This window comes from Natrinema marinum (assembly GCF_024296685.1).
GTDB classification, from domain to species: Archaea; Halobacteriota; Halobacteria; order Halobacteriales; family Natrialbaceae; genus Natrinema; species Natrinema marinum.
The window spans coordinates 1,514,589-1,623,276 of the sequence record NZ_CP100763.1 but is presented as its reverse complement, the minus strand read 5'-3'; the positions used below and the strand labels follow the sequence as shown (position 1 = coordinate 1,623,276).

Here is a 108,688-nt window from a genome sequence, read left to right as displayed (position 1 = left end):
GCGGCGGCCGGCCGTCGCGCGAGCCCGCGAGGTCGTACTCGCGATGTCGCGTCCCGGTCAGGTCGACCGCGTCTCGGCCGTCCACGACGATCATCGGCTCGAGGCAGTCCCACTCGATCCGGTCGAACTCGTCGTGGGGTGTGACGACCACGGCCGCGTCGAACGTCTCGTCGGGCAAGTCGTCGATCTCGACGGGTCGCGCGCCGTACTCGGCCGGATCGACGAGCGGATCGACGCCCGCGACGGCCGCGTCCCGCTCGTGGAGTTCGTCGATGACGCCGAGCGCCGGCGAGGCGCGGGTCTCCTCGACACCGGGTCGGTAGGTGATCCCGAGGACGGCGACCGACGCGTCCGCGAGGGCGGTCCCCTCACCGGCGAGTTCGCGCTCGAGGCGGTCGACGACGACGGCGGGCATCTCGTCGTTGACTCGCCTGGCCGTCTCGGTGACGGCCATCGGCTCGTCGGTTCGTCCGAGCAGGAAGTGCGGGTAATAGGGGATGCAGTGGCCACCGACGCCCGGTCCGGGTTCGTGGAGTTGACACATCGGGAGGTCGTTGGCCGTGTCGATCGACTCGCGGACCGAGATCCCGAACTCGTCGGCGAGCCTGCCCAGTTCGTTCGCCAGCCCGATGTTCACGTCGCGGTAGATCCCCTCGAACACCTTGACCGCCTCCGCGGTCGTCGCGTCAGAGACGGGGTGGACCTCGTTGTCCGAGAGCTTGTCGTAGACGATCTCGGCGGCTCGAGTGCTCTCCGAGTCGACGCCGCCGACGACCTTCGGATACTCGCCGCGGATGTCCCGTAGCGCCGTTCCGGAGGAGGTCCGCTCCGGGCAGAACGCGAGCCCGAACTCGTCGGGTGCGAGGCCGCTTTCGCTCGCGAGATGGGGCTGCAGTACGTCCCGGCAGGTCCCCGGCGGCAGCGTCGACTCGGCGATCACCAGGTCGCCGGGCGAGAGGCCGGCCGCGATGTCGTCGACGACCGACTCGACCGTCGTCAGGTCCGGCTCGTTCTCGTCGTCCAGCAGCGTCGGGACGATGATCACGTGGATCCGCGCCGTCTCGGCCGCTGCCGGCCCGTCGGTGGTCGCCGCCAGCCGGCCCGCGTCGACCTGCTCGGCGACGAGGTCGTCGAGCCCCGGTTCGCCGAGGACGTGGCTCTCGCAGCCTTCGATCGTCTCGACGACGGCCGGGTCGACATCGACGCCAGTCACGTTCCCCGTCGTCTCGGCGTAGACAGCCGCCAGCGGGAGCCCCATCTTGCCGAGGCCGTAGACGGCGACCGGTATCTCGCCGCTCGTCAGGCGCTCGCGCTGCCGGTCGGCCGACAAGCTCGAGCCGTAGAGCCCCGCAGCGTCGCCCTCGAGCGGGTCGGTCGCGGTCTCGGACATCAGACCTCCACCTCCCGTTCTGCGGAGTCGCCGTCGGTCTCGGCTCCGTCGGCCTCGTCGTCGCGCCCCTCTGGCGGTCCCAGCGCGAGCCGATCGATCATCCGGACCGTCTCGAGGGCCCGAATCCCGTCTTCGGCGGTGACTTCCGGTTCGGAGCCGGTGCGGACGGCCGCGACGAACGACTCGAGTTCGTTCCGGAGCGGCTCGCCGGTGTCGACGCGCGGGCGCTCGACGACGCTCTCGTGGCGGTACCGCGACTGGCCGTCGTCGGTGAGATACTCGGGGTAGGAGTCGCGGTGGATCAGCACCGACTGCTCTAAGTAGTCGACCTCGACGAGGCACTCGCGGGCGGTGACGGTGAGTTTGCGCACTTTCTTCTGGGTGACGCGGCTGGCAGTCAACGTCGCGACGACATCATCGTACTCGATGGTCGCGGTGGCGTACTGTCCGTTTTCGGTCCCCGTCGCGGCGATCGAGTGCGGCCGCTCGTCCAAGATCGAGCCGACGACGTCGACGTCGTGGACCATCAGGTCGAAGACGACGTTGCCGGGTGCCGTTCGATCGATCGGCGGGCCGAGGCGTTCTGCCTCGACGCCGATCACGTCCAGGTCCTCGATCACCTCCTCGACGGCCTGTACCGCTGGATTGAACCGTTCGATGTGGCCGACCTGCAGGACGAGCCCCGCTTCGCGGGCCTGCTCGGCCAGCCGTTCGCCCTGCTCGACCGTCTCGGCGATCGGTTTCTCGACCAGGACGTGGACGCCCGCCTCGAGACAGGTCGCCACCGTCTCGTAGTGGGCGTGGGTCGGGACGGCCACGGTCACCAGATCGCAGCGCTCGAGCAGCGTCTCGAGGTCGACCGGCTCCGTTTCGTACTCGGCGGCGACGCGCAGGGCGATCTCGTCGTCGTGGTCGGTGATGCCGGCGAGGTCGACGCCGGGGAGTTCGGCGTAGACGCGCGCGTGGTTTTCGCCCATCGAGCCGACGCCAATGACGCCGGCCCGAAGCTGTTCGTCAGTCGTCTCGTCTGCGGTATCTGTGCTCATTGGTTGGCGAAGTGGTCGCGTACTGCTCGGACGACGATCCGCCGGTCGCGCTCGGAGAGGCCCGGGTGGACGGGCAGGGAGAGGACCTCCTCGGCCGCTCGCTCCGCGTGCGGGAGCCGCGCCGCGGCCGTGCTGACCGTCTCGTAGGCCGGCTGGCGGTGGATCGGCGTGTCGTAGTAGATTCCCGTTCCGACCTCGCGCTCGGCGAGGCTCGCCTCGAGAGCGTCCCGGTCGTCGGTCCGGACCGTGTACTGGTGGTAGACGTGGCGGGAGTCGGTCGGCTCCGTCGGCGTCTCGAGCGGGAGGTCGGCGAGTCGTTCGTCGTAGAACCGGGCGTTCTCCCGGCGCGCGCGGTTGAACGCGGGCAGGCGCTCAAGCTGGGCACGGCCGATCGCCGCCTCGATGCTCGTCATCCGGAAGTTGTGCCCGAGAGCGACGTGGTCGTAGCCGCCCGTGCCGCTGACGTCCCGGCCGTGGTTGACGTAGCTCGCGGCGCGGTCGGCCACGTCCTCGCGGTCGGTGACGACGATGCCGCCCTCGGCGGTGGTCATGTTCTTCGTCGGGTAGAACGAGAAGCAGGCCACGTCGCCGAAGGTGCCGACCCGCCGCCCGTCGATTTTCGCGCCGTGGGCCTGACAGGCGTCCTCGACGACGAACAGGTCGTGCTCGTCGGCGAGGTCACACAGCGCCGGCATGGCTGCCGGCAGGCCGTAGAGGTGGACGGGAAGCAGGCCGACGATGTCGTCGCGCTCCGTGAGGACCCGCTCCACGTCGGCCGGGTCGAGCGTGTACGTCTCGGGATCGATGTCCGTGAAGACGGGTTTGCCGCCGGCCAGTCGAATCGCGTTCGCGCTCGCGACGAAGGAAAACGGCGAAGTGATCACCGCGTCGCCGTCTTCGAGCCCGACCGCCTCGAGCGCGGCGTGTAACGCGGTCGTCCCGTTCGCCGTCGCGACCGCGTCGTCGGTGCCACAGTAGGCCGCGAATTCGTCCTCGAAGGCTCTGACTTCCGGGCCGTCGGCGAGCCGTCCCTCCTCGAGGAGCGACTGGACGCGCTCGAGGGCGTCGGCGCTGAGTTCGGGATCGGCGATCGGGACCGGTCCCGCCGCATCGGCGTCGAACTCCGCGTCGGTGGTCGCGGTCCCGGTCCCGCCGTCCGTGCTCGCCTCCGTCCCGCCGTCGGTTTCGGGGTTCCGTTCGGCGTCAGTCATGCGATTTGATTCTCCCCCTCCAGCGGGTCCGGCAGCGTCTGGACGGTCGCCGGCGTGCCGACGGCGAGGCTGTCGGCCGGCACGTCGTCGGTGACGACGGCACCGGCCGCGACGAACGCGTTCTCGCCGATCGTCACACCGGGCAGCAGCGTCGCGTTCGCACCGACGGACGCGCCGTCCTCGATCGTCGGCCCCTCGAGGCCAGCGTCGGTCCGGATTGGGTACTCGTCGTTGGTCAACACCGCGCCGGGCCCGACGAAGACGTTGTTTCCGATCGTCGTCTGGGTCGGGACGTAGACGTTCGTCTGGAGGCTGACGTGGGAGCCGATCGACGTCTGACCATCGATGACCGTTTTGGTCCCGACGAGTACGTCGTCGCCGATCGTCGTTCCCTCGCGGACGAGCACGTGGTGGCCCGTCGCGAAGCCGTCGCCGATCGTCACGTCGCCGTAGACGATCGAGCCGGCCCTGATCGTCGCATCGTCGCCGATCCGCGTCGGTTCGTCGAACTCGCCGTAGCCGACCGTCGCGTCGCCGTCGATCGTACAACCGTCGCCCCGGACGACTTCCCGCACCGCTTCGCTCATCGCGGTTCACCTCCGCCGCGGTCGCTCGCGGTCCCGCTCGAGCGAACGCGACGCCGATGGGTCGTCGTTCGCGTCTGCACCGCTACTCGGCGTCGTAGTCGGTCGCGTATTCCTGTCATAGTGAATCGATACCCGCGTGGGCAGTCGTGCTGATACAGCCGGTAACGAGGCTTTGTTATCCCCGCCCTGAGGGGTCCGTAGTCGCGAACTACAGAAACGGTGAACCCGAGCGGCGCTGCCGGCCGCGGACGGCACCCTTCTGGGTATATTCGAACGAGTGATCCGTTCCGCCCGCTGAAACATCTCATTCGGTGTCTATCACGCGTTCTAACAGGTATAACGCCCTTTCGCGCAGGTAGCCGAGTGATAGTAAAGGGCCACAGGCTGGCATACGATGCTGTGAGGTATCCGACCACACCCGGGAGACGGGACCGGGACCCGATACGACACCACGAGGGCAGCCATGGCTGACAGCGAGCTCACACAGGCAGAGCTATTCGACGTATTCAGTAACGCACGGAGACGACGCGCGGTCCAGTATCTCAAACGACGGGGTGGTAGCTGCGACCTCGCGCCGCTCGTCGAGCAGGTCGCCGCCTGGGAGAACGACATCGAACCCGACGACGTCACCCGAACTCAGCGCCGGCGGGTCTACATCTCCCTCTACCAAACGCACCTGCCGATGCTCGAGGACCACGGTATCGTCGACTGGGATCCGGACGGCCACGAGATCGAGTTGCTCCCCAGCGAGGACCAGTTCGAACCGTACCTCGACCGCCAACTCGAGGGGGATCGATCGTGGCACCGCTTCTACGCGAGCGTGACGGCGGTCGGCGTCGTGGCCTTCGCACTCTCGTCGCTGGCCGTTGGTCCGCTGTCGGCGGGCCTCGCGCCGATCGTCGCCGTCGGCCTCTGTCTCCTCGTTCTCATCCTCGCGGCCGTACAACACCTCTCGCGTCGCCCTGGGACGACGCTTCCGTTCGGCTTTGCGAGCCGATAACCTGCCGTCTCCCTCGTTGACCTCCTGTCGGCCGCCGCGATAGCACCGCATCGGCCACGACCGACCGTTCTTGCCCGTCTGACCGTCGGTTCTAGGTATCGAGCGACGGAGTGTGACCCGATTCGAGTGTGGAGGCCGACCGAAGAACTGAACGCATCAGGCTAGGGCGCGCGGAACGGTCACACGCGCCGACAGCGGCTCGGGCGCGACGAAATGTCGCGACGGGGTTACTCGTCCGTCACAGTGACCCAGAAGTGGGTGTCCTCGATCGCGTTGTCGATCGTCGGGTCGTCCGGGGGTTCGCCCTGGTACAGCAAGACGGTGATTCGGACGGTCTCACCGGGCCCCGCCGTCGGCGTGACCGACCGTCGGCCGGTCCCCGTCGATCCGTCGTCGACGCTCGCCTCGATCCGCCGCAGTTCCGTCCGCTCGACGACCTCGCCGTCCGACACCGCGTGTTGCTGAACGACGACGGTGTACTCGCGCTGTTCGCCCTCCTGGTTCTCGATCGAGAGGATGAACGGCACCGACTCGCCCGGCTCGATGTCGCTCGGCAGTCCGCCGGCGACCATCTCGCCGTCCTCGTCCTCGCTGTAGAGCGCGAGTTCGGTGAATCCGCCCGCCGATGCAGGCATCAGGAAGCCGACGAACAGGGCGCTGACCGCCAGCCCGATCGCGAGGACGAGCACGACCGACGAGACCGCCACGGCGCCGGTGTCGTCGCCACGGAGCCGCTCGAGGCCCGCGGTCAGCGAGACGGTAAACCGCTCCCCATCGGGAACGCGAAGCCGCCGGACGGCTCCGAGCTGTGCGGTGAGGACCGTCACCAGCGTCAGCGCCGCCGCGACCGAGGTGGTCGTCAGCCCCCACTCCGTGAACGGAAGGGCGATGGCGATTACCGGGACGATCGCCAGCGACAGGACGAACGCCAGCCCCGCGCGTTCGATCGCGTCGATCCCGCGGGGACGGGTGACGACGGCCGCCGCCGTCGAGGCCGTTTCCTGCGCGGGCCGCTTGTCGGCCGGAAAGAGGACCGAAACGACCGCATACCCCGGGAGGAACAGGGCGAGTGGGAACGTCACGAACAGCCGCAGACTACTGTCGGTGTCGAACGTCGTCACGATCGCGGACGCCAGCAATGCGCCGATCGAGACGGCCGCAAGATCGAACGGGTACCGTCGGACGATCCCGATCCCAGTCCAGGTGTTCGTTCGATGACTCATCGACGATACACCGACGTTCGCTGCGCAGTGCGCCGTCTCCGTGCGAACAATACGGATGCCATTCTCGTTGCACCGATACACTCATCGGTGCTTTGTTATGGCCGAGTTACCGACACGACCGACGACCGACGCGACCGCTCGAGTCGCGGCCGTAGCGGCGCCGAAAGCGTGGCTCTCCCGGACCCGGCGCTGTGGCTGCTGACGGCCGTCAGAAGTCGATGTACTGGGCCTCCCACTCCCGACGCTCCTCGATCTGCCGTCGGCCGGCGTCGGTGATCGCGTAGTAGTTGGTTCGCCTGTCGAGTTGCCCCTTCTCGACCAGCTCCTTGTTGACGAGCGTATCCAGGTTGGGATACAACCGCCCATGATTGATCTCTGAGCTGTAGTACTGTTCGACCTCGTCCTTGACGGTCTGCCCCGACGGTCGGTCAGCGCCCGCGATCACGTAGAGCAGATCGCGCTGGAAGCCGGTCAGATCGTGCATTGCTCAATCACACTGACCGTTCCAGTGAGTGGATATTTGTTATCCGTATCATACAGCAACCGACGCGCTCGTTCACACGGTATTACTCGAGAGAAAGATTCTATTCGACGGACAGTCGCTCGTCGACGAGAATCCGCCATCGATCGACCACGCTCCCCCTCTCCGGTCGATCTCGGTCGGTGCTCGCCGGCTCGAGCGCTCGGTGACTGTTTCCTGACACACTCGCGCGGCTTAGTCGTCGGGATCCGAGACGACGACCTCGATCCCGTCCGCGCCGATCCGGACGCGGAGGACGTCGGCGGTCGCTTCGTAGGCGGTCGTATGCGATCCGTCGTCGTCGAACCGAACGCACTCGGCCAGCAGGTCGCTCTCGAGGAGATTGTTGATTCGCCGGTAGACGGTCGCGGACGAGCTGTCGGTTCGGCTCGTGAGTTCCTTCGCCGTCTTCGGTCCCTCGCTCGTCGCGATGAGGATCGTGCGGGCGCAGTCGTCCCCGAGGACGTCGAGCTGGGCGGCGGGGTTGGGCGTCGATTCCGATCGCGTGTTACTCGCTTGCGTGGACATGATCGTAGTTACTCGTTCGTGACGGGCAGGCTCCGTTCGCTCTCCGAGAGAGGTGACGTTTCGAGACAGTCGGTAGTGGGGCCACCACCGTTGCGGGTTCCACCGTACATTCGCGCACACCGATCGGTAAGCGATAGTGGTATTTTATAACGATGTACCTTATTCGCAGTCTCTACGTTGTTACACGGCGTAAGTTCGTATTTCGCTCGAGAAACTACAGGTTTCGACGGTTCACTGGCGGGATCAACTCCGCGTTTGAGCGCGGACCCCGGGATAAGACGACTGAATTCGGCTTGACAACCGATGGCGGTCAATCCCCCTCCCCCATCCGTCAGCGCTTCTGCCCTGTGAGATCTGGCGGAAAGCGGCTATTTCTCGGTTCTCAGGCCCGCTCTGGGGCTGAACGGTCAATGTCCTTTATTCGGGTTTGCTCCCCTCGATACGATGATGCCCGGTCGAGTGATCCGCCGCGGTGGCACCGCGCCACACCGATTCGTCACAGCGGGCGACCGCTGATCGGTCGGCGGCACGCGGAACTCGGCCGAGTATATCCCCCAACCATGAACTCCCACCAACACGACTGGAAACCCATGGAATCGTCGACAGCCGGCGCACGGTGTCGAAACTGCGGGACCCACGTCACGCAGCAGTTCGCCCGTGTTTTCGGCGACAATGGCGACGTCGTCCACGGCTGTCCGTCTTGTACGACCTATCGAGAGATGCAGTCTGGCGGTCACCTCCCCGGTGACTGACGGCCCGACCCGTCCGTAGACACGAATAGTGACGCTCGTTTTCGATCGCGTTCGGCAACGGTGAGCAGCCGGTATGCTTCCCGCTCGAGCACTGACGCCACACCGCTGGCAGCCCTTCGAGTATCGACACGTCGTGAATACGCTCTGGTGTATGCTGTTCCTACGATCGTTCGCGGACCCACGGTATTCGACAGTCGACGCTGACGACGACGTAACCTGCAAAAGTTAAAGTTAGTGGTGGGAGAAGTATGTCGACATGGTCGTTGGTGGTGGACTGTCCCTCGAGAACCGGTGCCCTATCTCTCTGATCGATGTCAGTTCAAACGAACAGGACTGAACCGCTCGAGGAGAGTGAGGTGTTTCACATCCTCGGTAACGATAGACGCCGCGCCATCGTCCAGTTGCTCGCGGACGAAGGCGGGCAGGTCGACGTCTCCGACGTGGCTAACGAGATCGCCGCGACGGAGTCCGACACCTCACCCGTGCCGAACAATCTCTACAAGAGCGTCTACGTCTCACTTCAACAGACACATCTCCCCCAGCTACAGGAAGACGCCGTGATCGAGTACGACTCGGATGCCAAGACGATCCAACCGGGTCGTCACTTCGACGAGGTCCTGCAGTACGTCGACGGCCACAACACCGATCACTCGCGACTCCTGCAACTCCATCTCGGTCTCTGCCTCCTCGGACTCGCGGTCATCGCACTGGCCGGGCTCGGCCTTCCGGGCGTCTCGAGCATCGATCCGGTTTTCGCGAGCGTGCTCTTTTTCCTCGCCGTCGCCGCCAGCAGTCTCTACCAGCTCCTCGGCTAGCGTTCGGACTCGGCGGCTCGGGTCAACACGACGCGACGGCGACGCCCGTCGCCAGCGCGACCACCGGGGGTCTGCTGGTCGTAGCGTCGTCACCGTCTCGGCAGGCGACCGTTCGAAAAAACACCGTCAGTACGACGGCGAGAAAAGACGCGCTGTCCGTTGAGCTCTCCTGATTAGCTGAGCGCCCCGATCGCGGCCGGGCTCTCGTTGAGACCGTCGCCGGTCTCGTTCTCGGTTTCGGTTTCGTTACTTTCGCCGATATCGGTGCCGGTGTCGGTCGACTCGGTCAGCTCGATCATCGCAACCTCGCCGGACTCGTCGGTCAGCACCATGTGGATGTAGTCGCCGGGCTGGAGGCCCTCGGTACTGACATCGAACTCGACATCCTCACTCGCACCGGCCTCGAGCGTCAGGTTCTGTGCGGTGATGAGGTCACCGTCGAGACGGAACTGAACGGCTTCGGTCCGCTCCTGATCCGTCGGGTTCTCGATCGTCGCCGTTACGGTGATGTTCTCACCGATGGTGGCGTTGTCGGGTGCCTCGAGATTGGTGACGTTGAAGGAATCGGCTGTCTCCGGTTCTTCGTCCGTCACATTGTCTTCCGTGACGTTATCTTCGGTCACGTTATCCTCGGTGACGTTGTCGACCGGTTCTTCGTCCGTCACATTATCCTCGGTGACATTGTCAGCCGGTTCTTCGTCGGTGACGTTGTCTTCGGTCACGTTGTCGACCGGTTCTTCGTCGGTGACGTTGTCTTCCGTGACGTTATCCTCGGTGATGTTGTCCTCCATCGAAGGCGGCTCTTCGGTGACGTTCTCGTCGAACGGCTCTTCGTCGGTCACGTTATCAGCCGGTTCCTCCTCGGTGACGTTATCTTCCGTCACGTTGTCTTCCGTGACGTTATCCTCGGTCGGGATCTCGTCGGTGATGTTCTCCATCTCGTCCGGGAGGTCGTCGGGGCTGATATTCGGACTGACGACGAAAACGTAAATACTCGCGTTCTCGACGTTCAGGTTCTCGATGGTGGTGTTTTCGACGGTGACGAAGATCGGCCGATCACCTGCGTCGATCGGCAGCTCGTCCATCGGCTCGTCGATCGTCACGTTGTCCTCGATCGGCTCTTCGTCGGTGACGTTCTCTTCGTCGTCAGTGACGTTGTCGACTGGCTCTTCGTCGGTGACGTTCTCTTCATCGTCGGTGACGTTGTCGACTGGCTCTTCGTCGGTGACGTTATCGACCGGTTCTTCGTCGACCGGTTCCTCGACCGTGACGAAGGCATCGTCGATCACCGGTTCACCCTCGGCGGTGAGGAACGGTCCGTCTTCTTCACCCTCAGTCTCGACGAAGTCGTACGTCTCGTTGTCGTTCGTGTCCTGGTGCGGCATCGCGATCAGCGTCTCGTCTTCCTCGAGGGGGTCGTCGAGCGTGATCGTGATGTTCTCGTGCGTTCCCGCCTCGAGGTAGTCGGAGACACCGATGACGCTCCCGATAACGTTGCCCTCGAGCAGGCTGCTATCGTGGATCGTCACGAAGCCGGCACTCGGCAGTGTGGTGTTCGCAACGACGACTGTCTCGCCCTCGGTCGTCTGGTTGTCGAACGTCACGGTAGCCTCGGCCGGCTCTTCTTCGGTGACGTTGTCGGTCGGTTCTTCGGTGACGTTGTCGACCGGTTCGTCGGTGACGTTGTCAACCGGTTCTTCGTCGACCGGTTCGTCGGTGACGTTGTCAACCGGCTCTTCGTCGACCGGTTCGTCGGTGACGTTGTCAACCGGCTCTTCGTCGGTGACGTTGTCGGCCGGCTCCTCCGCGACGGCGTCCTCAACCGTGACGACAGCCTGGTCGGTCACCGGCTCGCCGTCAGCCGTGAGGTACGGTCCGTCGGCCTGACCTTCGGTCTCGACGAAATCGTACGTCTCGTTCTGGTTCGTGTCACGGTGTGGCATCGCGATCAGCGTCTCGTCTTCCTCGAGGGGTTCGTCGAGCGTGATCGTGATGTTCTCGTGCGTTCCCGCCTCGAGATACTCCGACGTTCCGATGACGCTGCCGATGACGTTCCCCACGAGGAGGCTACTGTCGTGGATCGTCACGAAGCCCCCGCTCGCGAGCGTGGCGTTCGCGACGACGACCGTCTCGCCCTCGGTCGTCTGATCGTCGAACGTCACGTACGCGGCCTGGCTTCCGTTGTCCGCAGTCTCGTTTTCTAGTGCAGCCTCGTCGTCGGTGACGGTCTCGTTATCCGTCACGTTCTGTTCTACTGTCTCGTTTGTCTGTTCGTACTCGTCTTCGCTGATCTGTGCGCTCTCGTCGACGGCCCCACTGCCGGATGCAGCGGTGACCATCGCCCCGCTCGAGCACACGAGCATCAGCGCGGTGATCACAACGAGTACCTGTTTGCGTGCGTTCATGGTTGCCCTGAAGGCATCTGCGTCGTCGTCGTTTCGGAGGATAAAGCGGCGGAACCATTACGCTGAGAAATCGGATACTACGGTCCAGCGGCGGTGTATTCAGTGAGACGTTCGTTCGCGGAAAACAACGGTTGTTGATAGGAACGGTTCCGCGCTAATCGTCTGTCGGCTGTTCGGGCGACTTCGACGCCGTCGGCTCGTGTCCCGGCAGACAGACCAGGTTCTCCCGCCCGAGCCTGAGTTTCGTGATCTGGCCGTCGTCCTCGAGATCGGCGAGCAGCCGACTGACCTTGGCTTTCGACCAGTCGACGGAGTCGACGATCTTCGATTGCTTCATTCGTCCGCCGTTGTCCTCGAGTAGTTGGCGGACCAGCTCTTGATCGGTGACGAACTCCTCGCGGGTCGGTTCCGTCTCGTCGGCCCGCGCCGACGGATCCTCGTATCGGTTGCGGGCGACGAGTACCCCGCCGAGAAGCGCTAGCGCGATCATGCCGGCGAGCGCCGCCAGGTGTGCACTGCCGTCCAGTTGGAGCGGCCGGACGAGTTCCGAGACGAGCTCCGGCCGCGGAGCCGCGACGATCGAAGCGGCGGCCGCGCCACTGGTCGATGGACTGGACGTCTCGGTGACCGTTGAGACACGTCGTCGGATGCTCATGGCTGTTTGGGGGCTGTGGCTACGTGATTCATGTCCTGTACCGTCGTGACCGCTCTACAAATTGTTTTTTATAACCCATCTGCTGTTATGATTCCGCCTGTCTCTCGTCGTATCCATACCGTTCGGTTGCCGAATGGGTTGCTCCGGCTGGCCGGCCGCAGACGGCTGCGTGCCGGGCGGTGGAACCGCGGCAGCGCAGGTCGCGATCGGTTCGGTAAGATACGTCTCAGTCATGGTATAGGCGGTCTTTGATCGACGATCCGAATAAACTCGACCGTACGTTTGTAACGGTTAGCGCGGATTCGCTCCGGATTCAGCCAGTAAGGAAATACTTCACTGACCCTCATCGAATCGAACACGAACGATCGCGATCGTCGAGCGGCACCGCGTTCGACCCGTCTTCGAACCGACACAGCGGTCTGCCGTCGACGGAATGTGCGGATTTCGTCGGCTCGACCGAGGGAAATCGCTAGCTATACGACTCGCTTTCGCGGTTCGGCTCCGAGACAGCGCCGGCGTCTCGCCTGCCGGTTCCCGACGAGTCCACGAGCGATCGGATCCCCGACTCGAGACCGATGCGGGCGTCGAACCCGAGTTCGCGGCTCGCCTTCGATGCGTCCGCGCCGCTGTGTCTGATGTCGCCGGTTCGCGGTTCGCGGTGGACGATCGGCGAGGCGGAGCCAGTAGCGTCGCGGATCGTCTCGGCGAGGGCTTCGATCGTCGTTCGCGTCCCCGTTCCGATGTTGTACGCCTCGCCTACCGCGTCGGTCGTCGCGGCGTGCAGGTTCGCTCGGACGACGTCGTCGACGTGAACGAAGTCGCGGCTCTGCTGGCCATCCCCCTCGATCGTGATCGGCTCGTCCGCCCGCGCTTGCTCTATGAACGTCGAAATGACCCCGCTGTAGGGCCCTTGCTGGCGCGGGCCGTAGACGTTGAAGTAGCGTAGCGCGACCGTCGGGAGGTCGTACAACTCCTCGTAGAGACGGGTGTACTGATCGAGCGCTAGCTTCTGGACGCCGTAGGGAGAGGTCGGGTTCGTCCTCGCCGTCTCGGACACCGGCAGCTCCTCGGGGTGGCCGTAGACCGCCGCGCTCGAGGCGACGACGACCCGCGCGTCCTCTTGGCGGGCCTGCTCCAAGAGCAGGAGGCTGGACTCGAGGTTCGTCTGATTGCTCCGACGCGGTTCGTCGACGCTTTGGGAGACGCTGACGACCGCGGCGTGGTGAAAGATGAGGTCGACGCCGCGGGCCGCCCGCTGGAGCGCGATCGGGTCGCGAACGTCGCCGTCGATCACCGTTACGTCGTCGGGGAGGTGGGCGGGGTCGCCCGTCGAGAAGTTATCGAGCACGCGGACCTCGTTGTGCGGCGTCAGGGCGTCGACGAGGTGGCTGCCGATGAAGCCCGCGCCGCCGGTTACGAGTATCGTTTCGTCACAGATCGCTGGCGTGTCCATCGCTCGGCGCTACCAGCACCTCGCTGTTTAGTATCCGATTCGTACCCCTGCGTATTCAGGCTCGAGGCGACGGAAGGCGCTGCTTACAGCGTTGGTTGCAGTCGTCTCGAGCGAGGTCATGACGGGCCGTAGCACGACCGACGACTGTCGACGCCAGGCGGTTGTGGTGGAACGGACAGACGGCGCTCGGTGGCCGTTCCGATCCGCTCGAGGGCAGTCGATTATTGCGCGTACCAGCGATCGTCGATTCGGCTTTTCGGGCGATACGGGCGACTGCAAACGTTTTGCGATCGTGGCGGCAAAGAATCGCCACACCCGCCCCAGCCGATTCACTCGTTCACTTCGTTCTCTCGTTCATCCATCGGAAGACACGATGTGTCGTCCGAACCGTTCGCTCACAATATTCGCGAAGACCTCGCACGGAGTCCGTGGTCGTCCTCGCTGGTGCTCGGCCGACCATCAGCGCGCGCCACCGCGGAGCGGGCGGATCGACGAGCGTCCGAGCAGTTTGGGGAAGCTATATGCGCGGCCCTCGGCAACTCCACGGCAATGACCGTCGATCTCGTCGTACGCAACTGTACCGTCGTCACGCCCGCGGGGCGGACCCCCGACGCGGGCGTCGCCGTCGAGGACGGGACCATCGTCGCCGTCGGCCGGAGCGACCGGCTCCCCGATGCAGATCGCGTCTTCGATGGCGAGGGGAACGTCCTCGTGCCGGGCATCGTCGACTGTCACATCCACAACCGCGAGCCCGGCCTCGAGTACAAGGAAGACTGGGAGTCCGCGACGCGGGCCGCGGCCGCCGGCGGCGTGACGACCGTCGTCGGGATGCCCAACACGGACCCGGTCATCGATCGGCCGGACCGCCTCGAGTTGAAGTTCGAACGCGGCGAGGCGTCGGCCCACGTCGACTTCCAGAGCTACGCCGTCGTCACGAGCGAGAACCTCGATCTGATTCCCGACATCGACGAGGCCGGCGCGCTCGGCTACAAGGTCTTCCTCGGCTCGACCGTCGGCGACGTGCCGCCACCAAGCGACGGCGAGATCATCGAGGCGATGGAGCAAATCCGCGAGACTGGCAAGCGGCTGGGCTTTCACGAGGAGAACGGCGAGATCATCGATCACTACACGGAGCGGTTCCAGTCCGAGGGGAGAAACGAGCCGATCGACCACTCCCACTCGCGGCCCGTGATTGCCGAGCGGGAGGCCGTCGAACGGATGATCACCTTCGCCGAGGAGACCGGTGCGAAGATCCACATGTTCCACGTCTCCTCGGGCTCGGCGGCCGAAGCCGTCGCCCGCGGTAAAGACCGTGGCGTCGACGTGACCGCGGAGACGACGCCCCACTACCTCTGGTTCACCGAGGAAGTGATGCGCGAGAAGGGCAACGTCGCGCGCGTCCAGCCACCCATCCGTGACGCTGACGAGCAGGAGAAACTCTGGCAGGTCGGCATCGACGACGGCACGATCGAGTGCATCGCCACCGACCACGCCCCCCACACCCCCGAGGAGAAGAAGGTCGACGACCCGTTCGGCAACACCTGGGAGGCGATTTCCGGCTTCGTCGGCCTCGAGACCGAGGTGCCGGCCATGCTCACGTTCGTCGACCGCGGCCGACTCACGATGGAGGAGTGGGTCCACCGCCACTCGGCGAACCCGGCTAAGGTCTGGGGGATGTACCCACAGAAGGGGTCGCTGCAGGTCGGCACCGACGCCGACTTCACGATCGTCGACCCCGCCCTCGAGTGGACGGTAGACAGCGCCGATCTCCACTCGAAAAACTGCGTGACGCCGTTCGAGGACGAGTCCTTCCGCGGGAAGGCGGTCGCGACGGTCGTCCGCGGCGAGGTCGTCGCGGAGGGCGGCGAGGTCGTCGGCGAGTCAGGCTACGGGACGCGCGTGGACGTCGACTAATCGGCCGCTGGAGTGTGGAACGACGTTCGTCGTGACCGTTTTCAACTCGAGAAAGTAGCGGTCTGATTATATTCCCTATCGGTTCCATCGCATTCCATACGGATACAGTGCCATGACCGATGCAGACGCCACCGCTGATGCCGACGATCGCGAGACGGACAAGACCGCCCAGCTCAGATCGGTGTACCTCTCCGTGACCGACGGCGACACCGACCCGGTCGTCGAACCGCAGGAGGAGGACTCCACAACGCGTGAGATTCGCGAGGAACGCGCCAACGAGGTTATCGGCCCCGCGGAACACCACGGACTCGACGACGCGATCGACGATCCGGAACCGGCCGATTAGAACGATAGCCGGCGTCCTCGGCTCACTGCCTTCCTATTCGAGGTCAGCGCCGACCGCGTCCTCGATCGACGAAAAGCCGTCGCGCTCGAGCAGTTTCACCAGCCCCCGATTGATCCGCTTCGCCGTCGACGGGCCTCCGTAGACGAACCCGGTGTACAACTGGACGAGCGACGCGCCCGCCCTGATCTTCTCGTAGGCGCTCGTCGCGGAGTCGACGCCGCCGACGCCGATGATCGGTAACTCGCCGTCCGTGTACTCGGCGAGCGTGCGAATGACTTCGGTCGATCGATCGGCGATCGGCTTCCCGCTGAGTCCGCCCCACTCCTCGCGGCGGGACGACGCGAGGCCCTTGCGGCTCGTCGAGGTGTTGGTCGCGACGATGCCGTCGAGGTCGAACTCGCGGACGATGTCGACGAGGTCGAAGATCGCCTCGTCGGGCTCGTCGGGGCCGATCTTGACGAGGATCGGCACGTTCCGATCGTTTTCGGCCTCGAGCGTCTCGAAGATCGCTCGGAGGTGGTCGGGCGAAGCCTCGTCGAACTCGTCGGGCGTGTTCGGACAGGAGACGTTGACCACGACGTAGTCGGAAAAGGGCGAGAGCCGATCGAAGACGCGCCGGTAATCCTCGATCGCCTCGCGCTCGCTCGAGGAGTTCATCTTGCCGACGTTCACGCCGAGAGGGATATTCGGTGTTCCGTCGCCCTCGAGCCGAGATTTGACCCGTTCCATCCCCTGTCCGTTGAAGCCCATCCGGTTGATCATCGCCTCGTCCTCGAGCAGACGAAAGAGGCGTGGACGGTCGTTACCTTCCTGCGGGTAGGGCGTGACGGTGCCGATCTCGACGAAGCCGAAGCCAAGCGCCGACAGCGCGTGGGTCACTTCGGCGTTCTTGTCGAAGCCGGCGGCGACGCCGACCGGGTTCGGAAACGTCGCGTCGAACAGGTCGACCTCGAGCGCCGGGTGGTCGTACCGGTACGCGTAGGAGAGCGCCGCCCGCGTCGGCCGCGTCGACTGGGCCGCCCGGAGCGTCCGTTTGCCGAGGTCGTGGGCCGTCTCGGCCGGCAACTTGAACGCGAGGGGGCGAACCCGCGAGTACAGCGTCATTTGCTGGTAGTCCGAACGGCCGGCAAGTAAACGTCTCGAAGCGCCGACGCGAGCGCTCCCGAGCCCGGTCCCCGCGTTCAGAGCGACTCGAGGAGGGTCCCCACGTCGTCGACCGACCGCAGATCGTCGAGCGCCGCGAGCGCGTCGTCGACCGCGATTGGCCCCGGCGCGTACTCGGCGCACATCCGGAACTTCTCGTGGAGTTCCTCGACGGAAAGGGGATCGTCGTGCGTCCCCGGCGGTCGTTCCTGCGTGCGCTCGTGTGTTTTTCCGTCGCGGGTCGCCACCGCGACGCGCGCGGCGTTCGAGTCGTACGGCAGGTCGTCGTCGACGACCAGCGAGACGCGCTCGCGGACGGTCTGGACCGCCGGCTCGTCGATGGTGTCCTCCTCGAACGCGGACAGGCCAACCGAGCGACGGGCGATCGCGCTCCCGATCAGGTACTGCATCGAGAACTTCGCCTCGAGGCCCGTCTCGGGGTCGTCGTGAGCTAACGCGTCGGCCGCGCCCTGCGATGCCGTCACACGCACCGTGTCGATCTCCGCTGGCTCGAGGGCGCGGTCCTCTGTGAGTCCGATCGCCGCGTAGATGGCGGCGTGGGTGTAGTAACAGCAGGGATACTTCTTCACGTCGATGCCGTCCTCGCGGATCGCCCACCGCTCGCCGAGATCGGGCAGCGCCTCGAGGTCGGATTCGCCATCACCGCGGTAGAGGTCGAAGAAGCCGCGGTGACCGTCGATCGCCGCCGAGTTGGCCGTCGCGCCTTCGGCCGCGAGCAGGGCTGTGGTCGTTCCCGAACGGGCGGCCTGGCCCGCGTGGATCGGTTTGGTCGTCGTCCCGAAGTTGCGCTTGAGCCCGGCCGGCATCGAGGCGGCAATCGAGAGCGCGTTCGCGGTGCGCTCGGTCGAGAGATCGAGCAGATTGGCGACGGCCGCCGCGGCACCGAAGAGGCCGATCGTCGAGGTGGCGTGCCAGCCCCCTTCGTAGTGGCCGGGGCTGATCGGCCTCGAGAGGTAGTTCTGCGCCTCGAAGCCGGCGACGAAGGCCGTCAGTAGCTCCAGTCCGGACGCCCCTTCGCGCTCGCCGACGGCCAGCAGGGGGGCGACCATCGGCACGCTCGGATGGCCGTCCATCGCCGCCAGTGCCACGTCGTCGAAGTCCAGCGCGTGGCCTGCGGTCGCGTTCGCGAAGACGGCGTCGGACAGGGGCAGTCGCTCGTCGCGGCCGAGAACCGTCGTCTCGCCGGCATCGCCGTCCGCGGTCACGGCAGCCGTCGCGATCCCGCCCGCCTCGGCGTCCGCGCCGGCGAGCGTCACGCCGACGGTATCGAGAACCGCCCGTTCGGCGGTGCGAAGCGCCCCGTCGGGAACGTCGTCGGCCGTGAGCGCGGCGACGAACGAGGCAAGGTCTTCGGTCACTTCGCTCGAGGGGGAGCCGGTCATCGCGGCTCCCTCCGAGGCCCACGCGGATAACCGTTCCCGCCGGTCACGGCGACCGACGCTCTCTCGAATTCCGTTCGGGCCGATCGAGCGGCCCGCCGACGCTCAGACCACATCGTTCTCCCGGAGCGCGTCGATCTCCTCGCTCGAGTAGCCGAGCGCGTCGAGCACCTCGTCGGTGTGTTCGCCGAGATCCGGCATCGGCTCGGCCGCGAACTCGAGCGCGTCGGTGTCGATCGGATTGTCGACGTACGGCACCGGGCCGTCCTCGGTCTCGAGTTCCTTCACGAGGTCGAGATGCTCGGTCTGGGGGTGGTCGAGCACTTCGTCTAGCTGGTTCACGTCGCCCCACGGGATGCCCGCTTCGGCCAGCCGCTCGGCCCAGTAGTCACGCGGCCGCTCGGCGATCAGGTCCTCGAGCAGCGGCTCGAGCGTGTCGCGGTTCTCAACCCGGCTCTCGTTGTCCGCGAAGCGCTCGTCCGCGAGCAGGTCGGGGCGCTCGAGGACGGCCTCGCAGAGCAGTTCCCAGTGGGCTTCGCTCAGGATGGCGAAGTTGACGTACTGGTCGTCGGCCGTCTCGTGAGGGCCGTAGGGGGTCAGCAGGTGGTGGCGCATCCCGATGCGTTCCGGCTGCTCGTCGTTGTGCCAGTACTTGTGGGGGAAGTAGCCGAGCCACGAGAGCATCCCGCCGAACATCGTCACGTCGAGTTCCTGCCCCTCGCCGGTGCGCTCGCGGTGGAACAGCGCGAGTAGCGTGGCGATCGTGCCGTAGGTCGCAGCGTTGATGTCACAGACGCTCAGGGGAATCTTCGCGGGGGCGTCCGGCGAGCCGTTCATCAGAATGAGGCCGGTCTCGCCCTGCATGACCATGTCGTAGGCCTTGCGATCGCTGTAGGGCCCGCTCCGACCGTAGCCCGAGACGTTGAGGTAAATGACGTCCTCGTTGCTCTCGGCAATATCGTCGTAGCCCACGCCGAGGCGTTCGACGACGCCCGGCGAGTAGTTTTGGACGATCACGTCGGCCTCCGCGGCGAGTTCGTGGAAGATCGCGGTCCCGTCCTCGCTTTTCAAGTTCAACTCGACGCTCAGCTTGTTCCGGTCGACCCAGGCGTGGGCCGACGAGTCGCCGTACACCACCGAGTCCCAGTGGCGGTTGACGTCGCCCACGTCCGGCCGCTCGACCTTGATTACCTCGGCGCCGAAGTCACCCAGCATGCGGGTACACAGCGGCGCGCTGACTCCGCTCTCGAGGCTCACGACCGTGATATCGTCGAGCGCGAACACGGCTAGAGGTCCTCCGGCTGCGTCCCGATTCCCTCGAGCCAGCCCGGCGGCTTCGCCGCGGAGGGCTCGGCGTACTCGCGTTTCAACACCATTGGCGTGCGCTCTAAGCTGAGCACGAGGTCGCCGTCCTGGTTGTACGCCCGCAGTTCGGTCTCGACGATGCCGACGTGATCGCGGGACTCGAGTTCCCGCTTGCTCAGGACCTCGCTCTCGGCGAAGATGGTGTCGCCGTGGTAGACCGGGTTGTGGTGGCGGATGTCGTCGTAGCCGAGATTCGCCGTCGCGTTGACCGAGATGTCGATGACGCTCATCCCGACCGCCAGCGCGATAACGAAGGTGCCGTCGACCAGCCGCTCGCCGAACTCCGTCTCCTCGGCGTAGGCCTCGTTGAAGTGCATCGGGTTGAGGTTCATCGTCACGTTGGTCATCCAGACGTTGTCCGTCTCGGTGACCGTGCGACCGAAGGGGTGTTTGTAGATGTCGCCCACGTCGAAGTCCTCGTAGTAGCGGCCGTGCCAGCCCTCTACCAGTCGCTTCTCCGTCGCTTCCTCCGTTTCGGTGTCGTCAGTGTCGTCCGTCATTGGCGTGAATCGTAGATTGGTCGGGTCGCGGGGTACTCGTCGATCAGTACGAACGCGGCAGGCCGAGTACGTTCTCGCCGAGGTAGTTCAAGGCGAGTTGCTGGGTGATCGGCACCAGCCGCGTCAGGCGGGCCTCGCGGAAGTAGCGCTCGACGTCGTACTCCGTCGCGATGCCGAAGCCGCCGTGGGTCTGGACCGCCGCGTCGGCCGCCTCGTAGGCCGCGTCCGCCGCGAGGAACTTCGCCGCGTTCGCGTACGCGCCCAGGTCCACGTCCTCGTCGGAGGCCGCCCGGTCGGCCGCGTTGTAGGTCAGCTGCTTGGCCGCCTGCAGCCGCGCGTAGGCCTCCGCCAGCGGGTGCTGGATCGCCTGGTTCTTCCCGATCGGGCGGTCGAACACCTCCCGGTCGGTGGCGTATTGGACCGCGCGCTCGAGCGCCAGCCGCCCGAGGCCGAGACACTCGGCGGCGATGACGAGCCGTTCCTCGTTGAGGCCATCTAGCACCTGATAGAAGCCGTTGCCCTCGACGCCGATCAGGTTCTCCGCGGGGACGCGCAGGTCATCGAACCAGAGCTCGAAGGAGTGGACGAAGTCGCTGGCAGACTTGGGGATCGCCTCCATCTCGAGTGCCCCCTGGTCCATCGCGTCCTCCAAGTCGACGAGGAACATCGAGATACCGCGGGTCCGTTTGTCGACTTCCTCGAGCGGGGTCGTACGCGCGACGAGGACGATGTAGTCGGAGACGTCGACGCGGGAGGTCCAGATCTTCTGGCCGTTGACGACGTACTCGTCTCCGTCTCGTTCTGCGCGCGTCTCGATCGCCGGCGAGTTCGAGCCCGCGTTGGGCTCGGTCAAGCCAAAGGCCTGGATCGACGCCTCGCCGTCGGCGACCTTCGGGAGCAGGTCCCGTTTGATCTCCTCGCTGGCGTACTCGACGATGGGGACGGAGTTGTAGACGCCGCCGTGGACCGCCTGTGCGGCGCTGAACCCGCCGCCGTTGGCGGCAATCTCCTCCATCATGACGACGGTTTCTTGGGTACCCATTCCGGCACCGCCGTACTCCTCGGGCAGTAGGATCCCCATCCAGCCGTGGTCGGTCAACGCGTCGACGAACTCGCGGGGGTACTCTCCCTCCTCGGCTCGCCGACGCCAGTACTCGTGATCGAAGTCAGAGCAGATGTCGCGGATGCTCGAGCGAACGAGCCGTTGGCTCTCGGTGAGCGAGACCGCATCCCGTAGGAGTCGTGCCATTAGCAGATCCTCTCTCAGGTCGGGAGAAAAGCGTTATGTCATGATGTATACCACAGGTCCCGATCGAAGAAACCGATAAAATCGGCACAGAAACTTCTCTACGTTCATTTGTACGTGGGCGGTCATTCAAACATATAATAATATAAATAATCGTACTGAGGTGGTGCTGTATCGGTTTCGGAGCCGACGAACGAGGATCGGATCGACGGACGAGACGGGGCCCTCATCGTCAGCGGATCGCCGTGACGACACGCAATCCTCACGCGTCGAACCGGTCTGCGACTCGCTCGCGAAGCACCGTTTTCTGGACTTTTTCGCCGTTCGGTCCCTCCGTCGTCGGGAACTCGTCGACGAACTCGAACGCTTCGGGGACCTTGTAGTCGGCCACGCGGGAATCGAGGAACTCCTCGAGTTCCCCCGCGTTCACCTCGTCGTTCGCGGGGACGACGAACGCGACCGCTACCTCACCGTGGCGCGGGTGGGGCGCGCCGACGACCTCGCACGAGCGGACATCGGGGTGGTCCTCGACCGCCGACTGGATCTCGCGGGGCGCGACGAGAAACCCCCGAACTCGCAGGGCGTCGTCGAGCCGCGAGCGGTAGTAGACGTAGCCGTCCTCGTCCATCTCGGCGAGGTCGCCGGTGTAGAACCACCCCGACTCGTCGAAGGCCGCCGCGGTCGCCGCTGGCTTGCCGAGGTAGCCATCGGCGAGCAGATAGCCCCGGATTGCGAGTTCGCCCTCCTCGCCGGCCGGCAGCGCCTCGCGGCTCTCGGGGTCGACGATCTTCGCCTCGATGTCCGGGTGGATCGGCGGCCCGCCGACACGCTTGCGCCGCGCTGCGGGGTCGTCGGGATCGCCGACGAAGATCTGGCTGTTGGCCTCCGAGAGCCCGTAGGGCTGGACCACCGGAAAGCCGACCGTCGATTCGATGCGCTCGAACAGGGCCGCGTCGAACCCCTTGCTGATGAAGCCGACGACGCCCGTCTCGACCGTCTCGACGCGCGACGGATCGAAGGTCTCGTGCTCGAGCACCCGCTCGAACATCACGCCCAATCCGGTGAGGTAGGTCGCGTCGTGGTCGTCGACCAGCCGGATCGTCTCGCCGGGATCGAAGTGCGTCTGCGTCACGAGCGTTGCGCCCGTCGCGAGGACGCTGAAGAGGGTATTGTAGCCCCAGATGCCGCAGAACGGCAGCGTCGCGACGGCCACGTCCTCGTCGGTCACGCCAAGGTGATCGGCGACGTGCGCCGAGTGGTTCAGCAGCGACCGACTCGACTGCAGACACCCCTTCGGATCGCTCGTCGTGCCGCTGGTGTAGAAGATCGCCACCGGGGCCTCCGAGTCGGTCGCGGGCTCGAGTTCTCCCCGGTCTCGCGCTCGCCCCGTCTCGCATACGTCGTCGTAGGTCCGTAGCGCCGACAGTTCGTCGGAGGGCTCGAGGCTCACGACCGCCTCGAGCGAGGGGATCGAGTCGGGGTCGAACGCGTCTGGCGACTGCGCCGCGACCTCGGGGACCGCGGTCGCGAGCATCTCGTGGTAGTCCCGGTCGAGCAGTTCGTCCTCGGTAACGAGGACGCTCGCGCCGGAGTCTTCGAGCATGTACTCGAGTTCGTGGGTCCGGTAGCGGGTGTTGACGGCGACCATCGCTGCGCCGAGAGCGGAGGCCGCGAGTTGGCAGGCGATCCACTCGGGACGGTTACCGAGCCAGACCGCGATCACGTCGCCCTCGGAGACGCCGAGATCGGCGAGTCCGCGGGCGAGTGCCCGCGTTTCGGCGAGCAGATCGTCGTAGGTCCACGTCGTTCCCTCGAAGACGACGGCCCGCCGGTCCGGGTCGGTCGCCGCGACCGCCGCGATTCCCTCGTAGATGGTCTCGTCTGGCCACGTGAGCATCGGTACTACGCGTGGTATCGGAGACCAGCGTCAAAACGGTTGTGCGCCGGCGGGCTCAGTCGCCGGCCCGGACCCGCTCCGCGTTCGGACCGAACTCCGCGGCGAGCAGGTCAGGCACGTCGGCCGGTGTTACATCGGAGTACCAGGTGTTTCGCGGCTGGATCGTGACCGCGGTGCCGTCCTCGCTACACAGCCCCAGACACGAAGTCGTGCCGACGGAGACCGCCGTCCAGAAGGCGTCCCGCTCGCGCAGCCAGTCTTTGACCGCCGCGACGGTCTCCTCTGCACCCGCCGCGCCGCAACTCGCGTACTCGGAGTCGCGGTCGTTGGTACAGACGAAGACGTGGGCCTCGAGGCGCTCGCGGTGCTGTTCGGTCCGCTCTCTCATGGACTGGTCAGCAGTTCGTCGCGCCGTTCGGCGGCCGATCGAACGCCGGCTTGCGTCTGGAACCAGCCGAAGCAGCCGGCGACGAGCGCCCAGAGCGCACCCTGACTCAGGACGGTCAGACCCCGGAAGGCCGTTGCGAGGTCGGCCGGCACCGCGCCGGCCGCGACGATCGTCGGCGCCCCGAGCGCGGTGAGGGCCGCGAGCGCGACGATCGGAACCGCGGCCGCAACGGCTCCGAGCGGGCGACTCCGGGCCGAGACGCGGTCGTAGCCGTAGATCGACGCCGCGGCGACGACCGCGCCGACGGCCATCATCCCGACGTAGATCGCGATCCGCAGCGTCGGGGTATACGCCTGCTCGGCCCCCGGCGTCGTCGGCGGGAGAACGAGCCACGGCGCAACTGAGACGGTGAAAAAGCCCGCGCCGGCCAGCACGTAAGCCTTCGCCTTCCCGCGGCCGGGCAGTGCCGGCTCGAGGAAGTAGAACGCGAGCGCGAAGACGCCGCCGAGCAGGATGCCCCAGAGGACGCCGCCGCCGACGCTGACCGCGGCGGTCGTCGCCTCGGTCACGACGGGGCCTCCGTCGACGGCGGCGTGGGCGTGCTCGTGTGCGTGGTCGCCGACACCGCCCTCTGCGACCCCCTCCATATAGCCGATCAGCGGGTTCGCGACGAGCGCCATGTAGGCTCCGTAGGCCAGCCCCGCGATCGATCCGGCGAGGACGCCCCGCTCGAGGTAGTCGACGACCATCAGTGACAGGCGACGCCGGCCGCGTGCCGGAAGTTGTGCATGGCGTCGTGGGCCAGCGGTTCCTGCAAGAACAGTAGCGTGAATGAAAGCGCCGCGGCGAAAGCGAAGACGGCCAGCAACTGGCCCGTCGTGAGGTCGTCGCGTGCGGTTCCGATTCGATCGTGAACGGTATCAGTCGTGGTCATGCAAGTCAGCTTTCTCTACTGAAACTCGGGTTGTAAAACTACCGGTCGATCGACGCCGTCGGCGAACTCCGCTCTCGTCGAACAGGCGACGAAAACGGAACGTAAATGTCACAAATATCCCGGCAGAATCCGTCGGAATGCGTGACTGCTGGCGGATAACGAAATCGTTTTCCTACGGCTACCGTTTCACTCGACTATCAACGAGAGTCATGTACATCCACCAACGGTCACCCGGAGGGAGACGCCGTGGCGGTTGAACGCCTGCTCGTCCCGCTGTCGGACACGGTGACCGTTCGGCAGACGGTCGGCCACGCCGTCCGATCGGGCCTCGAGCGCGCCGACTCCCTCGAGTGCCACCTCGTCGTCGCGCTCCCCTACGACGCCGACGTGCCCGAGAGCGCGCGCCACCGCGAAGACGCGGACGACCTGCTCTCGCGGGCACGGAATTGGGCCGAAGAGGACGCCAGCGATGCCGACGTCACGATTGAGACGGCGACGCTCGGCGCCGACGAGTACCTCTTCGGTCCGCGGGACTACGCCGAGATCTTCGACGCCTACGCGGACGATCACGGGATCGACCGCGTGATCATCGATCCCGAGTACCAGCCCGGCGTCTCCGCCCAGTTGCTCCAGCCCCTCGAGCGCGAACTCGAGCGCATCGGGCTGGCCTACGACGAGGCACCGGTCGATCGACCGGCCCGTCGCGGCCGGCTCGTCGGCGGGACGGAGGACTTCGACCGACTGTTCGCGACGTTTTGGATCTCCTATGGCTTCTATCTCGTCTTGGGCGATCCGACCTACTGGTTCGATCTCGTCACCGGTGCGGCCGTCGCCGCCATCGTCTCCGTCTCGCTCGCGCAGGTGACGTTCTCGGTGCCGCTGGACCGCGTCCAGTCGCCGATACGGACCGTACGATTCGTCCTCTACATCCCGTATCTGCTCTGGGAGATCCTGAAAGCCAACATCGCGGTCTCGGCCGCGGTGTTGCGGCCGTCAATGCCGATCGAACCCACGCTGACGCGGGTCAACGCTCGCGTCCGGAGCGGCCTGCCGCTGACCGCGCTGGCAAACAGCATCACGCTCACCCCGGGAACCCTGACGGTCCGGGCCGACAATCAGGAGCTGCTGGTCCACACGCTGATCCCGGCCGCTCAGGAGGACCTGTTCGACGGCGGCCTCGAGCGCGGCATCCGCTTCGTCTTCTACGGTCGGGAATCGGCGGCGATCCCCTCGCCCGAGGAGCGCGACGAGGCCGAGGTCGTCGGGGGTGAGGAGCTGTGACGCCGCCGCTCGCGGACGTCTTCCTCGCCGCGGCCGCGGCGTTCGTCGTCCTCGCGATCGTGTTACTGTACCGCGCCGTCGTCGGGCCGACGACCCAGGACCGGCTGCTGGCGGTCAACGTCCTCGGGACGAACACGGTCGTCGTCCTCGCGCTGCTGGCCGTGGCGCTCGACGAGCCGTGGTTCCTCGATGTCGCCCTGATCTACGCCCTGTTGAACTTCCTGATGTCGATCGCGATCTCGAAGTTCACCGTCGAGCGGGGTGGCGTGCTGTGATCGACGCGCTTCGCTTCTGGGTGGCCGTCGCCCTCGTCGCCCTCGGCGTGTTCTTCACGTTCATCGCGGCGGTCGGCGTGATCCGGCTTCCCGACGTTTACGCGCGCACACATACCGCCTCACAGGCGGACACCCTCGGCGCCGGGCTAACCCTCGCCGGCGTCGCGGTTGCGCTGGGCTGGCAGCACGCGACGGTCTACACCGTCTTACTGCTGTTTTTCGTCTTCATCACGAACCCGACGGCGGCCCACGCGATCGCGCGCTCGGCGGCCGAAACGGGCGTCGAGCCACAGCTCGCCGACGACGGGAGCGAATCCGCGCGCGACTTAGAGCCCGAGCCCGATCCGGAATCGTCGGGGCGGGGTGGGGAGCCGACGGACCGCGACGCGGGAACGGGAGGTGAACCACAGTGAGTGCCTTCGCGTACGCGCTCGCGCTGTTCGTCCTCGCGACCGCGGTCGCGACCGCGCTGTTCCGGGACGTGCTGTCGGTCATCATCGTTTTCGGTGCCTACAGCCTCGGCATGGCGATCCTCTACACGTTCCTGCTGGCACCCGACGTGGCGATGACCGAGGCCGCGATCGGGGCCGGCGTCACGACGCTCTTGTTGCTGTTGACGATCGCACGGACAGCGCGTCCCTCGACCGATGACCTCAGAGAGCGGATTCACGTTCCGGGAGTCGTCGCCGTCGGCGCGTTCGTCCTCCTGCTCTGTACCGTCGTCCTGCCCGAAATGTACGCTGTTGGTCTCACGGAGACGCCGGTCTGGTCGGACCCCGACGTGACCCAACACTACATCCGCGCGACCTACGAGCAAACGGGCGTCCAGAACGCCGTGACGGCCGTTCTCGCCGCCTATCGTGGCTTCGATACCTTCGGTGAGGCGGTCGTCGTCTTCGCCGCCGGCGTCTCCACGCTGCTCGTCCTGAAACGCGAGGTGTTCGCCTGAATGCCCGACTCCATCGATGATACGTACACCGAAAGCCAGGTGATCATGACCGCCGTGAAGATCATCGCACCGTTTACGCTCACCTACGGGCTGTTCATGACCTTCCACGGGGGCGACGCGCCCGGCGGCGGCTTCCAGGGCGGCGCTATCGTCGGCGTCACGATCCTCATGCTCGCCTTCGCCTTCGGGATCGAGCCGACCCGTCAGTGGCTGCGCAACTCCCTGCTCGTGGGTCTCGTCACCGGCGGTGTCGTCATCTTCGGCGCGATCGGCCTCGCGATGATCGCGCTGGGCGGGGAGTTCCTCGAGTTCTATCGGCTCAAGGCGGTCTTCCACATCAAGCCCAAGTGGGGGCTCGAGGCCGTCGAGATCCTCGGCATCGCGCTGATCGTCTCCGGGACCATGATCGGCCTGTTCTTCTCAATGGCGGCGGGGTTCGAGCCCGAACGACCGAGCGGAACCGGCGGCACCAGCAGGGCCGACGACCGGGAGGTGAGCGACGATGATTGAGTTCCTCTCGAGTTACTACCTCTACGCGCTGGTGTTCGTCGTGCTCGGCATCGGGATCTACATGGTGATCGCGAGCGAGAACCTCGTGAAGAAACTGATCGGCGTGAACCTCTTCCAGACGGCCATCTTCCTGTTTTTCATCGCGATGGCCTACGTCGAGGGCGGCTCGGCACCGGTCGTTCCCGCCGAGAAAAACCCTGGCGACCTCCTCGTCGCGAGCCCGCTGCCGCAGGTCATCGTCCTGACCGCCATCGTCGTCGGCATCGCGCTGACGGCGGTCGGACTGGCCCTGATCATCCGCATCTACGCGGAGTACGGGACCCTCCGCGAAGACACCCTGAGGGAGGTGCGCGCCGATGAGTAGCGTCGACCTGCTCCCGCCGTTGCTGATCGTCGCCCCGTTGCTCGCGGCCACGCTCCCCATCGCGCTGGGGCTGCGCTACGACCGGGCCGGCTGGTCCGTCGCCGCGCTCACGACGACCGGCCTGTTCGCCGCCGTCGTCGCCCTCGCGACCGTGGTCTATACCGACGGGGTAGTGACCCACGAACTGGGCGGTTACCCGCAAACGTACGGCATCCAGCTCGTCGCCGACGAGTTCTCGGTCCTGATCGCCCTGCTCGTGACGGCCGTCGCCGCCGGCGTCCTCGTGTACACGCGTCGGGGCGGTCCCCGCGGGAACACGTTCTACACCGCCTACCTGCTGCTGGTCGGCGGCCTGCTCGGGATCACCATGACCGGCGACGTGTTCAACCTCTTCGTCTTCCTCGAGATCACGAGCATCGCGACCTACGCGCTGGTCGCCAGCGGCGACGGCCCGGAATCGGCGGTCGCCGCCCTGCAGTACCTGATCCTGGGAACCGTCGCCGCGTCGATGTACCTGATCGGCGTCGCCTTCCTGCTGATGGCGACGGGGACGCTCAACATGCTCGAGCTCGCCGCACAGATTCCAGCGGCGGAGCGCCCGCTCCTGATCCGGACCGGCTTCGGATTCATCGTCGTCGGCTTCGCAGTCAAGGTCGCCCAGTGGCCCCTGCACACGTGGCAGCCCAGCGCCTACCAGCAGGCCCCCGACGGCGTGACGCCGCTGATCGCCGCGCTCGTCTCGACGGCCTCCGCCTACGCCTTCGGCCGGCTGATCGTGACCGTCTTCGGCGTGGACTATCTGGCCGGAACTCAAAACGCGGCCGCGATCGTTCTCGTCGTCGGCTGCGTGAGCGTCCTCGCGGGCACCGTTCTGGCGGTGATCCAGACCAGCGTCAAGCGGATGCTCGCCTACTCGTCGGTCTCGCAGTTCGGCCTCGTCATCGCCGCCTACGGGGTCGTCATCGCCGGCGGCTCCGAGACGGCGTTCGTCGGCGCCGCGATCCACCTGCTCGGCCACGGCCTGCTGAAAGCCGGCCTCTTCCTGTCGGCCGCGCTCGTCGCGACGAGTTACGGCGCGCGAACCGTCGACGAGTACGCCGGCCTCGCGAAGCACCGGCCGGTCGTCGCCGGCGCGATGGCCGTCCTCTTGCTCTCGCTGGTCGGCGTCCCGCCGGGCGTCGGCTTCGTCGGCAAGTGGTACATCGCGCTGGGTGCCGTCCAGTCCGAACTGTGGCCCGTCGCCGCCGTGATCTTCCTCAGTACCATGCTCACCCTCGCCTACGCCGCCCGTCTGCTCGAGAAGATGTACTTCACGCCGCCGGCGGTCGAGACCCCCCGGCCGGGAGCCGCCGCGACCGACGGCGGAACGACCGACGCCGATGGCGCGATCCGCGGCGAGGGGGCGGCCGACGCCGTCTCGGTCGGCATGGTCGCGGTCGTCGTGATCGCCGCGCTCTGTGCCGTCGCACTCGGTTTCGCCGGGGGCGCGATCGCCGACCTACTCGAGCCGTTCCTGACGGAGGTGTTTAACTGATGGTCGCAGACATTCGCCCGCTGGCCGCCGTTCTCGTCTCGGCGGTCGCGATCGTCCTGATTATCGCGTCGCATCGCCGCCCGAACCTGCGCGAAGGCTGGTCCGTGCTGGCCGCCCTCGCGAAGTTCGGGATCGTCGTTAGCATGCTCCCCGCGGTCATGTCGGGCACCGTCTTCCGGTGGAGCCTCGCCGACTCGACGGGGATCCAGTTCCTCGCGGGGATCGACTTCGCCCTGCGAGCCGATCCGCTGGGGATCTTCTTCGCCTTGCTCGCGAGCTTCCTCTGGATCTTCACGTCATTCTACGCGACGGGCTACATGCGCGGGCTCGACGAGCACGCCCAGACGCGCTTCTTCGCGTCGTTCGCGGCCAGCCTCTCGGCCGCCGTCGGGATCGCCTTCGCGGCGAACCTCGTGACGATCTTCGTCTTCTACGAACTGCTGTCGCTGGTCACGTACCCGCTCGTCGCCCACAACGAGGACAGCGAGGCCCGCATCGCTGGCCGAAAGTACCTCACGTACACGTTCTTCGGCGGCGGCGTCTTCCTGCTGGCCGGCACCGTCATGATCTACTGGCTGACGAGTCTGACGAGCGCCGGGCCGACGCTCGCCTTCGAAGCCGGCGGTATGGAGGCGCTGGCCGCGGCCGCACAGGTCGAGCCAGTTTACGCCCAGATCGCCTTCTTCCTGCTCATCGCCGGCTTCGGCGTCAAGGCCGCGCTGATGCCGCTTCACTCCTGGCTCGCCGACGCGATGGTCGCGCCAACCCCAGTCTCCGGGCTGCTCCACGCCGTGGCAGTCGTCAAATCCGGCGCGTTCGGCGTCGCGCGGGTCATCCTCGAGGTCTACGGTCCGGGCCTGATTTACGACCTACCCCTCGACGTGCCGGGGATCGGCGAGGTCGGTCTGAATATCCCCGTCGCCATCGTCGCCGCGTTCACGCTGACCGCGGCGAGCATCATCGCGATGCGGAAAGACCACCTCAAGCGCCGACTCGCGTACTCGACGACGGCACAGCTCTCCTACATCGTGCTCGGGCTCTCGATGCTGCATCCCTACGCCATGGTCGGAGCGCTGTTTCACATCCCCGCGCACGCGTTCGCGAAGCTCACGCTGTTCTTCTGTGCCGGCTCGATCCACGTCGAGACCCACACCGACTACATCAGCGAGATGGCCGGTATCGGCAAGCGGATGCCGCTGACGATGGCCGCCTTCACCGTCGGCGCGGCGGGCATGGCCGGCCTGCCGCCGATCGCCGGCTTCGTCAGCAAGTTCTACATGCTCATCGGGGCTGGCGCCATGGGCGGCGAGTACTGGCTGTTCGCCGGCGCACTGCTGCTCTCGGCCGTCCTCAACATCGCGTACTTCTGGCCGGTCGTCTACACCGCCTTCTTCGAGAGCGAGGACTACCACGATGCTAAACCCTTACTCGAGTTCCCGAGCGGCGGCCTGTTCGAGTCCTACGGCACCGCCGAAGGGGACGACAGCGTCGCCGCCGACGGCGGTGAGCCGAGTGACACGAGGCGATCTCCGTCGGAGCCTCGCTCCGACGGTGGCGAAACGGACCGCTCCGATGCGGCCGACGCGGCGGAATCGGACCACGCCGACGGCGACGAGGACTACGAGTACGCGGTCGACGAATATCCGAGCGACCACACGGCTCCGGACGACCCCGAATCCGAGCCGGAGGGTGAGCACGTGAGCGCCGTCGACCACCACGGCGACCACGACGACCACCTCACCGGCGGGCCGCCCGCCGGCGGCTGGCCGCGTCGCTCGCCGTTCGCGGAGAGCACGTGGCTCATGCTCGCCCCGATCGTCGTCATCGCGACCGGCGCGGTCGTCCTCGGCGTCGTCCCGGATTACGCCGTCTTCCTCGAGCTCGCGACCGAGATCGTCGAAGGCGTCTTCGGGATGCCGTTCGATGAATTGGGGACCGTTCCGCTCGACGAGCTCGTAACGGAGGTGAGCGCGTGATGGAACTCGAACTCCTCTCGTTGGCTTACCCGCCGCTGCTGGTCTTCACGGCGGCGCTGCTCGTGCTCGTCCTGCCCCGGATCGCCGGCTTCACCGTCGGCGCGCTCAGTCTGGCGGCCGTGCTGGCGATCTCGCTGATCGCACCGGAGGGCCAGCATCTTGCCGGCACCTTCCTCGGGTTCGAGGTCGTCCCCTACTACGTCGACGAGTTCTCGCGGATGGTCGGGCTCGGCCTCGGCTTCCTCGGGATCTGTAGCGTGATCTACGCCTACTCGAGCGAGGCGAGCGAGACGCTGGTCGCGCTCGCGCTGGTCTACGTCTCCTCGTCGATCGGCGCGGCGTTCGCGGGCGACTGGCTCGTCCTGTTGTTCATGTGGGAGCTGATGGCCGTGACCAGCACGCTGGTCGTCTGGCAGTACGGCGGCGAGGCGGTCCGGGCCGGCTTCCGGTACGCGCTGTTCCATGGTGCGGGCGGCGTGCTCGTGATGCTGGCAGTCGCCGCCCATTACGTTCAGACCGGGACGTTCGTCTACACCGGGGCCGGCATCGGCGACGGAATTCCGGCGCTGCTCGCGGTGCTCGGCATGGGCGTCAACGTGGCCTTCATCGGCGTCCACACCTGGCTGCCGGACACCTACCCGCGACCGCACTTCGCGGCGTCGGTGTTCCTCTCGGTCTATACGACGAAGACGAGCGCGTTCGTCCTCTATCGGGCGTTCCCCATCGACGCCGGGAGCGACCTGGGTATCTACATCGCCTACATGGGCGGCCTGATGGCCGTCTACGGCGCGACGTTCGCCCTGCTGCAACACGACATGCGGGCGCTGCTGTCCTACCACATTCAGGCCCAGCTCGGCTACATCGTCGCCGGGATCGGCATGGCCGCCGCGATGGGGTCCGAACTCGCCGCCGCCGGTGCGATGAGCCACCTGCTCAACAACATCCTGTTCAAGAGCCTGCTGTTCATGGCCGTCGGCGTCGTCATCTACCGCACCGGCGAGGAGGACCTCTACGAACTGGGCGGGCTCTGGCGCGAGATGCCCCTGACCGCGATCGGCTACGGGCTCGGCGCACTCTCGATCACCGCTATCCCGGGCTTCAACGGCTACGTCAGCAAGGGGATGCTGTTCGACGCGGCCGATCCGGGATACTACGGTCAGCCGGAGTATCAGGCGCTGTACTGGCTCCTCTGGCTCGGCGCGATCGGCACCCTGCTGTCGTTTATCAAGCTCGGCTACTACGTCTTCTTCCACGGCGAGAGCGACTACGAGGTCGCCGACGCGAAGCCCGGCCAGACCGTCGCGATGCTCGGGTTGGGCGGTGCCTGCCTCCTCTTTGGCGTCTGGTGGCAGGGGCTGGCCGACCTCGCGCCGACGCTGCACGGCCACGGGGGCCACTTCACGTTCGCATACTCCGGCGGAGAGGGGACGCTGCATCCCTACAGTCTCAGTCACCTCGAGACGGCGGGAATCCTGACGGGGGTCGCCGCGATCGCCTTCGTCATCGTCCGGAAACCGCTCTCGAAACTCGATCTGGGCGACCCCGCGATGGTCGTCTATCCGGCGACCTACTACGTCAGCCGGTGGTCGATGCTCGCGGTCACCGAGACCTACGCCGCCGTCGACGCCGCGGTCGTCGGGGCCGTCAAACGCTGCTACTGGATCGGGAACAACCCCGTGCTGGCGGTCGACGCGGCCGCAAGCCGGCTCCCGCTGGTCGACGTGGACGAACGTCAGGCGACCGACGGCGGCCGCCCGTCGACGATTCAGCTCCGCGCGGGCATCGGAACGACCGTTCTGGTGCTGACCGTCGTCCTGACCGTGATCCTGTGGCTGCTCGTGGTCTGACCAATCGTTCTGAGAACCCGGTGTAGTTTTACTCTCCGTCGGCGCGAAGGAGTCGCATGACTACGGGCGAGATCACGCTCTACATCGCGACGAGTGTGGACGGCTTCATTGCCGCCGAGGACGGGAGCGTCGCGTGGCTCGAGGAGTTCCAGCCGGAAGCTGGCACCGACGACCGAGACGGAAGTTACGAGACGTTCTTCGCGGATATTGACGCGCTCGTCATGGGCGCGACGACGTACGAACAGGTGCGCGCCTTCGGCGACTGGCCCTACGAGGAGCGGCCGACGTACGTGCTCACCCACGGCGAGCATCCCCGCGCCACCGACGCCGTCGAGTTCGTCGACGGTGAGGTAGCCGCGCTGGCCACAGAACTCGAACGCCGGCACGACCGCATCTGGCTGGTGGGCGGTGCGCAGGTCGTTCGAGCGTTCCTGCGCGAGGACCGGGTCGACGAACTGCGGCTCACCCTCGTTCCGGTGCTGCTCGGACGCGGGATTTCACTCTTCGGGACGGACGGGAAGCAACGGACCTTGGAACTGCTCGAGAACACGACCCGCGAAACCGGAATGGTCGAGCTTCGCTACGCGGTATCCGGATAACTCCGTCGACTCGCGGGCTCCGTCGCCCTTTGGTCACTCCGCGTTCGTCGACTCGTCGCGGTCGGCCGGCTCCGTGTCGCGGACCGACGGCCGCTCGGCCGGCACGACGATCGATTGCTCGAGGACAGACGCTCGAAGCGTCGCCTTCGACGCCGTCGCCTCCCGACGATACGGCTCGTCAGCCTGTTGGTGACGAACGCCCCGCGGTGTCAGATAGTCGCCGTCGACATCGATCCCGGCCCCGTTACAGAGCCTTCGTAGTACTGACCGCGCGCCCTCTGTCGTGATTGCCGGCGGCGCGATCGACCGCTCGCGGGCGAGTTCGACCGCCGTCGCGTCCTCGAACATGGCCTCGATCGTCTCGTCGTCGTAGCCCCGCTCACGCAGGGCCGACCGCACCCGCGCGGCGATCGAGGGCGCGTGACCGGTCGGGAACAGCGGCCAGTCGTTCGACGGCGGATCGAGGACGACCCGATACCGCCGCAGCGGCGTCCGCGCGCGGGCGGGCAGCGGCACGTCCTCGAGGCGCTGGGACTTCCCGAGGACGCGAATCGTCCCCGTGTAGAAATCGACGTCCTGCCAGGTCGCGCCCGTCCGCCGGTCGTCGTCGGGCACGCGGAACAACTCCGCCCCGCGGACCGTCGAGTGGGCGAGGACGGCAACCATCGCGTACTCCCGCAGTCGGGTTCGTCGCTCGCGCGTCGCACGCGAAGCGGCCTCGAGCGCCCGGTCGCGAACGTAGCGCTCGAGTTTGCGACGCTGCGTTGCCGTCCAGGAGTCACTCGCCGGGCGCTCGTCGACGGTCGGTAGCGCGGTCTCGGCGCGGTCGGTCGCGGCCGGATTGGTCTCGAGGATCCCGCCGTGGACACACCACGAGCAGAACGCCCGGACCACCGCATAGTAGGTGCCGGCGGTCGATGCCGTGTACTCCCCGCGATCGGTCCGCCGCCGGAGCTCCTCGGCGTAGGCCCGCATGTGATCGACCTCGAGGGCGTCGATCGCCGTGAGGCCGTGGTCGCGCTCGAGCCACTCGGCCCAGCGCCGGAGGATCGATTCGGCGTTCGACGCGTAAGTTCCGGCCCCCGAGCCGTCGGGGTCGCCGACGGCCTTTCGCTCCAGATAGGCGTCGACCGCGTCTACGACCGCCACGTCGCTCACAGCGCGATCACCCGCTCGAGAGTCGTGGTGACGGCTGGACCGAATCGGCGCCGCCGGATTTCTCCCTGCCCGTCGCCCGATCGCTCGAGGCTGTCGTCACCGCAGCCGCCGCGGTCAACACGGATCGCGAGGGTGACGCCACGATTCATCGCTTCGGTCGGTACTGTCTCACGGAGCTAAATCCGTGTTTCGGTGCGACGGGGTCGGAAAAAACGCGACGCCTGCGTGGCGTGAACGCCCGGCTCGAGGTCGATTCGGCTGCTCGAGCCGCCCAGTCGGGGAGTCTGTGCGGTCGCTGGCGGTCCAACAGGTCGAGGGCTGGTACCTGCTCTGCTCGCCCTCTCCGTAGCAGCCGGGAGTATTTCATATAGCCTTATGCCGTTTATTTGGTGCCTGGACGAGAGAGGTGCCGCTCTCGGACACTCTCAGCTGATCAAGCGGTGGCGTCTCGAGCAACACGGCTGACCGAGAGTCGGACCGGGCGATAGACGCAGTCTGCGAACGGTCGGACAACCCCTACTTCGAAGCCCGGAGCCCCAATTCGACGATCAAGACGGGTTCTGGTGGCTGATCTTTTCGGCGGTCATCCCCGGAACCGGCGTCCCGCAGTCCTTGCACTTCCAGTTCGGCGTCGTCGTACCCGGCTCTTTCTCGAGATCCTGTTTGAACTCGAGGCGCGCACCACACTGACACTGGTACGTCGTGCGGGTCATAAGTGACCGAACCCGACGGCGAGGGATAAACGGTTCGCCGACGGCCGTCGCTGGCGACCGATTCGGACGCAACGACTCGAGCGGTGGCGAGTTTCGCGTACAAGTGGTCAGTGAGAAGATGTTCGCTCAGGTCACAGTATCGATAGCCAATCGCCGACGATCCGGCGAAGCTTTCCTGCCTCCCAACCACCCGATCTGACACCGTCGACCCCAGGGGTTGTGCCTTCGTGAGCCATCGTTCCCAGCCCCTCGGCATGTATACGCGCTGGTTTCGATCGATACCTGGCCGAACGGAGCCGATCCGGAGCTCGGACCACGGACGGAGCATCGACTCGAGGTGGACGGTTCCACCGACAAACACCGCTATCAAGGCGACCGAACGCGTCCGTCGGAGTATGGCCGAACGACACCGCATCCCAATCAAAGCGGACGCGACTGAAACCGCGTCGGTTCCGGAGGTCGTCGCCGTCCACCACGAGGCCGAGGGTGACAGGTGGCTGTTTTTCTGTCACGGGCTTCGCAGCGACAAGGCCGGCAGCTACGAACATCGCTGTCGGCGCGCGGTCGAGGAAGGATACAACGCGGTCCGGTTCGACACCCGCGGCTGTGGCGACTCCGACGGCGAGTTCGCCGACTCGACGCTCGAGGCGCGACTCGCCGACCTCCACGGCGTCGTCGACTACTTCGACCCGGACTCCTACGCCCTGTTCGGCTCGAGTTTCGGCGGCAAAGTCGCGTTTCACGCCGCCGCGACGGACGATCGAGTGCGGGCGGTCGCTACCCGTGCGCCGGTGACGCTCACCGATACGTTCGACGAGTACCGGGAAACGGTCGACCGCGATGGCGCGGTGACGTTCGACACCGGCGACCGAATCGACGGCCGGTTCTTCGAGGCGCTCGATCGACACCCGTTCGACGAGGTCGTGGGAACGCTCTCGTGTCCCGTCGCGATCTTTCACGGCGGCGACGACGAGTCCGTCCCGCTGGCGAATAGTTTCACCGCCGCCCGGCGACTCGAGACAGACGTCCTGATCGAGCGGTTCGCGGGGGAAGGACATCGGTTCTCGCGGGCCGGAGAGGAGCGACTGCTCGAGCGATTGTTCGGGTGGCTCGCCTGGGCGGACGCTCGGAGGTAGTCCGTCGGCCGCCCGTCGTAGGTGGTCCAGTCGGCGGGTGTTTCGCCTGCAGCCATGCTATAAACTGCATACCGATATAGAGAATGTTGTGTCCAAATGCGATGCTCGCTTCTCCGCGCGCTTCGGAACGAGTGAGACAGAGCGGTTGAACCCCTACGTTTCCGAAGGGGGCGCGAGATCGTCAGCAACGGTCGCCAGTACGCGCTCGAATCGATCGGCGACTTCGGTCGCGATGGACTCGAGCGCGGCGTTGTCAGCGATGCCGACCAGCCGTTGCGGATCGACCGCGCTCACGACCACGTCCCCGTCGTCGGATTCGTAGACGACGACGTTACACGGCAACAGCGCGCCGAGTTCGATCTCTTCGGAAAGCCCGTCGCGTGCCAGTCCCGGATTGCACGCGCCGAGGATACGGTACTGCCTGAACTCTTCGTCGAGTTTCTTCGCGAACGTCGCCTGGACGTCGATGTCACAGAGGACGCCGAACCCTTCCGCTTCGAGCGCGGCGACCGTCGCGTCGACGGTCTCGTCGAAGGTGGCGTCCACGGACTTTTTCATTGTATAGTCCATATTACACACTACTATCTGGACAGGCTTAACCGTATGGTTCCAAACCGCGAGCACGAAAAACGGGCGTCGACCCCGGCTGTCGCCGGGTGCAGGAATCGGCGGACGTATTTTCTCACCCAGAAAAACCGGACTGCTTTTCATAGTAATACCGGAACGAACAGCCATACCAGTGAGTGAGGAATCCGACCTGTCGACACTGCTCGCAGTTCTCGACGACGAGTACGCGCGAGATATCCTCACACATACCAGCGTCGAACCCATGTCTGCCAGTACCCTGAGCGAACGGTGTGACGCCTCCCTCCCGACGATCTATCGACGGCTCGACCGTCTCGAGGAGTGTAATCTCGTCACCGAAGAGACGGAACTCGCACCGGACGGCAACCACTACAGCGTCTACAGCGCGAACCTCGACACCCTCGAGCTCTCACTCGACGACGGATCGTTTTCCCTCGAGTTGACGCATCGCGAGGAAGACGTCGCCGACAAGTTCACCCGCATGTGGGAGGGGATGCGATGAGCCGGAACGTCGTGCGGCTCGATCAGGCGACGCTGTTCGAACTGCTGACCGTCGCGAGTCTCTTTCTCGTTGCACTCTTCGGGACGGTCATCGCCTATCAGGCCTATCGAGGCTACCGTCGGAACGGCGCGCGGTCGATGCTCTATCTCTCGCTCGGCCTCCTCTTGCTGACGCTGTGTCCGTTCGTACTCAACGTCACCGTTACGACGCTGTTCGAACCTGAACGGATCGTCATCGTGCTGCTCGAGAACGTGAGTCGACTGCTCGGACTGGTCGCGATTACGTATTCGCTGTACGGGCAACACTGAAAACCGGCTCGCGATCGTGAGGGCCGAAGCGACGGGATTCGGACGTGGACGGCACCGAGGCAGTCGGGGTCGGTCGACGGGACACACGTCCCTGCCGAGGGGGAGTGCAGGGACGTGCGTGGGGCAGGTGTCGCGACCCCTGGGATGATCGGCTGTCGGGACACGGGGGATCGCCAAGGCGTGCGGGGAGATGGCCTTTCTCGTCCCCCGATCATTCATTCCGATCGGATTGTAATAGAAACGGGAGCGTGTTTTCTGAGCCAGAAAATACGAGTGTCGCGAGTCGGCCCCACCACAGGTTTCTTCGAGTCTCCGATTCTGGGTCCGCTATGGACTACCTCGCCGGAACGGACTCCGTGCACACGACGGCAGCGATCTGTGACTACCTCGACAGTCGGGCGACCGCCGACGACACCGTTACCGTCGTCGCGGTCGCAGCGCCCGACGATCCGACGGCGCGACGCGACTGCGAGGAGGCGCTGAACGTGGCCCCCGTCAGGCTCGCGACCGTCGGCGACGTCGAGACCGAAGTCCGCGAGGGGACGCCGACCGACGAGCTCCGGGACGCTGCGGCCGACGCCGACGCCGACGAACTCGTCATCGGGGCCCACAGCGGCGATCCGGACGCGACGCGCGGGCTCGGCTCGACCGCGCAGTCTCTCCTCGAGGCGACGACTCGCCCGGTCGTCGTCGTGCCGATTCCGGAACTATAGGGCTCGAGAGCACAACGTGCCTCGCACTCGACCGACTGCGATCGGACCGACGGAGACCGTCGGTCGCGACCGGCGGGCGGTCAGAAGGGGAACAGCGAGTCGGCCTCGAGGTCGCGCTCGATGAGTTCGATCTCGTGGCCGTCCTGATCCTTCGTGAAGGCGTACATATCGTCGCAGCTCTCGGGGTCGCGGTAGTCCGCCGCTTCCCGGGTCATGAGTCGCTTCCAGTCCTCGTGGAGATCGTCGATGCGGACACAAAGGTGACCCCAGGCGTCGCCCATCTCGTAGCTGCGCCCGTCGTAGTTGTAGGTGAGTTCGACGGACATGGCTTCGGGAGCGGCGTCGCTCGGTTCGACGAAGTAGTTCGCGAAGGTGTCGGCCTCCCAGCGGCCGACCTCGTCGTACTCGAACTTGCGGGTCCAGAAGCCAAGCGCCGCGTCGGCATCTTCGACGCGGATCATGGTGTGATCGAGCGACCAGAGCGCGCCCTGATCGCGCTGGACGATCTCGATCTCGTGGCCGTCGGGGTCTTTGACGAACGCGTACCGGCCGCCACAGGACTCGGGGTCGCGGTAGTCCTCGACGCCCTCATCCATCAACTGCTGGTAGTAGTCCTCGAGTTCGCCCTCGGGAACGCGGACCGCAACGTGCCCCCAGGCGTCGCCCACTTCGGGTTCCTCGCCCTCGTTGTGGGTGATCTCGAGCATCGCACCGTCCTCGTGCATCTCTTCGGGGCCCAGATAGACGATGGTGAAGCCGTCGCCCTCGTAGCGGTCTTTCTCCTCGTACTCGAGGTGGGTCCGATACCACTCGAGCGATTCCTCGAGGTCGGCGACGCGGATCATCGTGTGGTCGAGCGTTCCGTCCATACGCGATAGATCGGCTGCGCGCTCCAAAAGATTGGCGAAGGCGGCGGTCTAGCCGCTTCCTTCGGGCGAATCGGCGTCGCGTTCGGCGAGGTCGGCGGCCGGCTCGGTCGGGACCGGCTCGATCCCCTTTCGCTCGGCGTCGAGCCTCGAGAGACCGATCACGAGGCCAACGAGCGCGACGACGCCCAGCGGGAGGAAGACGATCGGCGGGACGCCGAGGTAGCCGTTGAGCAGATAGCAGCCGACGACGACGAGGAAGACGGTCAGGGCGTAGGGGAGTTGCGTGCGCACGTGGTCGATCAGGTCCGCGCCGCTGAACGTGGCGGAGAGGACCGTCGTGTCGGAGATCGGCGAGGCGTGGTCGCCGAAGATCGCGCCGGAGAAGACGGCCCCGACGGCGATCGGAACGAGGTCGAATCCGGCTCCGAACTCGTAGGCGACCCGGATAGCGATGGGGGTGACGAGCCCCATCGTCGCCCACGACGACCCCATCGTGAACGCGACGAACGCGGCGGCGAACAGGATGAGCACGGGGAGCAACTCCGCCGTGAGGTAGGGTTCGACCAGACTTGCGACGTACTCACCGGTTCCGAGCGTCTCCGCGACGCTACTGATCGTCCACGCGAGCACGAGGATCGTCACCGCCGTCAGCATGATGCCGAAGCCGTCGATGACGGTGTCGACGCCGTCGCCGATATCGAACAGGCCGTAGCCGAGTCCGATCGCGACCGCGGTGACGACCATGGCGAACGAGCCCCAGATCAGTGCCGTCGCGAAGTCGCCTGCGCCGACGACGTCGATCAGCACCTGCGCGATTCCGGTATCGTTCGCGGCGGCCCCCAGCGACGTCGACGCACCCGCTTCAGCTTGACTCGAGCGCCACGATCGATAGCCGGTCCAGAACGCGCCGGCCAGCGTCACCGCGATCAGCACGACGACGGGCGCGAAGAACGTCCGAAGCATCGGCCGGTCGTCGATCGGTTTCCCGAGGTCGTCCTCGACTTTCTGGAGCGGCTGTGCGTCCTCGCGGTTGACCGCCCCGGTTGTCCGAGCGCGGTGTTCGGCGTCAAGCATCTCGCCGTAATCCCGCCCGGTGTAGACCACGATGCCGACCATGACGATCGCGAGTATCGCGTAGGTGTTGTACGGAATCGACCCGACGAACGTCGCGAACGCCGTCGGCGCCTCGCTCGCGACACCCATGTCCTCGTAGGCGCTCCCGATCAGCGACAGCTGAAACGCGACCCAGCTCGAGATGCCCAGCGTCGCGACGGGCGCGGCCGTCGAGTCGACGATGTACGCGAGCTTCTCGCGGGAGACGCGCAGCTCGTCGGAAATCTCCCGCATCGTGCTGCCGACGATCGCGGTGTTCGCGTAGTCGTCGAAGAACATCGCGATCCCCAGCAACCACGTGGTCACGCCGACGGTGCGTTGGCTCTCGAGACGGTTCATCGACCACCGTCGGACGGCGATCGCGCCGCCGAGCCGCCAGATGAGCGCGACGCCCGATCCCAGCAGGAGCGTGAAGACGAGGATCTGGACGTGGAAGCCGTCGTCGACGATGATCGCGCCCACGATCCAGTCGAACGTCTGTGCGATACCGAGACCCCCGGTATGGATGACCGCGCCCGACCAGATGCCCAGAAACAACGAGAGCATCGGCCGGCGGGTCGCGATCGCGAGGGCGATCGCGAGCACCGGGGGCACGAGCGAAAGAACTCCGAACTCAGACATATCTAGTCGATCGACTAAGGGCCAGATAATGCTATTGATTGCAGTATTATTGGATGATAATATCGAGTTTTGACACCTATTCTATCGTTCGAAACTGCCGCTCGAGTCGCCTCGAGCGGTAGTCGACTACCGTCGTAAAATCAGTTTCAGCACGTCCTCGTCCTCGAGGACGTGGTCTTTCCCCACCTGCTGTTCGTCGTGGGTTGCGCTGGGGCCGGTCACGCGGGCGAAGCGGAACCGCTCTTCCATCTCCCCGCCGAGTTTCTCGATGGCTTCGCCGACGGTGGTTCCCTCCTCGATCACGAGTGGCTCCTCCCAGTCGATGCCGCGGCCCGGTTTGTCCATGTAGACCCGGATCATGCCGAGGTTGTTCCAGATGCGATCCTTGAGGGCCTCGAGGCCCTTCTCTTTCTCGGCACTGATGAAGGTGACTTCCTCGGGGTCGAGGTCGCGTTCGCGCAACTGCTCGTCGACCGTCTCCTTGTAGTCGGGCTCGATCAGGTCGACCTTGTTGACGCAGGTGATAGAGGGGATGTACTCGCGGTTCTCCATTAGCCCGTCGACCAATCGGTCGATGGTGACGTTCTCCTGCAGGTTGAGGTCGGCGTTGACATAGCCCTGATCGCGGAGCACGTCCTGGATCGTCTGTTCGTCCAGATCCTGCTCGGTGCTCGAGGTGATCTTGATGCCGTCTTTGATCTTCGGCCGGACGGTCACCCGCGGGGGCTCCTGATCGACGCGGATGTTGATGTCGTAGAGTTCCTCCTGGAGCCGGTCGTACTGGTCGATCTCGAACACCGAGAGAACGAAGACGATCAGGTCGGCGTTGCGCACGACGGCGAGCACCTGCTGGCCGTCGCCTTTCCCCGACGCCGCGCCCTCGATGAGCCCCGGCACGTCGAGCATCTGGATGTTCGCCCCCCGGTGCTGGAGCATGCCCGGGTTGACGTCCAACGTCGTGAACTCGTAGGAGCCGGTCTCGCTCTCGGCGTTGGTCAGCGAGTTCAACAGCGACGATTTTCCGACGCTCGGAAAGCCGACCAGCGCGACGGTCGCATCGCCGTGTTTCTCGACGGAGTAGCCGCCACCGCCGCCCGAACCGGACTGTTGCTTCTCCAGCTTCTCTTTTTTCTCCGCGAGCTTCGACTTCAGCCGGCCGATGTGGGCCTCAGTCGACTTGTTGTAGGGCGTATTGGCGATTTCCTCCTCGATCTCTTCGATCTCCTCCTCGAGCCCCATTTGTCCGTACACAACCGGCCGCGCCGAAAAACCCTTTCGAGATGCCCGGTGGGGATCGGACCCGCCGACGACTCGACGTCTGGTCGGGGCTCGCCGTCACTGTCGTTGCTCTCCCCGACTCGTCCGCCGTCTTTCGCCGGATCCGCCGTGCCGTCGGCTCGGACACTCGTTCGGCCGAACCGGTTCGTGTCGCAAACTTTTCCATAGCTATTCCCTCCCGTATATGGAATGACATAGCATGCGGCGGCGGGACTACGTTACCACGGTGGGCAGTGGTGTGGGGGCGCTCGCGACGACGGGTCTCGGAGGGGCACAGACGGATCGACTAGATCGCGTCTGTCCGGCGAATCGCGCGACGGCCGTCCGACCCGGGGCGCAGGTGGTGTTCGAAGCCGCGGCGTCGTCGAGCGTCGATCCCTCGACGACCGACTGGCGTATCGAGGGCGCGGGCGCGGCGGAGATCGTCGGCGGTGCACCGTTCTGGAGCTACACCCATCGAACTGGGAACCCGGCCGTGTACGCCCAGTTCGACGACCCCGGAACCTACCGGGTCGTCGCGACCGTCGGCGGAGCGTCGGTCGCTTGGCGGGTCGCCGTCGCCGAATCCGCACCGGCAGCACCGAGCGGGACGGTCACCTGTGACCCCGAGCCGGGGACCACGATCACGACCCGCGACGAGATCGCGGTGACCGCGACGGCCAGCGACGGCGATGGGGCGCTCGAGCGGGTGCTCTGGCAGGAAGGACGAAACGCGACGTACGTCGATACGAGCGGTATGTCTGGGGCGGAGGAGACGGTCACGTACACGATGGTCGCGGGGAACGCGATCTGGTTTATCGGCGGCTACCCGATGATGGCGTGGCTCGTCTGCGACGACGGCCGGGTCTCGGTCGCCCGCACCGATGGCCCGTCGATCGATGCGTTCCGCGACGTCGGGATCACCGGCACGAACGCGCCGGTCCGCGCGGGCGAAGAACTCGTCGTCGAGGCCGACGTCTCGATCCACGGCAGTTCGACCTACCACAGCTTCGTCACGGCGAACCCCGAACTAATCGTTGGGCACAATCCCACCCGCGTCGACGGCACGACGATCGAGATAATGGCGGGGAATGCCGCGACCGTGCGACTCGAGTTCACGACGGCCACGGTCCGCAACACGCAAACGTTCCCCGTCCGCGTCGAGACTCGCCACGCTGCTTCGGAGACGGACGTGACCGTCGTCGGGACCGAGGACGCCGGCGAGCACGGGAACCTCGCGGTGACCGGCCTCGAGACGAACGCGCCGGTGACGGGCGGCCAGCGCCTCACGGTGACCGCGACGCTCTCGAATACGGGTGACGGGCCGGCCGATCGCGAGGTCGAACTCGTGGTCGGGCACGATCCGACGACCGTCGATAGTCGGCGGGTGACCGTCGGTGCGGGCGCGTCGACGACCGTCACGCTTGGCTACGGGACCTATCCCGTGCGAAACGACGACGAGTTCCCCGTGCGCGTGCGGACCGGCGACGACTCCGCCTCGCGGTCGGTGCTCGTCTACGGCCGCGACAGCGATGGCGACGACGGGGCCGATGGCGGTGACGGCGGCGACGGTAACACCGGCACGGCGTCGTTCGCAGTGTCGATCACGGGAACCAACGCACCGGTGACCGGTGGCGAGCGGCTCTCCGTCACCGCCGCAGTCGAGAACGCGGGCGATGCCGCAGGGACGCACACGATCGAGTTCGTCGTCGGCAGCACGCCCGAAGTGGTCGACACCGCGAGCGTGAGTCTCGCGCCGGGCGAGACGGCATCGGTGTCGCTCGGCTACGAGACATACCCCGTCAGAAACGACGACACGTTCCCGGTGACGGTGCGATCGCCACACTCGAGCGATACGCGGACGGTGACGGTTTCCGGAACGAACTGAGCGACCGGTCGACGGGTCGCCAGTGTCGCCCACTTTCGTTCGGTACTCCCTCCGTACGACCGACGGCTCGGTTCCGAATCGACGGCCGTCGGTCACCGGAACGAAACACTCTCGAGGCGATGTATTTGGGAGGGGTCAGAGACGGCGTGACCCCAATTCCTTTGGAGGATAATTCAAGCCCGATGCCGGTGAAGCGTGTGACATGGCGGCAAACAAGAGTGGGCCAACGGAGTCGGGGTCGGCACAGACGGATGCAAAGCGGTTCCTCGTGCAGTGTGACGGCTGTTCGTTCGAGCGGTCGGCCGACGGCCGCGAGGAAGCGACGCGGATCGGGACCCACCATCGACGAGAGACGGGCCACGAAATCGTCGCGGTCGAGTTACCCCCTAGCGCCGACTCCGCGTGAGACGACACCGAACGGAACCGCCCCCGGACTAGCCGTCAGCATCCGCCACGGACCGCTCCACTCCTCTCTCACAATGCTCGAAAGCGCTGTTTCAGCACCTCAAGCGTGCCATTACCGATACCAACCGGACTTCGATACACCTAACCGATAGGCGGGGGAATCGCTTATGCATGCCAGACGCGTCACAGCTGCGTGACAGTACCCAGATCGTCCTCCCGCGGGAGACGCTCGAGGGGCTGGAGCCGCGGCTGGACGAGGAGTTCACGGTCACCGTCGTTCCGGCGGGCGACGACCACTGCCGGATCATCGGCAGCCCCGTCGAGATCAAGTCGGCCGGCGAGTTCCTTGCGCGCAACGGCGTCAGCATCCGCTGAGCGGGAGTCGTACCCGCCCGGCCACACCTACCGTTCCGGATGCGTCGGCGCGTCGAACCCGCCGCGGACCAGCGGCTTCGCGATATGTCGTCGCGCACACGGGGGCACCTCGTACCAGCCCGGTTCGAGGTCGCGCTCGAGTCGCCGCGTCGCTTTCTCCGCCGCTTGCGTCCCACAGTCACGACAGCGGTAGCCCTGATCGCGACCGGCGCTCTCCATCGTCCGACCGCAGTCGGTGCAGGTCGGCGTGACTCGCTCGCTGCTGACGAGATCGCGGACGGCGAACTTCTCGAGTTTCAGCGTCCCGCGGCTCACTTCGCCGCAGGCCGTGACTCGGTCGCCGACGCGGAGCGCGCGCACGCGGTCGCGAAAGCGCTTCGTCGGTTCGAAGGCGGCACAGGGGAGCCGTTCTCGCGCGGGCGCGCCGTCGTCCGCCGCGTCGGTCGGCGACTCGAGGTCGACGAAGACGTGCCCGCCGCGGCGGGTTTCGGGCTCGCTCGCGACGCGACCCTCGAGCCGGTAGGCGCGGCCGTCCTCGACGGTCCCGATCGACCCCCGCTGGAGGTGCGCGTCGGTCCCCTGGTTGGTGACGAACAGTCGGCTCTCCGCGACGGGCTCGCTCTCGATGTCGGCCGCGACCGATCGGACCGCGTCCGGGTCGTCGCCGCGGATCCCGTGCAGGATCGGGCCCGGCGTGTGAGGGACACAGACTGCCTCGTCCTCGCCGCGGTCGACCGTGTCCCACACCGCCGGATACCCCGCGTCGGCCGCGGCGAAGACGCTCTCGTGGTCGACCTCGCGGGGCGTCCCCCAGCGGTCGGGCTCGCGATAAGAGATGTATTCGTAGGTCCACTCCTCGAGGGCGCTCCAGGCTCCGATCGCGGCCAGCGCGCCGATCCGACCGCGGCCGTCGCCGGCGTGCCACGACCGGTACCCGCGGCGCTCTAACAGGTCGACGGCGTCGGCGATCTCGAGGTGGTCGCGGATTGCCGCTTGCGAGAATCGGCAGACATCGTCGGGAACCGGCGCGTCCTCGGGGGTCGCGTCGGCCACGACCAGTCCGGGGTTCGTCCGCTCGTCGCCGGTTTCGGCGAGCGTCTCGAGGCGGTCGCGAGCGAGCGCGAACGCGCGTCCGGGATCACAATCCGTGTGGATCGCCAGGGCGGCGTTGCCCCGCGTCTTGTACTCGACGGCGGGGTTGAGTCGGACCAGCAGAACGCTCGAGACGGTTGCCGACTCGGCCGTCCGGAGCCGCTGGGCGACCTGCGTGGCGACGTAGGTCGTACACATTCCCCGCTCGCGCGAGTCGGTATCGTCGATCCCGACGACGGTCATCGGCGGTGTTTGTCGGCCGGTCGGGTAACCCCTTTCGGGATCGGTCCCGCGGTCGGTGAAACCATCTATAAAAGTATTCTCCCGGTACGGCCTCGAATCGCGACACGGCAGACGGACAGATCGGGGAAAACGTCTTATAGGAGGAATCGCTTACGTCCCCGTATGTCCCGCTCCGCACTGGTCGGCAACGTAACCGCGATGTTAGAGGACGCGGGATTCGTGGTCAGCGACCGGTGTGCGATCCGGCCGAAGAGCTTCGACATCGCTGCACGACGCGGCGACGACCTGATCCTCGTCAAGATCCTCGCGAACATCGACGCGTTCAACGAGGCGACCGGCCACGAGATGCGCCGCCTGGGGACCTACCTCCAGGCGACGCCGCTCGTCATCGGTCTGCGCAGCCGCGACGAGGACCTCAAGCCCGACGTCGTCTACTTCCGCCACGGCGTCCCCGTCTTCAGTCCCGACACGGCGTACAACCTGTTCATTGAGGACGTGCCGCCGTTGATCTACGCCGCCCCCGGCGGCCTCTACGTCAATATCGACGGCGACCTGCTGGCCGACGAGCGCCAGGACCGCGACTGGAGCCTGGGCCAACTGGCGAGCGAACTCGGCGTCTCCCGGCGGACCGTCTCGAAGTACGAAGACGGGATGAACGCCTCCGTCGAGGTCGCGATGGCCTTAGAGGACCTGTTCGAGGCCCCCCTCACGAGCCCGGTCGACGTGCTCGAGGGAGCCGACGAGGTCCACGAGAGCGACGCGACACCGGACGATCCAGAAGCGGATCCGGACGACGAGCAGGTGGTCGCGGTCCTCACGCGGGCCGGCTATCAGGTCCATCCGACGGTCCGCTCGCCGTTTACGGCGGTCAGCGAGGACGAAGACGACAGCGACATCGTCCTCACCGGCCACTCGAAGTTCACCAAGGCGGCCGAAAAGCGCGCCCGGATCATGAGTTCGATCGGCCACGTCACCCGGACGCGGTCGGTCTACGTCGTCGACCGGGCGAAACAGGAGTCCGTCGACGGCACGGCGCTGGTCGAACGCGACGAACTCGCGGAACTTCGCAACGCCGACGAACTCAGAGACGTGATCCGCGAGCGCTCCGAGCGCGAAGAAGCGGCCTGAGACACTCGTCTATCTCCTGAACGGCGGTCGATACGCACTTCCCCACCAGTCAGTACGTCAGTAAACGCTGCTCGAGGCGGTCGTTCGTCACACTACCGCTCGAGATGCTCGCTCGTCGCGCCGATTCCGTTCGTCCGCCGGCTCCGTCGTGGATCGGTTTACGGGCGTCACCGACCGCCGAGGGCGACGTTACGCCGCGCCGTCGCCGTAGGTCTTCTCGAGGTAGGCGACGATGTCGTCGCTCTCGCTCATTCCGTCGACGCCGTTTGCCTCGTCGACGATGACCGGGACGCCGGTCTGGCCGCTGACCTTCTCGACTTCGGTCCGGTCATCGTGGGACCGGGGAACCTCGATGGTGTCGTAGTCGAGCTCGAGTTCGTCGAGCTTCGAGCGGACCTTCGCGCAGTACGGGCAGCCGGGGAGCTCGTACATCGTGATCTCTGCCATGGTGACGGATGTAGGGGTCTCGAGGCGTAAGAACGCACGGGTTGCGGCGGTTCGAGTAGGTTCCCGCGGCTCAGCCGAGCATGCCGCTCGTGTAGACGTAGAAGTAGCCGACGAGGGCGACGGCGATTGCCCACTGGCCGAGGCGGACGTCGTCGTGTTCGCCGATCGCGGTCTTGACGAGCGGGTAGGCGATGATCCCCGCTGCGAGCCCGTTGGCGATGGAGTAGGTCAGCGGCATGATTGTGATGGTCAATCCGGCGGAGACCGACCACGCCGGATCCTCCCAGTCGACATCGAGGACGCCCTGGAGCATGATGACGCCGACCGCGACGAGCGCGATGAACGAGGCGTAGGCGGGGATAGCGGCGACGACCGGTACCGCGACCAGCGACAGCGCGAACAGGACCGCGACCACGAGCGCGGTGAAGCCGGTCCGACCGCCCTCCTCGACGCCGGTCGAGGACTCGATGTAGGTCGTCACCGTCGAGGTGCCGACCATCGCGCCGACGGTGGTCCCGACGGCGTCGGCCATCAGCGGCTTGTCCATCTCGGGCAACTCGCCGTCTTCGTCGAGGAAGCCGCCGAACTGCGAGACGCCGATGAGCGTCCCGGCGGTGTCGAAGAAGTCGACGAAGAAGAACGTGAACACGACGAGCGCAAACGTGAGCGGATCGACGTCGCGTAGTCCCTCGACGAACGCGCCGACCAGCGGCGTGATGTCGTAGTGGGGCGAGGTCACCGCCTCGAAGGTGAGCTCGCCGGTCTGGCTATCGAGCAGCGTTTCAGGCGCGATCGCCGACGCCGTCGAGACGCCCGCGAGCAGGAGCGCCCAGCCGGCGGCGGCCGTGCCGAGAATGCCGACGATGATCGCGCCTTTCATCCCGCGCGCCCAGAGGACGAACGTCAGGAAGAGCCCGGCGAGGCCGAGGATCGCAGCGGGGTTCTGTGCGATGTCCCCGAGCGTGACCAGCGTCGCGGAGTCGGCCGCGACGACCTGCATCTCCTGGAGACCGATGAAGAGGAGGAAGACGCCGATACCCGCGCCGACGGAGTACTTCACGGGTTCGGGGAAGAGGTTGATGACGTACTCTCGAGCCCCGACGGCCGTGATGGCGATGAAGATGATTCCCTCGACGAAGACCGCCGCGAGGGCCGTCTGCCAGGGAATCCCCATTCCGATCACGACGGTGAACGTAAAGAAGGCGTTCAGCCCCATGCCAGGTGCGAGCCCGAACGGCCGCTTGGCGTACAGCGCCATGACGAGGACCGCGACGACCGACGCGATGATCGTCGCGATCGCGAGCATCTGAAACACCTCCGTCGAACTGTAGGTGCTCCCGTCAATGGTCGTCTGCTGATTGAGTCCGCCTTCGGAGTTGAACCCCATGATCGCCGGCAACAGCACCGTCGGGTTGACGACGATGATGTACGACATCGCCAGAAACGTCGTGATCCCCGCGATCAGTTCGGTCGTGAAATCTGTCTCGTGTTCGTCAAATTCGAAGTACGCCGCGAGTTGGTCGATGGCCCCCATATCGGATGCTCGAGCGTAGCAAGACAGGTTAGTTAAAGATTCTTGTCCGCATCGACGGTGAGCGCCATACCGTTCACAAATATGTGCGGAATAAAATACGTTCGGTCGCTCTCCTATTCGCGAGTTCGCGGCGCGTCTCGAGGGGCCGCCGATCCCCGCACGGACCAACGTATTTGACTCCCGAGCGCGTATCGATGTATCATGATGTTTGTTATCGTGGGATATGGCCGCGTCGGCTCGCGGACAGCGACGATCCTCGCCGAGGAGGGTCACGAGGTCGTCATCGTCGACGACGATATCGATCGGATCGAGCGCGCGACCGACGACGGTTTCGAGACAGTACGGGGCGACGGCGCGGACGAGGAGGTTCTCGTCGAAGCTGAGATCGAAGCTGCAGACGCGATCGGCGCGTTCACACCCGATCTCAACGTCAACTTCGCGGCCTGCATGGTCGGCACCCACCACGGCTGTCGGACCGTGCTGCGGATCGACGAGGACTACCGCGAGGACATCTACGAGAAGTACGCCGCGGAGGTCGACGAGATCGTCTACCCCGAACGCCTCGGCGCCGCGGGCGCGAAGACGGCGCTGCTCGGCGGCGACTTCAACGTCGTCACCGACCTCGCGGCGAACCTCCAACTGACCGTCCTCGAGATCACGGACGGCTCGCCCGCGGTCGGCAAGCGGATGAGCGAACTCGAGTTGCCCGAGTCCGCGCGGATCTACGCCCACGGTCGCGCCCGCGAGCCGCTGACGATCCCGCTGCCGGGGACGGAACTCGCGGTCGGCGACGAGGTCGCGGTCATCACTGAGACCGATCGTGCGGACGCGGTTCGGTCGGCGCTGCTGCCAGCGAGCGCCTGATTCGAAAGGAGAGGAACGGGAGCAGGCGCGCGGACGGATGGGGAGGGGTGGGGAAGCCGTCGGCGCGCCTGTTCGTTTCGTCTCGCTGGACCCCAATAAAACCGCGTCAGACGGTCGGCCGACGGAAGTCCGACGCCGTCACGAGTCGCCCTCGTCGCCCGACTCGAGGCGGAAGACGAGGACGTTCTGGTGGACCATCGAGGGGACGAACGAGAACGGGTAGCCGTAGACGTGGAGGTCCTTCGACGGATCGTACCAGATCAGAGTAGCGGCGAGCGTCACGGGCGCGGTCTCCTCGATGGCGCGCGCGAGGTCCGCCGAGAGGAACTCGTAGGACTGCTCGCGGTACATGTCGCCGATGAAGACGACGAGGTGGCCGTCGGGCGCGACCGCGTCGGTGAACCGATCGAACTTCGCGGCCATGTCCTCGAGCCAGTCGGCTTTCGTCTCCCACTCGCTGTCGGCGGTGGACGGGTCCGCATCGGAGGCGCCGTCCTCGTCCGCGTCGTCGCCGTCCGGGTCGTCGAACGATCCCAGTTTGCTCTCGCGCGTGCGGCGCTCGTTGCGTGTCTGCTCGAGTTCGTCCATGTGCCAGTAGGGCACGTCGGTCAGCAGGAGGTCGACCGAGTCGTCGGGTACCTCGTCGATCAACTCGGCGCAGTCGCCGTGGCGCACGTCCTGTTCGGCCAGCGGCTGTTCGCCGCGGGCGCGGCGCTCCTCGTTTTCCCGCTCGAGGACGGTGTGGTAGATATCGATCCACCGTCGGGTGCGCTCGAAGCCGATGGCCTCGCGGCGGCCCGTCCCCTCGTGTTCGCAGAAGCTCGCCCCCAGTAAGGTGCCGCCGACGCCGGCGAAAGGGTCGAGGACGGTGTCGCCGGCCTTGCTGAACCGGCCGATCAACTCGGCACAGAGCCGCGGGGGCTTCTGACCGCCGTGTTCGCTTCGCAGGTCGTGTTGCACGTCCGTGGGGTAGCCCTCGGCGATCACCGACTTCGTGGCGTACTTCCACTCCTTGCCGGTGAGGTCGTTTACCCGGTTGCGCTCGTCGTAGATCCCCCGCCCCTCGACGTAGCGCTGGTGATCGGCCAGTTCGTCGGTGTCGATCACCTCGCCGTCCTCGACGGGTAACGATTCCTCGCGTGCGCGATCGGCGTCGAACCCGCCGTCGTCGTCCGTGAACAGCCGGCTCTGTCGATGCCGGTCCCCGTCGTCTGCCATTGCCTCGAGTGCTCACCGGGACCGCTTAAACGCTTGTGGCTCCGGCCGGCCGAGTCGGGTCCCCGGCGTTTTTCCGCTTCCGCAGAAAACGACTGCTGTCGATGATGCTCGGAGACGCGGCGTCGCTCGTCGTCGGTGTGCTCGCCCTGTGGCTCGGCGCGCGGCTGCTCGTGACCGGTGCCGCGAGGCTCGCGAGCGCGGCCGGCGTCTCCGCCCTCGTCGTCGGCCTCACGGTGGTCGCGTTCGGGACCTCCGCGCCGGAGATCGTCGTCTCGACCGGAGCCGCGCTCGAGGGCCGCGGCGGCGTCGCGGTCGGCAACGTCGTCGGTTCGAACGTGTTCAATCTCGGGGTGATACTCGGACTCGTCGCCGTCATCGCGCCGTTTCGCGTCGCCGAGCAGTTGCTTCGTCGGGACGTCCTCGCGATGGCCGCGTCGACGGTCGTTGCGGCCGCCGTCCTCGCGACCGCCGTCGTCTCGCGCCTCGAGGGTGCGGTCCTCCTGCTATTACTGGGCGCGTACCTCGGGGCGCTCGTCGTCGCGGTTCGGAACGTTGGTGACAGCAACGCCACGGATGGCAGGGAAGCTGCGTCACACGAGTCCGCCGACGGCGCGTCGACCGCAGAGGTGGCAAGCGGTGAGGTCTCGGTGCGGTTCGGTCTCGAGGTCGGCCGCGTCGTCGGTGGCCTCGCGCTGGTGATCGTCGGCGGTCGGCTGCTGGTCGACGCGGCGGTCGGGCTGGCGCTGGCCGCCGGCGTCTCGGAGTGGGTCGTCGGCGCGACGGTCGTCGCGGCCGGTACGTCGCTGCCGGAACTCGTGACCTCGGTGGTAGCCGCTCGCCGGGGCGATACGAGTATCGCCGCGGGTAACGTCGTCGGTTCGAACGTCTTCAACGTCCTCGGCGTGCTGGGGATTGCGGCCGCCGTTCGCCCGTTGGCGGTCGATCCGGGCGTCTTCCTCGCGTTGGCGTGGCTCGCCGTGCTGACAGTGTTCGCGACGGCCGTGCTGGCGACCGGGCGGCGACTGACCCGCCTCGAGGGTGCCACTCTCGTCGCGTTCGGTGCGGGGTACTGGATCGTCAGCATTGCAGGCTGACTCGCAAGGTCGCACGGCCGGCCGGTAACGGCGACGCGAGCCAGTGACGCGAGTGTTAGCGAGACCATTTATGCGCGGCTCCCTCACGTCGCGGTATGAACATGCTCGTCGACGGCGAGTGGCGGACCGGCGCGTACGACTCGACCTCCGACGACGGCTCGTTCGAGCGCCAGGAGACATCGTTCCGGGACGAGATCCGCGACGATCCCGACGCGCGATTTCAGCCCGAAGCCGACCGGTACCACCTCTACGTCTCGTACGCCTGCCCGTGGGCCCACCGAACGCTCGTGACGCGGGCGCTGAAGGGACTCGAGGACGCGATCTCGGTCTCGGTCGTCGACCCCTACCGCGGCGACGACGGCTGGCAGTTCACACCCGAGAAGGCGGGCTGTACGCCCGATCACGTCCACGGCGCTGACTACCTGCGGGAGCTATACGTGAAGGCGGACCCGGACGCGACCTGCCGCGTGACGGTGCCGGTCCTCTGGGACAAAGAGGAGGACACCATCGTCAACAACGAGTCCGCAGAGATCATGCGGATGCTCGACACCGAGTTCGACGAGTACGCGACGCGGGACGTGGATCTGTATCCCGAAGGCTATCGAGACGACGTCGACCGCATCATCGACGAGATTTACGAACCGATCAACAACGGCGTCTACCGCGCCGGCTTCGCGACGAAGCAAGGGCCCTACGACGAGGCGGTCGACGACCTCTTCGCGGCGCTGGACCACTGGGACGAGGTGCTGGCAGACCAGCGCTACCTCGCGGGCGACCGCCTGACCGAGGCCGACATCGCGATGTTCACGACGCTCGTCCGCTTCGACAACGTCTACCACACGCACTTCATGTGTAACGTCCAGTATATCCGGGAGTACGACAACCTCTGGCCGTATCTGCGCGATCTGTACCAGACGGGCGTCACCGACCGAAGGGAGGAGACGCCGAACGAGCGAACGGGGAGCGAAGCGACCCGTGAGACGCCCGGCGTCGCCGAGACCGTGAACATGGACCACATCAGGGAGCACTACTACACGACTCACCCCGACGTGAACCCCCACCGGATCGTCGCCCGCGGCCCCGATCTGGACTTCGAGGCACCGCACGACCGCGACGAACTTCCCGGTGGGCCGCCGTCGGACCTCGTCGCGGCGGCCAGCGCCGACGACTAAAAAAGCGCGCTCGAGAGAGACGAGAAACGAGAGGACGAACGCCCTTACGACTCCGCCGCTGTCTGGTCGGTCTCGGCATCGGCGGATTCGGCGTCGTCCGGTTCGGTCTCGTCGGCTTCGGTCTCCTCGGCCTCGAGCCGACTCGATCCGGTGTGGCCGGTTTCGCGCCGCCAGTTTTCGAAGCTGTGCTCGTTGTCCTCGTCCGAGACGAACACCTTCCAGAGGATCCACGCGGGGATGAGGACCGGAAGCAGCGGGAGCAACATGATGACGAGGATCGCGGCCATCACGTAGCCGAACAGCGACATCTGTGTGTTCGGCCCGTAGCCCGTCGACTCGGACACCTTGACTGACATGTGCGACGCTACGAACGTGTCGCTATTCCGTCTTTCGAATCCGTGAATCGCTCGCGAGGACGAACGAGCCGCGCGTTCGATGGCCGACTCACGGAACTCACGCCGTCTCGAGCCCGTCGCGCCCGTTCGACACGTCGCTCAGCACGGCCTCGGCGTCGTCTCGCGGCCGGTAGCCGAGCGCCTGCATGGTCTCGGCCAGCGAGAGGAACCGTTCGGCGTTGTCCGAGATGCCGTGGGCGATCAGCGGCGAGCCCTCGAGCGTCGCCGTCGCCGCCGCCTCGAGCAGCCGCCGGCAGTCGTCGGGGCTGAGCCACATCGCGCGGGCGTAGCGCTCGCCGGCCCCGTCGCGCTGGTCGCACTCCCGGCGGAGTTCGTCGCGGCTGAGCAGCCACCCGATCCGCAGGTTCACCACGTCGAACCCGTGGCGCTTCGCGTAGTACGAGCCCATCGCCTCGCCGAAGACCTTCGTGACGCCGTAGTAGGTATCGGGATCCGTCGGATCCTCGGGTCGGACGATTTCGGGGCTCCCGACCGTCGACTCCGGCCGGATCGGCGAGACGGTGTTTCGCATGTTGACCGCGTGGTTCGAACTCGCGAACACCACCCGCTCTACGTCGTTTTCCGCCGCGGCCTCGAAGGCGTTGTAGAGCCCGTCGACGTTCGGCCCGCGCACCTCGTCCCACGACGCCCGCGGCGAGGCGTTGGCCGCGAGGTGGATCAGCACGTCCTGGTCCTCGAGCGCGTCGGTAAACGCCGATGCGTCGGTGATCTCGAGGGGCTCGGACTCGAGATCCTCGGTCTCGCTGTGGGTGAAGAGCGTGAGGTCGTGGTGGTCGTCCGGGAAGGCGTCGATGGCCTCGCGGCCGACGTTGCCCGCCGCGCCGGTGATCGCGATGTTCGTCATACGGGACGGACAGCGAACGGGCTGAAATAGGTCGGGCCAGCGCCTTCTTGCCTCGTCCGAAGAACTGGTCCGGAACGAATAACGGCCGTACGCGCTACGAAAGAGGAGAGTGTCCACGATACGAATTCGGACAACACGATCCCGAAAGCGCCGTCGCCCCTTTCATTCCCGCCCGGCGGTGGGAAAGTCGGTCAGCAGAAATACGGCGGCGGACGGGGCGCGAACCTACGGTTCGACGACGATCTTACCGACGCTGTCGCGGTTCTGCATGGCCGCGAAGGCGTCGTCGGTGTCCTCGAGCGGGTACGTCTCGTCGATCGCGGGTGCCAGTTCGCCGTCGGCGGTGAGCTCGACGAGCCGCCGGAGGTCGTCCTGGGTACCCATCGTGGAGCCGATGACGCGCTTGTGGCCGAGGAAGAGGTTCGCCACGCGGATCGTCGACTCGCCGCCGGCGGTGCGGCCGCAGACGACCATTCGACCGCCGCGGCGCATGACGGCCTGACCGAGGTCGGTGAACTCACCGCCGAGGTGGTTGATCACCGCGTCCGGTTCGCCGATCGCATCGACCGCCTCGCGGATCTCGTCGATGTCGGTCGATTCGATGCCGTGATCGAGCCCGAGGTCGCGCACGCGCTCGAGTTTCGACGCCGACGAGGAGGTGCCGATCGTCTCGGCGCCGAGGATCTCTGCGAGTTGGATCGCGGCGACCCCGACGCCGCCGGTCGCGCCGGGGACGAAGACGAGATCAGTGGGGCCGACCTCGGCCCGTCTGAGCATGTGGTAGGCGGTCATGTATGCCGTCGGGATCGCGGCGGCGGTCGTCGCGTCGACGCCCTCGGGCAGCGGAATGAGCCGGTCGGCCTGCACGCGGGCGGTCTCGGCGAGCCCGCCGTGGTACAGCGAGAACCGTTCACACATGTTCTCCGGGCCCTCGTGGCAGAACCGACAGGAACCGCAGGTCTGGTTCGGACAGAGAACGACCCTGTCGCCGGGCTCGAGGCCGCGAACGTCGTCGCCGATCTCGCTCACGACGCCGGCCACGTCCAGTCCGGTGACGAACGGCAGGTCGTCGGTGTCGACCATCGCGGAATCGCCCTCGAGGATCCAGAGGTCGTGGCGGTTGATCGCGCAAGCCTCGACGTCGACCAGCGCCTCGCCGGGGGCGGGCTCGGGGTCGTCTCGCTCGATCACGCTCACTCCCTCGGGGCCGGTCAGTTCGGTGAAGGCTGCGGCTCGCATCGGTTTTAGGTGGCTCTCGAAGGCAAAGACCCTAGGGAAGGCGGAACCGATCGCTGATCGATCGGCTGGCGCTCGCGGCTCGTGTGCATCCGGTGCAGGGATCGTCGACTCGATCGACGGTCGCCTCGAGCGCGATAGCCGGGCGAACAAACGAGTCTGCGAGAGTCCGCTACTGCGGGTTCGGCGCGGGCAGGGATCGAAGTCCTCGCGGTGGAACGAGGTAGTTCGCCCGGTTGCGGACGGTGAGATACTGGAGGATACCGTTGTTCGTCAGCGGGCCGACGGCTCCGTCGGTGAGATCGGAGCCAGTCATCGCCTCGCGGGTCTTCACGAAGTCGGCGATCGAGCGCTGTAGTGAGAGGAAGTGGGTACTTGCCGTGTCGTCGTCGGTCGAATCGAAGTCCCGCCGGAGGAGGATCGGCTCGCCGTCCTCGCGGGCGCGGGCGGCCTTCTGGGCGTGGCCGACCGTCCCCTCGTTGCGAGCGTCTTCGGCCGCACTGCCGGAGATTTCGGTGATCCCGCTCGAGTCGCCGAGATTTTCGCCGACCCCTTCGACGAGGTCGTCCGCCGCGTGGGTCGGCGAGAACATCTTGGCGACGCGCTGGCTGCGGCTGTCCTGTTCGTACCACTGGTGGAGGTGCAGTTGGATCTTCGAGAGGTGGATCGTCGTTCCCCCGGCGAACGGCCCCTCCGGGATCGTCACGCGGTCCTCGCTCGCCTGATTTTGCTCGAAGCCGGTCTTGAAGCCCATGAACATCGGCGCGTCTTCGGGGACCGGATCGCTGTCCGGAATGCCGCCGACACCGGACTGGCGCTCGGCCGGCATCCCGGCACCGATGAAGCCGGACCGGCGCTCGCCGACCTCGAAGACGCCGTCGAACGTTCCCGCTACCTCGAGGCCGTTCAGTTCTTCGAGTTCGCCCGTCAGGGCCTCCTCCGCGCTCAGGGTGACGTGGCCGTAGTCGCTGGCCAGGTGGAGCAAGGCGTCGTACTCGTCGAGTTCGGGATCTTCGATCGGCGCGAGCGCTTCGGGGTCGGGGAGGTCGACGCCCCGAAGATCGGCGTCGAACCGGTCGAAGTACGCCGGGCCGTAACCCATCGCGAACACCAGCCCATCGTTCCCGCGCTTGTAGGCCCGCTCGAGCGTCCGGAACGCGGCCTCGAGTTGCTCGCGCTCGGCGGCCGCGTCGGCGGGGCCGTCGCCGACGTACTCGAGGCCGAGCAGGAGGTGGTGTTCGGGCGGGCGGACGTTGCCGTGATCGTCCGTCGAGAGGAACTCGTTCCAGGCGTGCTGGCGGCGGGGGAGTTCGTCGGGCGAGCGAGTGGCCCGAGGGACGTCCTCGGGTTCCTCGCGCTGGAGGCAGGCGGAAAGCGCGCTCGCGCCACCGATGGCGACTGCGCTTCTGACGACCGCGCGCCGAGAGAGTCCACGATCCGATCCGTCCATGTGCGGTTTTGAGTGCCGGTCGCAGAAGGGGGTTGCGGTCCGACGGGTTTCGATCACGCGGCGATAGCAGTCACACGCCTATTTCCTCGAGTTAAGAGCCCGAAACGCGTAACCTCTCCCGACTGTGCACCGCCCCCTCAGTGGTGAGTTCCGGGAGGAACCGGCGGCGCGCTGGCTCGATGAACCGGCGGTTCAACGACAGCGCGCTCCGCTGAAATGATCGATGCACGGACCGTCGCGACCGGTGACCGATATAGCCATGCTATCGCGTGACGTGCATTACCGCATGGACGAAGTCGAGGTGTTCGTCGAGATCGACGCGCCGCCCGCGGTCGTCTGGGACGCCCTGCGATCGTTCGAGGCGTATCCGGAGTGGGACCCGATCGGTCGGACGGTCGAGGGCGTGAGCGTCGGGCGCGACGACCGACGGGGCTGGAGCCCGACGCCCGGTCGCGGCCGTCGATCAGTCGAGTCGTCGGTGGTCGCGGTCGAGCCGGACCGACGGCTCGCCTGGCTCGACCGGTTCGTCGTCCCTTTCGCGCTCGATCGTTACCACGAGTTCCGCCTCGAGCCGATCGAGGACGGTCGGCGCACGCGCCTGCTGCAGCGGGAGACGGTTCGTGGCGCGCTCGTCCCGCTGGTGTTCGACCGCGCCCGCGTAGAGCGGGCGTTCGTCGCGATGAACGAGGCGATCGCGGCGCGGGCAGAACGGGCGGCGACCGCGACCGCCTGATTCAGTCCGATTCGGTTGTCTCCTCGTCGGGACGTGCGACCCCGTCAGATCAGGTCGGAAAGCGCCGCAAGCGACTCGAGTTCGTGTGTCGGCTCGGTCGACAGCTCGTAGCCGGCCCGGTGATCGCGTCGGAGAAAGACCGCGTCGATCCCCACCGCGTCCGCCGCGCCGATATCGGCCCGGCTGTCGCCGACGAACAGCGGGTTCTCGACGCCGAGGTCCGCGAGCGCTCGCTCGAGGTAGTACGGCGTCGGCTTCTTGCGTTCGATCCCCTCGAGCGTCGGCTCGCGGCCGTACCAGACGTCGAACGGTTCGAGTTCACAGTGCTCGAGGATGTTCGCGATCGTCTCGTGCTGGTTGTTGCTGACGATCCCGGTCGGGATCGACAGCGACTCGAGCGCCGTCACGTCGTCGTAGGTCGCCTTTCTTCCCGACCGGAGTTCCGCGAGTTGGGCGTCGATCGCGGCCGTCTCCCGGGCTCGCCAGAGCCGGTCGGGATCGATACCGTGTCCGTCCGCGACCCGGCGTAACGAATCGACCGTTGGACCGAGTAGCGTCTCGACGTGGTCGACGGGCGGGTCGGCCACGCCGACCATATCGAAGGCGTCGCGCATCGCGTCGACCAGGACGGGCCGATTCGTCGGCGTCGTCAATACGCCGTCGTTGTCGAAGATGACCGCGTCGTACGCCGTCCGCGTTCCCATACGAGTGCCAGTAGGACGCGACGGGATTTCGATGTTGTGCCCGCGGTCGGCGATCGGTTCGAATTTTCGACAACGGACTGTGAGGGAGAAAACACTTATATCACTCCTGACAATCAGGAGTCGGTTCCACCGGTCCCCATGTCACCTCCGCACCTCGAAACAACGGCTTCGGACCGTGGCGAGACGCCGACACGTTGGCTACGAGCGGCCGCCCGGTCACGCCTCGGCATCGATCCGCGAGCGATAGCCGCGTTCCGCATCGGCCTGGCGCTCGTCGTCCTCCTCGACCTGCTCGTCGTTCGAGCGCCGGGGATACGAACGTTTTACACGGATGACGGCGTCTTGCCCCGATCTGCGCTCGCGGAGCTGTCTCCCGGACTCGCGCGGTGGTCCCTCCACGCACTCTCGGGCGCAGCGTGGGCCCAGACCCTGCTGTTCGCGCTCGGCGCTGTGGTCGCCGTTTGTCTGCTCGTCGGCTACCGGTCCCGACTCGCAGCGCTCGCCTCGGCGCTCCTCCTCGCGTCGCTGTACGCCCGCAATCCGTACCTGGTCAACGGCGGCGATACGATCCTCGTCTCGCTGCTCCTGCTCGCCGCGTTCCTGCCGCTCGAGTCGCGGTGGGCGCTCCATCGTCGCCCGCTCGAGCGCGGCTCTGCCGCCGAGCGCGCGTTCGAAAAGCCGCGCGTACTCTCGGCGGCGACCGCGACGGTACTCGTCCACGTCGCGGTCGTCTACGCGCTCAACGCGGCCCTCAAGTTTCGAAGCGACGCGTGGATGCGTGGCGTCGCGGTCCGGCGCATCTTCCAACTCGAGGACTTCGTCTATCTGCTCGGGCCGGCCGTCGCAGAACTCTCCGCGGTGCTCACCGCGATCAATTGGCTCTGGACCGGGGTGTTGACCGCGTCGGTGTTGCTCGTCCTCGCGACCGGCCGACTCCGAACCGCGATCGTCGCCGCGTTCGTCTGCGCTCACCTCAGCATGGCCGCGACGATGCGATTGGGAGCCTTCCCGTTCGTTATGATCGCCGCGCTGCTGTTGTACCTCCCGTCACCGGTCTGGGACCGCCTCGACCGGCTCGTTTCGGGGAGTCGGCTCGAGCGCCGTCTCTCGTCGTTCCCCGTGGGCCGAAACGACGACGCCGGATCGCCGCTGCCGCGTTCCGTCTCTCCTTCCGTTCGACGCGGAACTCGCCTTCTCGCGACGATCTTTCTCGCCGGATTTCTCCTCGCGGTGATGAGCTGGCAGCTGGCCGCGATGGGATTCGTCGACGCGCCGTCAGACGACGAGGGAAGCGTCCTCGAGCGCTCGAGCTGGGGCTTCTTCGCACCGAATCCACCGGACTCTTACAGCTGGTACGTCGTCGAAGCCGAGCGCGGGGCCGCGCCGGCGATCGATCTGGTCGACGGGGAGGCGGTGGACTTCGACCGCCCGCCGAACGCCATGAGTCGGTATCCGACGACGCTCTGGAAGCGGTACGGGACGAAGGTCCAGGGTGCCGACGCCCACCTCGAGCCGGCGGCCGCGTACTTCTGCGAGCGCGCTCCCGACGGCGTCAAGTCGGTGACCGTGTACCGTTTCGAGCAGCCGGTCGACGCCGATGGGCCGGTCGGTGATCCGAGCCGACACGAACTGGTCGCCGCTGCTTGCGACTGACCGATCGAGTCCGCCGAAGTCCCGTCCGGAGGTTCAAGTACGGACGGGCGGCCAGACCGCCCGTGACCCGCGACATCGACTCCCGCTCGAGCGCAGCACCGACCGACCCGTGCCGTCCCGACCGGGTGGACGATGGGGCATAGGGCGCTGGTCGCCTACCGGCGACTGGACGGGCGCTACGACCTCCGATACAGCCACTGGGGCGGCGAGACGCTCTCGCTCGCTGCCGAAATAAGCGCGTCGACGCCGCTGGCCGACGGCGCGGTCGAGAGCGAGGTACTGGCGGCGTCGGTCACCCGCGACCGGATTCTGACTGACCACCTCGATCCCTGCGTCTACGAGACGCTTTACCTCGTCTCGCCGGCGGCGGCCTATCGGGTCGACGCCTACTACGTCTGCTGGCTCGAGTGGGGTGACGGCCGGAACGGCGACCGCGGAGCGATCGTCGCGGTCGACCGCACAGACGACGGCGCGATCAGGCACTGGTTTCGCGCGACCAAGACCGCGCTGGCCGATATCGTCGAGATGGGGGTCCTCTCCCGGCGAGCGGCGCAGGCCTATCTCGAGGCCCGCGTCTGCGAGGAGTACGTCGGCATCGTCTACACCTACGGCGACTCGTCGGCGGACGGCTCGGGGGTGGCGGACGCCCCGCCGTCCGACCGCTGGCTCGAGGACCGCCTGCGAGGCGGCGAGGACCGAACGGAGTGGGGCCGGGAGGTCGACGACAGAGCCGGGACGGACGACGACGAGCGCTACGGGTCGCGCTGATCACTCGCCGGTTGCCCAGCGGGCGTCCGCGAGCGTGCGCTGGACGACCTCGTTGCCGACGGCCTCACCCAGCGTCTCGAAGCCGGCGCGCTCGCTCCGATCGCTCGCGTTCGCGACGAGCCGCGAGACGATGAACTCCGGCGTCGACCGGCCGACGGTGCCGAAACGGGGCTGGTAGTCGACGAGCAACTCGAGGTCGGGATTCAGTCCCTCCGCGAAGATGCCGTCGACGCGCGCTTCGGGCGGCAGCGGCTCCAGATCGTCCGCGAGGTGAGTGACGAACACGCCCAGCGCCTCGCGGTCGACCGAGAGCGTGACCAGCCCGTGTAGCAGGTCGGCCGCGCTGCCGGGTTCCGTGATCGCCTCGAACTCGTCGACCAGCATCAGGGTGCGCCCGCCCAAGGACAGCGGCGGAACGATCGAGCGTAGCGTCGACTCGAGGACGCCGGCGTTGAAACTCGCGTGCCGGCGATGGAAGACCAGCGAGTCGACAGGTGTCACCTCGGCCCGATCCGCGGGGACCGGCAGTCCCATCGTCGCCAGCAGGACGATCTGGCACAGCGTCTCGAGCAGGGTTGTCTTCCCGCCGCTGTTGGCTCCTGTCAGGACGGCGACGCGTTCCTGGTCGGGAACCGTGTTCACGCCGGCCGGGACGCTCGTCACGTCGTGATCGCCGAGCGCGTAGGTGACCGGCTGCACCGACTCGTCGTCGCGCGCGGCGAGGGTGAGGTTGCGGGCGTTGACGACTGAGACTGCGGCGTCTTCGCCGTCGCGAAACACTGGCCGCGTGCAGTCGTACTCGAGGGCAAAGCGCGCTAACGAGAGGTGGAGCGCGATGTCGTCGACCGCCGACACGGCCCGATCGACGGCGTCGCGGTTCTCCGCGAGCGTCCCCTTGAGGTCGCTCGCGACCAACACCTCGCGTTCGTCGATCGCGGCGGTGAGTTCGCTCCGGAGGGTTCGCAACGTGGCACCGACGAAGTCCGTCGCGTCGGTCGCGTCGCCCGGCATGGCGTTGCGGACCCGATCGATCGTCACGTCCGTCTCGCTCAGTAAGCGGTCCTCGAAGGACTGGCGAAAGCCCTCCACGTCCCGGACGCCCTCCGAACGCAGTTCGTCGATCAGCTCGAGGGCGCTCGCGTCCATGTCTTCGACCGCGCCTAACGCATCGCGGAGGCGGTCGAGTTCCTCGTCGGCCCCCTCGCGGACGCGACCGCCGTCGAGGGCCGCCAGCGCGTCGGCCGCCTCGGCGAGTCGGTCGCGCTCGAGGTCGGCGATCGCCGCGAACGGCCCGGAGTCGACTCCGGCCTCGAGCAGCGCCAGCGCGGCCTCGACGGCCGCGTGCTCGCTGCCGTCGCGTGCGTCGTAGCGCTCGTAGGCCTGGAGGACCGCCTCGCGGTCTCCCTCCGCGAGGTCGGCCCAAGCGTCCCGCGCGGCGAGCACGTCCTCGAGCCGATCTTCCATCGCGTCGCGGCTCGCAAGCGGCGTGAGCACGCGGATCCGGTCGGCCGCACGCTGCGTGACCGCGTGGTCGACCGCGAGGTCGAGCAGTTCCTTGTACGCCGAGCGGGCGTCGCTCGTCGACAGCACGTCGATCCCCGCACCCCCGGTCGCGCGGCGTAGAATTCGCGTCGCTCGCCCGCGGGCGAGCCCGGCGTCGACGAGCGCCCGCACGTCGCCGCTCTCGATCGCCCGGATCGCTTCCTCCCGCCCCAGCTCGTCGACCAGCGTCTCCCGCGTCTTCGGGCCGACACCCCAGTACTCCTCGAGTCGCATACCAGTTGGACTCGAGGCGACGCTCTTGAACGCTGTGCCTCGCACACCCGCGTGCGTCGCGAACTCGATACAACGAGAGCTGTTCACGTTCGTGCGTGGGCCGGGCATCCAGTCGCTGAGTCAACGTCGACCAACCGCGGTGGGGCGATCGGTCGCGGCTGCTTCCCGACGAATCGTCGTCACGGCGTCGTTCCGCCGAACATATCCACGAACGTGGGTATCAACGCGGTTCCTCTCGAGTCGAAGAAGCACAAACACGGGGATTTTTATCGGCTCGCTGCCCTACTGACTCCCATGACTGATGGGCGGGGCGAGACTCCCCGGCGAACAGGAATGACCGAAAAGTGTGGCGTCGTCGGCGTCTCACTCGACGGTCGGGACGCGGCACGACCGTTGTACTACGCGCTCTACGCACTCCAGCACCGCGGTCAGGAGTCGGCGGGGATCGTCACTCACGACGGCTTCCAGCAGCACAGCCACGTCGAAATGGGGCTCGTGGGCGATGCCTTCGGCGAGGACGACCTCGATACGCTCAACGGGGCGGCCGGGATCGGGCACGTTCGGTATCCGACGGCCGGCTCCGTCGACTCCTCCTGTGCACAGCCGTTTTCCGTTTCGTTCAAGAGCGGTTCGCTCGGGCTCAGCCACAACGGCAACCTCGTCAACGCCGACGAGATCCGCGACGAACTCGCCGCCGCGGGCCACGCCTTCACCAGCGACGGCGACACCGAGGTCATCGCCCACGACCTCGCACGGAACCTCCTCGAGGAGGATCTGGTCCGGGCGGTCAAGCGCACGATGGGGCGCATCCACGGCTCGTACTCGCTGACGATCAGCCACGACGACACCATCCTCGGCGTTCGCGACCCGCAAGGGAACCGGCCGCTCTGCATCGGCGAACTCGAGGACGGGTACATCCTCGCCTCCGAGTCGGCGGCGATCGACACGTTAGACGGCGATCTGGTCCGCGACGTGCGGCCGGGGGAACTCGTCGTCCTCCAAGATGACGGCCAAGGCTTCGATACCTATCAGCTCGTCGAGAACGAAAACACCGCTCACTGCTTCTTCGAACACGTCTACTTCGCGCGACCCGACAGCGTCATCGACGAGACGCTGGTCTACGAGGCCCGGCGCGAACTCGGGCGCAAGCTCTGGGAGGAAAGCGGCGTCGAGACCGACGTCGTGATGCCGGTGCCCGACTCCGGGCGCGCGTTCGCCTCTGGCTACGCCGACGCGGCGAGCGAGACGACCGCCGACGGTGCCCCCCGCGACGCCGACGACGACGGCGTCGAGTTCGCAGAGGGGCTGATGAAAAACCGCTACGTCGGCCGCACCTTTATCATGCCGACCCAAGACGAGCGCGAGCGCGCGGTCCGACTGAAGCTCAACCCGATCAAGTCCACCATCGAGGGGAAGACGGTCACCGTCATCGACGACTCGATCGTCCGCGGGACGACCTCGACGCAGCTCGTCCAACTCCTCAGAGACTGCGGGGCCGAGGAAGTCCACGTCCGCATCGGCGCGCCGGCGATCGTCGCCCCCTGCTACATGGGAATCGACATGGCCACCCGCGAGGAGCTCATCGCCGCCGACAAGACGACCGGCGAAATCCGCGACGAGATCGCCGCCGACAGCCTCGCGTACCTCTCGACCGACGCCGTCGCAGCGGTGCTCGAGAAAGAGCGCATCGACCTCTGTCTCGGCTGTGTCACCGGCGAGTACCCCTACGACATCGAGGGTGAGGAGACCGACCGCGACGTGAGCCGCCCCGATCTGGGCGGACAGCCGCTCCACGCGGACGACTAACGAACTTTTGCGCTGCGGGTGCGCCCGGGGGCGCACCCTCGGCAAAACTTTGATGAAAAGCACTCCTCCTACCCCTGGCTCGCGACGTTGCCGCTCGCCTCGCCGCGGCGCGTAGCGCCGCGCTTTCCGGGTCAGTCGTCGGCCCGCTCGCGCCTCTGGCGCTCGCGGATGCAAACGGTGTCCTTACCGCTACTCGGATGGCTCATCCTCGAACCCCTGGCTGGTAGTCGAGTTCCAACTACGCAGACGGGGTCGAACACCCACTACCGCAGACAGGCTGCGACGACCTCGAGCATCCCCTCGCCACGAACTTCCTCGGCGAACAGGGGGACACGCCGGACATCGGTACCGCGGAACAGCTCTTGGGCCTCGGCCAGCGCCGACTGCTGAACGTCCCAGCGCCGCTGGCAGAACTCACAATCGTCGAGGTTCGGCTGCAGGAACTCGCCTTCCACGTCGTCGGTGACGTTCGAGAGCGGCTCCATCACGCGGTTTACGACGACGGTGCCGACCGGAATCTCGAACTCGTCGAGTCGCTGGCGCAGGCGCTTGGACTCGAAGACGCTCATCTCCTCGGGAACCATGACGATCCGGAAGTCCGTCCGCGCGGGATCGCGCAGCGCCGCTCGCAGCCGCTCGATGCGCTCGCGCAGCACCTCCAGGTCCTCGAGATCCTCGCCGTCGTCCGGGGCCTCGCCCCCGCCGAACATCCCCTTTACCCCGTCGAGCATCCCGCCGATTCGCTGGCGGAACTTCATCAGGCGGCCCATCATCGTGTCCATGATCTCGGGTAACTGGAGCAGCCGGAGGGTATGGCCGGTCGGTGCCGTGTCGACGACCACGCGCTCGAAGCGTGGGTCGTCCATGTACTCGAGCAAGAGCTGCATCGCGGCGGCCTCGTCGGCACCGGGCATCGCACCGCCGAAGAGGGCGTCCATCGGCGACTCGCCGCCGAGTAGCTCCCCCATCCCGCCGAGCGGTCCGCCCTGTCCGTCCTCGCTACCGGGGAACGGTGAGCCGCCACCGCCGGCGAACGGATCGCTGCCGCCCTCGTCTCCGCCGAACGGATCGTCTTCGCCGGTTCCCGCGCCGCCGAAGGGTACCTCTCCTCGCTCGAGCGCGGCCTCGGGATCGATCTCGGCCGCGTAGAGCGGGATGTCGTCGCGGATACGACCCGGCTCGGCGGGAATCTCCGTCTCGAACGTGTCCGAGAGCGAGTGAGCTGGGTCGGTCGAGACGACCAGCGTCGGCGTTCCAGCGCGGGCGCTGTCGAGCGCGGTGGCGGCGGCCATCGTCGTCTTTCCGACGCCACCCTTCCCGCCGTAGAGGACGTACTCGGGGCCGTCGATCGGCTCTTCGGACGGCTCGACGTCGATCGTCTCGCGCTCTCCGGTCTCGTCGACCGAATCGGTCGGCGTCACCTCGATGGTGGAGACGCCGTCGTCGCTGTCCCTTGGTGCTTCCTCGTCCTCGTCGATCGGTTCGACGTCGATGCCGCTCATACGCCACGGTTCCCCGTCCTGTCACGAGTATTCGTCGGTCTCGGCTCGTCGAAGCTGCCCTGCCGATCGGCCTCGAGCGCCGTTCGCGTCGGTCGTCCGCCGACGCTAGCGCTTCGGCGTCACGGTGAACGACGGAGCGACGCCGCGGACGGCGTCGGCGACGGCCAGCGCGATCGGGACGGCCCACAGGGTCGCGTAGACTGCCTGCGAGAACGGGTTCGACAGCACCGAGTAGGCGAGGCGTTCCCAGCGGCTCTCGAAGACGACGCCGTCCCAGGCGGCCCGGTAAGAGCGCCAGCTGTAGTAGGCCCAAACGGCGGCGTTGAACAGCACGATGGGCAGCAGGTACCCGGGCACGACCGATGCCGTGCTACCTGCGACGGTCAGGGCGAAGACGACGACTCCGGTCGGAACCCCGACGACGTTCGTCACCGATAGTAGCTGCGTCACCACCGTCCCCGCCCAGAAGCGGCCGCGATCCAAGCCCGACCAGCCCGGCGTCAACAGGTGGCGATACGGGCCGCGGACCCAGCGGCGCTTCTGTCGGACCCACGCGTCGAACGTCGTGGGACAGAGGTCCTGCACGTACCGGTCAATAACGCCGAGCGTGTACCCCTTTCGATGGGCCGCGACCCCGAGCGCCATGTCCTCGGTCACCGCGTCGAGTTGCCACCGATCGATGTCGTAGAGTACCCGCGCTTCGGTGAAATAGGCCTTCCCGAGGAGCTGATACGGCCCGTCGGTCGAGTTGGCGTAGACGATGTCCGACCAGGCCGCGATCCCCATCGACTCGAGCAAGGGGAGCACGCCCTCGTCGACGTTTCGAACCGTCTGCTTGGTCTGGACGATGTCGTACTCTGCGAGGCCGGCGACGGCGAGCTCGAACGTGTCGAGCGGAACCTGCGTGTCCGAGTCGAAGACGGTGATGATATCGTCGCCCGCGAACGAGCCGGTCGTGAACGCGTAGGTGAGCGCGGCGGCTTTCGTCCGCGGCACGCCGACGCCGTCGAACGACCACTCGCCCGGCGATCGATCGGCCGCGAGCGCGTCGTGGTCGACCGCGACGAACTCGCCGTCGAGCGCGTCGGTCCGAGCCGCCGCGAACGCCTCGCGCAGTTCCGCGACGGTCGTATCCGTCGGCTCGTAGATCACGACGACCGAGACGTACTCGGTCGGGTACCGCTGGGCCGCGACGTTCTCGAGCGTCTCCGATAGGGTCTCCCAGCGTTCGCGATAGATCGGAACGAGGACGCGGATCCGACGGACGTGAGACGGCGGAAGCCGACACTCCGCGTTCGTAGGCGGTAATCCTCCGCGGTGGGTATCGGCCGCGGCTGGTCCGACGGCGGCCAGACGACGGCCGCCGTCAGCTTCGACTCGCCGCGACCGACCGGCGCTCTCGGCGTCGGCCGCCGCGACCAGGCGGGCGAGCGTCGTGTCGTCGATCTCCGCTACGGGTCGGCGGACGAACAGCGTCAGCAAGCCGCAGTTGACGACGAAATAGCCCGCCTGCGTCAAGACGAACGCGACGACGACAGCCTCGAGCAGCATCTCTCTTCGGGTCGGCAGTCGCCTCACATCTGTGTTGTGGCCGGACTGTCAACCGGTCGTGACGATCCGCGCGCTCGCGCCCGAGTTGGACGGCGGTTCAATCGAAGAACGCCGCTAACCGCTCGGCTGCCTCCTCGACCCGCGGCGTGACGAGCGCGAACCGCAGCCAGTCGGCCCGCGAGTCGCCGAAGGCCTCGCCGGGCATCCCCGCAACGCCGGCCTCGTCGATCAGCCGCTCGACGTTCTCGAGAGTCCCGGGATAGCCGTCGAAGCGGGCCATCACGTAGAACGAGCCACTCGGCGTGGTGTATTCGGCTCCTGCGGCCTCGAGCGCGTCGGTGAACGTCGCGACACGCTCGCGGAGCCGCTGGCGGTTGCGCTCGTGGTACTCGGGCGGCGTCTCGCGGAGCGCCTTCAGGACGGCGTACTGGCCGGGCCGGGTGGTCGCGACGTTGACCAGCATGTGGCGGCTCTTGGCTGCATCGACGAGTTCCGACGGGAAGATCGCATAGCCCACGCGGACGCCGGTGATCGCCATCGACTTCGAGAACGCATTGGTGACGACTCGATGCGCGGACTCGGTCTCGAGCGCGCTCGCGAACCGCCCGGAGAGGTCGTAGTGGTCGTACACCTCGTCGCTGATCAGGATGGCGTCGTACTCCTCGGCGATGGCCACGAGTTCCCGCATCGTCTCGGCGGCGTAAACCGTTCCCGTGGGGTTGTTCGGCGTGTTCACCACGATCGCGGCTGTCTCCGCGCTGGCGGCCGCGCGGACGGCCTCGGGATCGAGTTGCCCGCTTTCGTCCGTCTCGACGTACGACTGCCTGCCGCGCAGCATCGTCGTCTTCCCCGGATAGTAGGGGTAGACGGGATCGGTCAGCAGGACCTCGTCGCCGCGGTCGCGCTCTAACGCCCGCGCCATCGCGAGGTAGTTCGCTTCGCCCGTGCCGTTCGTGACCACGACCTGCTCGGCGTCGACGCCGCGGCGGGCGGCGATCTCCTCTCGCAACTCGAGCAGCCCCTCGCTTGGCGGATACTGGAAGCGATCCGGCTCGAGGTCGGCGTACTCGCGCAGGCCCTCCCGCAGCGCCTCGGGCGGCTCCCAGTCGGGGTTGCCGCTGACCATGTCGACGACGTCGCGGTCCGCCGCGTCCGCGTACTCCATGACGCGGAAGAACAGCGGCGTCTCGTAGTTCATGGGTGACGGTATACAGCGGGGGTCCTTTCGCTCTTCCTATCCGTTCCCGGATCGGCCTAATTCGGTCCGAAACCGAACACCTCACTGCTCTCCGTCAGGAGGACGCTAGAGCCGGTCGGAAATCCGTTTTATCGCAGCTGGTGCGTCAATTCGACCGGTTCCGAGGCCGTCGGTATAGTCTCCCGAAAGGTCGACTGCGCCCTGTGCGATCGCTTGTCGCACGCGTCGCGGGTGGAGACCGGGCGCGAGTTCACGGAGTAGACAGGCGAGTCCCGCGACCTGTGGTGCTGCCATGGACGTTCCGGGTTTGTACAGGTACCGTTTCCCGTAGATCGATTCGGGAACCGTCGAGAGGACGTAGTTCGTCGGCGACGGATACTCGACAACCTCCGAATCTGTCGTCCACGTTTTCGCTCGTGTCTCGTAACCGCCCCCGGGGGCAGCGACATCAACCGTTCCGTTCCCGTAATTCGAGTAGAAACTGCGTTTATCGGACGGCCCGGTCGCTGCGACGGTGACCGTTCCGGGGGTTTCCGCTGGGAGAACATATGCGGACTCTCGATCGACATTAACACCTCTGTTACCGGCAGCGGCCACGACCACGACCCCTCGCTGCATTGCGTACTGTACGACGCGGCGGACCGCAGCGTACGCACGGCTGTCGTTCGGTCGGATTCCTCGGATGCTAGCGTTTATCACGTCAACGCCGATGTCGGCGGCGTAATCGATCGCGATGAGCATGTCCGCCAGCGTTCCGATCAGTTGGCTATAGGTAGTCCCGCCGTAGGAGTAGACGGGATCGAAATACATCGTCCGTAGCGAAACGACCGATGCATCCGGAGCCATTCCGATGATTCCGGAGTCGTTACGCGGTGCAACGGCGATACCGGCGACGTGGGATCCGTGTCCATCGACGTCGGCGGCGACGGGCCGTCTGATCTGCTCGGTCGGCTTCAGTATCTGTCCGGGTTTCGTTGCCGTTCGTACTCGATCGGTTCCACTGTGTACGTGCGCGTTCCGAACGAGTCGACTTCGCTCGGTGTCGATCCGGGGCGCTAGATCCGGATGGTCGAAACTGACGCCGGAGTCAATGACCGCAATCGTCGTTCCCTCACCCGTCGCTCGCTCGTGTGCTACGTCCGCCCGAACGAGTTGCTGGTTCCACTGTTTCTCGGCTAGCGGGTCGTCTCCCCGTACCTCCTGGCCTTCGCTCTGTTCGATGTCATCGAAGACGTACGTTTCGTTCGCGACGGCGTCCGTAACGGTCGCCATCGATCGAAGTTCGTCGCGCTTCGCTTTCGGTCCTCGAACGATGAAGACCGCCCCGTCTGCCAGTTCGTGGAGTACTTCGAACCCGACGCTCGCGAGTCGCGAACGGAGTCCGGGACCACCGCCGAGGACGATATAAACCTCGTTGTCATCCGGTACCGTACGATCGCTCGCACTGACGGTCCCGATACTTCCACCGATGGCACTGCCGCTGGCGATTCCTTTGATCACCGACCGTCTCGAGACTCTTCCGATTCCTTCCATTGATGTCCTTGCTAAACCCTTGGTTGAATAAATAAAACAATTACTATAATTAGATATATTTAATAACTCTACATCAGAATTACAGCGAACCGTGCCTCCCGACGATTTGACAACCCACCGGATCGTTTCTCGAGCCATGCGACAGAACGACGACATCGACCGCGATCTGCCGATGGACGTCGGCGACGCCCTCCGAGACGCCGAGGAGACGCTTGCCGTCGCCGAATCCTGTACCGGTGGGCTGATCGGCGCGGCGATCACCGCGATACCCGGCGCGAGCGACTTCTTCGACGCCGGGCTCGCGACGTACGCCTACGACGCGAAGCGCCGCCACCTCGGGGTCAGCCGCGAGGCGCTGGACGAACACGGCGCGGTCTCCGAACCGGTCGCCCGCGAGATGGCCCGGGGAGTCCGCGATGTCGCGGATGTGACGTGGGGGGTCTCGACGACTGGGGTCGCCGGCCCCACCGGCGGGGACGAAGAGACGCCCGTCGGGACCGTCTATATCGGCGTCGCGTACGCCGCTCCTTGGGGGAGCGAGGAGTCGTACGCGACCGTCTCCCGTTACGAGTTCGACGGCGACCGCGCGGCCGTTCGCGCCAAGACGGTCGATCAGGCCCTCGAGGATCTGCTCGCCGAACTCGACTCGCGCTGATATCGTCCGCAAACCGCGAAGCCATGCCGCCCGCACCCCATTACTGTTCGGCCCCGTTACACTCGCCGAACACTGACTTTCGCGAGAGAAAACTATTCCCGGATCGGTGCCTCAGGGTCGGGTAGATGAACAAGAAGGGACACGTGCTGAATGCCGTTCTGTTGAGCATCGGGCTTGGCTATCTGCTCGAGCCGGCGGGAGATCTCGAGACGTTCAGGACGATCGTCATGATCGGCGTGCCCGTCACGCTGGGTGCGCTCTTTCCCGACGTCGACACGGCGTTCGGAAGACACCGGAAGACGCTGCACAACCTCCCGATTCTGGTCGGCTTCGTCGCGTTCCCGTACGTCTTCGGAAACCTCGAGTACGTCTGGATCGGCGTGTTGACCCACTACATCCTCGATGTCGCGGGGAGCAAGCGCGGGATCGCGCTCTTCTATCCGGTCTGGAAGAAGGAGTTCGGGCTGCCGATCGGGGTCGCGGTCAGCAGTAAACGCGCCGACCTCATGATGGTGGTCGTCACGGGCGGGGAGTTGCTGCTCGCCGGCATGATCGCACTCGAGTTTCCACAGCGGGGCTTCGAGCTCGGCCGGCAATTACTCGGCATCTGATCGTCACCGCCCGTAACTGGGCCGTAAACGACGGCCAGGCCGGAGCGACGGGATCTCGATTATCGATCCGCGTCGGGCGTGATCGAGAGCTGATTCCCGTCGATTTCGACGCGGTAGTCGTCGACGACGAAGGACAGTTCGGGATCCGAACTGGTCGTGACGAGTGTATCGAGCGCTTCCGGATCCACGTGATCGTACAGGTGCGTGTCGAGTGTTGCCGGGAGCTCGGTCGATTCGACGTTTTCGATGCCGGCGATCGCGTTGACGATGGCGACCGTCGGCGTCGTACTCGACCAGACGTATCGGCCACGGAATAGTTCCTTCCCCATCTCTCGGTCCCGTGCTAGCCAGCACCGAGAATCCACTTAGGTATGCAGTGATTATCTCGGTTCCAAGCGTCGGTTAGAACCGGTGGCACCCGCGAGATGACCGTTATCGGTGTCGACGGTTCGGCGTCCACTCCTCGCAGGCGTCCATGTCGTCCATCGCCGTCTCGTGACGGGCACAGTAGGGCACCATGCCGTCCGAGGAGCGGACGTACTCGAAGTGAGCGCAGTTGCCACAGTAGCGATCCGTGGGTGCGTCCGGTCGCTCGGTCGGCGACTCGACGATTTCGGCGTCGCGACCGTCGCCGGCATCGAGCGGCGAGGAGATGTCCGTCGTGGCGGAACCGCCGTCGCTGGTCGCGGTGCCGATGCGCCGGCCGGGAGCAGAGCCCGCGGTTCGACCGCCGGCCGACGGCGTGGAGCGGTGATCGCTCGAGTCCGCGTTGGTCTGCGTGTCGACATCTCCGTCGGGGGTCCCGCCGAAGAACCCGATGCCGCCGAGACCGTACGAGTCGTTCGAGTCCTCGACCTCAAGGACGGTCTGGTTGTGGCGAGTGACGTTCATCTCGAGGTTCCCACCGGGGTCGTTGCGCCGCTTGAACGTCGCGACGGCGGCGAACAGACACCAGACCGCGGCCAGCAGTCCGAGCAGGTAGACCGCGGAGACCTCGAGGGTCAGTTGATCGCTGCCGTACCGCCACTGGTGGGGGTAAGCGTGCCAGAAGAGGGCGACCCCGAACAGGCAGAGACTCGCACTGATAACCGCGGCGGCCCGGACCCGACGGCCGGCTGGAAGGACGACGAAAACCCCGACGAGAATGGTCGGGACGCTGAGTCCGGCCAAAACCCCCGCGGCACGGACGGTCGCGAACTGGGCGGCCAGATCTCCTGAGAGATCGACCGCGTAGCCGCCGAAGAGGTCGGTCGTCGCGATGAGGACGGCCACGACGGCCAGGAGCGCCCCGAACAGGACGAGCGTCGTTCCCGCGTACAGTCGACGACTCGTCACCCCCCGAGCGGTCCCGTCGTAGACCTCCGTCAGGCTTGTCATACGGGAATGTTCGGTACCCCACCACAAAACGATACGTCAGACACGTGTAGGACAACAAATACTTATTGGTAGCTGCCGTTCGGCGACGGGCTCGAGGGCGGATCGCGGATCGATCACCCGAAACGAAAGGTTGAATCGCCGCCCTCGCAAACGAACGCTCATGAGCGACGAGGACGACGAGGCAGAGCCGGCGGTCGCACTCGGCGAGCGAACTCGCGTCGAAGGCGCGCCGCTCGCCCGCGTGAGTTCGCGACTGACCTGGCCGAAAGAGAAGAGCGAAGTCGACCGCCTCGAGGGCGACGCGATCATCCGGACGCCTGATGGCCCCCGCGAACTGTCCGACGTTCTCGAGTCGGTCGACGAGACGTACTTCCAACGCCATCAGGAGTTCGAACGCCACGTTCGTGACGTGATCGGTACCGGGCCGGTTCCGACGGCCGACGAGTAACACTGTGGCCTCCGAGTCGGATCACCGCGACAGCAGCTGGTATCGACGCCTGCCGGGACTGACCTGGGTACAGAAGTCGTTACTCGTCGGGGCCGTCATCGCGCTGGTCTGGACCCAGCTCGTCCCGACCGAGTTCAACCGGCGAGTCGTCATCGATATCGTGCTGTTGATCGCCGGCCCGCTCGCGCTGGGACTCTCCCACGGCCGGCGCATCGGCTGGCGCGTCGATCGGCTCGCGCTTCGGAATACGGTCTTGCTCGCGCTGTTCGTGCTCCCGTTCTATCTCGTCGGCTCGACGTTCCCGACGATCCGCGCGTTCTATCCGATTTGGGAGACTTCCGCTGCGCCGAGCGCGTTCGTTCCGCACGCGATCAAACTCATGGTGCTCGCACTGGCCGCGGAGACCTACTACCGCGGGCTGCTCTGCGTCGGCGTCCGAGAGATCGGCTTCGGCGCGGTCTTCATCAGCCCAGTCGTCTACATGCTCCACCACTCCGGGAAGCCGCCGGTCGAGTTCCTGCTGTCGGGACCGACGGATGTCCTCTTCGGCGCCGTCGACTACAAATCGGATTCCATTCTGCCGTCGGTGCTGGCCCACGGCGGCGGCCTCGTCCTCCTCGACTGGCTGGTGTTACACGAGCCGCTGTTCGATCCGACGCGACTGCTGCGATATCTGGAGTGGCTCCCAATACCGTTATAGCCCCCTACTACCGCTATCGTGCGCCGGGGAGTGACCGCATCGCGACGCCGCCAGCGAGATATAAGGGACCGGACGACCAACCGTCGTGCATGACGCTGCCCATCGACCCGACGCAGATCGATCCGGAAGACTACGGGGAACACCGCGCGGTTCTCGAGATGGACCACGAGGACGCCATCGAGCACACGCGCGAGGTGTTCACCGAGGTCGGCTTCGGCGTCCCGGCCGAGTTCTCACCGTCTGAGTTGCTCAACGAGAAGGTCGACGCCGACCGCGACCCCTACTACGTCCTGGGCGCCTGCAATCCGGCGATCGCGGATCGAGTGCTCGACGTGACCGACGAGATGGGGGCGCTGTTCCCCTGCAACGTCGTCATCTGGGAGGAAGCACCCGGCCGACAGGTCGTCTACCACGTCTCGATCATGAAGATCGCGCGGCTGCTCGGCATCGCGCCCGACGACGAGAACTGGCAGGAGATCGTCGACGAGACGGGCGCGTTGGTCACTGAGGCATACGAGAACCTCTAATCGTATCGCGCTGTTCCACGCGCGACGCCCGTCGTCCTTTCGGCCCCGGATACAGTCACGTATATCAACACTTATACGTTCGAATAGAGTGGATGACATATGGACGCGCGGACGGCGGTTTTCGCCCTCCTCGTCTGCGTACTCGGCGTGCTCGCCGGACTGGTCGTCCTGCCGGTGCTCGAGTACGCCCTGGCGGCGTGCCTGCTCGCGGTCGTCCTCCGACCGGCCTACGAGCGCCTGGTCCCCCAACTCGGCTCGCGGGTCGCCGGCCTCGCGCTGGTCGGGGTCGCGCTCGTCGCTGGCGTTGTTCCGCTGTTGCTCGTGTCGCTGGTCGTGCTCCGGACGACGGCCTCGACCGTCGCGTCGTTCGACGGCGAGCGGATCACCGCGTACGGCCGCGAACTCGCGCGGACCGAACTCGGGCTGGGCGAGGACTCCGTCGCCGTCCTCGAGACCGTCGTGCGGTCGGAAATCGAGGGCGCGTTCTCGAGCGCCGCCGAACTGACGTTCGCTCGGACCGTCGGCATCGTGTCGGCGGGTATCGACGCGGCGATCGGCGCGATCGTCTTCGTCTTCTTGCTGTACTACCTGCTCGTCGACGGGCCGGCCGTCGTCGACTGGCTCCGAACGGTCGCGCCGCTCGAGCGTCGCGTGCTCGACGGGTTGCTCGACGAGATTCACACCGTCACCTGGGCGGTCCTCCGCAGCCACGTCTTCGTTGCGGTCGTACAGGGCGTCCTCGGCGGCGTCGGGCTGGCGCTGCTGGGCGTTCCGTACGCGACCACGCTGGCGGTGATCCTCGTCCTCGTCTCGTTTCTCCCCACGGTCGGCGTCTGGCTCGTCTGGGGACCGGTCACGGTCGCACACGCGACCGCGAGCGGACTCGTTCGCGGCTCGCTCCTATTGGGGTACGGGATCGTCGTTCTCGCGGTCGTCGACAACTACCTACGGGCGCTCCTCGTCGATCGAGGCTCCGGTCTCCATCCGGCGGTCGCCCTGGTCGGCGTCATCGGCGGCATCTACCTGTTCGGCGTGCTCGGCCTGTTCGTCGGCCCCGTCGTCTTCGCGAGTTTCAAAGCCGTGCTGACGGTCGCGAACGACCTCAAGGGGGCCCCACCGGAGAACGACCCGGACCCGGCTGCAGTCGATCGGGAGGCGACGCTCGTCGAAACGGAGCGATAGGGCGACGCTCGTCGCGCCGGCCGCCGGTCTCAGTTCGATCGCAAAAACGCGCTGAGATTCGATTGGAGGCCGGCCGCGAGCTCCGACTTCCGCCGGAGCCGCGCGTGGGAGACCGGCAACTGCGTCACCACCTCCGCGACCGCCTCGTGGAAGGTCTCCGCTTCGCCGTACTCGCCGTCGAAGGCGTTGCGGACGCTCTCGCGGACCTGCCAGACGCCGACAGGGGCCCAGTAGTCGTCGGAGACTTCCCGCAGGACAAGACACTTCGCCTGTCGACCGATCGACTCGAGATGCTCCAGGACGCCCAGTCGCGCTGCGTAGTAAGCGCCCGCGGTCTCTTCGACGTAGCTCGAGCGCCCCTCGTACCCCTCCGAGGCGCTGGCCATCCAGACGTTGTCCTCGGGGTCGGGGTTCCAGATGCTGCCGGGCGCTTTCATCTCGACGAGTTCGAACTCCCAGTTGCCGGGCGCGAGGACGATCCAGTAGCGGTTGCCCACGTACTCGTTGGCCCACACCTGCACCTCGTCGATGCTGGGCGCGTTTCGGATGCGCCCGCGCAGGTACTTGCCGACCGTATCGTCGACCGCGGTAATCGACCACCGCGTCGGGACGAGTCGGCGCTGTTTCGTCTGCCCGAGCGCCCCCGCCGAGAGGATCGAGTTGATCTCGTAGACGTCGAAGCCGCGCCGGTAGAGGTAGGTCATCGCCCCCTCGGCCTGCCAGTCGTCATCTTCTAAGGTCTTCTTGACCGGTCGGGGGACGTGGGGGTTCTCAGTGAGGTCCGCGTTCCGAGCGTTCGCGCGGGGTCCCCGCGGCGTCGCCACGTCGGTGCCGGTATCGAGGCCGAGATCCGGCGTGTCGTCCAGTCCGATCTCGAGATCGACCGGCCGGTCTGCGATGGCGACCTCGCGCTGGACGCCGACGAAGCCGTCCCAGGCGTCGTGGACGTTCGGCGTCAGTCGGCTCGCAATCGAGGGCGAGTCGACGTTGGCGCGCTTGCTCGAGTTCAGCAGGCCCGTCCGGCGCTGGAGCACGTCGTCGATGGCGTACCCCTGCCGGTACCAGTCGCCGTCGGTGACGTACTCCTCGGCGGCGTCCTCGTCGCCGACGGGCGAGAGCAGTCCGACGGGGATATCCGGATAGTTCGACCGCCCGACGAAGATCGACGGCGAGGTCGAGCCGACGAGGGTGTCGCCGCTCAGCGCGTCGTCGAACCGTTGTTCGAACTCCGCTAAGTGGTCCGTGATCGCGTAGGACTTCTCCTTAGCGAGGCGGCGCCGTTCGGCCTCCTCGTCGGGCTCTAACTCCTCGATGTAGTCGTCGAGGCGCATTCACTCGAGGTAGGGACGGCACGGTGTTGAATGTTGAGTTCCGCGAAGGATGTCAGAGGCAGAGGTTCGAGCGGGCGTCGACCACCGAACCTCGTTTTCACCGTCGGTCCCGAGTAATAAGTATCCGGCAGCGCGTTTTCCGGCTCTGAAAACGCGCTAGTCGGAGCCGATCGACGCCGAAGGGGTCTGCCATCGTTTCCCGCCGACGGGCGATCGATCGGGAGCGGTCGAAAGACAACCGTTAAAAACGGCGGGCGGGAAGGAGGGTGTATGAGTACGACCGACGACCGAGAGACGCGCTCCTGCGTCTCCTGTGGGCTCAACATCGCGGGTACGAACGCCGCGGCGTTCAAGTGTCCCGACTGCGGCCAGCAGATCTACCGCTGTGCCAAATGCCGCAAGCAGAGCAACCTCTACGAGTGTCCCGACTGCGGATTCACCGGTCCATAAGGTCCACTATGGGAAAAGTCGCTGCCAAAATCAAGGTCATGCCGGACAGCCCCGATATCGACCTCGACGCGCTCCAAGAGCGCCTCGAGAGCGCCCTCCCCGAGGGCGCGAAGATCAACGGCGTCGAACGCGACGAGGTCGCGTTCGGGCTCGTCGCCCTCTACCCGACCGTGATCGTCCCCGACGGCGCGGGCGGGACGGAGACCGTCGAGGAGAACTTCGCTGATGTCGACGGTGTCGAAAGCGTCGGCGTCGAGAACGTCGGCCGGATCTAACGGCGACCCGTTTTTCGCCGATTCGACCCCCTCACGAGCCCCTAGTCGCGACTCCGGCATTACCATCCCGAACGCCTTTCGCCGCGGGAGTTCGACTGGATACGGCAGAGCACGCCGCTCCCGCCGGGCGTGAACGACGAACTGGTGACCGCGACGAACGACATGGCGTGGGCGATTCTCACGGCTCACGTCCTCGTCGCGTTCGTGCAGGGGGACCTCGCGGGCGTCGCCCTTTTCGTGACCGGCGTGCCCGAGATTGCCCTGCTGACGGGAGCGATGATGGCCCTAGCGTTCATCATCTGGGAGCTCACGTCCGTCGCCGTGACCGACGACTATCTGCGAGCGATGGTGATCGATCGCGGCTCGGACCTCCACTCGGCGGTCATCTTCGTCGGTATTCTGGGCGGCTCTTCCCTCCTCGGTCCGATCGGCCTGTCCGTCGGCCCGCTGCTCATCGGATTCGCGCTGACGGCGATCGAGGTACTCGGTGACCAGTACGGCGTGATCAAGCGACCGGCGACGTAATCGACGGCCGACCGACGCCGTTAGCGCGGCTCGTCGTCCCGGTTCGCTCCCAGATCGGCCTCGGAGACGATCTCGGCACCGATCGGCGAGAGATCGACGGTCACGTCTTCGGTGACGGCCTTACTGATCTCGTCTAAGTTCCCCGCGAGCACCGTCAGCACGTCGTCGGGGTTGGCGTAGAGCAGCATGTTCCCGTCCTGTCCTTCGGCGACGAGTTGCGTGTCGTTCAGCACGATCTGGTCGTTCTGGATCGTCGCCGAAACGACCGGTAGCGCTGCCGGTTTCCCAGGCTCGTCGTCCCGGACACGGCGGATGTGCACCTCGTCGAGATCGATGACTTCCTTGTGTTTCTTGATCTGCTCGGCGCAGTTGACCATATCGTTGAGAAGCGCCGTCCGCTGTTCGTTGCCGTGATCGCCATCGAGACAGTGCTGACAGACGCGGAGTTCGAGACGCATTGATCGGCGATTGGGATTCGAGACCGATGAGAATTCCGCTTCGGTCCCCTTCGCGGCTCACTCCCGAAGCCGTTCGTAGATCTCTCGAATCCGTTCGGACCCCTGGTCGACGTATCCACCGTGATAACACAGCGTGTGATCGACCTCGAGTGCGGCCAGCGAGCCGACCGACTCTGTGGCACGGTCCATGTCGGGCGTGAAGTGCGGTTTCGGTCCATCGAGCGGTCCGTCACCGTCGGTTCCCTCACCGACGTCCGCAACGAGCGCGTCGCCGGCGATCAGGAGGTTCCCTTCCGGGAAGTACAACGAGACGTGACCCGGCGCGTGGCCGGGCGTCGCGACGACCTCCATCGGGCCACCGAGGGTCGGGATCCGAACCCCGTCGACCAGCTCGAGGTCGACGCCGACCGGCGGATAGCGATCCCCGTCGCCCTTGATCGGATCGCGCTCGCCCGAGACGTACGGCGCTTCCTCGCGGTGGGTCGCGACGACCGCATCGACGCGCTCGAGCAGTTCCGCCAGACCGCCGACGTGATCTCCGTCGTGGTGCGTGAGGACCACCAGCCAGATGTCGGTGAGTTCGTATCCCAGACTCGTCAGGTGTGTCTCGAGGGAGCCGACGGTCCCCTCGGGACCGGCATCGATGAGAACGAGCCCGCGGTCGGTCTCGACGACTGCGGGGGTGATCGTGATCGCTCGGCCGCCGTACTCGACCGTGACCGGTAGCGCGTGGATACCAGCGGTTTCCGTCATACCACCCACATTCGGAGCCAGTGGGATAGCTATAGCTATAGCTGTCTTCGGCGACGGTCACGATCGGACCGATCGGTCGGACTATTCACTATTGTAAATGTATGAATATATAACTTTATTACATCCGAATAACATCATGTTCGTAATGCTGAACGAGTTTCGACCCCTTTCCTTCGAAGACGACGGAGATCCGGTTCAGGCCGTTCGACGACAGGAACTCCCTGACACCGTCCTCCCGCTGATCGATTCGTACGACGAGACCGCTGCCGACAGGGACCGCTTTCTCTGGCGCTGGCTCTATCACCTCTTTCCGAGCGTCCGACTCTCGTGTGTCGACGACGGTCGCGCACGCGCGGTCCGCAACGCGAAACTGGTCGCTACGATTTTCGCCGTCGTCGCGGACGATGTCGCCGAGCAACACGGCGATCGGGCGACGTTCGACGAACTGACGAAGATACCGTTCGACGACCGACGCTCCGACCCGTCGCGTCGCGATGTCGACGGTGAAACCGTTCGGTTCCTGACGGCCGTCTGGGACGAGTTCGAGGCCCTGTACGAATCCGGGCCTCGATCAGCGGAGTTCGCGGAGCTCTTTCGGTTCGATCTCCGGCGGGTCTTTCGGGCGGTCGAATACTCGTATCTCGTAAATGACAACCCCGCCCTCGTCTCGGAACGGGAGCTCTGGGCACACGACGTGCACAACATGATGCTATTCGTGTACGCGGACATCGACCTCGCAAACGCGCCGTCGTTCGATGCCCGCGAACTCTCGCTGCTGCGTCGGATCTGCGATCGAACCCAGCGGATGGCCCGCATCGGCAACTGGGTCTCGACGTGGAAGCGGGAACTCGCCGAAGGCGACTGCAGTTCCGGCGTCGTCGTCCACGCCCTCGAGAACGGGATCGTCTCGCCGGATCGGATTCGGGAGATACGACGCGAGCCGACCGAAGAGGCGGTCGCCTCGGTCGTCGACACGATCGACGAGTCCGGCGTCGAAGACCATTTTCTGGAGCGTTGGAACGCCGAATACGAGCACGCCTCCGAGTTCGTGCCCGAGATCGACAGCGTCGACCTCGAAGCCTATCTCGAGGGATTCGAACGGCTCCTGCGCTATCACCTCGCTAGCGAAGGGTTCAAATAAGCGAGCGCGGGTTTTCTGCTCTAAGTTTTTGCCCCGAGCGGTTCCTCGCGCAGCGAGGAATCCCGAGGTCCAAAAAGGTGGGCGTAATACGTGTGTTTTATAACCGTCACCGGACAATCCGGTCGTACGACTATGCCGAAGTCCAATGGCCCTCGTCAGGGAACGCGGAGAAAGCTCGCGAACGACCCTCGAGATCGCGGCACCTCGCCGCCACAGCGCGCGATCCAAGAGTACGAAGCAGGTGAGAAGGTCCACCTGAAGATCGACCCCAGCGTCTCGGACGGTCGCTTCCACCCACGGTTCGACGGTCGCACCGGTGAGGTCGTCGGGAAACAGGGCAGCGCGTTCAAGGTCCAGATCAACGACGGCGGCAAGGACAAGACGCTGCTCGTCACCGCGGCCCACCTGCGCGCACAGAATCAGGAGAAGAGCCGGATCTAATCAGGGATGACGATCTTCAAAGAGATCGTCGACGAGGAGTTCCTGACGGTCTCGGAGACGAAGGAGCTGCTCGCCGACATCGAAGCCGAACGCGCGATGGACGAGGATCGCGAGCTGCGCTACGAGCTCGCGCGAGCGATCGAACACGCGAATCGGTTCGCCGTCCTGGAGCCCGAAGAGGCCCAAGCGCTCGTCGACGACCTACAGGACATAGAGAAAGTCGACGAGCCGACGGCCTACAAGATCGCGAACCTCCTGCCGCGTGACCGAGACGAGCTCCGGTCGGTCTACGCACAGCAGCGCTACTCGCTGTCGGGAGACGAACTCGACGAGATTCTCAACGTCGTCGCCCAGTACGCCTGAGTGCGGTGTCGTTTTGACCGTCGGCGAACTCGCGGAACGACGTGTCTGCGGTGAGCGCTCGAGGCCCACGTGGCGCAGTTCGAAGACATCGCGCTGACCTCGGCGCTCGTGTTCGTCACGTTTTTCGGGTTGCTGGCGAGCGTCGAACTGCCAGTCTGGCGCTGGGCGCCGTGATCGAGCGACGCGGTAGCGGTGCCTCGTCCGTTCGCGTTCCTCGAGCGGCGCCGTAGACGCGGGCCACTCTTTAAGTACGGCGTCGCCGTACCGTAAACCAATGAGCGAAGCTGATGGCGATGAGATGGACGTTCGTCGCGCGGTCGTGTTGGACTACCTCGCACACGGGCTGTCGGACGATGGCCGACCGCAGTACGCCAAGTCACCGGCAGGCTACGCCGTCGGGATCGAGGATTTTCAGCTCTATCAGGTCGCCTTCGACGAGGACGAACGGCTCACGATCGGTAGCGAAGTCACCGTCGAACCGCCCGCCGAGCGCGATGTCGTGACTGAGGCCCACCGCGTCGAGTATGAGGACCTCTCCTCGGGCGCGCAGTCGGAACTCGAGTACGTCGTCGCCGACCTCGTCGAGGAGAACGAGTCGCGGTTCGTCGACTTCTACAACGACGCCCAGCCGATCACCCTGCGGCTTCACCAGTTGAATCTCCTGCCGGGGATCGGGAAGAAGCTCCGGAACAGCATCTTGGACGAGCGAAAGCGAAAGCCCTTCGAGAGCTTCGAGGAGCTCTCCGAGCGGGTCTCGGGTCTCCACGACCCCGATGAAATTCTCGTCGAACGTATCCTAGAGGAGCTACGCGACGACGACCTGAAGTACCAGACGTTCGTCGGTCGCCGGGAACAGGAACAGAATTCGGACTAACGCTTCTCGCAGGAGGCCGCGAAGGCTGCGGGCGCTCGGTCGCTGATCGAACTCGAGACGGTGCGTTTACACCACCCCCAGCCGTAGCGCCGGCAATGAGGGATCCAGACGGATTGATCGCGCGGGCGGGCGTCCGCGGCGATCCGGACCGCGACCAGCATTTTCTCGTCGACGACCGCGTGCTGGACCGGTTGCCGACCTATTTGGAGGCGATCGACGCGGACACGAGCCACTTACTCGAGATCGGCGGCGGGACGGGCGCGCTGACCGATCGGCTACTCGCGGTCGGCGAGGAAGTCACGGTCGTCGAGCGCGACCGCGTACTCGCCGAATTCCTGCGCGAGGAGTTCGCCGACGAGATCGCGGCCGGCGAGTTGACCGTCGTCGAGGGTGACGCCCTCGAGGTCGACCTCCCGGATTTTACGGCATCGGTGTCGAACCTCCCCTACGGCGTCTCGAGCGAGATCGCCTTCCGGCTCTTTCCCGAGGGGAAGCCGCTCGTGTTGATGTTCCAGCAGGAGTTCGCCGAGCGGATGGTCGCCGAGCCCGGAACGAGCGAGTACGGTCGGCTCTCGGTCTCGAGCCAGCACTTCGCCGACGTGGAACTCGTCGAGTCGATCCCGAAAGAAGCGTTTTCGCCGCCACCGGCGGTCCAGAGTGCGGTGATACGGGCGGTGCCGCGCGAGCCCGATTACGAGATCGACGACGAGGACTTCTTCCTGCGGTTCGTCAAGGCGCTGTTCACGCAACGCCGGAAGACGATCCGCAACGCGATCCGGAACACGGCCCATATCTCCGAGCTCGCGGAACCCGAGGCGGTCGTCGAGGCGGCCGACGAGGACGTGCTTCGGAAGCGAGCGGGGGCGATGGCACCGGCGGAGTTCGCCGCGCTGGCGCGGCTCGCGATAGACGTGGGCGAGCCCGAGCGCTGACTCCGACTCGTGCCTCGAGCCGGACCGGCGGCTTGCGTCACGCGGGAGGGAGGGTAACCAACGGATACTCAAAGCTGCGCGGTCGACAGATCGGAGAGACGAACGCATGTCCGGACTACTGACGGGCCTCGACTGGCTGTCGGAGGCTGTTCCGACGACCGAGCTCAAACTCGCGGTCTCGTTCGCGGCGGTCGGGCTCGTCGTCGCCGTCCTCCTCTCCTATCGACGGCTCCACGAGCGGATCGCCGAGCGGGCGCGGCCGCTGTACGCCGATATCGCGTCCACGTCGCTGCTCATCGCGGCCTGTTTGACGAGTCTCGCCGTCATGACGGGCGTTTGGGGCCGGGCGGACGAGGTCCGAAAGCTGCACACGAACCTCGGGCTGGGCGGTGACGCCGTCGCCAAGGCCATCTTCTCTTTCCTCCTGCTGGTCGTGACGGTCATCGTCACCCGCTTTGTCAGCCGGGTGATCGAGGAGGTCTTCGGCTCGTCCTCGGCGGTGACGGCCCACCAGCGCAAGGTCACGCACCGGCTCTCGCAGGTGGTCATCTGGGCCGTTTCGCTGGTCGTCGTCCTCGGCGTCTGGATCGACGATCTGGGGAGCCTCCTCGTCGGGGCCGGCTTCCTCGGGATCATCGTCGGGATGGCCGCCCGCCAGACGCTCGGGACGATGCTCGCGGGCTTCGTCCTGATGTTCGCCCGGCCGTTCGAGATCGGCGACTGGATCGAGGTCGAAGGCGATGAGGGGATCGTCACCGACATCTCGATCGTCAACACGCAGGTCCGGTCGTTCGACGGCGAGTACATCATGATCCCCAACGACGTCATCGCCTCGAGCACCGTGACCAATCGCTCGAAGCGGGGCCGGCTGCGCCTCGAGGTCGATGTCGGCGTCGATTACGCGACCGACGTGGACCGCGCGATCGACCTCTCGAGGGAGGCGGTTGCCGACATCGACGAGACGCTGTCAGCGCCGTCGCCGCAGGTCGTCGCCAGATCGTTCAGCGATTCGGCGGTCGTCCTCGCCGTTCGGTTCTGGATCGACAACCCGAGCGCCAGACGCTACTGGCGGGCGCGCACGGCCGCGATCACCGCGATCAAAGCGGCCTTCGAGGACGAGGGCGTCAAGATCCCGTTCCCGCAGCGGGAACTCTCCGGACGGGCCGAGACCGGCGGCTTTCGAATCGCCGACGAGCAACCGACCGAACCGATGTCGCAGACCGGCGACGGCGACGGAACGGCGCGGGAACACCGAATGAGCACGCCGGAGGAGAACTGATGGGACTCGAGGACCGCCGCGACGAGGGACCGGACGTGTACCAGCCCGCCGAGGACTCGCACCTGCTGGCCGAGGCCGCCTGCGAGCGACTCGCGGGCGACGAATGCGTCCTCGAGGTCGGCACGGGGTCGGGCTACGTCGCTGGCCGGATCGCCGACGAGACGGCGGCTCGCGTGATCGCGTCGGATCTGAACCCCCACGCCGTTCGTCAGGCCCGCGCCGAGGGCGTCGAGACGGTGCGAGCCGATCTCGTCGCGCCGTTTCGCGACGGCGCGTTCGACGCCGTCGTCTTCAACCCGCCGTACCTGCCGACCGACCCCGAAAACGAGTGGGACGATTGGATGGAGCACGCGTTATCGGGCGGCGAGGACGGCCGGGCGGTCATCGATCCCTTCCTCGAGACGGTCGGGCGCGTCCTCGCGCCCGGCGGCGTCGTCTACCTGCTGGTCAGCAGCCTCACCGGCGTCGACGCGGTCGTCGAACGGGCCGGCGAGGAGGGTTTCAGCGCCGTAGCCGTCGCCGACGAGTCGTTTCCCTTCGAGACGCTGACGGTGCTCGAGTTGCTCCGATAGCGAAGACACGTCATCCGAAGATACTTTTCGGTCGTCTATGAAGTAGCGGTCGATGGCCCCCACGCGAAGAGCCCTCTTGGCGGGTGTCGGCGCCGCGAGCGCCGCGCTCGCCGGCTGCTCGATGTTCTCGAGCGTTCGATCGCCGACGTCCGACGAGCCGCCCCCGCCCGGAACCGACGGACCGATCGAGACGGATCGACACGTCGCCGGCGCGACCGGCGACTGGTCGTCGTTCGGCTGTAACGCCGCCAACACCCGCGAGGTCGCCGACGGAAAGGCCCCCGTCGACGGCGTCACGGAACGCTGGCGGGTCGACGTCGCACAGCTCTCCTATCAGGCACCCGTCGTTGCGGGCGATCGAGTGTACCAGATCGACGGCCGGAAGCTTCGAGTGTTCGACGCCGCCGACGGCGCGGAGTTGTGGACGAACCCAGAAGTCGGGACGCCGCCGCTGGTCCGGGACGGCGTCGTCTACGTGTCGACGGGAACTGCGGTTTCTGCGCTCGAGGCCGAAACGGGCGACGAACTGTGGAACCGCGAGTTCGACTCGCGGGGGCACGTGACGACGCCGGCGACGTACGCGGGACGACAACTGGTCTGCGGGGCCGGCGAGGAGGTCGTCGCGCTCGAGCCCGACGACGGGTCCGTCCGCTGGCGACGGGACGTTTACGGACAGGTGCTCGACCACGCCGCGTTTTACATGGGATACGGGATCGTCGTCGCCACCGAGGCCGGACTGGTCTACCTGCTCCGCGATGACGGGATCGGCTGGCAGCGGTGGCAACTACCGGCACGGCCGATGTGTCCGCCAAGCGCCGACACGGACTCGATTTACGTGAACTGCGAGAACGGAACGACGTACGCGCTGCTGGACGACGGGATGTCTGGGCAACGGATCAACTGGACGGTCGATACCGGCTGGGCCGAACGCGGGATCGCCGTCGCCGACGGGCTCGTTCTCACCGCGAACGGGCGGGAACTCTCCGCCGTCGACGCCGAATCCGGCAAGCGACACTGGACCCACGGCATCGGGGACTGGCGACACACCGCGCCGGCGTACGGTCGCGACACCGTCTTCGTCGGTGGCGACCGCCTCCGGGCGCTAGATCCGACGCCCGGCGACAGTCCGAGCGGCGGCCCGGCGCTCAGATTCGAACGGGAATTCGCGGGCCGCGTCGGTCCGGGCCCGGTCCTCGACGACGGCACGATCTACGTGGTCGCACAGGTCGAGTCGGAGACGTACGCGTTGCTGGCACTCGAGTAACGTCGTCAGATCAATCCCGAGTGCGAACGGCCAGCGTCTTTATCTCGAGGAGATCTGTATCGCTGCGTACAGATGGTGCGGGTTTCCAAACACGGTCGAGCGAGCAACGACGAGCGGCGACGCGGAGGACGACGATGACGGCGTTCGCACCAGCGGTCCTCCTCGCGTTGGGGGCTGCGGCCACCGGCTACGGGTTTTTCGACCAGTCGAGACGACAGCAGACGCTGGCGTCGACCGACCGCGCGCGAACCGATACGGCCGTCGAGGGGCAGGCCCTGCTTACCGGAACGGTCGAGCCCCTCGAGACGGTCGGCTCCCCAGTCACGGACGAGGAGGCGGTCGTCGTCGACTGGGAACTTTCGGCCGAGTCCGACGACGAAGAAGGACCGGACGAGCGCGTCGCGAGCGGCCGTCGAGCCGCCGATTTCCACCTCGTCGACGAGGGTGGCGCGGTCCGCGTCGACCCGACGGGAAGTGATCTCATCGTCTCCGGTTCGAACATGGTCAGAGACCGGGTGCGAACGACGGCGGGATCGTTCGAGCGGCTCCGTCGGTTCGCCGACGAGGTCGAGGGCGACCAGAGCGGTACCGAGCGCGACGGCGTCTCCGTCCGTGCCGACGGCGTCGTCTCGCCGAATCGGTTCGATCGGTACGACCATCACACCTTCGAACACGAGATACTTGGGCCCGGCGACGAGGTGACCGTTCTGGGGACTCTCCGCCGGGAGAACGGTGACGGCGTCGTCGGCGACGGTCCCGATCGGTTCCTCCTCTCCGATATGAGCCCCGCGGACCTCGTCTCGGACCTCGAGACGAAAAAGCGGCTGTTGCTCGGGGTGACGCTCGTGCTGGCGATCGCCAGCCTCTATTTCCTCGTGCTCGGCTAAGCCGCCCTCGTTCGTTTCGGCGGCTCACGTCGTCTCCCGTTCTCGAGTCGCCCGCGTCGGCGGTTTCGCGCCGCGACAATTACTACCACGTATTAGATAGGATGGAAAATATTAAGCGTCGGTATAGCCTAGCCGGGACCACGATGACTGAGTACGTGTCGACCACGCCGGGGCTGTATCCGCTCCCGGACTGGGCGAAAGACGACCTCTCGGACCTCAAGGGACACCAGAAACACGACCTCGTCAGCGGCGACGAAGGCGAGGCGATCACCGCGGCCTACGAAAAGGCCCGCGAGGACGTGATCGAGGTACAGCAGGACGCGGGTCTGGACCGCATCGTCGAAGGACAGCTGCGCTGGGACGACATGCTCGCTCACCCGCTGGCGGTCCACGACGCCGTCGAGACCCAGGGGATCGTCCGCTACTACGACAACAACAACTTCTACCGCGAGCCCGTCGTCAGCGGCGACCTCGACTTTTCGGGCGATGTCGCCTCGGAGCTCGAGGCGGCCGCGGACCTCGCCGAGGACGCCGACCTGCAGGCCGTCCTCCCCGGTCCGTACTCGCTGGCCGACCTCGCGACCGACGAACACTACGGCGACGAGGCGGAGTTCCTCGACGCGATCGCGGAGTTCCTCGCGGGCGAGGTCGACGCCTTCCCGGCCCACGAGACGCTGTTCCTGCTCGAGCCCTCGCTGGTCGAGTCGGCGCCCGATGACGGCGAAGACGAGCGCGCGAGCGAGGCGATCGACCGAGTCGCGAGCGCGACCGACGCCGATGTCGTCGTCCAGCCTTACTGGGGCGCGTTAGAGGAGAAGGTCTACGCGCACCTGCTCGACGCCGACATCGACGCAGTCGGCTTCGACTTCGTCGCGAATCAGGACGACAACCTCTACAACATTCAGGAGTACGGCGCGACCGACGACGTCGCGCTCGGCCTCGCCGACGGCCAGAACACGCTCGTCGAGGATCCCGAGGCGATCCGCGACCGCGTCGAGTGGGTCGACGGTCAACTGGGCGTCACCGAGTTCGAGACGATCTACCTGACGACCAACACCGAGACGTTCTACCTGCCCTACGGCAAGTACGTGGAGAAACTCGAGGTCCTTGCGGAAGCCGCGGACCTCGCGGAGGTGCAAACAGCATGAGCACGAACGAGAACAAAGATCAGTTCCGACAGCCCGACCACGAACACGACCACTTCCTGCTGACGACCGTCGTCGGCTCCTACCCCAAGCCCAAGTGGCTCAACCGCGCGAAGGAGCTCTACGAAGACGACGAGGCCGACTTCGACGAGGAGAACTGGCAGGAAGCGAAAGACGACGCCGCGCGCGTCATCACGGACGAACACGAACGAGCCGGCCTGGATGTCGTCGTCGACGGCGAGATGCGGCGCACCGAGATGGTCGAGTTCTTCGCCCACCGCATCGAGGGCTACGAGTTCAACGGCCCCGTCAAGGTCTGGGGGCACAACTACTTCGACAAGCCCTCGGTCGTCAGCGAAGTCGAATACGAAGACAGCTGGCTCGTCGACGAGTACGAGTTCACCGCGGCCGCCAGCGACCGCCCGGTCAAGGTCCCGATCACCGGACCCTACACCCTCGCGAACTGGTCCTTTAACGAGGCCTACGATGACGACGACGAACTCACCTTAGAGCTCGCGGACCTCGTCAACGAGGAGATCGAGAAGCTCGTCGACGCCGGCGCGCGCTACATCCAGATCGACGAGCCCGCGCTCGCGACGACCCCCGACGATCACGCCATCGTCGGCGAAGCGCTCGAGCACATCGTCGCCGACATCCCCGAGGAGGTTCGCATCGGCCTTCACGTCTGTTACGGCGACTACTCCCGGATTTACCCCGAGATCCTCGAGTTCCCGGTCGACGAGTTCGACCTCGAACTGGCGAACGGCGACTACGAACAGCTCGACGTCTTCAAAGACCCCGAGTTCACGAAGGACCTCGCGCTCGGCGTCTGCGACGCCCACGTCGCCGAGGTCGAGTCCGTCGAACAGATCGAGGCGAACATCAAGAAGGGCCTCGAGGTCGTCCCGCCGGAACAGCTTGTCGTCTCGCCCGACTGCGGCGTGAAGCTGCTGCCCCGCGAGGTCGCTTACGGCAAGATGGAAAACATGGTGCAAGCGGCCCGCAACGTCGAGGCGGACCTCGACGCCGGTAACATCGACATCGAGCGCGGTGCGCCGACGCCGGCCGACGACTAACGGCTTCGGTCCGGACGATCCGTTGGTTCTCCGTTTCGCTACGTTCCGCCGAGCGCCGCCACAGCCCATCGCTCGCGCGTGTCGAAGGCGATCAGCCAGCGGGCTTTCAGCACACGGCAAAGCGCTAACTATCGGGCCGGTGAATCCCCGCCCATGACGCTCGAGGTCGGCGTGCTCGGCTATCGGTTCATGGGCAAAGCGCACGCGAACGCTTTGGCGCGGCTTCCGATGTTCTTCCCGGACGCGCCCGCGGTCGAACGCAGCGTTCTGGTCGGCCGCGACGAGGCGGCGCTGGAAGACGCGGCCGACAGACTCGGCTTCGAATCGATCGCGACTGACTGGGAAGCGGTCGTCGGCGAGGTCGACGCCTTCTACAATCTCGGCCCGAACCACGTCCATCCCGAGCCGTCGATCGCCGCGCTCGAGGCCGGTACGCCAGTCTTCTGCGAGAAACCGCTCGCGCCGACGCTCGAGGAGGCGACTGCAATGGCCGAGGCGGTGCGCGACGCCGGCGACGACGTGCCCGCGGGCTGTGCCTTCAACTACCGGTTCGTACCCGCAATCTGCTACGCGAAGGAACTGCTCGAGGCGGGCGAACTGGGCGAGATCCACCACGTCCGCGGGCGGTACCTGCAGGACTGGCTGGTCGATCCCGAGGCTCCGTGGTCGTGGCGCAACGACGCGGAACTGGCGGGATCGGGCGCGCTCGGTGATCTCGGCTCGCACTCGGTCGATCTCCTCCGATTTCTGGTCGGTTCGGACGACCTCGCCGGCGAGATCGAGCGTGTCAGCGGTCACTTGCAAACGTTCGTCGACGAGCGGCCGATCGAGGAGACGGCGGCCGATGACGAGCCCGAGACCCGGCCGGTCACCGTCGACGACGCCTACACCGCTCAACTCGAGTTCGAAAACGGCGCGATGGGCACCCTCGAGGGATCACGGTTCGCCACGGGCCACAAGAACGACCACACCGTCGAGGTCCACGGCTCCGAGGGAAGTCTGCGGTTTTCCCTCGAGCGGCTGAACGAACTCGAGGTGCTCCGCGACGGGAATCGGGGCTACGAGACGGTTTTGGTCACCGACGCGGACGACCCGTACGTCGACCACTGGTGGCCGCCGGGCCACGTCCTTGGCTGGGAGCACACCTTCGTCCACGAGAACTACGAGTTCCTGTGCGCGGTCGAGACCGGCACGTCGTTCGCGCCGAGTTTCGCGGACGGCCTCGCTGCCCAGCGGGTCCTCGCTGCCATCGAGGAGAGCGACGATCGGGGCGAGTGGGTCGCCCTCTGAGCCGGGCTGGCAGTGATCGGGGCAACTCCGTAACGTATTCGACGCCGCTGGGCCTGCACGCGGTCATGGCAGTCTACGAGACGACGATCGACGTCCGCACCGACGACCTCGGGCGGAGCGGCCACGTCAACAACGCCAAGTTCGTCGCGTACACCGACCTCGCTCGCGACCGGTATCTCGCCGAGCGCCACGGTGTCGGGCTCGCGGACCTGTCGCACGCAGTCGTCCACCTCGAGATCGACTACGAGGGCCAGCTTCGATCGCTTTCGCCGATTACGGTCGGCGTCGATGTCGCTGACATCGGCGAGACGAGCTTTACGCTGACCTACGAGGTCCGCGACGGCGACCGCGTCGCCGCGACGCTCACTACCGTCGCCGTCGTTCTCGACGACGAAAACGAGTCGACGGCGCTTCCCGAGTCGCTTCGGGAGGGGCTGGGAGCGGACCGCGAGGCCGCCGGTCGATCCGCATAGCGCTGACGACCGCGCGGCCGGCCGCTCAGGATTCGATCCGACTGACCGTGTGGATCTCGTCGTAGCGGACGCCTTTGTTCTCGGGCGACTGGCCGTCGAGTTCGACGTAGTCGGCCTCGAAACCCGTCACCTCGCCCGTGACATCGAGCTGGTGGTCCTCGGTCCGTTCCTCGTTGCGAATCTCGACGGTGTCGCCGAGTTCGACGTGGCTCTGTACTAACTCCGCGGCTCGCCGCTCATCGACGTCCGGTGGGATGGTCAGGTCGGTCATGGCAAGCGTCGGTAACGCGCCGACCCGGGTAGCTTTTCAGCCGGACATCGCAACTCGAGGCGTCACTCGGACGACCGTTTTTGTAGGAACCGGCCCAAAGACGACCGATGAAGACGATCAAGGACAGCGTCCACGACCACATTCAGGTCGACGGCGTCGCCCGCGACCTGCTGGACGCGCCGGCGCTACAGCGCCTCCGATCGATCAGCCAGCTCGGCACCGTCTCCCTGGTCTATCCCTCCGCCAACCACACCCGTTTCGAACACAGCCTCGGCGTCTACCATCTCGCCTGTGAGGCACTCGAGCACCTCGCGGTCGACGGGCTGCGAGCCGAACGGGTCCGCGCCGCGGCCATCCTCCACGACGTGGGTCACGGGCCGTTCAGCCACAACCTCGAGTCGCTCACCCACCGGCGAACGGGCCGGTACCACGACGACGTCCACGGGCTGCTCGCGGATGGCGTGGTCGGGGACGTGCTGCGCGAGCACGACCTCGAGCCGGATCGAGTGGCGGACTTGGTCGCCGGTGAGGGCCGGTTCGGCCAGTTGGTTTCGGGGGAACTCGACGTCGATCGGATGGACTATCTCGTTCGGGACGCCCACCACACGGGGGTGCCGTACGGGACGATCGATCACGGCCGGCTCGTCCGGGAGTTGACCTTCGTCGACGGCGAACTCGTCTTGGACGAGGGGAACGTCCAGACCGCCGAGAGCCTGTTGGTCGCCCGCGCGCTGATGAATCCGACCGTTTACAGCCACGGCGTCGCCCGGATCAGCAAGGCGATGCTCCGTCGGGCCGGCGAACGGCTGCTCGATTCGACCGATGCGGATGTCGACGCCGAGACCCTCCAGCGGATGGACGACCACGATCTAATCGCGGCTCTCCGCTCGTGCGAGGCAACCGGCGAGTTCTCCCGGCGACTCGACCAGCGCGACCTGTTCAAGCGGGCGGTGTGGGCCGAGATCGACGACGTACCCGGCGGGATCATCGAGGCTGATCACGGAACCATCCGCGAGTTCGAGGCCGAGATCGCCGACCGGGCGAACGTCGCTCCGGCACACGTCATCCTCGACGTGCCGAGCAGGCCCTCGATGACCGAATCGACGACGCGCGTGATGGTCAATGGCGACGTTCGCCGGCTCGGCCAGCAGTCGCCGCTGGTCGAGGCGCTGCGGGCCGCCCAGTACTCTCAGTGGCGACTCGGCGTCTACTCGCCGCCGGCGCTGCGCGACCGGGTCGGCCGGGCCGCGGTCGATGTGCTCGGCCTCGACATCGACGGCGCGCTGGTCAGCGAGGTTCGCGACGGACTCGATACGACGCTGGACCAGTTCGTCGACTGAGGACCGACGACCCCGGCTACCTCGAGGCCGACCCGCGCCGAATCCTTGAAGGGACTGACCGCGAACCCACCCGTATGGAACGGACGGGAACGATCCTCCGCGGGCGCGCACTCGAGCCCGTCGAGGGACGCATCGTCGTCGACGACGAGGGACGCATCGCGGCCATCGAGGAGGAATCGGTCGAGAGCGACGATATCATTCTGCCGGCGTTCGTCAACGCCCACACCCACATCGGCGACTCGATCGCCAAGGAAGCCGGCGGTGGCCTCTCGCTCGAGGAACTGGTCGCGCCGCCGGACGGGCTAAAACACCGGCTGCTTCGAGCGGCCGATCGCGACGACCTCGTGAGCGCAATGGCGCGCTCGCTACAGTTCATGGAACGAGCCGGGACCGCGGCCTGTCTGGACTTCCGCGAGGGCGACGTGGCGGGCGTTCGGATGCTCGAGGACGCCGCCGACGGCCTCGAGATCGACGCGCTCTCGTTCGCGCGAGGTTCCGTCGACGCGATGCGTGCGGGCGACGGCTTCGGCGCGAGCGGGGCCAACGACACCGAGTTCGGCGACGAACGCCAGGCGACCCGCGAGGCGGGCAAACCCTTCGGCATTCACGCGGGCGAAGTCGACGCCAGTGACATCGATCCGGCGTTAGACCTCGAGCCCGACTTTCTGGTCCACATGGTCCACCCCGAACCGGCTCATCTCGAGCGGGTCGCCGACCAGGAGGTACCGATCGTCGTCTGTCCGCGCTCGAATCTGGTGACCGACGTGGGGCTCTCCCCCTACTCGGACCTCGCAGAGCGGACGACGCTCGCGCTGGGTACCGACAACGTGTTCCTCAACTCGCCGTCGATGTTCCGCGAGATGGAGTTCCTCGCGAAACTGTCCGAGCTGCCGGCCGACGAGATCCTCCGGATGGCGACCGTACACGGGGCCGAGATCGCCGACCTCGAGTACGGCCTGCTCGAGCCCGATCGGGAGGCGCAGCTGCTGGTGCTCGACGGCGATTCGGACAATCTCGCGGGCGCGCGCGATCCGGTCCGAGCAGTGGTTCGCCGCGCCGGCGTCGACGACGTGCGGGAGGTCGTCTACGGCGACGGCGAGCGCGCCGACTGACGCTCAGTCGAGACGCTCGGACGTTTCCGCGTGTTCCCTCGAGAGTTCGACGTACCGGTCGGCCGTCGCCCCGAGGTGCGGATCGTCGATCTCCGTTTTCGGTTCCGCGGGCGCTCCCGCGACGAGCGTCGATTCGGGGATCTCGGTCCCCTCGGTGACGACGCTGCCGGCGGCGACGACCGCTCCCTCGCCGACGTGAGCGCCGTCGAGGACGACCGCGTTCATCCCAACCAGCGCGCGCTCCGCGACGGTCGCGTCGTGGACGATGGCGCTGTGACCGACCGTCGAGTAGGGCTCGAGTGTCGCCTCCTCGTGGAGGACGGCGTTGTCCTGGACGTTCGCGCCCTCGCCGACGACGATCGTGCCGTGATCGCCACGGAGCGTGGTGTTGGGCCAGACGCTAGCTTCGTCTTCGATGACGACATCGCCGATGACGACCGCGGCGTCGTCGACGTAGGCGGAGTCGGCGACCTGCGGTTCCGTTCCGTCGAATGATCGGAGCATGCTCGCTTCTGTCTCGAGCGCGGTCTTGAAACTGACCATCGGAACCGATCCCGCGGCAGTGGTGTTCGTTGGAATACATCCATTTCCAACACCAATACACTTCGGCACTAGGATTAATGCGCGGAACGTGAAACCCCATATATGGCGGCAGGGTGCAGTCCGCACGGATCGCAGCGTGTCGCCGTGTCATCCCCCCGAACCACTTCGGTTCGGCATCCCCCCTTTCGTTCCCGCTGTCTGACCTTCGGCCGCCGAAAACGATCGGCAGCTGCGCCGCGTTCTCAGAAGGCGTCCCCCTCGAAGCTCGTCTCCGCGTGGAGGCTCTCTTTGAGCGCGTCGTGAACCTTGCAGAGTTCGAACGCGCGCTCGATGATCTCCTCGCCGGTGTCGTCGTCCACGTCGGCTTCGACGCCGATATCGAACCGAACCGACTCGAGTTTGTCGTCGTCGTTGAGTTCGCCGGTCGTCTCGATCTCGATCCGCCCGAGGTCGTCGGCCCCGCGCTGCTGGCCGCCGACCCGAAGCGCCGGCACGTAACAGGAGCCGTAGGCCGCCAGCAGCGACTCGAGCGTGTCGGGCGCGTCCTCGCCGTTGGCGTCGATCGTCGTCTCGAAGTCGCGGATCTCGTTGGTCGCGCTGTACCCCTCGTCGGAGACGGTGGTGACCTGTTTCGTCATCGCAGTCGTGCGGTCCACGAGCGGTGCTGTAAACGTTTGGTGGCACAGCACTGTCCGCTTCGCGATCGGAGCGCGGCGTCGTAAGCCCGTCGCGTAGCCGCCCCGTGGGCTTGCGTTTGCAGCGGTGCTCGGTTTGTCCGCGGCTGCCGAACGTGGGAATCAGAGTATGACTGGCATCAACGCGCGGTCGGCGAACAAGCTCAGCATCGTCTCGACGCTGATAGACAGCGCGCTGGCGTTCCGACGCGGGCGGCCGAAGAGCGGCCTCCTGCTTCTCGGTGCGGCCGCGCTCTCGTCTCGAGTGCCCGGAATCGGCACGATCACGTCCCTGTTTCTCCGACTCGCTCGGCGGCTCCGGTGACTCGAGTGATCGCATGGTCGACGTGACCGGCCATCTCGGGATGGCCCTACTGTTCGCCGCGCCGGCGTGGATCATCTGGGGCCGACGAGCGGCGCTCGGGTTCACGGGATTCGCCCTCTTGACGGCGATGCTCCCCGATACCGACTTGGTCCTCCAGGGGTTCCTTCCGGTGACCCATCACGGCGTGACTCACACCGTGATATTCGTCGTGCTGGCGAGCATCCTCGCCGGCGTGTTCGCCGCCCGATGGCTCACCGACTGGTTCAACGCGCATCGATGGATCCGAAGCACGGAGATCGCGAGCCTCACCGTGTTCGTCTTCGCGACCGCGGGCCTGATCCTCGGCGGCATGAGTCACCTGTTCGCGGACATCCTCTCCGCGCCGGACATCGCACCGCCGCTCGAGCCGCTCTGGCCGTTCTATCGCGAGCCGATCATCGTCGACGTCATCTACTACGATTCGCCGATCTGGAACTTCGGCCTGATCGCCGCCGCCATCGGCCTCCATCTGGTACTCGCCCGGTACAGGAGCTACCCGCTCGACACGCGCTATCGGATCGGTGACCAGAGCGGCGACGGCGCTGGTGCGCGCCCGGCGGCAAGCGACCGGTTCGAGTAACTGAACTCTCGCAACCGAACGCCCGTCCCACGGCCGCTCGAGGCGCAAAAAGGGTTGATCGAAACGCTGTGCTCCCGGCGATCAGGGCTCGAGTTCGAACGGTTCGTCGGCCTCGAGCGCGTGGACCTCGGCGTCGCTTCCCGTCGCTTTGACTTCGCTCTCGAAGTCTTCGGGGTCCTGTTCGATCGGCGGGAAGGTGTCGTAGTGTTCCGGGAAGACGTGGTCGACGTCGAGCCAGTCGATGGCGACGGCGGCCTGCCATGGCCCCATCGTGAAGTGATCGCCGATCGGGACCGTCGCGGCGTCGGGCTCGAGATACGGGCCGATGACATCGCGCATTTCGCTCATGAGGCTGGTGTCGCCGGCGTTGTAGAAGGTCGTCGACTCCTCGTCGCTGACCTGCGTCGGCTTCGTATCCGAGACGACGAACCCGGCCGGCATGCCGCCGCTCGCGTCGTTTTCGGTCATGATCCCGTTCGTGTGGTCGGCCCGGACCATCGTGACGTAGGCGTCGCCACACTCGACGGTACCGCCGAGGTTCATCCCCATCCCGCCGACGGCGTCCTCGAAGCCGAACTCCTCCTGGCAGTACGACGTGAGTTCCGGCGTCGCGACCAGCGTCGCGTCCGAGAACGCTCCCGCGTGGGCGATGTGGTCGGCATGACCGTGAGTCAGCAACACGTAGTCGGGCGTCTCGAGGTCGTCGGGCTCGAGGTCGGTCTTCGGATTGTCGAAGAACGGATCCATCAACAGCGACGTTTCGCCTACGGTGACGTGCCACGTCGAGTGGCCGTGCCAGGTGAGCTCCATAGCGGTCAAACGATTCGGGCGAAACAAACTTAAAAGGGGCGGGGCCGGCAACGTGGACGCCGCGTTTCCCGTCGGCGAGCGGTGATTTACGGAATCGACCGCGCTGCTCGACCCAGTCAGCCGTTTCGGCGGTCGATGCCGGTTCGAGACTCGCCTGAACGATCACCACCGTTTATCTGTAACCTCGTTCGATGAGAGAAAGCCGCAGGCGAACTGACACACCACGCGTGCGGTTTGGGATTAGCATCCTGGCAGTCGTCTCGCGCTTCGCGCCGAGCGGCGATGCCAAGCGGTTTTTTATCCGGGGGCCCTACGGCGACCATGCTCGCGCTGACGCTCGAGGAGTTCATGGTAGAGTTAAACGACGGAGCGATCAAGAACGTCGGTCCCAACAACAAGGCGGCCACGGTCAAGTTGTTCGACGTCGAGTCGACCGAAGCGCGGGAGTTCGGCGACAAGCGCGTCAAACTCGTCTTCGAGGACGAGGACGACAACGAGATCCAGGTCTCCTTGTTCCCGGAGGACGTTCGGGCGCTCGCCGACGATATCGAAGCGCTCGAGGAGGAGTCGGCCGTTTTCGACTGACTGCGACGCGGTGGCGCGGTCGTCATCGTCGCTCACAGCACGAACGCATTTCGACAACCGTTTTAGGGCGAAACTGCTTGGTCCGAGTAGATGGGTAACTGTATCATCTGCGGCACTCCCGTTGACGGCGAGATCTGTCAGAGCCACGAGGAGGATGCCGTGTTCGAATTCCGCGGCACCGCCGCCTCGCAGCTCACGCCCGGTCGCTACTACCGGGGAACCGTCGACGGCTACGCCGACTTCGGTGTCTTCGTCGACATCGGAGATCACGTCACCGGTCTGTTGCACAGAAGCGAACTCGACCGACGACTCGAGAGTCTCGACTGGGAACCCGGCGACGACGTCTTCGTCCAGGTCCTCGACGTCCGAGACAACGGCAACGTCGACCTCGGCTGGTCGATCCGCCAGCGCGAACGCGAGTTCCGCGGCAAGCTGGTCGAGACGGCCGACGACGAGTTCCAGCCCGAGGAGCGAGAAGACGACACCGAGGAGTCGGTGACTGAGACGACTACCGAGAGCAACCCCGGTTCGGCCGACGACAGCGACTCGCCGGCCGGCGAGTTGCAGGCGGCCGCCGACGGATCGGAGACCGATCCCCAACCGGAGCCGAACGCCGACTCCGTCGACGAGGGCCAACCCGCAGCCGCCGAAACCGCCGGCGCCGTCGCGGGCAGCGGCTCGGTCGCGACCGAGTCCGCCGCCGCCTCGACGCCGACGGCCGAGGACGCGTCCGACGCCGATACCGAGTCCGAACCCGAACCCGCGCTCAACCGGACGACCGTCGACGCCATCGAGAACCAGGTCGGCAGCGTCGTCCGCCTCGAGGGCGAGATCACCGGCGTCCGCCAGACCAGCGGCCCGACGGTCTTCGAACTCAGCGACGAGACCGGCACCGTCGAGTGTGCGGCCTTCGAGGAGGCTGGCGTTCGCGCCTATCCGGCCGTCGAGATCGACGACGTCGTCGCTCTGGAAGGCGAGGTCGAACACCACCACGGCGACCTGCAGGTCGAGACCGAGACCCTCGACATCCTCGCGGACGAGGACCGCGAGACGGTCGTCGACCGCCTCGAGACCGCGATCGAAGAGGAGGCCCGACCCGCAGACGTCGCACCGCTGGCCGACCACGAGGCCGTCGCGGCCGTCGAAGACGGTATTGCCGACGCGGCGACCGCGATCCGCCGAGCCGTCATGGAGGCCCGCCCGATCGTCGTCCGCCACGGTGCGACCGCCGACGGCTACGTCGCCGGGGCCGCCATCGAACGAGCCGTCCTCCCGCTGATCCGCGAGAAACACACTCGCGACGATGCGGAGTACCACTACTTCGAGCGTCGCCCGCTCGACGGCCGCGTCTACGACATGGACGCCGCCACCAGCGACGTGACCTCGATGCTCGAGGCCCGCGACCGCCACGGCGAGCAACTCCCGCTCGTCGTGCTGGTCGACGCCGGCTCGACCGTCGAGTCCGTCGACGGCTACGAACTGCTCTCGCTGTACGACGCCGACGCGCTCGTCATCGACGACAGCCGCGCCGACGAGCAGATCACCGACGCCGTCGACACCGCCGTCGCGCCGTCGCTGGCCGGCGTCGATGTCTCGGACGTGACCTCGGCTGCACTCGCGGCGAACGTCGCCGCGCACGTCAACGACGAGGTCCGCGCCGACTTGGAGCACCTCCCCGCGGTCAGCTACTGGGAGGACACCCCCGAGGCGTACCTCGAGCTCGCTCGCGAGGCCGGCTACGACGAGACCGGCATCTCCGAGCGCCGCGAAGCCGTCGCGCTCGAGGCCTACTACCAGTCCTACAAGGACAAGCGCGAACTCGTCATCGACCTGCTGTTCGGCGACGACGACGAATCCGAGCGGCCGCGAGACGGCGATCTGGCCGCCCACGTCTCCGAGCAGTTCCGCGACAAGCTCGAGACCGAACTCGAGACGGCCCGCGAGAACCTCTCCGTTCGCGGCATCAACGGCGTCACGGTCTCCGTGCTCGATACGGACGCCTTCACCCACCGGTACAACTTCCCGACGACGATCCTGCTGCTGGATGCGCTTCATCGCAGTGAGCGGGATCGGACGGACTCGCCGTACGTCACGCTCGGCGTCGGCGACGACGAACTCCACGTCCGCGCGACCGAACCCGTGAACGTCCGCGATCTCGGCGACGCGATCGCCGAGGCCGTGCCCAACGGCGGCGTCAGCGTCGTCGGCGGCCGGGACGGACACGTCGAGTTCCTGCCCGGCGAACGCGATGCGGTTCGCGAAGCCGCGCTCGAGGCACTCGGCGAGACGCTCGCGTAAGCCCCGTCTTCTCCGTCGTCCGCTCGATCGGCCAGCGACTGCGCCACCGAATCGAACGGGCGTCGACTCTTACTTCGCGGCTCCTCCGTCGCGGTCCGGTGGCTATTACCCTCGTGGCCCCAATCCGGACGCATGGACGTGGACGTCGTCGGCCTCGCCGAAGGGCTTCGCGAGGAAGCGCGGCGAGCGAACGAGCGCCGCCTGCTGGTGCTGGCCGGCCCCCGAGAACGCGGCTATGACGCCCTCGAGTCGATCCTCGACGCCCTTCCCGTCCCCATTACCGGGACCACGCTCGTCGGCCCGGACGACCGACTTCGCTGCGAACAGCTTCCCCAGGCCAACGCGGGGGACCTTCTCGGCACGACGCGGGACGTGGTCGCGATCGACGCTCACGACGAACTCAGGCCGAACGCGATCGGGAAACTCGTCGGGGCGGTCGACGGTGGCGGCCTGTTGGTCCTGCTGACGCCCTCGCTCGAGGCCTGGCCGGATCGCCGCGACGGGTTCGACGCCTCGCTGGCCGTCCCGCCGTTCGAACTCGCGGACGTGACCGGCCGCTTTCGCCGTCGCCTCGTCGACACGATGCGTGCCCACCGCGGGATCGCGATCGTCGACCTCGAAGCCGGTTGGCTCGAGGCTGACGGGCTCACTGACCCGGCTCCGCGGGCGGCGCCGGAGTCGCCGACGCCGCCCCCCGATCCCCGGTTTCCGGCTGCAACCTACGAGGCCTGCCTGACGACAGATCAGGCCGATGCCGTCGCCGCCTTCGAATCGCTGTTCGAGACGAATCGGACGGTCGTGCTCGAGGCCGACCGGGGCCGGGGCAAGTCCAGCGCGGCGGGGCTGGCAGCGGGTGCGTTCGCCGCCGCGGGAGAGGATGTCCTCGTGACTGCCCCCGACGAACGGAACGCGAGCGAACTGTTCGACCGCGCGGGCGAACTCTGTCGGACGCTTGCGGGCGACGGCGACGACCGTGTGCCGACGATCGAGTCCGGCCGGATCGAAACCGCTGCCGGCGGGACGGTCCGATTCCTCGAGCCCGCCGCCGCCGTCGACGCCTGCGAGTCGGCCGATATCGTCGTCGTCGACGAGGCCGCCGCGCTCCCGGTCGCAACCCTCGAGGCGCTGCTTTCCGCCGATCGCGTCGCCTTCGCGACGACGATCCACGGCTACGAAGGGGCCGGGCGCGGCTTTTCCGTCCGCTTCCGGGACCGACTCGCCGAGAGCGATCACGAGGTGACCGAGCGCACGCTCGTGGAGCCGATCAGGTACGCGGCCGGCGATCCCGTCGAGGTATGGGCGTTCCGCGCGCTGTTGCTCGACGCCCGGCCGCCGGTGGAGCCGCTCGTGGCGGACGCCGAACCCGAAGCCGTCGAGTATCGGCGACTCGAGCCCGACGCCCTCCTCGCGGACGAACGCCTGCTCCGCGAGGCATTCGGCCTGCTCGTCCTCGCCCATTACCGGACCGAGCCCAACGATCTCGCGCGCCTGCTTGACGCCCCGAACCTCGAGGCGCGCGCCCTGGTCCACGACGGCCACGTCGTCAGCGTCGCGCTGCTCGCCCGCGAGGGTGCCCTCTCGCCGGAAACGCGGGCGATGATGTACGAGGGTGGCCGCGTCCGCGGGAACATGCTCCCGGACGTGCTAACGAGCCAGGTGCGCGACGAGGCCGCGGGCGAGCCGGCCGGCGTCCGCGTCGTCCGCATCGCGACCCACCACGCCGCCCGGTCACGGGGGTTGGGCTCGCGCCTGCTCGAGCGCGTCCGCGAGGAGTTCTCGGACTCGATCGACTGGCTCGGCACCGGCTTCGGCGCGACGCCCGGTCTCCTCGAGTTCTGGCGGGCGAACGGCTACCGGGCGGTCCACGTCTCGACGACCCGCAACGACGCCAGCGGGGAGTACTCCGCGCTCATGCTCGCGCCGACGAGCGAGGCGGGGCGGGCGCTGCACGACCGTCATGCGGACTGGTTCGCACGCCGGTTCGACGCCCTCTGTTCGGACGCGCTCGCGGATCTCGAGCCAGATGTCGCCCGCGCGGTGCTTCGAAGCGTCGGCGACGGGGCGGGGCCGTCGCTCGAACTCTCGGATCACGAGTGGCGCGTCGTCGCGGGGGCCGCCTACGGCCCCGGATTGTTCGACGCCGATCCCGGTCCGTTCCGCAAGGTCGTCGTGCGATACTTGATTGACGACCCCGACAGCGTCGACCTGACCGCCCGCGAGGAGCGATTACTCGTTCTGCGAGCGTTGCAGGCGCGAGACTGGGACACCGTCGCCGACCGCCTCGAGTATCACTCGACGGGGCAGTGTATGCGGGCACTCGGCGACGCGGTCTGCCCGCTGGTCGATCGCTACGGGGGAGACGCGGCGCTCGCGGTTCGCGATCGGTTCGTCGGCGAGTGAACGCGCGTATCCGGTGCCGATTCGATCCGTGGTGTGGTTGGCTCGAGAAGGACGGGACGTATGTCCCGTTCATCGAGTGAAACCGGCGGCAGTCGTTCATCGATGTGATGTTCAGCTCTGCCGGAAATACCCGATTGGAGTGCCAAAACGGATTGATGATCGGCGGTCTACAGCACGCATGGCGCTTCCGTTCCGCCCGGAATCCGAGGAAACGGACCGACTGATCACGCTCAGCGACGGGGTCATCGCGATCGCTATCACGCTGCTGGTGCTGGAGATCAGTGTTCCGACGGTTCCCGACGGAACTACGGCCGCGGTAGTACCCGACCTCGTCGCAGAGCAGTGGCCCGAATTCGTCGGGTACGCGCTGAGCTTTCTGGTGATCGGCCTCTATTGGACGTTACATCGGCGCGTGTTCGCCCACGTCGAGCGCCACGACCGCGGCGTGCTCTGGCTCAATCTCCTGTTCTTGCTCCTGGTCGCGTTCGTTCCGTACGCAACGAGCGTGTTCGTCGCCTATCCGAACGGTTTCGGCATCGCGTTCTACGCGGGGGTGTTAGCGCTCACGGGATTCTCGCTGGCGCTGTTATGGGGGCACGTCTCCAGAAAACGCCTCCTCGAAGCCGGACTGACCTCGCGAACGGTCGAGATTCAGGCGGCACGGTTTCTCATCTCGCCGATCGTGCTCGTCGGATCGGCCGCCCTCGCCCAGTTCGACCCGACGCTGGCCGTCCTCTCGTGGGCGTCACTGATACCCATCAACGCTGTATTCGAGTCACGGCTCGTCGCGAGCATCGAGGAGTCGCTGACCGAGTCAGAAAACCAGCCCCACTAATCGCGCCGGATGGTGAGATCCCCACTCAGAACAGCCGCTGCAGCAGCCACTCCGGAGCCAGATCGAGGACCCCCGCGACCAGCCGCCAGCGTCGAGTGACGTAGGCGTGGTTGCGCTTCTTGCGGATGGCGCGGGCGATCTGATCCGCGGCCGTCTCCGGCGAACACTCCCAGAAGCCGCCCAGCGAGAGCTTCGTGTCGACGAATCCCGGCTCGATGGTCGTGATCGTCACGTCCGCGTCCCGCTGGGCCTGACGGCTGCGCAGCCCCTCGAGATAGGTCGAGACGTACGCCTTCGAGGCGTTGTACGCCTGCACGTTGCCGGTCCCGAAGTGAGCCGCGACCGAGGAGATGCCCACGAGGTGGCCGTCGGCCGCGCTGGCGTGGTCGGGCGTACCCTCGAAGTACTCCATCGCCGCCGTCGCGACGGCCGTAAAGCCCCGGACGTTGACGTCGATCGTCTCGCGTTCGGGTCCCCACTCGAGGTCGCGGTTAACGTGGGCGACGCCGGAACTGATGACGACGACGTCGACCGAGGACATAGCCGCCGCGAGTTCGAAAAACCCCTCGCGGGCGTCCGCGGTGTCGGTGACATCCATCGTCGCGACGTAGGCCTTGGTCGGTAGCTCCGAGCCGATCTGGCGCATTCGCTCCGTCCGCCGGGCCGCCATGCCGATCTCGTAGCCGTCGGCGGCGAGCCGGCGGGCCAGCGCCTCGCCGATGCCCGAGGACGCGCCGACGACGATCGCTCCGCGCTGTTGGGTCATACCCACACGTTCGGTGCCTGATACCTAACAGTACTGAAGGCAGTACGGTTTTGCCGTCGTCGGCCCTTTGGACGGGTATGGTCGAGGTTATCACCGTCATCGCGATCGCGTTGCTCCTCGGTGCGATCGTCGGAGCGGCCGTCCCGATGGTCCCGAGCGGCCTGCTCTCGCTCGCCGGCCTCGGTCTCTACTGGTGGGGGGCCGGGTTCGCTGAATTGAGCAGCATCACCTTCGCCGTCCTCGTTTCTATCGCGCTGATAACGGCGCTCGTCGAGTTCTTCGGCGGCTCGATCGCCGCGAAAGCCGGCGGCGCGTCCTGGCTGACCGCCGCTGCCGCAGCCGTCGTCGGTATCGTCCTCATGCTAGTGACTGGCCCGGTTGGGCTGCTCGTCGGCCTCTTCGGGACGGTCTTCGCCCTCGAGTTCGTCCGAGAGGGTGAACTCGAGGGAAGCGCGCGGTCAGCTCTCTACACGACCGTCGGTACCCTCGCGTCAACCGTGGTGCAAGTGCTGCTGACGGCGTCGATCCTCTTCGGGTTCCTCGTCGGCGTCTTCCTGCTCTGAGGGAAACGCTGAAGTCGTGGGTGTCGTTGGCACGGGTAATGGAGTGTTCCGAAGCCGACTGCGAGCGCCCCGCCGCGGTCGAGCTACACATCCCCTGGGACGAGAACCGGCTCGTCTGCGCCGCCCACGCCCGCGTACTGGGGCGACAGGACGGCATCGTCGCCGACCCCGATCCGGAACTGGGTGACGAGTTGCTCGAGTGATGTCTCGGAGGAACAGCGATCGGTTCGAAGGGGTCCGGTCTCGCGCTCGAGTCAGGGGTGCGCGTAGTACGCGACCGTCTCCTCCTCGTCGTGCCGGTCAATCCTCGCGAATCCGACGCGTTCGAACTGGACCATCTCGTCGGGCTCGAGGTCGCCGACGCCGGGCTCTGCTCGCCCCGTCACGTCGCCGTCCATCGTCCGCATGCGGACGGGAACGCTCTCGCCCGCGGGCACCCAGTGGACGACGTCCACGTCGCCCTCGCGGACGACATCGATGTCCTCGCCCGTGTACTGGAGAGTGTCGCGTGTGAACTGGAAACAGCCCAGACCCTTGAGCCAGATTCGCTCCTCGCGTCCGGGGAGGTCCTCGGGCTCGAGCAAGACGGAGTCGCCGACAGGGATCTCGCGGACGCCGCGCTCTTCGTGGTTCGGATGGAGCGGCGGGTTCGCCTCGTCCGGCGGGCTGCCGCCGAGGGGGATCTGGTTGCCCTCGCGGACGAGGAAGCGTCGGTCGGTCTCCTCGTCGATCAGGTCGCGGTTGTTCGCGTAGATCGAGCTCATCGCGAGGTCGACATCAGTGGTCGAGGTGCCGAGGCCGGTCATCGCCTCGACGATGGCCTCGCCGCGGATGCCGCGCCGTCGGAGGCTCTGCAACGTTGGCGCGCGAGGGTCGTCCCAGCCGTCGAGTTCGCCGTCCTCGATCAGTTCGGAAATCGTCGACGTGCTCACTTTCACGTCGTAATCGTCGAGTTGGACGTGGCCCCAGTGGATCACCTCGGGATACTCCCAGGCGAAGTAGTCGTAGACGAACTGCTGGCGCTTCGCCGAGTCCTGCAGGTCGATCCCGCGGATGATGTGGGTGATCTCGAGGAGGTGGTCGTCGACGCCCGACTGGAAGTCGAGCATGGGCCAGCAGCGGTACTCGCTCGCTTCCTCGCGGGGATGGGGCGTATCGATCATCCGGAAGGCCACCCAGTCCCGTAGCGCGGGGTTCTTGTGTTCGATATCGGTCTTGACCCGGAGGACCAGCTCGCCGCTTTCGTACTCGCCGTCGATCATGGCCTCGAACTCCTCGAGGACGGTCTCGACGTCCTTGTCGCGGTGGGGACAGGCCTCGCCCGAATTCTTCAGCTCGGAGAATTCCTCGCCCGAACACGAGCAGGTGTAGGCCCCGCCCAGTTCGATCAGGTCGCGGGCGTGGTCGTAGTAGGTCTCGAGGCGGTCGCTGGCCTTGTAGGTCGCGTCGGGTTCGAAGCCGAGATAGTCGAGATCCTCGAGGATCGCGTCGTAGGCCTCGAGATCCGGTCGCTTGGTCTCGGGGTCGGTATCGTCGAACCGGACGCAGAACCAGCCGTCGTAGCGCTCGCGGTAGGTGCCGATGACGGCGGGCATCCGGGCGTGGCCGACGTGCCACGGGCCGTTCGGGTTCGGCGCGCACCGCATCCTGATATCGTCGTACTCGTCAGCGTTGGGCAGGTCCGGGAGGTCGTGTTCGTCTTCCTCCTCCTCCGCTTCGATCTCGGCGAGTTCCTCGGGGGCCAGTTCCTCGAGGCGCTCGCGTTTCTCTTCGTAGTCTAACTCGTTGACCCGGCCGATGACGCCGCCGGCGATGCCCGGAATCTCGTCGCCGTGCTCGCGGAAGTCGGGGTTGTCGCCCATCAGCGGCCCCATGATCGCGCCCACGTCGGCGTCGCTCTCGTGTTTCACGGCGTTCAACAGCGCGTGCTTTTCTGCCTCGCGCTCGACGCGCTCGCGTAACTCGTCGTCCATTACCGAGCGGTATTCGCGCCCGGCCCAAAACCCTCGCGATTCGCCACCTCTCCCGTCGCGTCAGCCCTCGAGGTCCTCCTCGTAAACCCGCGTGTTGAGGACGTTACTCATGAGGATCATCGCGGCCGAGTCCGCCACCGACATCTCCGCGGATTCGTCGGTACTGTTGTCGCTCTCGGTGCCGTTGCCACTGTCGGTACCGTCGCCGCTACTCGGCTCGGTCGTTTCGTCATCGCTCTCGTCCGAACTGCCCGCAACGGCCGCGTTGTACCGCTCGCACCACTCCGTCTTAACGCCCCAGCCGCGAGCCTGCCCGTCGAAGGGGTTCGCGATCTCCGCGTAGAGCATCCCGACCTCGGCGTCGTTTTTCACGAGATTCTCGTTGTAGACCGTCGTGATGATCTCGATCTCGGTCGTCGACTCCGACTCGGTCTCCGCGCTCGAGCGATATCGCAACACCAGATCGGCGTCGTCCCAGCGGAGCGACTCGACGGGAATGTCGTTTCGTTCGACGAGCGCGTAGAACTCGCCAGGGGTTCCTTTGCGCGGCTGGCTCGGCTCTTCGGGTTCGATCTCGTTCGATGTCGAGGCTCCGAGCAGCGAGCCGACGCAGCCGGCGGTCGCGATCGAGCCGGCCGCGGCGGCCGTGGTGAGGAACCGGCGGCGCGACGAACTTGGCTCCCGGCCGCTGGCGGAATCGTCAGTCATGTCCGTCGCTCGGAACGGTATCCGCAAAAAGACCCGGACGATATCGAGCGGTGAGTTCGGCCGCCGCTCGAGAACAGCGCTTCGAAAAACGGCCCGTAGCCGTCGAGCGCGTCAGTAACCGCGCTCGATCAGGTAGTGAGCGATCTCACAGAGGAGGTCGCGGGCCTCGTTGTCCGGCA

115 protein-coding genes (2 of these 115 only partly in view) are annotated in these 108,688 nt (G+C 66.4%); 62 read left to right on the top strand and 53 right to left on the bottom strand.

All coding sequences use genetic code 11. The annotated features are described in order from the left end of the window. The 4 genes in view from NKH51_RS08040 to NKH51_RS08025 are tightly spaced (each overlapping or abutting the next) and all read right to left on the bottom strand, a layout consistent with a single transcriptional unit that may run on beyond the window. Positions 1-1,390: the 5' portion of a nucleotide sugar dehydrogenase gene (locus tag NKH51_RS08040; protein WP_254764776.1), read on the bottom strand. 86 nt of this gene lie to the left of the window's left edge; 1,390 of the gene's 1,476 nt are visible here — the first part of the coding sequence; the start codon lies at positions 1,388-1,390; its stop codon lies off the left edge, out of view. Continuing rightward, the gene (locus NKH51_RS08035) at positions 1,390-2,436 is read right to left on the bottom strand and encodes a Gfo/Idh/MocA family protein (RefSeq protein WP_254764774.1); all 1,047 of its coding nucleotides are present in this window, start codon (positions 2,434-2,436) and stop codon (positions 1,390-1,392) included. The genes NKH51_RS08040 and NKH51_RS08035 overlap by 1 nt, the downstream gene beginning before the upstream one ends. After that, on the bottom strand, positions 2,433-3,647 hold the full coding sequence (locus NKH51_RS08030; protein ID WP_254764772.1) for a DegT/DnrJ/EryC1/StrS family aminotransferase: 1,215 nt from the start codon (positions 3,645-3,647) through the stop codon (positions 2,433-2,435). The genes NKH51_RS08035 and NKH51_RS08030 overlap by 4 nt, the downstream gene beginning before the upstream one ends. Further along, positions 3,644-4,234: an acyltransferase gene (locus NKH51_RS08025; RefSeq protein WP_254764770.1), complete on the bottom strand. Its 591-nt coding sequence runs from the start codon at positions 4,232-4,234 to the stop codon at positions 3,644-3,646. Before NKH51_RS08025 ends, NKH51_RS08030 begins: the two co-directional genes overlap by 4 nt. Before the next feature lie 463 nt (positions 4,235-4,697). Here NKH51_RS08025 and NKH51_RS08020 point away from each other — a divergent pair, with 463 nt between their 5' ends. Then, a complete protein-coding gene (locus NKH51_RS08020) occupies positions 4,698-5,234 on the top strand; it encodes a DUF7344 domain-containing protein (protein WP_254764768.1) in 537 nt (178 codons plus the stop codon). Between the two features lie 227 nt (positions 5,235-5,461). Here NKH51_RS08020 and NKH51_RS08015 read toward each other — a convergent pair whose 3' ends face one another. The 3 genes from NKH51_RS08015 to NKH51_RS08005 all read right to left on the bottom strand — a co-directional run bounded on the left by NKH51_RS08015 (position 5,462) and on the right by NKH51_RS08005 (position 7,505). After that, on the bottom strand, positions 5,462-6,457 hold the full coding sequence (locus NKH51_RS08015) for a DUF1616 domain-containing protein (RefSeq protein WP_254764766.1): 996 nt from the start codon (positions 6,455-6,457) through the stop codon (positions 5,462-5,464). Positions 6,458-6,665: 208 nt separating this feature from the next. Beyond that, positions 6,666-6,941: a PadR family transcriptional regulator gene (locus tag NKH51_RS08010; protein WP_254764764.1), complete on the bottom strand. Its 276-nt coding sequence runs from the start codon at positions 6,939-6,941 to the stop codon at positions 6,666-6,668. A gap of 231 nt (positions 6,942-7,172) precedes the next feature. Continuing rightward, a complete protein-coding gene (locus NKH51_RS08005) occupies positions 7,173-7,505 on the bottom strand; it encodes a winged helix-turn-helix domain-containing protein (RefSeq protein ID WP_254764762.1) in 333 nt (110 codons plus the stop codon). A gap of 590 nt (positions 7,506-8,095) precedes the next feature. Between NKH51_RS08005 and NKH51_RS08000 the strand changes: the two genes are divergently transcribed. Together NKH51_RS08000 and NKH51_RS07995 are read left to right on the top strand one after the other, a co-directional pair. Beyond that, positions 8,096-8,257: a DUF7563 family protein gene (locus NKH51_RS08000; RefSeq protein ID WP_162834899.1), complete on the top strand. Its 162-nt coding sequence runs from the start codon at positions 8,096-8,098 to the stop codon at positions 8,255-8,257. 311 nt (positions 8,258-8,568) lie between these two features. Next, positions 8,569-9,072, top strand: coding sequence for a DUF7344 domain-containing protein (locus NKH51_RS07995; protein ID WP_254764760.1), 504 nt, complete (start codon positions 8,569-8,571; stop codon positions 9,070-9,072). A gap of 173 nt (positions 9,073-9,245) precedes the next feature. On the opposite strand, the gene NKH51_RS07990 is transcribed toward NKH51_RS07995, so the two are convergent. The 3 genes from NKH51_RS07990 to NKH51_RS07980 form a co-directional block, all read right to left on the bottom strand. Further along, complete coding sequence (locus NKH51_RS07990) at positions 9,246-11,477, bottom strand: DUF7282 domain-containing protein (protein WP_254764758.1); 2,232 nt, start codon at positions 11,475-11,477, stop codon at positions 9,246-9,248. Positions 11,478-11,631: 154 nt separating this feature from the next. After that, positions 11,632-12,132, bottom strand: a complete 501-nt coding sequence (locus tag NKH51_RS07985) for a helix-turn-helix transcriptional regulator (RefSeq protein WP_254764756.1) — start codon at positions 12,130-12,132, stop codon at positions 11,632-11,634. A gap of 469 nt (positions 12,133-12,601) precedes the next feature. Continuing rightward, entirely contained in the window at positions 12,602-13,585 is a 984-nt protein-coding gene (locus NKH51_RS07980; RefSeq protein ID WP_254764754.1) for an NAD-dependent epimerase/dehydratase family protein, read from the bottom strand. A gap of 549 nt (positions 13,586-14,134) precedes the next feature. Here NKH51_RS07980 and allB point away from each other — a divergent pair. Both allB and NKH51_RS07970 read left to right on the top strand, forming a co-directional pair. After that, positions 14,135-15,499: an allantoinase AllB gene (gene allB / locus NKH51_RS07975; protein ID WP_254764752.1), complete on the top strand. Its 1,365-nt coding sequence runs from the start codon at positions 14,135-14,137 to the stop codon at positions 15,497-15,499. A 112-nt stretch (positions 15,500-15,611) separates the two neighbouring features. Continuing rightward, complete coding sequence (locus NKH51_RS07970) at positions 15,612-15,845, top strand: hypothetical protein (RefSeq protein ID WP_254764750.1); 234 nt, start codon at positions 15,612-15,614, stop codon at positions 15,843-15,845. 33 nt (positions 15,846-15,878) lie between these two features. On the opposite strand, the gene NKH51_RS07965 is transcribed toward NKH51_RS07970, so the two are convergent. The 9 genes from NKH51_RS07965 to NKH51_RS07925 form a co-directional block, all read right to left on the bottom strand. After that, a complete protein-coding gene (locus tag NKH51_RS07965; RefSeq protein WP_254764748.1) occupies positions 15,879-16,949 on the bottom strand; it encodes a quinone-dependent dihydroorotate dehydrogenase in 1,071 nt (356 codons plus the stop codon). A gap of 77 nt (positions 16,950-17,026) precedes the next feature. Beyond that, positions 17,027-18,391, bottom strand: coding sequence for an MmgE/PrpD family protein (locus tag NKH51_RS07960; RefSeq protein ID WP_254764746.1), 1,365 nt, complete (start codon positions 18,389-18,391; stop codon positions 17,027-17,029). A gap of 102 nt (positions 18,392-18,493) precedes the next feature. Continuing rightward, positions 18,494-19,672 (bottom strand): CaiB/BaiF CoA transferase family protein, encoded by a 1,179-nt coding sequence (locus NKH51_RS07955; RefSeq protein ID WP_254764745.1) that lies wholly within the window; start codon positions 19,670-19,672, stop codon positions 18,494-18,496. A gap of 2 nt (positions 19,673-19,674) precedes the next feature. After that, the gene (locus NKH51_RS07950) at positions 19,675-20,253 is read right to left on the bottom strand and encodes a MaoC family dehydratase (protein ID WP_254764744.1); all 579 of its coding nucleotides are present in this window, start codon (positions 20,251-20,253) and stop codon (positions 19,675-19,677) included. Positions 20,254-20,296: 43 nt separating this feature from the next. Next, positions 20,297-21,502 carry an acyl-CoA dehydrogenase family protein gene (locus NKH51_RS07945; protein WP_254764742.1) on the bottom strand — a complete coding sequence of 402 codons (1,206 nt, stop codon included), beginning with the start codon at positions 21,500-21,502 and terminating at the stop codon, positions 20,297-20,299. Between the two features lie 259 nt (positions 21,503-21,761). Further along, a complete protein-coding gene (locus NKH51_RS07940; protein ID WP_254764740.1) occupies positions 21,762-23,396 on the bottom strand; it encodes a class I adenylate-forming enzyme family protein in 1,635 nt (544 codons plus the stop codon). Positions 23,397-23,451: 55 nt separating this feature from the next. After that, positions 23,452-23,784, bottom strand: coding sequence for a (2Fe-2S) ferredoxin domain-containing protein (locus NKH51_RS07935; protein WP_254764738.1), 333 nt, complete (start codon positions 23,782-23,784; stop codon positions 23,452-23,454). Continuing rightward, positions 23,781-24,533: a CbtA family protein gene (locus NKH51_RS07930; RefSeq protein WP_254764736.1), complete on the bottom strand. Its 753-nt coding sequence runs from the start codon at positions 24,531-24,533 to the stop codon at positions 23,781-23,783. The genes NKH51_RS07935 and NKH51_RS07930 overlap by 4 nt, the downstream gene beginning before the upstream one ends. Further along, positions 24,533-24,718, bottom strand: coding sequence for a CbtB domain-containing protein (locus NKH51_RS07925; RefSeq protein ID WP_254764734.1), 186 nt, complete (start codon positions 24,716-24,718; stop codon positions 24,533-24,535). The genes NKH51_RS07930 and NKH51_RS07925 overlap by 1 nt, the downstream gene beginning before the upstream one ends. 246 nt (positions 24,719-24,964) lie before the next feature. On the opposite strand from NKH51_RS07925, the gene NKH51_RS07920 reads away from it, so the two are divergent. The 10 genes from NKH51_RS07920 to NKH51_RS07875 are packed head-to-tail and all read left to right on the top strand — an operon-like array spanning position 24,965 to position 34,053. Further along, positions 24,965-25,999, top strand: coding sequence for a monovalent cation/H+ antiporter subunit E (locus NKH51_RS07920; RefSeq protein ID WP_254764732.1), 1,035 nt, complete (start codon positions 24,965-24,967; stop codon positions 25,997-25,999). After that, entirely contained in the window at positions 25,996-26,274 is a 279-nt protein-coding gene (locus NKH51_RS07915) for a cation:proton antiporter (protein ID WP_254764730.1), read from the top strand. The genes NKH51_RS07920 and NKH51_RS07915 overlap by 4 nt, the downstream gene beginning before the upstream one ends. Next, positions 26,271-26,687, top strand: coding sequence for a monovalent cation/H(+) antiporter subunit G (gene mnhG / locus NKH51_RS07910; RefSeq protein WP_254764728.1), 417 nt, complete (start codon positions 26,271-26,273; stop codon positions 26,685-26,687). The genes NKH51_RS07915 and mnhG overlap by 4 nt, the downstream gene beginning before the upstream one ends. Next, positions 26,684-27,223 (top strand): DUF4040 domain-containing protein, encoded by a 540-nt coding sequence (locus NKH51_RS07905; RefSeq protein ID WP_254764726.1) that lies wholly within the window; start codon positions 26,684-26,686, stop codon positions 27,221-27,223. Before mnhG ends, NKH51_RS07905 begins: the two co-directional genes overlap by 4 nt. Further along, positions 27,224-27,733 carry an MnhB domain-containing protein gene (locus tag NKH51_RS07900; RefSeq protein WP_254764725.1) on the top strand — a complete coding sequence of 170 codons (510 nt, stop codon included), beginning with the start codon at positions 27,224-27,226 and terminating at the stop codon, positions 27,731-27,733. Next, positions 27,726-28,097 carry a cation:proton antiporter subunit C gene (locus NKH51_RS07895; protein ID WP_254764723.1) on the top strand — a complete coding sequence of 124 codons (372 nt, stop codon included), beginning with the start codon at positions 27,726-27,728 and terminating at the stop codon, positions 28,095-28,097. Before NKH51_RS07900 ends, NKH51_RS07895 begins: the two co-directional genes overlap by 8 nt. Beyond that, positions 28,090-29,631, top strand: coding sequence for a proton-conducting transporter transmembrane domain-containing protein (locus NKH51_RS07890; protein WP_254764722.1), 1,542 nt, complete (start codon positions 28,090-28,092; stop codon positions 29,629-29,631). Before NKH51_RS07895 ends, NKH51_RS07890 begins: the two co-directional genes overlap by 8 nt. Further along, a complete protein-coding gene (locus tag NKH51_RS07885; RefSeq protein WP_254764720.1) occupies positions 29,631-31,607 on the top strand; it encodes a proton-conducting transporter transmembrane domain-containing protein in 1,977 nt (658 codons plus the stop codon). The genes NKH51_RS07890 and NKH51_RS07885 overlap by 1 nt, the downstream gene beginning before the upstream one ends. After that, on the top strand, positions 31,607-33,454 hold the full coding sequence (locus NKH51_RS07880; RefSeq protein WP_254764718.1) for a Na(+)/H(+) antiporter subunit D: 1,848 nt from the start codon (positions 31,607-31,609) through the stop codon (positions 33,452-33,454). The genes NKH51_RS07885 and NKH51_RS07880 overlap by 1 nt, the downstream gene beginning before the upstream one ends. A gap of 56 nt (positions 33,455-33,510) precedes the next feature. Continuing rightward, positions 33,511-34,053, top strand: a complete 543-nt coding sequence (locus NKH51_RS07875; RefSeq protein WP_254764716.1) for a dihydrofolate reductase family protein — start codon at positions 33,511-33,513, stop codon at positions 34,051-34,053. Between the two features lie 33 nt (positions 34,054-34,086). Here the strand turns inward: NKH51_RS07875 and NKH51_RS07870 are convergent, their stop codons facing one another. From NKH51_RS07870 to NKH51_RS07860, 3 genes are all read right to left on the bottom strand, one after another. Further along, positions 34,087-35,211 (bottom strand): tyrosine-type recombinase/integrase, encoded by a 1,125-nt coding sequence (locus NKH51_RS07870; protein WP_254764715.1) that lies wholly within the window; start codon positions 35,209-35,211, stop codon positions 34,087-34,089. Next, positions 35,208-35,360, bottom strand: coding sequence for a hypothetical protein (locus tag NKH51_RS07865; RefSeq protein ID WP_254764713.1), 153 nt, complete (start codon positions 35,358-35,360; stop codon positions 35,208-35,210). Before NKH51_RS07865 ends, NKH51_RS07870 begins: the two co-directional genes overlap by 4 nt. A 399-nt stretch (positions 35,361-35,759) precedes the next feature. Further along, positions 35,760-35,924, bottom strand: a complete 165-nt coding sequence (locus tag NKH51_RS07860) for a hypothetical protein (RefSeq protein ID WP_254764712.1) — start codon at positions 35,922-35,924, stop codon at positions 35,760-35,762. A gap of 395 nt (positions 35,925-36,319) precedes the next feature. Between NKH51_RS07860 and NKH51_RS07855 the strand changes: the two genes are divergently transcribed. After that, entirely contained in the window at positions 36,320-37,060 is a 741-nt protein-coding gene (locus NKH51_RS07855; protein WP_254764710.1) for an alpha/beta hydrolase family protein, read from the top strand. Positions 37,061-37,213: 153 nt separating this feature from the next. Here the strand turns inward: NKH51_RS07855 and NKH51_RS07850 are convergent, their stop codons facing one another. Further along, complete coding sequence (locus NKH51_RS07850; protein WP_254764708.1) at positions 37,214-37,630, bottom strand: DUF302 domain-containing protein; 417 nt, start codon at positions 37,628-37,630, stop codon at positions 37,214-37,216. Positions 37,631-37,799: 169 nt separating this feature from the next. Here NKH51_RS07850 and NKH51_RS07845 point away from each other — a divergent pair, with 169 nt between their 5' ends. From NKH51_RS07845 to NKH51_RS07835, 3 genes are all read left to right on the top strand, one after another. Continuing rightward, positions 37,800-38,147 (top strand): ArsR/SmtB family transcription factor, encoded by a 348-nt coding sequence (locus NKH51_RS07845; protein ID WP_254764707.1) that lies wholly within the window; start codon positions 37,800-37,802, stop codon positions 38,145-38,147. Beyond that, positions 38,144-38,455, top strand: a complete 312-nt coding sequence (locus NKH51_RS07840) for a DUF7521 family protein (RefSeq protein WP_254764705.1) — start codon at positions 38,144-38,146, stop codon at positions 38,453-38,455. Before NKH51_RS07845 ends, NKH51_RS07840 begins: the two co-directional genes overlap by 4 nt. 329 nt (positions 38,456-38,784) lie before the next feature. Further along, positions 38,785-39,168, top strand: coding sequence for a universal stress protein (locus tag NKH51_RS07835; RefSeq protein WP_254764704.1), 384 nt, complete (start codon positions 38,785-38,787; stop codon positions 39,166-39,168). Between the two features lie 80 nt (positions 39,169-39,248). Here NKH51_RS07835 and NKH51_RS07830 read toward each other — a convergent pair whose 3' ends face one another. The 3 genes from NKH51_RS07830 to NKH51_RS07820 form a co-directional block, all read right to left on the bottom strand. Next, positions 39,249-40,037 (bottom strand): VOC family protein, encoded by a 789-nt coding sequence (locus NKH51_RS07830; RefSeq protein WP_254764703.1) that lies wholly within the window; start codon positions 40,035-40,037, stop codon positions 39,249-39,251. Between the two features lie 48 nt (positions 40,038-40,085). After that, on the bottom strand, positions 40,086-41,771 hold the full coding sequence (locus NKH51_RS07825; RefSeq protein ID WP_254764702.1) for a Na+/H+ antiporter NhaC family protein: 1,686 nt from the start codon (positions 41,769-41,771) through the stop codon (positions 40,086-40,088). A gap of 126 nt (positions 41,772-41,897) precedes the next feature. Next, the gene (locus tag NKH51_RS07820; protein ID WP_254764700.1) at positions 41,898-43,010 is read right to left on the bottom strand and encodes an OBG GTPase family GTP-binding protein; all 1,113 of its coding nucleotides are present in this window, start codon (positions 43,008-43,010) and stop codon (positions 41,898-41,900) included. A 238-nt stretch (positions 43,011-43,248) separates the two neighbouring features. On the opposite strand from NKH51_RS07820, the gene NKH51_RS07815 reads away from it, so the two are divergent. From NKH51_RS07815 to NKH51_RS07805, 3 genes are all read left to right on the top strand, one after another. Beyond that, the gene (locus NKH51_RS07815; RefSeq protein ID WP_254764699.1) at positions 43,249-44,916 is read left to right on the top strand and encodes a COG1361 family protein; all 1,668 of its coding nucleotides are present in this window, start codon (positions 43,249-43,251) and stop codon (positions 44,914-44,916) included. Between the two features lie 202 nt (positions 44,917-45,118). Next, positions 45,119-45,322 (top strand): hypothetical protein, encoded by a 204-nt coding sequence (locus tag NKH51_RS07810; RefSeq protein ID WP_254764698.1) that lies wholly within the window; start codon positions 45,119-45,121, stop codon positions 45,320-45,322. A gap of 170 nt (positions 45,323-45,492) precedes the next feature. Further along, positions 45,493-45,696 (top strand): VNG_1110C family protein, encoded by a 204-nt coding sequence (locus tag NKH51_RS07805; RefSeq protein ID WP_254764697.1) that lies wholly within the window; start codon positions 45,493-45,495, stop codon positions 45,694-45,696. 27 nt (positions 45,697-45,723) lie between these two features. On the opposite strand, the gene NKH51_RS07800 is transcribed toward NKH51_RS07805, so the two are convergent. Beyond that, positions 45,724-47,031: a tRNA(Ile)(2)-agmatinylcytidine synthase gene (locus NKH51_RS07800; RefSeq protein ID WP_254764696.1), complete on the bottom strand. Its 1,308-nt coding sequence runs from the start codon at positions 47,029-47,031 to the stop codon at positions 45,724-45,726. 162 nt (positions 47,032-47,193) lie between these two features. On the opposite strand from NKH51_RS07800, the gene NKH51_RS07795 reads away from it, so the two are divergent. Further along, positions 47,194-48,159: a transcriptional regulator gene (locus NKH51_RS07795; RefSeq protein WP_254764695.1), complete on the top strand. Its 966-nt coding sequence runs from the start codon at positions 47,194-47,196 to the stop codon at positions 48,157-48,159. Between the two features lie 189 nt (positions 48,160-48,348). On the opposite strand, the gene NKH51_RS07790 is transcribed toward NKH51_RS07795, so the two are convergent. After that, complete coding sequence (locus NKH51_RS07790; protein WP_254764694.1) at positions 48,349-48,606, bottom strand: glutathione S-transferase N-terminal domain-containing protein; 258 nt, start codon at positions 48,604-48,606, stop codon at positions 48,349-48,351. A 70-nt stretch (positions 48,607-48,676) separates the two neighbouring features. Then, positions 48,677-50,140: an NCS2 family permease gene (locus NKH51_RS07785; RefSeq protein ID WP_254764693.1), complete on the bottom strand. Its 1,464-nt coding sequence runs from the start codon at positions 50,138-50,140 to the stop codon at positions 48,677-48,679. Positions 50,141-50,341: 201 nt separating this feature from the next. Between NKH51_RS07785 and NKH51_RS07780 the strand changes: the two genes are divergently transcribed. Next, positions 50,342-51,004: a potassium channel family protein gene (locus tag NKH51_RS07780; RefSeq protein WP_254764692.1), complete on the top strand. Its 663-nt coding sequence runs from the start codon at positions 50,342-50,344 to the stop codon at positions 51,002-51,004. 138 nt (positions 51,005-51,142) lie between these two features. Here NKH51_RS07780 and NKH51_RS07775 read toward each other — a convergent pair whose 3' ends face one another. Then, positions 51,143-52,222, bottom strand: coding sequence for a DNA methyltransferase (locus NKH51_RS07775; protein ID WP_254764691.1), 1,080 nt, complete (start codon positions 52,220-52,222; stop codon positions 51,143-51,145). A 101-nt stretch (positions 52,223-52,323) separates the two neighbouring features. Between NKH51_RS07775 and NKH51_RS07770 the strand changes: the two genes are divergently transcribed. Beyond that, entirely contained in the window at positions 52,324-53,316 is a 993-nt protein-coding gene (locus tag NKH51_RS07770; RefSeq protein WP_254764690.1) for a calcium/sodium antiporter, read from the top strand. A 95-nt stretch (positions 53,317-53,411) separates the two neighbouring features. Then, entirely contained in the window at positions 53,412-54,488 is a 1,077-nt protein-coding gene (locus NKH51_RS07765) for a glutathione S-transferase family protein (RefSeq protein ID WP_254764689.1), read from the top strand. Positions 54,489-54,532: 44 nt separating this feature from the next. On the opposite strand, the gene NKH51_RS07760 is transcribed toward NKH51_RS07765, so the two are convergent. The 4 genes from NKH51_RS07760 to NKH51_RS07745 form a co-directional block, all read right to left on the bottom strand. Continuing rightward, the gene (locus NKH51_RS07760) at positions 54,533-54,844 is read right to left on the bottom strand and encodes a DUF7535 family protein (RefSeq protein ID WP_254764688.1); all 312 of its coding nucleotides are present in this window, start codon (positions 54,842-54,844) and stop codon (positions 54,533-54,535) included. Positions 54,845-54,941: 97 nt separating this feature from the next. Further along, positions 54,942-55,748: an NAD-dependent epimerase/dehydratase family protein gene (locus NKH51_RS07755; protein ID WP_254764687.1), complete on the bottom strand. Its 807-nt coding sequence runs from the start codon at positions 55,746-55,748 to the stop codon at positions 54,942-54,944. A 225-nt stretch (positions 55,749-55,973) separates the two neighbouring features. Next, positions 55,974-56,987: an alcohol dehydrogenase catalytic domain-containing protein gene (locus NKH51_RS07750; protein ID WP_254764686.1), complete on the bottom strand. Its 1,014-nt coding sequence runs from the start codon at positions 56,985-56,987 to the stop codon at positions 55,974-55,976. 169 nt (positions 56,988-57,156) lie between these two features. Continuing rightward, complete coding sequence (locus tag NKH51_RS07745) at positions 57,157-58,434, bottom strand: DUF7405 family protein (protein ID WP_254764685.1); 1,278 nt, start codon at positions 58,432-58,434, stop codon at positions 57,157-57,159. A gap of 286 nt (positions 58,435-58,720) precedes the next feature. Between NKH51_RS07745 and NKH51_RS07740 the strand changes: the two genes are divergently transcribed. After that, the gene (locus NKH51_RS07740) at positions 58,721-59,167 is read left to right on the top strand and encodes an SRPBCC domain-containing protein (RefSeq protein ID WP_254764684.1); all 447 of its coding nucleotides are present in this window, start codon (positions 58,721-58,723) and stop codon (positions 59,165-59,167) included. Positions 59,168-59,211: 44 nt separating this feature from the next. On the opposite strand, the gene NKH51_RS07735 is transcribed toward NKH51_RS07740, so the two are convergent. Then, entirely contained in the window at positions 59,212-59,871 is a 660-nt protein-coding gene (locus NKH51_RS07735; protein ID WP_254764683.1) for an HAD family hydrolase, read from the bottom strand. Positions 59,872-60,009: 138 nt separating this feature from the next. Between NKH51_RS07735 and NKH51_RS07730 the strand changes: the two genes are divergently transcribed. After that, positions 60,010-61,524: an HTTM domain-containing protein gene (locus tag NKH51_RS07730; protein WP_254764682.1), complete on the top strand. Its 1,515-nt coding sequence runs from the start codon at positions 60,010-60,012 to the stop codon at positions 61,522-61,524. 132 nt (positions 61,525-61,656) lie between these two features. Next, complete coding sequence (locus NKH51_RS07725; RefSeq protein ID WP_254764681.1) at positions 61,657-62,292, top strand: DUF6735 family protein; 636 nt, start codon at positions 61,657-61,659, stop codon at positions 62,290-62,292. On the opposite strand, the gene NKH51_RS07720 is transcribed toward NKH51_RS07725, so the two are convergent. Then, on the bottom strand, positions 62,293-64,068 hold the full coding sequence (locus NKH51_RS07720; protein WP_254764680.1) for a MutS-related protein: 1,776 nt from the start codon (positions 64,066-64,068) through the stop codon (positions 62,293-62,295). A gap of 333 nt (positions 64,069-64,401) precedes the next feature. On the opposite strand from NKH51_RS07720, the gene purF reads away from it, so the two are divergent. Continuing rightward, the gene (gene purF, locus NKH51_RS07715) at positions 64,402-65,874 is read left to right on the top strand and encodes an amidophosphoribosyltransferase (protein ID WP_254765128.1); all 1,473 of its coding nucleotides are present in this window, start codon (positions 64,402-64,404) and stop codon (positions 65,872-65,874) included. 263 nt (positions 65,875-66,137) lie between these two features. Here the strand turns inward: purF and NKH51_RS07710 are convergent, their stop codons facing one another. The 4 genes from NKH51_RS07710 to NKH51_RS07695 all read right to left on the bottom strand — a co-directional run bounded on the left by NKH51_RS07710 (position 66,138) and on the right by NKH51_RS07695 (position 71,796). Beyond that, positions 66,138-67,376, bottom strand: a complete 1,239-nt coding sequence (locus tag NKH51_RS07710) for an ArsA family ATPase (RefSeq protein ID WP_254764679.1) — start codon at positions 67,374-67,376, stop codon at positions 66,138-66,140. Positions 67,377-67,481: 105 nt separating this feature from the next. Then, positions 67,482-68,927, bottom strand: coding sequence for a glycosyltransferase family 2 protein (locus NKH51_RS07705; protein ID WP_254764678.1), 1,446 nt, complete (start codon positions 68,925-68,927; stop codon positions 67,482-67,484). 97 nt (positions 68,928-69,024) lie between these two features. Then, on the bottom strand, positions 69,025-70,125 hold the full coding sequence (locus NKH51_RS07700) for a pyridoxal phosphate-dependent aminotransferase (RefSeq protein WP_254764676.1): 1,101 nt from the start codon (positions 70,123-70,125) through the stop codon (positions 69,025-69,027). A gap of 105 nt (positions 70,126-70,230) precedes the next feature. Next, positions 70,231-71,796 carry a S8 family serine peptidase gene (locus tag NKH51_RS07695; protein ID WP_254764674.1) on the bottom strand — a complete coding sequence of 522 codons (1,566 nt, stop codon included), beginning with the start codon at positions 71,794-71,796 and terminating at the stop codon, positions 70,231-70,233. On the opposite strand from NKH51_RS07695, the gene NKH51_RS07690 reads away from it, so the two are divergent. Both NKH51_RS07690 and NKH51_RS07685 read left to right on the top strand, forming a co-directional pair. Further along, positions 71,795-72,313 (top strand): CinA family protein, encoded by a 519-nt coding sequence (locus NKH51_RS07690; RefSeq protein ID WP_254764673.1) that lies wholly within the window; start codon positions 71,795-71,797, stop codon positions 72,311-72,313. The genes NKH51_RS07695 and NKH51_RS07690 overlap by 2 nt on opposite strands. A 125-nt stretch (positions 72,314-72,438) precedes the next feature. Further along, a complete protein-coding gene (locus NKH51_RS07685; protein ID WP_254764672.1) occupies positions 72,439-72,924 on the top strand; it encodes a metal-dependent hydrolase in 486 nt (161 codons plus the stop codon). A 59-nt stretch (positions 72,925-72,983) separates the two neighbouring features. Here NKH51_RS07685 and NKH51_RS07680 read toward each other — a convergent pair whose 3' ends face one another. Then, a complete protein-coding gene (locus NKH51_RS07680) occupies positions 72,984-73,253 on the bottom strand; it encodes a HalOD1 output domain-containing protein (protein WP_254764670.1) in 270 nt (89 codons plus the stop codon). Between the two features lie 103 nt (positions 73,254-73,356). After that, positions 73,357-74,301 carry a cell division protein CdpA domain-containing protein gene (locus NKH51_RS07675; protein ID WP_254764669.1) on the bottom strand — a complete coding sequence of 315 codons (945 nt, stop codon included), beginning with the start codon at positions 74,299-74,301 and terminating at the stop codon, positions 73,357-73,359. Between the two features lie 160 nt (positions 74,302-74,461). Here NKH51_RS07675 and NKH51_RS07670 point away from each other — a divergent pair, with 160 nt between their 5' ends. The 4 genes from NKH51_RS07670 to NKH51_RS07655 all read left to right on the top strand — a co-directional run bounded on the left by NKH51_RS07670 (position 74,462) and on the right by NKH51_RS07655 (position 77,158). Further along, complete coding sequence (locus tag NKH51_RS07670) at positions 74,462-74,749, top strand: DUF5789 family protein (protein WP_254764667.1); 288 nt, start codon at positions 74,462-74,464, stop codon at positions 74,747-74,749. A gap of 4 nt (positions 74,750-74,753) precedes the next feature. Then, the gene (locus NKH51_RS07665) at positions 74,754-75,449 is read left to right on the top strand and encodes a CPBP family glutamic-type intramembrane protease (RefSeq protein ID WP_254764666.1); all 696 of its coding nucleotides are present in this window, start codon (positions 74,754-74,756) and stop codon (positions 75,447-75,449) included. An 89-nt stretch (positions 75,450-75,538) separates the two neighbouring features. Continuing rightward, on the top strand, positions 75,539-75,976 hold the full coding sequence (locus NKH51_RS07660) for a DUF302 domain-containing protein (protein WP_254764665.1): 438 nt from the start codon (positions 75,539-75,541) through the stop codon (positions 75,974-75,976). A gap of 99 nt (positions 75,977-76,075) precedes the next feature. Beyond that, positions 76,076-77,158, top strand: a complete 1,083-nt coding sequence (locus tag NKH51_RS07655; protein ID WP_254764663.1) for an AI-2E family transporter — start codon at positions 76,076-76,078, stop codon at positions 77,156-77,158. Positions 77,159-77,187: 29 nt separating this feature from the next. Here the strand turns inward: NKH51_RS07655 and nreA are convergent, their stop codons facing one another. Next, complete coding sequence (nreA, locus tag NKH51_RS07650; protein WP_254764661.1) at positions 77,188-78,489, bottom strand: DNA repair protein NreA; 1,302 nt, start codon at positions 78,487-78,489, stop codon at positions 77,188-77,190. 270 nt (positions 78,490-78,759) lie between these two features. Between nreA and NKH51_RS07645 the strand changes: the two genes are divergently transcribed. The 3 genes from NKH51_RS07645 (at position 78,760) to NKH51_RS07635 (ending at position 79,739) form a co-directional block, all read left to right on the top strand. Further along, positions 78,760-78,939, top strand: a complete 180-nt coding sequence (locus tag NKH51_RS07645; RefSeq protein ID WP_006184530.1) for an HVO_2753 family zinc finger protein — start codon at positions 78,760-78,762, stop codon at positions 78,937-78,939. An 8-nt stretch (positions 78,940-78,947) separates the two neighbouring features. Beyond that, positions 78,948-79,214 (top strand): elongation factor 1-beta, encoded by a 267-nt coding sequence (locus NKH51_RS07640; protein WP_254764659.1) that lies wholly within the window; start codon positions 78,948-78,950, stop codon positions 79,212-79,214. Between the two features lie 129 nt (positions 79,215-79,343). Then, a complete protein-coding gene (locus NKH51_RS07635) occupies positions 79,344-79,739 on the top strand; it encodes an AI-2E family transporter (RefSeq protein WP_254764657.1) in 396 nt (131 codons plus the stop codon). Between the two features lie 20 nt (positions 79,740-79,759). Here the strand turns inward: NKH51_RS07635 and NKH51_RS07630 are convergent, their stop codons facing one another. Continuing rightward, positions 79,760-80,197, bottom strand: coding sequence for a hypothetical protein (locus tag NKH51_RS07630; protein ID WP_254764656.1), 438 nt, complete (start codon positions 80,195-80,197; stop codon positions 79,760-79,762). Between the two features lie 57 nt (positions 80,198-80,254). Next, positions 80,255-80,950 (bottom strand): MBL fold metallo-hydrolase, encoded by a 696-nt coding sequence (locus tag NKH51_RS07625; RefSeq protein ID WP_254764654.1) that lies wholly within the window; start codon positions 80,948-80,950, stop codon positions 80,255-80,257. A 145-nt stretch (positions 80,951-81,095) separates the two neighbouring features. Between NKH51_RS07625 and NKH51_RS07620 the strand changes: the two genes are divergently transcribed. The 13 genes from NKH51_RS07620 to NKH51_RS07560 all read left to right on the top strand — a co-directional run bounded on the left by NKH51_RS07620 (position 81,096) and on the right by NKH51_RS07560 (position 92,687). Further along, the gene (locus NKH51_RS07620) at positions 81,096-82,091 is read left to right on the top strand and encodes a hypothetical protein (RefSeq protein ID WP_254764653.1); all 996 of its coding nucleotides are present in this window, start codon (positions 81,096-81,098) and stop codon (positions 82,089-82,091) included. A gap of 132 nt (positions 82,092-82,223) precedes the next feature. Continuing rightward, complete coding sequence (locus NKH51_RS07615; protein WP_254764651.1) at positions 82,224-82,532, top strand: 50S ribosomal protein L21e; 309 nt, start codon at positions 82,224-82,226, stop codon at positions 82,530-82,532. A gap of 6 nt (positions 82,533-82,538) precedes the next feature. Beyond that, positions 82,539-82,895 carry an RNA polymerase Rpb4 family protein gene (locus tag NKH51_RS07610; protein WP_254764649.1) on the top strand — a complete coding sequence of 119 codons (357 nt, stop codon included), beginning with the start codon at positions 82,539-82,541 and terminating at the stop codon, positions 82,893-82,895. Positions 82,896-83,169: 274 nt separating this feature from the next. Beyond that, complete coding sequence (locus NKH51_RS07605; protein ID WP_254764648.1) at positions 83,170-83,769, top strand: DUF655 domain-containing protein; 600 nt, start codon at positions 83,170-83,172, stop codon at positions 83,767-83,769. Between the two features lie 95 nt (positions 83,770-83,864). Further along, the gene (locus NKH51_RS07600) at positions 83,865-84,701 is read left to right on the top strand and encodes a 16S ribosomal RNA methyltransferase A (protein WP_254764646.1); all 837 of its coding nucleotides are present in this window, start codon (positions 83,865-83,867) and stop codon (positions 84,699-84,701) included. Between the two features lie 106 nt (positions 84,702-84,807). Further along, a complete protein-coding gene (locus NKH51_RS07595) occupies positions 84,808-85,980 on the top strand; it encodes a mechanosensitive ion channel family protein (RefSeq protein WP_254764644.1) in 1,173 nt (390 codons plus the stop codon). Next, positions 85,980-86,552, top strand: a complete 573-nt coding sequence (locus NKH51_RS07590) for a HemK2/MTQ2 family protein methyltransferase (protein WP_254764642.1) — start codon at positions 85,980-85,982, stop codon at positions 86,550-86,552. Before NKH51_RS07595 ends, NKH51_RS07590 begins: the two co-directional genes overlap by 1 nt. A gap of 52 nt (positions 86,553-86,604) precedes the next feature. Next, positions 86,605-87,816 (top strand): PQQ-like beta-propeller repeat protein, encoded by a 1,212-nt coding sequence (locus tag NKH51_RS07585; protein ID WP_254764641.1) that lies wholly within the window; start codon positions 86,605-86,607, stop codon positions 87,814-87,816. A 134-nt stretch (positions 87,817-87,950) separates the two neighbouring features. Next, a complete protein-coding gene (locus NKH51_RS07580) occupies positions 87,951-88,703 on the top strand; it encodes an E3 ubiquitin ligase family protein (RefSeq protein ID WP_254764639.1) in 753 nt (250 codons plus the stop codon). Between the two features lie 143 nt (positions 88,704-88,846). Continuing rightward, complete coding sequence (locus NKH51_RS07575; RefSeq protein ID WP_254764637.1) at positions 88,847-89,851, top strand: 5-methyltetrahydropteroyltriglutamate--homocysteine methyltransferase; 1,005 nt, start codon at positions 88,847-88,849, stop codon at positions 89,849-89,851. Next, a complete protein-coding gene (locus NKH51_RS07570; RefSeq protein WP_254764635.1) occupies positions 89,848-90,924 on the top strand; it encodes a methionine synthase in 1,077 nt (358 codons plus the stop codon). Before NKH51_RS07575 ends, NKH51_RS07570 begins: the two co-directional genes overlap by 4 nt. 153 nt (positions 90,925-91,077) lie before the next feature. Beyond that, on the top strand, positions 91,078-92,214 hold the full coding sequence (locus tag NKH51_RS07565) for a Gfo/Idh/MocA family protein (protein ID WP_254764633.1): 1,137 nt from the start codon (positions 91,078-91,080) through the stop codon (positions 92,212-92,214). A 65-nt stretch (positions 92,215-92,279) separates the two neighbouring features. Continuing rightward, positions 92,280-92,687: an acyl-CoA thioesterase gene (locus tag NKH51_RS07560; RefSeq protein ID WP_254764632.1), complete on the top strand. Its 408-nt coding sequence runs from the start codon at positions 92,280-92,282 to the stop codon at positions 92,685-92,687. Positions 92,688-92,712: 25 nt separating this feature from the next. On the opposite strand, the gene NKH51_RS07555 is transcribed toward NKH51_RS07560, so the two are convergent. Beyond that, positions 92,713-92,958 carry a hypothetical protein gene (locus tag NKH51_RS07555; RefSeq protein ID WP_254764630.1) on the bottom strand — a complete coding sequence of 82 codons (246 nt, stop codon included), beginning with the start codon at positions 92,956-92,958 and terminating at the stop codon, positions 92,713-92,715. 107 nt (positions 92,959-93,065) lie between these two features. Between NKH51_RS07555 and NKH51_RS07550 the strand changes: the two genes are divergently transcribed. Together NKH51_RS07550 and NKH51_RS07545 are read left to right on the top strand one after the other, a co-directional pair. Further along, positions 93,066-94,298, top strand: a complete 1,233-nt coding sequence (locus tag NKH51_RS07550; protein WP_254764629.1) for an HD domain-containing protein — start codon at positions 93,066-93,068, stop codon at positions 94,296-94,298. A gap of 74 nt (positions 94,299-94,372) precedes the next feature. Then, positions 94,373-95,410, top strand: a complete 1,038-nt coding sequence (locus NKH51_RS07545; RefSeq protein ID WP_254764628.1) for an amidohydrolase family protein — start codon at positions 94,373-94,375, stop codon at positions 95,408-95,410. A 3-nt stretch (positions 95,411-95,413) separates the two neighbouring features. On the opposite strand, the gene NKH51_RS07540 is transcribed toward NKH51_RS07545, so the two are convergent. After that, entirely contained in the window at positions 95,414-95,953 is a 540-nt protein-coding gene (locus tag NKH51_RS07540) for a gamma carbonic anhydrase family protein (protein ID WP_254764627.1), read from the bottom strand. 242 nt (positions 95,954-96,195) lie between these two features. Then, the gene (locus NKH51_RS07535; protein ID WP_254764626.1) at positions 96,196-96,591 is read right to left on the bottom strand and encodes an OsmC family protein; all 396 of its coding nucleotides are present in this window, start codon (positions 96,589-96,591) and stop codon (positions 96,196-96,198) included. A 166-nt stretch (positions 96,592-96,757) separates the two neighbouring features. Here NKH51_RS07535 and NKH51_RS07530 point away from each other — a divergent pair, with 166 nt between their 5' ends. Both NKH51_RS07530 and NKH51_RS07525 read left to right on the top strand, forming a co-directional pair. After that, entirely contained in the window at positions 96,758-96,952 is a 195-nt protein-coding gene (locus tag NKH51_RS07530) for a hypothetical protein (RefSeq protein WP_254764625.1), read from the top strand. Between the two features lie 13 nt (positions 96,953-96,965). Beyond that, entirely contained in the window at positions 96,966-97,571 is a 606-nt protein-coding gene (locus NKH51_RS07525) for a metal-dependent hydrolase (protein WP_254764624.1), read from the top strand. Positions 97,572-97,652: 81 nt separating this feature from the next. On the opposite strand, the gene NKH51_RS07520 is transcribed toward NKH51_RS07525, so the two are convergent. Then, positions 97,653-98,381 carry a metal-dependent hydrolase gene (locus NKH51_RS07520; protein ID WP_254764623.1) on the bottom strand — a complete coding sequence of 243 codons (729 nt, stop codon included), beginning with the start codon at positions 98,379-98,381 and terminating at the stop codon, positions 97,653-97,655. A 321-nt stretch (positions 98,382-98,702) separates the two neighbouring features. On the opposite strand from NKH51_RS07520, the gene NKH51_RS07515 reads away from it, so the two are divergent. The 4 genes from NKH51_RS07515 (at position 98,703) to NKH51_RS07500 (ending at position 104,499) form a co-directional block, all read left to right on the top strand. Further along, positions 98,703-98,966 carry a hypothetical protein gene (locus NKH51_RS07515; protein WP_254764622.1) on the top strand — a complete coding sequence of 88 codons (264 nt, stop codon included), beginning with the start codon at positions 98,703-98,705 and terminating at the stop codon, positions 98,964-98,966. 90 nt (positions 98,967-99,056) lie between these two features. Continuing rightward, a complete protein-coding gene (locus NKH51_RS07510) occupies positions 99,057-101,264 on the top strand; it encodes a DHH family phosphoesterase (protein WP_254764621.1) in 2,208 nt (735 codons plus the stop codon). Positions 101,265-101,396: 132 nt separating this feature from the next. After that, a complete protein-coding gene (gene tmcA / locus NKH51_RS07505; RefSeq protein WP_254764620.1) occupies positions 101,397-103,664 on the top strand; it encodes a tRNA(Met) cytidine acetyltransferase TmcA in 2,268 nt (755 codons plus the stop codon). Positions 103,665-103,842: 178 nt separating this feature from the next. Then, on the top strand, positions 103,843-104,499 hold the full coding sequence (locus NKH51_RS07500) for a TMEM175 family protein (RefSeq protein ID WP_254764619.1): 657 nt from the start codon (positions 103,843-103,845) through the stop codon (positions 104,497-104,499). 25 nt (positions 104,500-104,524) lie between these two features. Here the strand turns inward: NKH51_RS07500 and NKH51_RS07495 are convergent, their stop codons facing one another. Next, positions 104,525-105,265 carry an SDR family NAD(P)-dependent oxidoreductase gene (locus NKH51_RS07495; protein WP_254764618.1) on the bottom strand — a complete coding sequence of 247 codons (741 nt, stop codon included), beginning with the start codon at positions 105,263-105,265 and terminating at the stop codon, positions 104,525-104,527. A gap of 77 nt (positions 105,266-105,342) precedes the next feature. Between NKH51_RS07495 and NKH51_RS07490 the strand changes: the two genes are divergently transcribed. Both NKH51_RS07490 and NKH51_RS07485 read left to right on the top strand, forming a co-directional pair. Beyond that, positions 105,343-105,828: a DUF456 domain-containing protein gene (locus tag NKH51_RS07490; protein ID WP_254764617.1), complete on the top strand. Its 486-nt coding sequence runs from the start codon at positions 105,343-105,345 to the stop codon at positions 105,826-105,828. Positions 105,829-105,866: 38 nt separating this feature from the next. Further along, positions 105,867-106,031 carry a DUF8014 family protein gene (locus tag NKH51_RS07485; protein WP_254764616.1) on the top strand — a complete coding sequence of 55 codons (165 nt, stop codon included), beginning with the start codon at positions 105,867-105,869 and terminating at the stop codon, positions 106,029-106,031. Between the two features lie 51 nt (positions 106,032-106,082). Here NKH51_RS07485 and NKH51_RS07480 read toward each other — a convergent pair whose 3' ends face one another. From NKH51_RS07480 to idsA3, 3 genes are all read right to left on the bottom strand, one after another. Further along, entirely contained in the window at positions 106,083-107,801 is a 1,719-nt protein-coding gene (locus tag NKH51_RS07480) for a glutamate--tRNA ligase (RefSeq protein ID WP_254764615.1), read from the bottom strand. A gap of 60 nt (positions 107,802-107,861) precedes the next feature. Beyond that, positions 107,862-108,509 carry a DUF8159 domain-containing protein gene (locus NKH51_RS07475; RefSeq protein WP_254764614.1) on the bottom strand — a complete coding sequence of 216 codons (648 nt, stop codon included), beginning with the start codon at positions 108,507-108,509 and terminating at the stop codon, positions 107,862-107,864. Positions 108,510-108,620: 111 nt separating this feature from the next. After that, on the bottom strand, positions 108,621-108,688 hold the 3' end of the coding sequence (gene idsA3 / locus NKH51_RS07470; RefSeq protein ID WP_254764613.1) for a geranylfarnesyl diphosphate synthase. The gene runs 985 nt beyond the window's last position; 68 of the gene's 1,053 nt are visible here — the last part of the coding sequence; its start codon lies off the right edge, out of view; the stop codon is at positions 108,621-108,623.

Excerpts from the sequence above, each read along its gene's own strand:
- NKH51_RS08035 (WP_254764774.1), bottom strand. The coding sequence starts at position 2,436 with ATGAGCACAGATACCGCAGACGAGACGACTGACGAACAGCTTCGGGCC.
- NKH51_RS08030 (WP_254764772.1), bottom strand. The coding sequence starts at position 3,647 with ATGACTGACGCCGAACGGAACCCCGAAACCGACGGCGGGACGGAGGCG.
- NKH51_RS08025 (WP_254764770.1), bottom strand. The coding sequence starts at position 4,234 with ATGAGCGAAGCGGTGCGGGAAGTCGTCCGGGGCGACGGTTGTACGATC.
- NKH51_RS08020 (WP_254764768.1), top strand. The coding sequence starts at position 4,698 with ATGGCTGACAGCGAGCTCACACAGGCAGAGCTATTCGACGTATTCAGT.
- NKH51_RS08015 (WP_254764766.1), bottom strand. The coding sequence starts at position 6,457 with ATGAGTCATCGAACGAACACCTGGACTGGGATCGGGATCGTCCGACGG.
- NKH51_RS08010 (WP_254764764.1), bottom strand. The coding sequence starts at position 6,941 with ATGCACGATCTGACCGGCTTCCAGCGCGATCTGCTCTACGTGATCGCG.
- NKH51_RS08005 (WP_254764762.1), bottom strand. The coding sequence starts at position 7,505 with ATGTCCACGCAAGCGAGTAACACGCGATCGGAATCGACGCCCAACCCC.
- NKH51_RS08000 (WP_162834899.1), top strand. The coding sequence starts at position 8,096 with ATGGAATCGTCGACAGCCGGCGCACGGTGTCGAAACTGCGGGACCCAC.
- NKH51_RS07995 (WP_254764760.1), top strand. The coding sequence starts at position 8,569 with ATGTCAGTTCAAACGAACAGGACTGAACCGCTCGAGGAGAGTGAGGTG.
- NKH51_RS07990 (WP_254764758.1), bottom strand. The coding sequence starts at position 11,477 with ATGAACGCACGCAAACAGGTACTCGTTGTGATCACCGCGCTGATGCTC.
- NKH51_RS07985 (WP_254764756.1), bottom strand. The coding sequence starts at position 12,132 with ATGAGCATCCGACGACGTGTCTCAACGGTCACCGAGACGTCCAGTCCA.
- NKH51_RS07980 (WP_254764754.1), bottom strand. The coding sequence starts at position 13,585 with ATGGACACGCCAGCGATCTGTGACGAAACGATACTCGTAACCGGCGGC.
- allB (WP_254764752.1), top strand. The coding sequence starts at position 14,135 with ATGACCGTCGATCTCGTCGTACGCAACTGTACCGTCGTCACGCCCGCG.
- NKH51_RS07970 (WP_254764750.1), top strand. The coding sequence starts at position 15,612 with ATGACCGATGCAGACGCCACCGCTGATGCCGACGATCGCGAGACGGAC.
- NKH51_RS07965 (WP_254764748.1), bottom strand. The coding sequence starts at position 16,949 with ATGACGCTGTACTCGCGGGTTCGCCCCCTCGCGTTCAAGTTGCCGGCC.
- NKH51_RS07960 (WP_254764746.1), bottom strand. The coding sequence starts at position 18,391 with ATGACCGGCTCCCCCTCGAGCGAAGTGACCGAAGACCTTGCCTCGTTC.
- NKH51_RS07950 (WP_254764744.1), bottom strand. The coding sequence starts at position 20,253 with ATGACGGACGACACTGACGACACCGAAACGGAGGAAGCGACGGAGAAG.
- NKH51_RS07945 (WP_254764742.1), bottom strand. The coding sequence starts at position 21,502 with ATGGCACGACTCCTACGGGATGCGGTCTCGCTCACCGAGAGCCAACGG.
- NKH51_RS07940 (WP_254764740.1), bottom strand. The coding sequence starts at position 23,396 with ATGCTCACGTGGCCAGACGAGACCATCTACGAGGGAATCGCGGCGGTC.
- NKH51_RS07935 (WP_254764738.1), bottom strand. The coding sequence starts at position 23,784 with ATGAGAGAGCGGACCGAACAGCACCGCGAGCGCCTCGAGGCCCACGTC.
- NKH51_RS07930 (WP_254764736.1), bottom strand. The coding sequence starts at position 24,533 with ATGGTCGTCGACTACCTCGAGCGGGGCGTCCTCGCCGGATCGATCGCG.
- NKH51_RS07925 (WP_254764734.1), bottom strand. The coding sequence starts at position 24,718 with ATGACCACGACTGATACCGTTCACGATCGAATCGGAACCGCACGCGAC.
- NKH51_RS07900 (WP_254764725.1), top strand. The coding sequence starts at position 27,224 with ATGCCCGACTCCATCGATGATACGTACACCGAAAGCCAGGTGATCATG.
- NKH51_RS07895 (WP_254764723.1), top strand. The coding sequence starts at position 27,726 with ATGATTGAGTTCCTCTCGAGTTACTACCTCTACGCGCTGGTGTTCGTC.
- NKH51_RS07890 (WP_254764722.1), top strand. The coding sequence starts at position 28,090 with ATGAGTAGCGTCGACCTGCTCCCGCCGTTGCTGATCGTCGCCCCGTTG.
- NKH51_RS07885 (WP_254764720.1), top strand. The coding sequence starts at position 29,631 with ATGGTCGCAGACATTCGCCCGCTGGCCGCCGTTCTCGTCTCGGCGGTC.
- NKH51_RS07880 (WP_254764718.1), top strand. The coding sequence starts at position 31,607 with ATGGAACTCGAACTCCTCTCGTTGGCTTACCCGCCGCTGCTGGTCTTC.
- NKH51_RS07875 (WP_254764716.1), top strand. The coding sequence starts at position 33,511 with ATGACTACGGGCGAGATCACGCTCTACATCGCGACGAGTGTGGACGGC.
- NKH51_RS07865 (WP_254764713.1), bottom strand. The coding sequence starts at position 35,360 with ATGAATCGTGGCGTCACCCTCGCGATCCGTGTTGACCGCGGCGGCTGC.
- NKH51_RS07860 (WP_254764712.1), bottom strand. The coding sequence starts at position 35,924 with ATGACCCGCACGACGTACCAGTGTCAGTGTGGTGCGCGCCTCGAGTTC.
- NKH51_RS07855 (WP_254764710.1), top strand. The coding sequence starts at position 36,320 with ATGGCCGAACGACACCGCATCCCAATCAAAGCGGACGCGACTGAAACC.
- NKH51_RS07850 (WP_254764708.1), bottom strand. The coding sequence starts at position 37,630 with ATGGACTATACAATGAAAAAGTCCGTGGACGCCACCTTCGACGAGACC.
- NKH51_RS07840 (WP_254764705.1), top strand. The coding sequence starts at position 38,144 with ATGAGCCGGAACGTCGTGCGGCTCGATCAGGCGACGCTGTTCGAACTG.
- NKH51_RS07835 (WP_254764704.1), top strand. The coding sequence starts at position 38,785 with ATGGACTACCTCGCCGGAACGGACTCCGTGCACACGACGGCAGCGATC.
- NKH51_RS07830 (WP_254764703.1), bottom strand. The coding sequence starts at position 40,037 with ATGGACGGAACGCTCGACCACACGATGATCCGCGTCGCCGACCTCGAG.
- NKH51_RS07825 (WP_254764702.1), bottom strand. The coding sequence starts at position 41,771 with ATGTCTGAGTTCGGAGTTCTTTCGCTCGTGCCCCCGGTGCTCGCGATC.
- NKH51_RS07820 (WP_254764700.1), bottom strand. The coding sequence starts at position 43,010 with ATGGGGCTCGAGGAGGAGATCGAAGAGATCGAGGAGGAAATCGCCAAT.
- NKH51_RS07815 (WP_254764699.1), top strand. The coding sequence starts at position 43,249 with ATGCGGCGGCGGGACTACGTTACCACGGTGGGCAGTGGTGTGGGGGCG.
- NKH51_RS07810 (WP_254764698.1), top strand. The coding sequence starts at position 45,119 with ATGGCGGCAAACAAGAGTGGGCCAACGGAGTCGGGGTCGGCACAGACG.
- NKH51_RS07805 (WP_254764697.1), top strand. The coding sequence starts at position 45,493 with ATGCCAGACGCGTCACAGCTGCGTGACAGTACCCAGATCGTCCTCCCG.
- NKH51_RS07800 (WP_254764696.1), bottom strand. The coding sequence starts at position 47,031 with ATGACCGTCGTCGGGATCGACGATACCGACTCGCGCGAGCGGGGAATG.
- NKH51_RS07795 (WP_254764695.1), top strand. The coding sequence starts at position 47,194 with ATGTCCCGCTCCGCACTGGTCGGCAACGTAACCGCGATGTTAGAGGAC.
- NKH51_RS07790 (WP_254764694.1), bottom strand. The coding sequence starts at position 48,606 with ATGGCAGAGATCACGATGTACGAGCTCCCCGGCTGCCCGTACTGCGCG.
- NKH51_RS07785 (WP_254764693.1), bottom strand. The coding sequence starts at position 50,140 with ATGGGGGCCATCGACCAACTCGCGGCGTACTTCGAATTTGACGAACAC.
- NKH51_RS07780 (WP_254764692.1), top strand. The coding sequence starts at position 50,342 with ATGATGTTTGTTATCGTGGGATATGGCCGCGTCGGCTCGCGGACAGCG.
- NKH51_RS07775 (WP_254764691.1), bottom strand. The coding sequence starts at position 52,222 with ATGGCAGACGACGGGGACCGGCATCGACAGAGCCGGCTGTTCACGGAC.
- NKH51_RS07770 (WP_254764690.1), top strand. The coding sequence starts at position 52,324 with ATGATGCTCGGAGACGCGGCGTCGCTCGTCGTCGGTGTGCTCGCCCTG.
- NKH51_RS07765 (WP_254764689.1), top strand. The coding sequence starts at position 53,412 with ATGAACATGCTCGTCGACGGCGAGTGGCGGACCGGCGCGTACGACTCG.
- NKH51_RS07760 (WP_254764688.1), bottom strand. The coding sequence starts at position 54,844 with ATGTCAGTCAAGGTGTCCGAGTCGACGGGCTACGGGCCGAACACACAG.
- NKH51_RS07755 (WP_254764687.1), bottom strand. The coding sequence starts at position 55,748 with ATGACGAACATCGCGATCACCGGCGCGGCGGGCAACGTCGGCCGCGAG.
- NKH51_RS07750 (WP_254764686.1), bottom strand. The coding sequence starts at position 56,987 with ATGCGAGCCGCAGCCTTCACCGAACTGACCGGCCCCGAGGGAGTGAGC.
- NKH51_RS07745 (WP_254764685.1), bottom strand. The coding sequence starts at position 58,434 with ATGGACGGATCGGATCGTGGACTCTCTCGGCGCGCGGTCGTCAGAAGC.
- NKH51_RS07740 (WP_254764684.1), top strand. The coding sequence starts at position 58,721 with ATGGACGAAGTCGAGGTGTTCGTCGAGATCGACGCGCCGCCCGCGGTC.
- NKH51_RS07735 (WP_254764683.1), bottom strand. The coding sequence starts at position 59,871 with ATGGGAACGCGGACGGCGTACGACGCGGTCATCTTCGACAACGACGGC.
- NKH51_RS07730 (WP_254764682.1), top strand. The coding sequence starts at position 60,010 with ATGTCACCTCCGCACCTCGAAACAACGGCTTCGGACCGTGGCGAGACG.
- NKH51_RS07725 (WP_254764681.1), top strand. The coding sequence starts at position 61,657 with ATGGGGCATAGGGCGCTGGTCGCCTACCGGCGACTGGACGGGCGCTAC.
- NKH51_RS07720 (WP_254764680.1), bottom strand. The coding sequence starts at position 64,068 with ATGCGACTCGAGGAGTACTGGGGTGTCGGCCCGAAGACGCGGGAGACG.
- purF (WP_254765128.1), top strand. The coding sequence starts at position 64,402 with ATGACCGAAAAGTGTGGCGTCGTCGGCGTCTCACTCGACGGTCGGGAC.
- NKH51_RS07710 (WP_254764679.1), bottom strand. The coding sequence starts at position 67,376 with ATGAGCGGCATCGACGTCGAACCGATCGACGAGGACGAGGAAGCACCA.
- NKH51_RS07705 (WP_254764678.1), bottom strand. The coding sequence starts at position 68,927 with ATGCTGCTCGAGGCTGTCGTCGTCGCGTTCGTCTTGACGCAGGCGGGC.
- NKH51_RS07700 (WP_254764676.1), bottom strand. The coding sequence starts at position 70,125 with ATGAACTACGAGACGCCGCTGTTCTTCCGCGTCATGGAGTACGCGGAC.
- NKH51_RS07690 (WP_254764673.1), top strand. The coding sequence starts at position 71,795 with ATGCGACAGAACGACGACATCGACCGCGATCTGCCGATGGACGTCGGC.
- NKH51_RS07695 (WP_254764674.1), bottom strand. The coding sequence starts at position 71,796 with ATGGCTCGAGAAACGATCCGGTGGGTTGTCAAATCGTCGGGAGGCACG.
- NKH51_RS07685 (WP_254764672.1), top strand. The coding sequence starts at position 72,439 with ATGAACAAGAAGGGACACGTGCTGAATGCCGTTCTGTTGAGCATCGGG.
- NKH51_RS07680 (WP_254764670.1), bottom strand. The coding sequence starts at position 73,253 with ATGGGGAAGGAACTATTCCGTGGCCGATACGTCTGGTCGAGTACGACG.
- NKH51_RS07675 (WP_254764669.1), bottom strand. The coding sequence starts at position 74,301 with ATGACAAGCCTGACGGAGGTCTACGACGGGACCGCTCGGGGGGTGACG.
- NKH51_RS07670 (WP_254764667.1), top strand. The coding sequence starts at position 74,462 with ATGAGCGACGAGGACGACGAGGCAGAGCCGGCGGTCGCACTCGGCGAG.
- NKH51_RS07660 (WP_254764665.1), top strand. The coding sequence starts at position 75,539 with ATGACGCTGCCCATCGACCCGACGCAGATCGATCCGGAAGACTACGGG.
- NKH51_RS07655 (WP_254764663.1), top strand. The coding sequence starts at position 76,076 with ATGGACGCGCGGACGGCGGTTTTCGCCCTCCTCGTCTGCGTACTCGGC.
- nreA (WP_254764661.1), bottom strand. The coding sequence starts at position 78,489 with ATGCGCCTCGACGACTACATCGAGGAGTTAGAGCCCGACGAGGAGGCC.
- NKH51_RS07645 (WP_006184530.1), top strand. The coding sequence starts at position 78,760 with ATGAGTACGACCGACGACCGAGAGACGCGCTCCTGCGTCTCCTGTGGG.
- NKH51_RS07640 (WP_254764659.1), top strand. The coding sequence starts at position 78,948 with ATGGGAAAAGTCGCTGCCAAAATCAAGGTCATGCCGGACAGCCCCGAT.
- NKH51_RS07630 (WP_254764656.1), bottom strand. The coding sequence starts at position 80,197 with ATGCGTCTCGAACTCCGCGTCTGTCAGCACTGTCTCGATGGCGATCAC.
- NKH51_RS07625 (WP_254764654.1), bottom strand. The coding sequence starts at position 80,950 with ATGACGGAAACCGCTGGTATCCACGCGCTACCGGTCACGGTCGAGTAC.
- NKH51_RS07620 (WP_254764653.1), top strand. The coding sequence starts at position 81,096 with ATGCTGAACGAGTTTCGACCCCTTTCCTTCGAAGACGACGGAGATCCG.
- NKH51_RS07615 (WP_254764651.1), top strand. The coding sequence starts at position 82,224 with ATGCCGAAGTCCAATGGCCCTCGTCAGGGAACGCGGAGAAAGCTCGCG.
- NKH51_RS07610 (WP_254764649.1), top strand. The coding sequence starts at position 82,539 with ATGACGATCTTCAAAGAGATCGTCGACGAGGAGTTCCTGACGGTCTCG.
- NKH51_RS07605 (WP_254764648.1), top strand. The coding sequence starts at position 83,170 with ATGAGCGAAGCTGATGGCGATGAGATGGACGTTCGTCGCGCGGTCGTG.
- NKH51_RS07600 (WP_254764646.1), top strand. The coding sequence starts at position 83,865 with ATGAGGGATCCAGACGGATTGATCGCGCGGGCGGGCGTCCGCGGCGAT.
- NKH51_RS07595 (WP_254764644.1), top strand. The coding sequence starts at position 84,808 with ATGTCCGGACTACTGACGGGCCTCGACTGGCTGTCGGAGGCTGTTCCG.
- NKH51_RS07590 (WP_254764642.1), top strand. The coding sequence starts at position 85,980 with ATGGGACTCGAGGACCGCCGCGACGAGGGACCGGACGTGTACCAGCCC.
- NKH51_RS07585 (WP_254764641.1), top strand. The coding sequence starts at position 86,605 with ATGGCCCCCACGCGAAGAGCCCTCTTGGCGGGTGTCGGCGCCGCGAGC.
- NKH51_RS07580 (WP_254764639.1), top strand. The coding sequence starts at position 87,951 with ATGACGGCGTTCGCACCAGCGGTCCTCCTCGCGTTGGGGGCTGCGGCC.
- NKH51_RS07575 (WP_254764637.1), top strand. The coding sequence starts at position 88,847 with ATGACTGAGTACGTGTCGACCACGCCGGGGCTGTATCCGCTCCCGGAC.
- NKH51_RS07570 (WP_254764635.1), top strand. The coding sequence starts at position 89,848 with ATGAGCACGAACGAGAACAAAGATCAGTTCCGACAGCCCGACCACGAA.
- NKH51_RS07565 (WP_254764633.1), top strand. The coding sequence starts at position 91,078 with ATGACGCTCGAGGTCGGCGTGCTCGGCTATCGGTTCATGGGCAAAGCG.
- NKH51_RS07560 (WP_254764632.1), top strand. The coding sequence starts at position 92,280 with ATGGCAGTCTACGAGACGACGATCGACGTCCGCACCGACGACCTCGGG.
- NKH51_RS07555 (WP_254764630.1), bottom strand. The coding sequence starts at position 92,958 with ATGACCGACCTGACCATCCCACCGGACGTCGATGAGCGGCGAGCCGCG.
- NKH51_RS07550 (WP_254764629.1), top strand. The coding sequence starts at position 93,066 with ATGAAGACGATCAAGGACAGCGTCCACGACCACATTCAGGTCGACGGC.
- NKH51_RS07545 (WP_254764628.1), top strand. The coding sequence starts at position 94,373 with ATGGAACGGACGGGAACGATCCTCCGCGGGCGCGCACTCGAGCCCGTC.
- NKH51_RS07540 (WP_254764627.1), bottom strand. The coding sequence starts at position 95,953 with ATGGTCAGTTTCAAGACCGCGCTCGAGACAGAAGCGAGCATGCTCCGA.
- NKH51_RS07535 (WP_254764626.1), bottom strand. The coding sequence starts at position 96,591 with ATGACGAAACAGGTCACCACCGTCTCCGACGAGGGGTACAGCGCGACC.
- NKH51_RS07530 (WP_254764625.1), top strand. The coding sequence starts at position 96,758 with ATGACTGGCATCAACGCGCGGTCGGCGAACAAGCTCAGCATCGTCTCG.
- NKH51_RS07525 (WP_254764624.1), top strand. The coding sequence starts at position 96,966 with ATGGTCGACGTGACCGGCCATCTCGGGATGGCCCTACTGTTCGCCGCG.
- NKH51_RS07520 (WP_254764623.1), bottom strand. The coding sequence starts at position 98,381 with ATGGAGCTCACCTGGCACGGCCACTCGACGTGGCACGTCACCGTAGGC.
- NKH51_RS07515 (WP_254764622.1), top strand. The coding sequence starts at position 98,703 with ATGCTCGCGCTGACGCTCGAGGAGTTCATGGTAGAGTTAAACGACGGA.
- NKH51_RS07510 (WP_254764621.1), top strand. The coding sequence starts at position 99,057 with ATGGGTAACTGTATCATCTGCGGCACTCCCGTTGACGGCGAGATCTGT.
- tmcA (WP_254764620.1), top strand. The coding sequence starts at position 101,397 with ATGGACGTGGACGTCGTCGGCCTCGCCGAAGGGCTTCGCGAGGAAGCG.
- NKH51_RS07500 (WP_254764619.1), top strand. The coding sequence starts at position 103,843 with ATGGCGCTTCCGTTCCGCCCGGAATCCGAGGAAACGGACCGACTGATC.
- NKH51_RS07495 (WP_254764618.1), bottom strand. The coding sequence starts at position 105,265 with ATGACCCAACAGCGCGGAGCGATCGTCGTCGGCGCGTCCTCGGGCATC.
- NKH51_RS07490 (WP_254764617.1), top strand. The coding sequence starts at position 105,343 with ATGGTCGAGGTTATCACCGTCATCGCGATCGCGTTGCTCCTCGGTGCG.
- NKH51_RS07485 (WP_254764616.1), top strand. The coding sequence starts at position 105,867 with ATGGAGTGTTCCGAAGCCGACTGCGAGCGCCCCGCCGCGGTCGAGCTA.
- NKH51_RS07480 (WP_254764615.1), bottom strand. The coding sequence starts at position 107,801 with ATGGACGACGAGTTACGCGAGCGCGTCGAGCGCGAGGCAGAAAAGCAC.
- NKH51_RS07475 (WP_254764614.1), bottom strand. The coding sequence starts at position 108,509 with ATGACTGACGATTCCGCCAGCGGCCGGGAGCCAAGTTCGTCGCGCCGC.